The organism is Methanobrevibacter sp. YE315, from assembly GCF_001548675.1.
Taxonomy (GTDB): domain Archaea; phylum Methanobacteriota; class Methanobacteria; order Methanobacteriales; family Methanobacteriaceae; genus Methanocatella.
In genome coordinates this window covers 890,515-1,005,857 of record NZ_CP010834.1, presented here as the reverse complement: position 1 = coordinate 1,005,857, position 115,343 = coordinate 890,515, and the positions used below count along the sequence as shown (strand labels likewise).

The following is a 115,343-nucleotide window of genomic DNA, read 5'->3' as shown; positions in this document are numbered from 1 at the left end:
AACGGCTCCGCCATATCTTTGCGCAGTATTGTTAATAAAATCAGCGCTGATGGTGAGATTTTGGATTTTGTAATCCCTTGAGTTAATATATGGGTAAATTGAAATAGCTCCTCCGAAAATAGTGGCAGTATTATTTATAAAAGCCCCTTCTATAGTGGTATTTATCACGTCCATCATAAAATTAAGCGCAGAACCCTTTTGCCCCCTATTATTAATGAAAATGCATGAAAAATAATTGTTAATGGACGTTTCTATGGATAGGATACCTCCATAACGGGCTGAATTATTTATAAATGTGGCATTGAACGTATTATCGATACATATGCTTAACAATACTGCTGCTTCACGATTATTTTCAAAATAACCGCTAACTGTATTGTTGTAAAAAGTACCATATACTTCAAATGCGGCACTAGGAAAATGATATACATAGTTATTGCTGAAATTGGCTGCAAATATTGTATTATTTACGTCCCAGTCAAAAACTATGCCTCCACCTGATCCCTCTACAATATAATTGTTCAGGAAGTTTCCATAAAATTTATTATCAGAAGTATGATTGGTGAAATGGATTGCACCGCCATAATAGCCGTTTCCTTTATTTTCGCAAAAATCAGCTGAAAATGTGTTATAATTAGCAATTCCATTTACAAGAATAGCTCCGCCATTGCTTTTTACTTCATTGCGAATATATGAGCCTGTAAAAGTATTGTTGATGATTTTATCATTGAAATATATTGCACCTCCAAGTCGGGCATTGTTTTCAATGAAGCTGGCATTTATCTTACTGTCCTTTAATCCGTTAGCAAAATAGATTGCACCACCATTTTCATCAGACATTCCATGAGTAAAAGTCAATCCATCTATATTAAATGAACTGGATGAAATACTAAAAATCTGATAGGTGCCCTCACCATCAAATATCACATCGCCCTCACCAAGCTTAATGAGGTTTAATGATTTGTCGATGCTCAAATTTACATTGAGTCCAGAACCGCTATAGGTTCCTGGTGCAATATATATTGTGTTGCCATCTTTTGAGTGAGTTATAGCACTATTCAAGTTGTTAAATGGCGCATCACGTGAACCGTCACCGCCTTCACTGCTGCTTGCATCAACATACCATTCGTTTGAGGATGTCAGTTCACCGCCATCAGGGATAATGGAATCCTTCAAATCTGCTTTATCATCAATGCTCTGTAAAGAGTTATCGCTATCGCTAGCTGAAACACACCCTATAGCCAAAAGCAATGCAACTATGCAGATTATTGAAAAATATCTTTTTTTAATAAAAAGCCCCCATACATATTAAATCTCAAAAAATTTTCCCTTAATAATAACTTTTTATTTTTTTAATTATAAATCTTATTGGAAAATTATCTGGACAATTTTTTTATGGAATACCTTGCACCGATGTAATTTAAGACTGCTGCAGCAGACCTTCCAGCAACAAAACCTAACCAAATACCTGTCAAACCATAATTCAATACAAATGCAAAAAAGATAGTGGCCGGAACAGTGAATATGATTTCATAAATTAATGTCCAGGCAAAACTGATTATTCCTTTACCTAATCCCTGATATAAAAAAGAGGAAGGCATACCGATTCCTAAAAACGGGATGCAGAAAGATGTTATTGCAATAAATTCAACGATGCCTTCAAATAGGTTAGGGTTATTTATAGTTAATAAGAATACATAAGCCAACTGATTTTTAAAAACAATGAATAATGCACATATTACTGCTCCGAGAATAAAAGAATATAATGTACAATAAGTATGAGCCCTTTTTACATCCTTGATATTGCCTGCACCATAATGAGTTCCAATAATTGCAACCAATGCCGAACAGAATGCGGATATGGGTGACAGGCCAAGCAAATAAATCCTATAGGCGGATGAAAATATAGCAATACCCAAATCACCGGAAATCATGCCTATCAAATAGTAAAATATCATTGCGGCAAATGACAACATGAATAAAACAGCTGAAGCGGGAATTCCAGTGCTTAAAATATCCTTTGATATGCTCCAATCCCATTTGGATTTCAATATCCTTTTTACATCAATGTTTATGTAAGTATCCTTTCTGACAAAAATCCAATAGTACATAATCACTGCACTGATTAGAGAAGTAACGATTGTTGAAATTGACGCTCCTGCAGAACCCCAATTGAAGACATAGATGAATATCGGATCAAAGAGGGCATTTAATATTATACCCAAAGTGGTTGCATACATTGCCCTTTTGGTATCCCCTTCTGCACGAAGTATGCCTGAAAATCCACAGGAGAATACAAATCCGAACAGACCTAAAAACAACGGAATTGAATATGCAAATGCCTCTTCTGTTGCCTTAGAGGATGGGGAGTATAGATTTATGAAAGGACCTAAAGCCAACAATAGGCCTATTGTCAATATAATTGAAACGACTAGAAGGATTACTACAGACTGCCCGGCTACCTCATCTGGCTTTTCCCCACCATATTCCCCTCTGAAACGGGTGATTGAACTGGTAATACCGTTGGCCAGACCTGTTGCAACACCATTGATAATCATCCATAATGGAGTGACTAAACCTATGCCCGCAACTGCATTCACACCTAAGCCAACAACCCATATTCCATCAACTACATTATAAAGGGTAGTTACCAATAGTGTAACCATTATGGGGAATGAAAGCTTCAATAATGATGTCTTTGGATCTCCCGTGAGGATTTCCATATTCTTATTTGCCATGTAACACACTTTTTATCAATGAATCAGAATCAATAGTTCTTAGCGTCCAGAAGAACACTTCCATCAACCTGTTTTGCTATCTTTTTAACCTCATTCATTTTTCTGAAGACTTCATCGAACATTTTGCCCTTGAATTCCATATAGTTCATTATAACAACAGAAATTCCCATGAAACTGATTTTTTCGATTTCACCATCCCTGTTCATTGTTTCAATATATCCGTTTTTGATATCATCTTCATCATAAAAATCAAGAATCTGTTTATCGAATTTTGCGATTATGTCTTTACATATTAAATCAGCAGCCTTATAATCTTTTAAAATCATTATAAAGTCATCTCCACCGACATTACCGACAAAATCTTCAATAGAACCATACTCTTTAATTGACTCTTCAATCAAGTTGGCCAAGAAATACATGACTTGGCTTCCTTTGTACAATCCGTAATATTCATCAAACTCTTTGAAGTTATCCAAATCTAAAAATACCAATGCAAACTTGGAATTTTTAGAAATTTCAGACAACAATTTTGAACTTATAATCTTATTTCCAGGAAGGCCTGATATGTCATTAATATTCCTGTTGTATTCAAAGACTTCAATGGCATATTCAAGACGTGGTTTGAAATCGCTCATAACCAATGGTTTTAATGCAACATTCAAAACTGGAGAATCCAATTTTGGAGGTCTTTTGATTACTTCTTCATTATCAGAAACTATCAATATCGGAATTGCCAAGAAAAACAGATTCCTCTGGATAAAATCAACCAATTGGTCCAAATCAACCTTCAAACCTGTTTCATTTATTAAAATAATATAAGTGTCCCTTGTCAAATATTTCTTTAATGAATCGAAATCTGAAGTTAAATGCCTTATTTTTATTTCCAAATCATCACTAAAGGCATCATTTAACGGTTCAAAAACATCTCCTAAATCATCAATGACAACAATATTTTTATAAATCATCATATCACCCCAATTATGTGCTGTGCAATAAAATAGACCCCATTGTTTGTTTAGCCTCTTTTTTGGCAACCATCATATCCCTATAAATTTCATCAGTAGTGGAATAATCCTTAAATTCATTACTAATTGTAACAATTGACAATGTTACAAATGGGAATTTTTCCATAATTCCCTTCCTGTTTAAAACTTCTATATATCCTTTTTCCACATCTTTCTTATCATAGAAATCTTTTATATGGGCATCAAACTCTTCAATTATCTTGTTTCCAATGAATTTAGCATTTTCAAAGTCGGTAAAAATCAATACCATATCATCACCACCGACATGGCCTATGAAATCTTCAGGAACCCCATACTCATCAACCAGCTTGATGCATAATGAAGATAAGAATTCAATGACTTTGCCTGACCTGTATATTCCGAAATAATCGCAGAATGCCTTGAACTTGTCAATGTCAAGATACATTATTACAAAATCATCCTTATTTCTGAGTTTGGTTTCCATAACCTCATTTATAACAAAATTTCCCGGAAGATGGGAAACGTCATTAAGGGATTTGTTGAATTTCATGATTTTTATAAAATTAAGCAACTGATTGTGCAATGATTCAAATGAACTATTCTTATCAAAGAAAGATACATGAGGTATCTTTTCCCTATTAAAAATGGAAGTGTCAAAAGACATTACATCAATAAGAGGCAATGCACGAAGATAATCCCTAATCAAACTTACCAACCTGTTGACCTCTGTATCAAGATAGTCATAATCAACGAAGATTACATAAAAGTCCCTTCTCATATTCATTTTCAAATCGTCAATGTCGGACCTGGAAGAAATCATTTCGATTTCGCTATCTTTCAATATCTCTTCAAATTGATTAACTAACTTATTTTCATCATCATCACTTATAACCAAAATCTTATCTTTGATTTCCATTAAGAAGCACGCTCCCTTATTTTTTTAATTAAATCATTATCGCGACAGTTATCCCTGCAGTTATAGCATGGACTTTCTCAACACCATGGAGTGAGTTCATTTTTAAACAGTTTCTTATGTTCCCTCCTTATAAAGGACTTCCTATAACCCAAATCTATACAATCCCAAGGCAATTCATCACCGATTTCATATTTTGGGAAATATTTTTCCCATTCGGACATCAAGCTATTAAGACTGCTGTTCATCATAGGATCTCCAATTTCATTGCCTCTACAGGATAAAACATAATCCTTGTGAGTCTTCATTAGAATTGAAATCCAATCTGACATTTATTGAATAATTGGATAATCCACTATTTCATCAGAGAAGTCCTTGTTTAGAGATCTTCTGATACCACTCTTTCACAATAACAGTCATCTCTCTCATTTAGCATATGGTATAAAAAACTAAAACCCAATGACAATAAAACATTCTCATAATAGTCAGGATATATCAAACCAATGCGGACGTCAATATCTTCTAACTTTTTTAATATGATATTCCTTCATGAAATATACATAAATAACTATATTTTTCATATATAATAAAACTTTCAATTTTAGGAATGATTTGAAATAAAAAAAAAAAGTTTAAAATTTAAATTAAATATAATAGCTTTAAATTTGCTTAGTTAGAGCTTCGCCATATTAATCCCATTTCTTTAGCAATCCTAGAAAAACTCACACCTAACTTTGCTCTCTTGATAACATATTCATTTCCACCAGCAAGCTCATATGGATTTTTCTTAATCCTTTTTTCTAATTCCTTCCACATGTAAATTAATTGGAAACATCATTGATTTAGATTTGGAGAAATATTGTCTAAATTAAAAAAATAAAATAATAATTGAATAGTTATTCAATTATCATTGTTTCATTATAAGTTTGTGTTTTTCCTTCGCTGTCTGTAAACTCTACAGTAATTTCATGTTTGCCCAAGAATTTTTCAAGAATCTCAAAAATTACTTTAGATAAATTATCGTCTACATCACCGTCAAATACAAGCACGCCATCAATGTATACTTTTAGGTGTCCATTTGTCAGATTAACCTTAAAGAGATCCATCAATGCCTTAAGAATAACTACATTTGAACGGCAGATTACTTTCATGTCATCCGCACGGTATAATGTGTATACGTATTCTGAGTTGTAACTGGACTGTCTTGAATAGGCAGGCATGGTACTGCTTGGAGTTGGCTTAATGTCAGGAACTGACTTGTCATCAGATTCGTTGCCTTTATCCGGTGTATTATTATCATTACTTGAGTTTGATATTACAGTAATGGTGTTTGTGTATGTATCACCATTGAATGTTGTTGTTGTCATGACATAAGTGCCAGGTTCTTCGGTTATTTCGATTTTGGCAATCCCATCATTGTCAGTTCTAGCGGTAGTAGTTTTTTCACCGATGGTGAATTTAACTCTTTCGCCTGCACCGACAGGTCTGCCGTCAGCAGTTACAACCTTTACACTAAAGTAAGATCCACTATTGTAGTAAACTGTAATGTTTTCATTATCAATTATTTTTGTATCATCATCAACAGTGTATGCCTTAAGACAAACTGTACTGTCAAAATCAAGAGCGTCAATCCAATTTTCACCGTCGGCACTTACAAATGATACATTTGCAAGAAGGTGTTGTCTTGTTTGAGTTGCGATAGGAACAGAATTACTTTTAAATTCTACTTTAATCTTGTCATCGAGAATGACTGGAACGTATTTATCTAAAATGATTGTTTTGAATCCTGCATATTCGCTGGTGCCGGTTTGTGTATGAATTAGCTCATCATTAACATAGATTTTAAGTTCATAATCAACCCCGGTTTCATTGAAGTAGGTTCCAACAGCACCCAATAGTTCATAAGTTTGTGAAATGAACTCATTTGAGTAATGTGTGTAGTTTCCATCAAAATATCCCAATCCTGCAAAGTCGGTTTGATAGTTAATCGTATACGGAATGGTATTATTGAATATATATCCTACCGCTCCTGAGAATAAACCGGTCATGTTCTCCAGATATAAAAATGACATATCATAATAAGACAAGTAGATAAAGCCTCCATCTCCAGTTCCAGTTCCCCAACTGTTTTTACAAATCCATGCGCCGTCTCCTGGAGGAGTAATGATAAAGTTATCCTTTGAATAATTATCATCCCATCCAACAACATCAATCAAATGGTTTGCACTGTGTGATTCATTATAATAACATGCTCCATTTTCCGAATTGAAATATGGCTCTGTATCACCGTGTGCACCGTATATGATGGCAAGAGCTCCATAGTTGAGTATTGCTTTTTTAAGTTCGATATCAGTTGTATCTGTTCTTCCCGGAATAACGATCACATCTTGAACATGAATTGTCTCGTCATCATCAAAAATCAATTCAGATATTTTGCCCATTTCATCATAAGGGTCTATTTCGCTGCTTTGAAGTCCTAACCAACTTAATAAATATCCTGGGGCACTGAATACATATCCCCCTTCAATCATGGCTGTACTTCCATATTTTGAATATATCAATTCCATATTCTGCATGTTATTTGGTGAGAATAAATGTTGAACTCCTGTTGCTTTAAGCAATGCTGATTCAAGTGCACCTACTGAACCAACTGCCCAGCAAGCTCCGTTATTTCCTTGATTATAAACATTTCCTGCCCATCCCCAATCACGCAAATCGAATTTGGATGGAATGCCATCCACATCTATTGTATTGTTGACCAGCTCAATAGGCATTGCATATCTTGCAACAAAATATTCATATTCGGTATTGTTTGTAGACAGTTCATCATTAAGAAATGTTGTATTCATATCTTTTAAATCACTGAAAAATCCAACAACGCTTACACCGGAATTATTGAATAATGAATCTTCAAAAATCATATTTGCATCATATGCATAGATTGTGTGTGCAGTGTTTTTTATGGCGGAATATGTAACCTTATTGCCAATTAATTTAGAATTTGAAATGGTCAAATTCCCTTCATCGAAAAATATTGCTCCAGCTTGATAGTCTGCAACGTTATTGGTTAAAGTGGAATTGGAAATATTCAAATTAGTACAGGAAGTATAAATTGCGCCACCGGAACTGGTTGCCTTGTTGTTCATGAAAGTTGAATCAGCAATATTTAAATTACCGTAGAGGTGGAGGATAGCTCCTCCAAAATTACTGCTACAATTTTTGAAAGTTGAGTTAATAATATCCAATGTTAAATTTTCATACAGAGCCCCATAAGCTAGCATTCCTAAAGAATCAAAGAACACTGCGCCGGCATCTTTTGTGGAAGATGTATTTTCAAATATGCAATTTTCTATTAAAAATAAAGGAGTTTGATTAAAATCGGCAATATGTGGAAATTTAAATCCTATCGCTCCTGAAGATAAGTCTGAACTCAGATTAATGAATTTTGAATTTCTAATTACCCACTGAAGTCCTTCACAATAGATTGCTGGTGCATATCTAGCAGATGAATTGGTGAAGGTTGCATTATTTACATACAAATTGCAACCATAAGGAACTAAAATCCTACCATAATCTACTCTTCCTCCTAAAAATGTAGAATCCTCAACTGAAACGCTACTAATTAATGCTCCCACGATATCTGCTTTATGTTTGGTGGTGGAATAGAATGAACAATTTTTTACAGTTAAATTAGAGCCCACTATTTTAATTAAAGTTTGATTTCCATCAGTTCCATTATCTATAAATTTAACATTATTCAAATTAACGGTTGTACCCATTCCATTTATCCAGGACTCATTACAATTTATAAATGTTAAGTCTTTAATTGTAATATTTCCTCCAAATATCATGAATCCGGATATCCGATTTTTTCCGTCAATAAAATGATTATTCCCATTTATGGTAAAATCGAAGCCTCCAATCATTAAATCAAATGGTGTCATATTAGAGTCTGTCTCTTCATTATATGCATAATCATCGCTTATATTAAATTCAGATACATTGTCATAATATGTTGGCAAATCATTCTCCAGATCTTTAAAAGATTTAGGTGAATTTGAAGGCAAATCTGAATCAGCAATGACAATTCCATTCTCATCATCAATTGATTGAGCCGTATCGTTTATATCCTGTGCACTTATAGTTCCCATTGAAAAAATAAATATCAAAATTAGTATTGTGCATATCAAATGTTTTTTCATTTAATCTCCCTCCATCAAACTAAATAATTAATTTCCATCATTCATTTAAATGATTTATAATGCCTATAATTCCTAAAATAAAGGTTGCTAACTAACCTAAAACTGCAATCAAAGGCATGTCAAATAAAATTGGTCCCCTATTAATGGTCATCACTATAGAAAAACTCATTAAAAGTGCTGCAATAATCACAACCAATGAAAACTTGCTTAGGGTCAAGTCTGTCAATTTCAAACCTAAGTTCATCTCCCCATCATTCATTTTATGAATAGTATTTGCCAAAACCGTATTTTCGCATTGCGGAGGTTATTTCACGGATGCGATTTTTCATTTCCTTTTCCATTTAAATCAAATGAAAACTTTTGATTAATTAAAGGTGCTGTAATAATTGCAGATATTGCCAATTATTTACAGTTTTAAGTTTGATGTGGATTGTATTTAAATATTTTGATTTTTTTTAGATTTTTATTCAATATTTAATTAATTAAATAAACAAATAGTTATAAATTTAAAGGAATTATTTAAAATAATTAAAAATTTTTAAAATAATTTTTTAAATTTTAAATTGAGCTAATCCTCGACAAAAATTATCTAAAAAATAAATAAAATCATGTAAATGGTTTTGAAAAATATCACTTTGTAAACAATTTATAATAAAAAAGTTATAAAATTTAGTAAATTTAAAAAATATTCGACAGTTTAATAAATTTTAGCTTCATGCAGCTGTAATCATTTTCTTTATAGGAATTTCATTTAAAAAAAAATAGTATGTTAAAAATATTATACAGAATAATAAAAAAGAATCATAAAAAATTACTAAATTTACATTATTAGTTATACCATTAGTTATTTTAGAGGGAATCCTATGTTCTAGTTAGAGCTTCGCCATGTGTTTCCGCAATTGGCGCATCTGATAAAGTTTGTTGGTGCTTCATCTGCTGAACGGGTCTGCACTGTCCACCAGTAGCCTTTTGTTCCTCCGCATTTGTAGCAGGTTATTGTTGTAGTCGGCAGGGCAACATTATTCCTATCAGTTACAATCACTTTTGCCTCGGGATTGGTTTCGCCTTCCATGTGATACTGCTCCTCCAAATCCTCCTTTTTAAGAGATTTTTCATAACCGCATCTACATTTAATCTTGCCTTTATCAGGCATTAACATCTTACCGCAATTAGGACAGAATTCCATATTATTAAACACCATTAAAAATTCGTAAGTATTAATTTAGTAAAACAAGTAAATAAAATAATCGGTTGAAAAAAAGTTTAAAAAAAAGTTTGTATGTGAAAGGGTCAACCTTCCACCATTATCAGCTTGCCCGTAGCAGGGTCCTTGTATACCTTACCCATTTCAGTATAACCCTGACCTGTACTGTTTGAAGTGTCCGGGGTTTCATTCAACTGCTGACCTTGGTCCACTTCTGTCATCTTCTGCTGCATTTGGTCATGTATGTTCTGTGTAGGGTCAATCATCGCCTGCATGTTCCAGCTTATGATAACAAAAACAAGAAAACCAACAGCAATAACAAGCATTGCATCTACAAGGTTGGATGTACCTGCCATCGGGTCTTCTTCGACTCTTTTTGATCTTCTTCTACCATTTTTTCTTACCATAAAATCACTAACTGTTCATTCTATCCAAGACAGCATCGATTAAAGCATCTAAATCAGATAAATAACGATCATACCATCCGGATCTAATTTTTCCTATAACATAACATAATGCACCGGAACCGATACCAACAATAGTTGTGTTGAAAGCAACGGTTAGGGAACTTGCAAGAGTGTTAATGTCACCTGCACCCAAAGCGGCAAGTCCAGGACCCATAGGAATCAATGTACCCATTAACCCTAAGGTCGGTCCGATACGAGTAATAATATCTGTTTTCTGCAATGTATCCATAGTCTTTTCTTCTTCAAACTCGAAGAGTTTACGAGCCAAGGCTTCTCTTGAAGATTGGCCTAATGCTTCAGAAGATGCGATTTCGTTTAAGACCTTCTTTTGAGATTTCGGAATTTTTGCTGAAGAAATCACATTTTTCAATGCATCAACAGATTCAGCTGCATTAATATCATAAATCAAGTCTCTAATAGTTCCAACAGGGACTTTTTTCCTTGAAGTATATTCTGCAATAGCTCCACCCAAAGTAATAATTGATATAATTACAATTATAAGCAAAATAATCAATACGGGGATTGTTAAACTTTGTGAGATTACATCAAGAGAACCTGTTAAGAATTCTCCACCAGGAATATTTAAAGCCATAATTTTTCACCTAAATTTATTCTAGAATACTTCTACCTCTTTTATTTAAAATCATACCGCCAAAAATTAAAATAGCAAATGCTATAACAACCATAAGTATGTCTTGAGGAGAACCAATAGTAATAGGACTTGTGGTTTTTGTCAAAGCTCCTGCAATGTTTGGAATGACAATTGCTGAAAGCAGGAAATATGCTCCCAATAAAAGCATGAAATTGCCCAAAACAATAGGATAAGGATGATCAATGTACTTAACTATTGTATTTGATGCGAAATAGGTTACAATCATTACAGCAACCAACGCTGCAGCGGCATACCAGCTTAAGTTAAGTGAACTGACGCCTATTGTTGGTGCAACAACCAAAACACTTGCAATAATTGAACCGAAACAGCATGGACAAGGAGCAATAATGGCCAGAGAAGTCGCAGTTGACGTATTCTTATCATGTATTTTCCATTCCCTTATTGTAAACAAACCTGCAACAATCATGATTGAAGCCATAATAATGTAGAATATTGAATTATAACTGTAGATTGCCTGTATCAGCTGGTCAGCGAACAATGAAGCAATTGCAGATATAATAACTACACCTCCACCATATGCAATGCAGATTACCGCAAACAATTTCTTTGGCAAATTAGCCAAGCCTGATGCCAGGCCAATCTTGACACCGAAAACAAGAACAGATGCAAAAATACCAACTTGCCATAAAACACTCATCATATCCATATTAATTTCTCCATAATCAAATAAAACTTAATAAATTACAATTTTATATTACTTTAACAAAGTATATAAATTTTTTAATGCCGATGTGCAATAATGCGAACATCAATAATATATTACAATTTCATGATTTAAATATTAATGCCCCATGTTTGAGGGTAACTTTTAAGGTATGCAAAAACCAAATAAATTATATTAACATAAAATGAGGCTAAAAATGTTTTGGAATGAAAAGATTGAAACTATGTCAAGAGAAGATCTTGAAGAATTGCAATTAAAGAAGCTTCAGGCTATCGTTAAAAGAGCATTTGATAAAATACCTTATTACAACAAAAGATATAGCGAAGCTGAAGTTTATCCGGAAGACATTGAAACTTTAAAAGATATAGAAAAACTTCCATTTATAACAAAAGATGACCTGAGGGAAAGCTACCCATTCGGACTTTTTGCAGTGGACATCAAGGAAATCAAAGAATTGCATTCCTCATCAGGTACCACAGGAAAACCTGTAGTCTCAGGATATACCCAAAAGGACCTGGATACATGGGCAGAGACAATTGCACGTGGACTTACCATGATGGGCATTGGCGAAGATGATATCCTGCAGAACACCCACGGATACGGAATGTTTACCGGAGGATTCGGAGTTCACTACGGTTCCCACAAAGTCGGAGCAGCAATCATTCCAATCTCCACAGGACAAACCAGAAGGCAAATCGAAATAATGAGCGATTTTGGAACAACAGGATTGATCTTTACCCCTTCATACGGTATCCACCTGGGAGAAGTCGCCCTTGAAGATGGAATTGACCCTAAAGAGTTAGGGATTAAAGCCATTGGATTCGGAGCTGAAATGTGGACAGAAGAAATCAGACAAAAAGTGGAAGAGATTTTCGGTGCAAAAGCATACAACATCTACGGCCTAACAGAACTAATGGGACCTGGTGTAGGTATCGAATGTGAAGCCCAAAACGGCCTGCACATTGCAGAAGACATCTACTATCCCGAAATCATCGATTCAAATACCGGCAAAACCCTACCAGAAAACACCCCTGGAGAACTTGTCTTAACCAACTTGGAAAGAGAAGGAATGCCGGTCATAAGATTCAGAACAAAAGACTTGACCAAAATCACCTATGAAAAATGCAGCTGCGGAAGAACACACGCAAGAATGAGCAGAATAACCGGCAGATCTGACGACATGATTAAAGTTAAGGGAGTAGCCATTTTCCCATCACAAATAGAAAAAGCATTGCTAAGAGTTGGCGATGTAGAGCCTCATTATATGATAATAGTTTCAAGACCTGGAACACTTGATGAAATTGAAGTGAAAGTGGAAGCATCCCATGACATTTTCTTTGACGGTGTAAAAGAAATGATGGCAATCCAAGATAAAATCGGCAAATCAATTGAAAACGAAACAGGCATTAGAGTGAAAGTAACACTTGTAGAACCAAAAACATTGCCAAGATTTGAAGGAAAAGCAAAAAGAGTAATTGATGAGAGAAACTTACATTAGGTGATGAACATGAGAATCAAACAATTATCAATATTTTTACAGAATAGAATGGGAAGCCTATCCAAACCTCTGGAAGTACTTTCAGAAAATGACGTGAACATTAGGGCAATGTGCATGGCGGACACTTCCGAATTCGGTATCTTAAGACTTGTTGTCGATGACCCTGAAAAAGGAAGGGAAGTTTTGGAAGAAAACAATTTCCTTGTAAAAATCACAGAAATCATTGGTGTTGAAATGAATGATGCACCCGGAGGCCTTACATCAGTTTTAAAAGTCATTAAAGACAATGAAATTGATTTGGAATATTTATATGCTTTTACACATGACAAAGAAAACAAAGCCATTTTATTATTGCATGCAGATGAAATCGAAAGGCTATCCGATGTATTAAAAGACAACAACATACCTATTGTTCCATCCGAAGAAGTTTACAATTTATAACTTCTTTACCTTTTTTTATTTTTTGTATAATTATTTTAACATTTTTCCGAATATATTTGAGATTCTACTTTTTTTAACAATATTTAATATTATACAATAGAAAAAATAAATTTTAAAAAATTCTATTTTTCGATAGATAGATGATGTTATTCCTAATCTGGAATGCTAATTATGAATATTTGTGTTGAAATGGAAAAAAGATTTAATTGTCTGATGATTAAAATTATATATAAAGAAAAACTGGAAGAACATCTTAAACTTCTGTAAATATTATCATGTGGTGGATAAATGGATGACAATAACTTATATGAGGATTTTTCAAATGTAATTTCAAATGAGGAATCTGTATCCTGTGATTCTGTTTTAGAAATTTTAAAGAAGTATTCTTCTACGATTTCAGTATTCGATTTAATGGCAGTCAATGCTGAGATGATTGAAGAAAGCAAATATGTTCAGGACAGTTATAAGATGAAAAGCCATGGAGTATATGCTAAATATTTTTTAGGCAGAATCAAAGATATTTCCAGCGATGAAACTCATTATGATTCAGACATAGACAAGGAAGAGTTTATTGATGCTGTTGCTACTTTAAAATCTTATCAGGATAATGAATCCATTAAATCTAAATCCAAATTTCCGTTGATTTATGGAATTGTTTCAATATACACCACATTCATTCTGAATGAACCTATTCATCCTGTTGGGACTCCATTTCCAGGATCATTATACGTAGAAGAGCATGACGGAGTTTATTATTGTCCAGTAAAAGATGCCAATCTCGAATCTCCAAACGCAGTCTGTAAAATGTGCATTGCAGAGCAATTAGAATTTTAAAATGAAATTTATTTAACGAATTGGCAGATGTATTTGTTGATTTTTTTAAGTTAATGTTATATTCATATAAAGTTTAGTCTTTAACTGACCATTTAATCAAAAAAAAGAATAAAAAGAGGATTAGCTATTTTTCAATAACAAATCCGTGATTTTGTGCTTTGGTGACAAAGACAGTTCCTTTTTCACCGATGATTTCTTTGGTTTTTTCTACAATGAATTCATTGGATTCATCAAATACAGTATAGAGAACAGGCCCGAATGATGAGATACCTACACCATATGCACCGGCAGCTTCAATGGCCTGCATAGTCGGCAAGTAACTGGCATCAAGTGAGTGTTCCAATTTGTTAAATCCAACTTTTTGAAGTTCACTTACGGCCCAACCAAAGTTTTTAATATCTTTTTCAAGCATGAACGGAACAAGATTCATTAAAATCAGGTGAGATACTTGTTCCACTTCTTCTTTTGGAATCGGACAATAGGTTTGGAAAACATCCACCTCATCGTCACCTTCCATATGCTTTTCGATTTCAGGAATGGCAATTAGAATATTCCATTCTTCAGGAAAATCATATCTTGCAATTAATGTTGCAGGTTTTGCTTTTGATGCACCTGAAGGTAAAAATAGAGGTTTTTCCTCTTTACTGTGTCCACCATCCAAAATAAATCCGCCTAAATCATGGGTATAAGTTCCAATTCCGGAAGTTCCTCCTCTTCCGACAATAGTACTTAGTTCTTTACTTTCCACATCAATACCCATAGTTTCTGTAATCAAATGAGCTGTTGAAACAGCGATTTGAGTTCCGCTTCCAAAACCTGAATGCGGAGGATAAGTCTGATGTACAATAAACTTAAAACCAGAATCAATGTCAAAATGTTCTATTGTCTTTTTAGCAGCGTCAGGAATTTTTTCCTTACATTCTAAAATAGCTTCTTCATCATCTACAGTGTCGGCAAATTCAAGTTCTATTCCGCTTTCAATCTGTTCAACTTCCAAAACAAATTGAGGGTCTTGTAATGCAAGACCAATACCACCATCAACTCTTCTATATGACCCGTTTAAGTCAATAAGGGACATATGTATTCTTGAAGGTGCCCTAATAATCATTTTTTCACTTCCATATAATAATTTTTCTTATATATTTATGTAAATAAAGTTTAATAAAGCTTTTCATATAAGTTCAATTAAAAAAAATTATATTAATCTAAATAAAACTGTCAAGATTATCCACAACATGAATCAATTTCTCTGCTAACTCCAATGTCAAATCCATTGCTTCATATGAATAGCACTCATAAACCAATGTTGGAATGCCCGCTTCAGCTGTCGGTTCTGTAATGTATGACGGACTTGACCTGAACTCTGGAGCATAATAGACAAGTTCATCTATTTTCGATAGAATTTCATTCAAAAACTTGCTGGATTTTTCATCAAAGCCCGGAGCAAAAAGGAAATTGGTTATCTTATAATCACCAGGACCTTTTGAACCCCTGTTTGAGTGAATGTCTAGGAACAAATCATAATTTTTGTCTATAATATCATCACGAACGAATTTTTGGGCCAAAAGCTGGCCTTCATCCCTTCCTTCGCTTTGGCTGTTTTTATCCAGAACGTTAATATTGTAGAGATAATAACAGTGATTCAAATCACTTTTAGAAGTCAATTTCTCAAACAGTGCCCTATGGGATTTACTCTCAAGAGGATGCATTCCAATAAGATATGCAATTTTAATGTTTGATTCAACATTTCCAAAAGGACCATGCAAATGTACACTACCCAAGTCGTTTTGGCCAATAAGTTCTGATTCGTATTGAGTAGAATCAACTTGAGCCTCATCAGTAGGGTATTCAGGGTAAATACTCATAAAATCACAAAAAAAAAGTAAAAATGGACTAGAGTAAAATCTAGTCTTCGGAAGGTGCACGTGCACCTAATTCTTTGTTTAATTCATAAATTAATCTTTTGTCGCCTTCAGCTAATTTAGCTTTTGCAACTAATTCCATTGCATTTTCTTCTTCTTCAACTTGTTCTTCAACGAACCATTGCAAGAAGTTGTTTGTTGCATGATCTTTTTCTTCAATAGCTAAGTTAACGAGGTCATTGATAAGGCCTGTTACCTTTTTCTCATGTTCTAAAACATGTTCGAATGCTGCAAGAGTACCGTCCCATTCGGTTTGTGGTGCTTCAATAGCAGTTAAGGTTACAGAAGCTCCTCTTCTGATAATGTAGTCGTAAAATTTCATTCCATGTTCCAATTCTTCTTCTGCTTGGATTCTCATCCAATTAGCAAATCCTGCTAAATCTTCATCTTCAAAGTAAGCAGCCATGGACAAATATAAATATCCTGAATAAACTTCAGCGTTTAATTGTGCGTTTAATGCTTTTTCCATAATTTCGGATACCATTTAATATCACCATTATAGAATTTGTATATAGTTTCATATATAGTTTAAGTTAAACAAAAGACATATTAATTAACATGATAGAAAAGTCCATTTACGAAAACTACCAAATCGATTTTGATGACAGGATTACACCAACTGCAGATGATTACACTTTTATATTTAATGACGATAGAGAGTTGTATTTAGATTCAAATAAAGAACTAGCAAATGTATTGGATGATTTTGATGTTAATTTTTGTTTTTACATTGGAAACTTCATGGGCAAAAAAGCATTTGTAGCCAATGTGAATAGCGATGAATCTTTCTATCCCCTTTATGAGGTCTATGAATTCAACAAGGACCTGTACCTGATGGGCGGAAAAGCCGTTCTTATTAATGATTGGTACATATCCCACAGGTTTTGCGGAAGATGCGCAACACCGACAGAACTGGATGAAAAGGACATGATGCTGAAATGTCCGAAATGCGGTCAGAACCATTATCCCCGCATTGCCCCCGCAATTATTGTAGCAATTAGAAAAGACGATAAACTGCTTATGGCAAAGCACAGCTACCATGACAATATCAGATTTGCATTAATAGCCGGATTTGTAGAACCCGGCGAAACTATTGAAGATGCCGTTCATCGCGAGGTTTTAGAAGAGGTAGGGATAAAAATTAAGAACTTGAAATATGAAAGAAGCCAATCCTGGCCATTTCCAAACTCACTGATGCTTGGATTTACCGCTGAATATGATTCAGGTGATATAAAGGTGGATGGTGATGAGATAGTAAAAGCGCAATGGTTCAAAAAAGATGAAATAATCAGATATCCTTCTGACATCAGCATTTCAGACTGGCTGATACAGTACTTTATCGACTCGATATAGTTGAAATAATAGATATAAATATTAAAATATATTTGAACAAACCTTTAAGAAATCAATATAAATTTTACAAAAAACATATATATCATTATGTAATAATTATAATGGTATATAGATTATAACAACAATTATAAATAACAATGGTTATATATAATTAACTAAATCAATAGAGAGAATGAAAAAATGAGCGAAACTAAAAAAATCTTAACTATACAAGACATATCATGTTACGGTCAGTGCTCCATAACCGTTGCACTGCCAATAATTTCTGCATTCGGAATAGAAACAGCAGTAATACCATCAGCTGTTTTATCCACACATACTTCAGGATTTACCGACTATACAGTCAGAGATTTAACAGATGACCTTCCAGGCATTTTAGAGCATTGGGAAAAAGAAGGCATATACTTCGATGCTATTTATACAGGATTTATAGGCTCAATAGAACAGTTTGGATACATAAAAGACATCATAAACTCCAGATTAAAACCTGATGGAATCGTTTTTGTCGACCCTGCAATGGCTGACAACGGCGAATTCTACAACGGATTTGACCAGGATTTCGCAGACACCATGGGCGAACTATGTAAAATAGGTGATTATGTACTTCCAAACACAACAGAAGCATGCTACTTATTACATAAACCTTGGAAAGAGGAATTTTCAAAAGAAGAAATGCTGGAAATGGTAGATGAACTTTCTAACTTCACAAAAAGACACGTCATTTTAAAAGGGGACACACACAAGCAAGACAAATTAGGAATGATTGTTTTAGATAAAGATGAAACTCCATCCATAGAATTCGTATACAACGACAAAATAGACCACGTATCCCACGGAACAGGTGACGTTTTTGCTTCAGCTTTTGTCGGATCCATTATGGTCGGCAAATCTCCAACTTCCGCTGCAAAAATCGCAGGAGAATTCACCAAAAGGGCATTGGAAGAGACCATTGACGATCCTGAACATACCTATGGAGTCAAATTTGAGAAAGTCATTCCTGAAATATATGGACTATTAGATTCAATTTAAAATTAAAAAAAGTATTTGCCTAAAACGGTAAATACTACCTTAACTATTTTTTTCAATACCATTGCTGTTTTTTAAAATTTCAAATTAAAAAAAAAGTTAAAAGTGATTGTTGATTATGTTTAAAGCTGTAACACCTGCCTTTAACTTTCCCAAACCTTCTTTCAGAAGTTTTTGAGGACAGGCAATATTCAACCTTAAGAAATCATCTCCATTCTGGCCAAAATCAATTCCTGCAGACAAAAACAATCCCTGATTAGTTCTTAAAAACTCGGAAAGAATCTTCGAAGGAACCTCTAATGCTGAACAGTCAAGCCATAAAAGATAAGTTGCATCACAGTCGATTAATTTAACTATTGGCAATTCACTAGCTAAATACTCCTTAACGATTTGCTTGTTTTCATATAATATTTCCTTCAGCTCTTCCAACCACTCTTCAGACTCATTATAAGCAGCCATTACTGCAGATGTGGCGAATACATTGCATGAATCCGAATTGTCAATGTGCATTTGTGTTTTTATCTTTTCCAATAGTTCAGCATTGGTTGATTGGACTATCGAACTTTGAAAACCGGCAATATTGAATGATTTTGAAGGGGATAAACATCTTATGACATTATCATCGGGCTTGAACGGATTATACATGACTCCAGGGTCTGTCAAATCACAATGAATCTCATCAGAAATCAGAATAACATCATGCTTTTTGCATAACTCTCCAATGCGGTTCAGGTCATTTTCAGACCAGATTTTGCCTATAGGGTTGTGGGGATTGCAAAGTATCATCATTTTCACTTTTGACAATTTTTCATCCAAATCATCAAAATCGATTTTATATTCGTCGTTTTCATAAATCAGTTCGTTTTCAAGGACTTTACGATTATTGTCCTCAATAACATAGTAGAATACATGATAAACTGGAGATTGGATTAATATCTCATCATTTTCATCAGTTAAGCATCTAATCATTGATGAAATTGACGGCATCACCCCAATGGCATATGTCATTTCCTCACGGGACATTTCAAGACCATATCGTCTATCCCACCAGCCGATATAGCTTTCAAATAGCTCGTCCGGAACAATCGTATATCCATATACTGGATGCTCTGCCCTTTCCTTAATGGCTTTTTCTATAGCGGGAGCGACCTTAAAGTCCATATCCGCTACCCACATTGGCAAATCATCATCAAAAAAGTCCCATTTCAGGCAATTGGTGCCTTTTCTGTCAATGACACTTTCAAAGTCATATTTAGTATTTTTCATAGTGAATCCTGCTTTCATCAAATTTGTCCATGAACTTGTTTTCCCAACCTTCAGCGGGATAACCTAATGTGATTATTGAAAATGGAATCTGATTAACGTTATCCAAGTCGAACAGTTCAGCTACCTTTTTCATTGTCTCTTCAGTCGGCGCTACACCATTCCAAAGACCGCCTAACCCTAGATTAACTGCTTCAAGCAACATGTTTTCACAGGCTGCTGACATATCCTGTTGCCAATGGGCCTTATAGAATGCCCTTTCAATATTAGCTACAAGCAAAATTGCAACAGGTGCTGTTTTGACTCTAGGTTTGATTTCTGAAAGTTTTAAAAGAGTTTCCTTATTTTTGATTACAACAAATTCCCAAGGTTCAGCGCCTAATCTGGAACCAGGTGCCTGCATTCCCGCCTTTAATATCTTCAATATTAATTCATCATCAACATCTTTGTCCTGATATTCGCGAATGCTTCTTCTTGTGTTTATAATTTCTTCAAAATCAGACATATTTATAAATAACATTTCCATCATATAAATAATTAGTTTATATAAATGGAGGTGAATCGATTGGATTATGAAAAGAGTGCAGGTATATTTTTCCTTGTTTTAGGTTTGATATTCATTCTGTTCCCAATGTTTTCAACTGAATTGGTTTCAATAATTGTTGGTTTAAGCTTAGTATTCTTCGGTATTTCCGCAGCTTTTATGGGATACACATTAAAAGACGAACAAAGGGAAGTTGCAATTGCAATCATCATTATCGGAATAATATCAATGATTATAGGATTGTTATTTATCTTCTACATTAATGCAATAGCATTCCTGGTTGCTTTCGAATTCTATATTGTAGGATTCATTATGATACTATTCGGAATAGTCGGATTAATATCAAAAGTAAACAGGATCTCAAACTTTACATCAATACTTGTCTTGTTAATGGGTATTGTTGCAATCGCTCTTGGAGTATTTGCTGCTAACAACCCGTTATATCTTGCAATTATTATTGGTGTTGTCTTAATTATTGAAGGAATCTCTTATTTGCTTAGTGATTAAGACTTGGTTAACAATCCAAAAAAGAAGAACCGACATTAACCATCACCAATAAAACATTTTAAATCATTAACCAAGCCGGGGACGACCCCGGTTAATAATTTTATTTTAAAAAAATATAAAAATTGTTTAAGTGTGAAAAAGCACATTTGCACACTTTTTTTAAAAAAAACTATTTGCTTAACTCAGCACCGATTTCAAAGGCCTTTTCCAAATCTTTTGGAAACTGCAATATCCATTGCTTTTCCTTTGCTTCCTGTGAAAAGCCAGCCATATTGAATTTGGAATAATCGCTGACTTGAATTGTATCGCAAACAGGATAGGTTACAATCTCTCCATTCAAAAATGAGAATAAAAATTCAGTGCTTGACAAACTGTCCTTCATGGACTGTTCATAAAACTCCAATGGAGCATTCATTGTATAGAATATTCCGACATTGACCTTGCCGGTGAAATAGCTTGATCCATCATCATAGGACATCACGCAGAATATGAGCCTCTCAAGCAAAGCCCTAAACTCGCTGGTGGGCTGTCCAAAGTAGATTGGAGAACCAATTAAAAGAGCATCAGCATCCAATATCTTTTCGATTACCGGCTGCAAATCATCTCTCCAATAGCATTTACCTTTTGTTTTTTCCTTAAGCTTGCAGGCAAGGCAACTCCTGCAGCCTGTAAAAACCAAATCATATAAATTGAAATATTCTGTTTCAGCACCTACAGATTCCGCCCCTTTTTGAGCAGATTGCATAATTTCAGCAGTATTCCATGTTTTTCTCGGACTTGCATTAATGACAATTGTTTTCATAATTATAGATTATTGAAACTTAATTATAAATTATTTCGTGAAGATGAGTTAATTAATTATAAAAAAAGTAAAGTAAAGAAGCTATTTTTTAGCTTCAATAACTGTTTTTCCATTCATGTAAGGGACTAACACTTCAGGAATTTTAACACTACCATCAGCCTGTTGATAGTTTTCTAAAATACAGCACATTGTCCTTTCAGTTGCAATAGCTGTACTGTTTAAAGTGTGCAAGATTTGAGCATCTCCAGAACCTGCCCTTCCAACACGTGTCTTGGTTTTACGAGCTTGGTAATCCTTACAGTTTGTACAGGATACCAATTCTCTGAATGCGCCTGAACCTGGGAACCATGCTTCAAGGTCGTATTTGATGGCCGCATTATCATTTAAGGCGGATGATACGATAGCTATGATTTGATATGGAAGGCCTAACTTTTGATATATCCTTTCAGTTACTTCCATCAAGTGATTGTGCTGATTTCTTGAATCTTCAGGGGTTGAGAAAATGAACTGTTCGATTTTTTCAAATTGGTGAACTCTGAATATGCCTAAAGTATCCTTTCCGTGTGATCCTGCTTCCTTCCTGAAGCAAGTGGAAAGAGCGCAGTATCTTAAAGGCAATTCATCAGGTGCGATGATTTCATCTCTGTGAAGTGCCGCTAAGGTCTGTTCGGCAGTTGCAATCAGGTACATGTCCTCATTTTCAACTTTGTATAGAGTTTCTTCAAATTCGCCAAGTTCTGAGGTTTCTGCTGCAACTTCACCTTTTACAAAGAATGGTGTTTGCATTGGAATGTATCCTTCAGCTTCAAGTTCTGACAGTGCAAATTGAATCAATGCCAAGTTTAAGTGTAGGATATCTCTTTTCAAGTAGTAAAAACGAGCTCCTGCAATGCTTGCTGCAGTTTCAAGGTCTGCACCATCGATTTTGTTAATCAAGTCTACGTGATTCAGCAGTTCAAAATCATATTCCGGAATTTCACCGTATGTTCTGACTACCACATTATCATCTTCAGTGTCTGAAATCGGAACGTCCTCGTCAATGATGTTTCCAACTTTGTATCTGTAATCTTCCCTGAGCTTAAGGTATTCGGCGTTTTTGGCTGTGAGTTCCTTAATCTCATTGGCCACTTCTTTAGATCTTTTAATTACTTCATCCAAATTGCCTTCTTCTTTTGCTTTTTTGAATGATTTTGATAATTTGTTTTTTTCAGATCTTAAAGAATTGAGTTTTCTTTCACCTTCTCTCCATAAGGTGTCATATTCAATTACCTTTTCAACATTTTCAGTGCCTCTAAATCTCTTCTTTTCAGAGTCTATGATAATTTCTGGATTTTCTCTGAACAATTTTATATCTAACAATATTTTGTCCCCTAAAATATTTTATACAAATATAACTATGATTTTTTTGTTTTTTAAAGTTAATGATAAATGGGAAATTATCCTAAAAATAATTGAAAATAAAAAAAGTAGTTTTTGGATTCGAATAGAACCCAAATCACTATAACAGCCTTTCTTTAAAAACTGTTTTTAATTCATCTTTTGTCTGGTCTGTGTAGTCTTCACTATCTACACTGAATATTGCCATTTCATAGATAATCTTATTTAATGAACGGCCTTTTTCAGTTAAATAGTACCTTACGTTCTTTTTATCGTATTTGTCAACGATACGTTTAATTAAACCATTATCCTCCATTTCCTTAAGGCAGCTGCTTAAGACCCTATTGGATAATTTTGGTTTATCTTCTTTAAATTCATGGAAACGGGTTTTTCCAAAAAATAAATCGTTTATAATTTGTACAACCCATTTTTTCCTAATCAATTGAATTACATTATCTATTGGGAAATTTTTTAATTGAGTATTAACGTTCACAAAAAACCCTCCAACAAATTAATTTCTGATTAATGATTATTTTTTATATATTTAAAGTTAACGATGATGGTGAGTAAATGGTTACCAAAAGCTTTTAAATATGATTAACCTATGTTGTAGTGAAAGCGCAATATTGCACTTTCTTAAGAGATGGCTATATCAAAAAATCAAAGAATGAACATGACACACCATTTTCCTCCCAACGGATAACACAAATTAAATAAAACATGATCATGGGATTTCTAAAGAATTTTTTGAAAAAGCATTGAGCTAAAAAAATCACCTAATCCCTTTAAATAGTTTAATCAAAAAATTCTATCCATCTCTCTATTATTTTTTTGAAAAGGATTTTTTTTACAATAGCTTTTCTTCCCATTCCTTTACCTTAAATCCAACAAGAACAACATCATCATCTACAAGTATCGGTCTTTTGACCAGCATTCCGTCGGTAGCCAACAGATCCAGCTGTTCATCTTCGGTCATGTCTGGAAGCTTATCTTTTAATTTCAATTCCCTGTATTTCATTCCGCTGGTATTGAAAAATCTTTTAAGAGGCAAATCGGATATTTCCCACCATTTGCGCAATTCATCAGCGGCAGGATTGTCGTCAATGATGTGTCTTGAATCATATTCAATATTGTGTTCGTCCAACCAGTTTTTTGCTTTGCGGCATGTTGAGCATTTCGGATAATTTACAAATAACATGTTGATTACTCCTTATTTTTCCATCAATATAACATTTTAGATTATATGTAAAAATAGTTAATGTTTGAAAAAACAAAATCCGATTCTGATGAAAAATAATTGAATGAATAATAATTATTTTTATAGTAGGATATAAAATATATTAATATTTGATTTTAAAAAGGGGTTCGCTTGTATGGAAAAGATAGAAAAATTTGTTATATTAGTATCATTTATAACCTCATTTTCAACAGTGTTTCTGATTTATAGTACAATTCTTGCAACACCTACCATTGGAAAAGACTTTGCTATGAATAACGTTGTTCAAAATTGGATTATAACAATCTTTTTGATGATTCTTGCTGCATTTACGATACCTTCAGGCCAGATTTGCGGTAAATTCGGATGCAAGAAAATATTTGTTGCCGGTTGTCTGGTAATTATACTGGGTTTAATCGTATCATGCATTTCCATTTCTCCCGAAATGTTTTTAGCATCAAGGGTGATACATGGTATAGGTCTTGCCCTGTATCTTGTTGCCGAAACCGCAATGCTGGTATTGGCCATCGACAAGAAACATCGTGGAAAATCCTTGGGTCTGGTTATTGTGGGTACTTATTTAGGATATACCACATCACCGTTAATCGCAGGATTTTTAATTAACAACTTCGGATGGAGATCAATCTATTACTTTATATTGCCATTTATGATTGTATGCACAATATTCACATTCCTAAAAATCGATGAAGAGTGGATAACCAATGAAAACGATAAGATGGACCTGATCGGCAGTTTATTATATGTAATAGGCATATGTCTGTTCATTTATGGTTTTTCAGATTTGCTTACATTCACCGGAAAACTGTCTGTCATCATTGGTATTCTAACACTTGTCATATTCGGAATATATGAATATAGACACGAGCGCCCCGTATTCAAAATTAAGCTATTTAAAAATAAAACCTTTGCGGCCTATAACTTAACCGGATTTTTCGCATTGTTTGCTATGGCGGTATTCGATGTCATCTTTAATTATTATTACCAATATGCCAAAGGATGGGATCCTCAATTTACAGGATACATATTAATCATTTCATCCATTATATTGGCAATAATTTCACCGAACGCCGGAAGGCTTTCGGACAGGATACTTCCGCAAAAGATTTCAACAATGGGATTGGTAATATTGCTGATTCCGATTGTCGGTTTAATATTTTTAGATGTGAATACCCCTACATATATTGTTATAATTGCAATGGCTTTACTGGCAGTGGGAACAGGTTTCTTTTCCATTCCAAATACCAATGCCGTTGTAAGTTCTGTTTCTGATGAATGTGCGCCTTATGCGGCTGCTACACAGATTACTTTAAGGTCATGTGGCCAAACACTGAGTCTGGGTCTTTTGACCCTGATATGTTCATTTGTCATGGGCAATTTACCATTATCCCAGGAAAATGCGGGTTTGCTTGTTGCATCCTCAAGAATCATAGCAGTCATCTGTACAGTATTGTGTATTGTTGCAATCGTATTTTCAATCTGGGGTATCAGGTCAGACAAATCTCAAATCGAATAATCAGGAAGTTTTTTTTGCTTCTTGATTTTAAAACTTTTTTTTAATTAAATTTCTTCAAAAATAGTCAACTATGCTGTATACATCTGGAATTACATCCAAAACATATTCGTTTTCGAAATCCTCCTGATTGCCGTATCCCCATTTAACTAGCAAACAGTCAATTCCTGCATTTTGAGAGGTTTTAATATCTGTAGAAGAGTCTCCGATGTATACTGCCTCATCGATATCGACATTTGCCTTTTCAATAATCCTGTTTACGCCATACGGGTCAGGTTTGGATGGATTTGGATACTCATGGCCTTCGACTAGAACAAAGTCAATATCATCAAAGTATTTGCCTACGAATTCCTTTAAGGAATAGTTTAGCCTATTGGAATTGATGGCCAGCAGTATTCCCTTATCCTGCAATTTCATTAAGACTTCCTTGACACCATCAAAAGGAACTGTATTTTCTTTTTTAGATGCATTGTAAAAGTTCAGATAAGTTTCCTTAACCATTTCAACATTTTCGGGAGTGCTGTTGTCATTTAAGACCAATGAAACTATATCATCAATATTTCCACCCAGACATGGAATGTATTCCTCACGGGTCAAATTGGGAAATTCATGTACGGTCAGGGCCTTATTGAAACATATTACCACATCATTAATTGAATCGAATAATGTTCCGTCAAAGTCAAAAATTGCAAGTTTCTTCATGAATCTACATTTATAGCTTATCCTACAAATTAATTTTGCAATCATCATGCGAAAGTTTAAATACTATAAGGCACAAAGTATACACAAGGTGATAATATGTATATAACAATACAGGCATTTGATAATATGCACGGACCAAAACCATTAGTATTAAACGGTTTGGTAAAACTAGTAAAAGAACCGACAAACAAATATGATTCAGAAGCAATCGCCTGTGAAATGAGACATTACGGAAAAATAGGATATGTATCAAACAGCACCAGAACAGTAATCATAGGAACAATGAGTGCTGGAAGACTATACGACAAAATCACAGACGAATATGTTGCAAAAATAAGATTCATCCACAAAGGCGAAGCAATAGCAAAAGTATTAACCGCAGAAGAATTCGCAAAAGAGGTGGAAAATCCAAAAAGTGATATCCACTACCTATTTGACGATTTAACCAAATTAAACCTGGAGGAATGAAATGATAATACCCGGAGTAGAAAAAATAAATTCAAATGTAGAGCTTTTAAACCCACAGACCCATAAACACATGACCATTGTTCCATTGAAAACCGAACACAGCTATAAATTAGACATATTGACCCTAAAAAAAGGATTTGAATTGGGTCTTGTTGAAGTAAAGGAATGCAAACACTCAACAGTCAACACCCTAATCGTAAAGAACAAATCAATTGATCCGCTGCTATTGGTTGACGGTGAAGAAGTTGTTGGAGGAGACCAAAACAGAATCGTGAACTCAACAATACTGATAGCACCGCAATCCCTAAGCAAGATTTCCGTCAGCTGTACAGAACATGGCCGTTGGAAATATAAAAGTGAATTCAGAAGTTCAGCACACATTGCAAACTACAAAACCCGTAGAGCAAAATTAAGGGCAAAACGTTCCAACATGCCCGTTCAGCAAGAAGTCTGGTCATCAATAGACGATCTAGAAGAATCAATCGATTTTTCATCAGATACAAGTGCAATGTCTGAAAGCTATGAATCACAGAAAATAAATCATGCGGAATTTCTAAAGGCATTTGAAATTGTTGACGGTCAAAATGGTGCTTTAATAATTCTCAATGGTGAAATAAAAGGTTTTGAATTATTCCTAAATCCAGAAATCTACAGCCAATTCCATGAAAAAATAATAAAAAGCTATCTGATTGATTCAAAAATTGAAAACACAACCTATGCCATAAACATCGATGAGGCAAGACTTGTAATCGAACAGGCCAAAGATTCAACATTCGAAGACAAGCCAAGCAACGGCCTTGAAAAAGTATTCGAATTTGAAAATTCCATCGGATTCGGAAACCTTTACATCTACGAACAAGAAATCCTGCACTGGTCTTACTTCAAAAAAAGTAGCGACGACCAGAAAAAGGAAGATGTAATTGAAGACATTGAATTAGGGGAAAGAATATAGGTTTTCATAACCTATTTTTTTCCAATTTTAACAACTCTATTTTTTTATCGATACCTGCAGCATAACCTGTCAATTTGCCGTTTGCCCCCAAAACACGGTGACATGGAATCAGAATGGAAATCGGGTTATGGCCTACAGCCCCTCCAACGGCCTGAGCGGACATTGTCTTTGAAATTTTTCCTGCAATCTCACCATATGTCAATGTTTCACCATAGGGAATTTTACACAGTATTCTCCAAACTTTAAGTCTGAATTCGCTGCCCTTTGGCTTAAGCTTGAAATCAATTTCGGGATTTAAAGCATTGAAATAATCATCAAGGAATTTTGTAACCTTTTTAAAAATAGCCAGATCATCCTTTTGTATGGTTTTGCCTATATTTTCCTTGAAGTGTTTTTGTCCATAAAACCAAAGGCCGCAAACGGCTTCACCGTCACTTACAATAATCATTTCGCCCAGCGGGGAAGAATAGTTAGTTGAGTAGTACATTTTTCTATAAGTATGATTTAAAAAATTCCTCGAATTCCTCATCACTCATAGGTTCAGGAGTTGATATGTTTTCATTAGTCATTATACTTGAAGCAAGGTCTCTGTATTCTTGTGCTTCATCACTTTCAGGGTATTTTTCTACAACTGTTTTTGCATCTAATTCAGCATCTTGAATCAAATTACTTCTATGGATTGTACCAATAACATGTGTGCCTATCTTTTCAGCAAAGTCGTTGACAATTTGCTCTTCATTTTCAACGTTTCTGCAATTGCATACAATACCGCTCAAGTTACCTTTAAGTTTCTTGACACCTCGAACAATATTGTTTGCAGCATAAAGGGACATGTATTCTCCGGAAGTTACAATTAAAACTTCATCAGCATACTTTTCACGCAAAGGCACAGAAAAACCGCCGCAAACGACATCCCCCAATACGTCATAAACAACGACATCCAAATCCTCATCAAAGATTCCCAAGTTTTCAAGACGTTTCATTGCTACAATCACGCCACGCCCGGCACAGCCCACACCAGGTTCGGGACCTCCGCTTTCAACACATAAAATGCCTTTAAAACCTTCGAAAACCAAATCACCCTTTTCAGGTTTTCTATTATCTTTTAAAGTATGAACAACAGTCGGAATTCTTGAACCGTATAATGTACGTGTAGTATCCGCCTTTGGATCGCATCCAATAACAAGACAGTTTAAATCATCACTACCCCATACAGCAGATAAATTAGCTACTGTAGTACTTTTTCCAATTCCGCCTTTACCGTAAATAGCTATTTTCTTAATCATCAGCATTCCTCTCGACTAACTTATATACAAAGTCATTTTCCCTAACTTTCGTTGGAATGGCAATTGCTACATTAGAACCTTTTTCAACTTTATCAACAGATTTGCCTTCAATCTGCATGGATTCAATAGTATGAGTAATTGAACCGGTAGTTTGGCCTTGGATAATTATCTTATCTCCGATTTTCAAATCATCCCATATCCTTAATTCGGCCGCTTTAACCTTATTGTAGTAATTAACCACTTGTCCAATGTCCTTTTTAATGTATTTTGATTGATTGTCTTCACTTGTCTCAAATGGTGTATTGAAATAAAAATTAGTGTCGAAACCACGATTAAATACGCTGGTAAGTTCCTCCATCCACTCGTCCTTAACTTTATAATTCAATGGATCATCAATATAATCATCAATAGCCTGCCTATAGATTCCGGTAACCATTGCACCATAATCCGGGCTTCTTGCTCTTCCTTCAATTTTAAATGATGCAACACCGCTCTTCATCAATTCAGGTATATATTCAATCATGCACATGTCTTTTGGTGAAAAGAAATTAGTTCTATAACTTCCATCCTCGCTTCCGGTGATTATGAACCTTTCATCTTCAACATCAGAGAAGTTGATTACAGAATCATCCCCCTCTTCATATGTCAATGTCCAGTTTTTACGGCAAGGCTGCAAACAGTCCCCGCAGTTTGCACTCCTTCCATATAGTCCATAGCTTAAAAAGCATCTTCCGGAAATCGCCATGCAGATTGCCCCATGAATGAAAATTTCTGTTTCAATCGGGGATTTCTCAGTTATTTCAGTAATTTCTGCTAAAGATAATTCGCGAGAAAGAATTGCGCGTTTGGCGCCAAGCTTTTTAAGGGTTTTAAGGGTGTAGGAATTGCAAACATTTTCCTGAACACTGATATGGGCTTCCAAACCATGTGAAACCGTATCTTCAATTAAACCGATATCAGATAAAATAAGTCCATCAATTTCACTAGCTGAAATCTCTTCTAATTTTTTTTCAAGTTCTGATGCCAAACGTTCATTTAAAATAATATTTGTACCCAGATAGGTTTTAGCTCCATACTCATTAGCTATTCTAGATACTTCTGCCAACTCATCTAGAGAAAAGTTTTTTGCATTGGCCCTCATATTATAATCTTCAAGGCCAAAGTAAACAGCATCCGCACCATTTTCCAAAACGGCACGAAGTGAAATAAAGTTTCCCGCAGGAGCTAATAATTCAACCATAAATATCTAAGGTTTGTAATAAGTTTCAGCTTCAAGACCTTCAGGAATTTCTGTAGGATATTCCTCATTTATACAACCTAAACATAAGTTATCCTTAGGCATTCCTATTGCTTCAACCAAAGCTTCCATAGTGATATAGCCTAATGAATCAATGTCAAGCTGTTCTCGAATTTCTTCAACTGAATAATTAGCCGCAATCAATTCCTTTTTGGTTGCCATTGCAACACCATAGTAACAAGGTGCAATAACAGGAGGACAACCTACAAGGAAATGAATTTCAGCAGGTTCCGCTTCCTTAACAAGGTCCAACAACTGTTTGGAAGTGGTACCTCTTACAATACTATCATCTATCAGGATAATTTTTTTGCCTTTAATGGCATCTTTTATAGGATTTAACTTAAGTCTTACAGCCAATTCACGTTCTTCTTGAGTTGGCATGATAAATGTTCTTCCGACATACCTGTTCTTGATTAAACCTTCACCATATGGTATTCCGGAAGCTCTTGAGTATCCAATAGCCGCAGGAATTGATGAATCAGGTACTGGAATAACGACATCAGCATCAATAGGGTACAATTTACGTAATTGTTTACCTATATTCATTCTGGTTTCGTAAACGTTTACGCCGTCTATTGTACTGTCAGGCCTTGCAAAGTAAACGTATTCAAACATACAGTGAGAAAGTTTACATTTGCCTGCACTTTCTAACATGTAGGAGTTAATTTCATTATTATCGAAGTATACAACTTCGCCTGGCTTTATATCTCTGATATATTCAGCATTTACAACATCAAACGCAACAGTTTCAGATGCTAAAATATAATCACCATCTTTATCAGCAATAGCAAGCGGTTTTATTCCCATTGGATCCCTAACACCATACAAATCACCGTTGACCAAAATAGTCAATGCATAAGATCCAACTAATTTTTTGGAAACGCATTCAATGGATTCAATCATGCTTTTATTATTATCGTAATGTTCCTTTTTAAGCATATAACAAATCACTTCAGAATCAGTGTCAGACTTGAATTCATAGCCGTCATTTATCAATTCTTCTCTTAGCTCAGCGGAATTGACAATATCCCCATTATGAGCCATAGCTATAAATCCATCATCAAAATCAGTGACAAAAGGCTGTGAATTCTCGAGCCTTGATTGGCCTGTGGTTGAGTATCTCACATGCCCAATAGCCATGTTTCCCAACAGATTTTGGATTTCATAATCCTTAAAAACATCGGTTATTAAGCCCATACCACAATAATAATTCAATCCTTTTTCTGGATTAAAAGTAGCTATTCCTGCTGATTCTTGACCTCTGTGCTGTAAAGCATACAAACAATAATAAACAAAGGATGCAACATTTTTAGAATCATTTTTTGAATGATATCCAATAATACCACACTTATCTTCCATTTCTCCTTGCATTTGCTAACTCCTATAAATAATATGAATATAATTATCTTTTAACTAGTATAAAATTATAATTGTTTTAGTCAATTAATCCCAAAAATTCTCAAAGGTATCCGGAATATCATAATCGTCCCTTACTTCTGGAACTTTAACTTCATCAGCATCATCCGAATCTCTTTTTAAATCATCAGAATTATCATCAACAAATATCAATGCGGTTCTTACAATCTTTAACCATTCAATTGCCTTGCTTTTAGATTCAGCTGCAATATAACCTTGTCCAACAATTATATTGTCCGGCTTGAACTTTTCTGTGGCGATTATAACCCTTTCCATATCGGCCAAATCCTGTCTAAAAGCTTCCTGCCAGAGTTCTTCCAGATTAAAGATTTCAAGAATATCGCGGGAATAAATGTCGTTGTAACGTAGCTTGAAGTCTTCAAAATCAGATTTTATTTCCTTGAAATCCTCCATCAATTCCTTATTTTCTTGAGATATGACTTCATTTTCCTTAATAAGCTGATTATAATCATCAAGCAAATTATTATAGTTGTGGGTTACCTTAATCAGTTTGTTTTCAAGAGTGTGGATATTGATTAGATTCAGAGAATAAGATAGTGTCGATTTAATTATTGAGTTTAAAATCTCCTTTTCAGCCAAATGGGCATCAATGGATTCGTCTTCAATAATGATATTGTTATAGTCAAATAATCCAATATGATTAAAATCAGTTTTCAATTCATTGAAAAGAATATTGAAAGTTTCATCATGGCCATATCCGCCAATCAAAAGGATATCCGCTCCACTAGCTACTTTCTTAACGATATCCACTTCAACGGTAGGAATGATGGATGAAACAACTATATTATAATCCCTTTCAAGTTGAATATTGTTAACAGCTTTTGATACAAGCTGTGCAACATCCAATCCAGATACAATTATACGAACATCAATTTTTGATTCATGATTTTCGGTTTCCATGAATATTACCCGATTAAATTCATTTTTTCATGCCATTTCCAAGCAGACTCAATGATTTGTTCCAGATTGTATTTAGGAGTCCAACCCAATTTATCTTTGATTTTTGTAGAATCCGCTATTAAAATAGCAGGATCGCCTTCACGGCGTTCATCAATTTTTACTTCAAAATCATTGCCAGTGACTTTTTTGCATTCGTCAATAATCTCAAGAACAGAGTATCCTTCCCCATTTCCCAAGTTAAAGACATTTGATTCCTTTTCTTCACATAGGTATTCATATGCTTTAATATGTGCATCAGCCAAGTCATTGACATGAATATAATCTCGGATGCAAGTTCCATCGGGAGTGTCATAATCATCTCCAAAAATGGAAATGCTGTCTCGCTTTCCGATAGCCGCATCCAATACTAATGGGATTAAGTGAGTTTCAGGGTCATGCAATTCCCCGATCTCACAATCAAAATCAGCACCTGCCGCATTGAAATATCTTAAAGATACATAACTGAAATCACCCTTTTCAGCTTCTCTTTCCAAAGCCTTTTCAGTGATGAATTTGGAGTGTCCATAAGGATTGATTGGTTTTAAGTCTTGATCTTCAGTTATTGGAATTTTTTCAGGATTCCCATATACTGCAGCAGTTGATGATAAAATAAATTTATCCACATTAAATTCCCTCATTATCTTTAGGAGATTTAATGTGTTTCTATAGTTATTTTTAAAATACATTTGTGGCATTTCAACAGATTCTGCAACTGATGAAAAAGCAGCAAAGTGAATAACACCATCTATATCATATTTTTCGAAAACTTTCCTTAAATCCTGACTTCCAAAATCACAGTTTTCAAAATTCCCCCATTTAACAAATGACTCATAACCTTTAGAAAGATTATCAACAACGACAGTTTCATAACCTGCATTATTTAGAGCTTTATTTGTATGGGAACCTATATAGCCTGCCCCACCAGTAATTAGAATCATCGAAACACACCTATACAAATTTACCTAATTTAAGTAATGCTTTTGGAGATACTTTAATTAATTTTTTAACGATTTCAGTGGTTGAAATCTTATCAAAGCTTTCGTCTTGGAATGCATGTCCTATGCTGTCCAATTCGTCATCAGATAAGGTAAGCAAGTATTCCTGTACCTTCTTATATCTTTTGATATCATGGTCCAATTCTGCATGAGCCATTTCATCATACTGTTTTAGGAATTTTTTGGAGCAGTCTTCCTTAATAGCTTGAGCTGCAACTTGACCTGCACACATTCCACCAGTCATACCTGAGATTATTCCACCACCGGTTAATGGGTTTACCTGACCGGCAGCATCTCCGCATACTAAAATGTTGTCATCATAAAGTTTTTTGGTCATTCCGCCAACTGGATCTCCACCTACATTCATCTCAACAGCCTGAGCATTTTGAGTGTATGGGCATTTTGCAATAAAGTCATCCAAGTATTCTTTTGCTGTTTTTTCAGCCTTGTGCGGTAAAATAGCTAAACCAACATTTGCAATGTCATCACCTTTAGGGAAAATCCAGACATATCCGCCAGGTGCACATGAGCCTAAGTAAAATTCAATTACTCCAGGTCTTTCGAATTCCACATTGCACATTTCATATTGAACACCTGATTCCATTTCTTTAGGTTTTGCTGCAGGTCTTAATCCAGCCCATCTTGCAACGTGACCTTCAGGACCGTCAGCTGCGATTAAAACTTTACATTTGTAATCTATTTGTTCACCCATGCATTCGGTGTAGACAATATAACCATCCTCAATCTTATCAATTCCGGTTACTAAGGTTTTGATTCTGATTTCTGCACCTGCTCTTGCAGCATCCATTGCCATATGCTTATCGAAAACTTTTCTTTCCAAAATGTAACCTGCTTCAGGTATTTTGACTTCTTCACTAGTCATCCATACGTCAGTTCCATCGGGAGTTTGGATTCTGATACCCTGGATTTCCTGAGTTACCCAACGAGGTGAAGGCTCAATTCCTAATTTTTCAAGTCCTTGAATTGAAACACCTTCAGCACATCTTTTTGGTGAACCGATTTCAGATTTCTTATCCATTAAAATTACTCTAGCGCCACCTAATGCGGCATGTTTAGCTGCACTTGAACCTGCAGGTCCTGAACCAACTACAATTACATCAGTTTCAATCATATAATCAATCCTCTTTTTCTAATGCATTTATCGGACATGCTTTAATGCATGTATCACATTCTTTACAGTCATCATCATTAAATACTAATGAATACTCTCTTACTTGTATTAAATTTCTTGGACAAACTCCAGCGCACTCACCGCAAAATGAGCACCAATCTTTTACTATCATAAAATATCTCCTATAATAAACAATTTATGTTATATTTAGTTTATTTTTTATTATATTAAAATGTTTAGTTAAAAATAGATGTTATAATGAATAAAAAAAGAAAATAAAAATTTTTAAGTATTATTTTACCAATAATACCGGAACTTCAGAATTCCTAATAAGCCTTTCTGAGACTGAACCTATTTGTGTATCTGAGACATTATTCTCATCAAATGATACGAATCTATTGTTATTCGCCCCATGCGCATGTATGACAACCAAATCCGCACGTGTCTGGTCTATTATGAACTTCATGTCCCTTAATGGGTCTGCAGTAAGCAGATGTTCGATGACCTCAATACCTGCTTCATTTGCCTTTTCAGTGATTTTTGCCAAAATCGCATCACCAGAATCCTCTTCCGAATCATAGCTGCTGAATGAAAATTCCTCCAGAACATGAACGGCAGCAATTTTAGAGTTGAATCTTTTAGCTATTTCAATAGCTACGTCAGCCGCCTGATATCCATAATTAGAACCGTCTACAGGAACTGCAATCACATCAAACATTCTTAATCTCCTTTCAGATAGTCTGCATGACAGAAATCAATGAAATTACCTACAATCTGATCAATGTCTTCACTATCGTCGATGATTTTTCCGTCATCCATGAAGATTGCCCTATTGCTTAACTCTTTAATGAAGTCAGTGTTATGTGAAATCATTACAATGGTAATTCCATAATCTTTTGAAATTGTTTTCAAAGCATTGGTAACATCCCTTAAGGTTACAGGGTCCAAATCACCGAACGGTTCATCTAAAAGCAAATATTTTGGCCTTGAAACCAAAATCAATGCAAGCATTACACGTACCTTCTGACCACCGGACAATTCATAGGATTTCCTGTACAATATGTCCATGTCCAAATCAAGGCTTTCGAAAATGTCGGCTACCGCTTCCTTAGTTGCAGTTTCCGGGAATCTTGGGAACAGATCATCCAATATATCAGAATCAAGTCCAATCTGTCTTAAGCGGTCACGAGCTTCAACTTCAGGTAAATCAGTGAGCAAATAAAATGAATCCAACAATTCTTCACTAAGGCCTACTCTTCTAGCCCTTTCCTGAGCTTCCTTAATGATATTGTCATTTTTATAACCTAAACGGACAGCCAGCTGATTTAAGACTGTTGCATAATGGCTTAATGCAAATTCCTGATGCATAAATCCTAATTTTGACCTTATCTTCATACGGTTCATGCCGGGAATGTCAATGTCAGCCCAAGTGCCGTCATCGAGCTTATACAAGACTTCACCCTTATCAGGATCATCCAGACCGCCAAGCATTCTTAGGAGCACAGTTTTACCAGCACCGCTTGGTCCAATGATGCTTAAAATATTCTCTTTTTTGACCTTGAAGTTGACATCTTCAATCTGAAGCACTTCACCACCGGTCAATAAATAGAATCTCTTATAGATATCCTTAACGTCAATAACATCCTCATCAGTTGATATGTTCTTGATGTCCACGATATCGTCCATGTCTTCCATGAATTCGTCACAGATTTTCTCAGGGCTGCCTTCATCAGCAATTTCACCGTCTTCAAGAAGGATTACCCTATCCGCAAGGTATTTTTGAACGTCAGGTAAATGAGATACGACAATAACAGTGATATTCAATTCCTTATTGATTTTTTTAACTGCATCCAATATTTCTTGTTTTGTTTTAGGGCATGCCATGGTTGCAGGTTCATCAAGAAGTAAAGCCTTAGGTTGCTTTGCAAGCTGCCTTGCCATGATAAGCCTTTGTTTTTCACCGCCGCTTAAGACAGATGCATAATGGTCTGCCTTATGGGTTAATGAAACAAGTTCTAAAAGCTCATCCGCTTCATCGCCGAATTCACTTTCTGCAGTTTCAAAATTGGTATCTCCTTCATCAAAATACCTGCGAGCATACAATTTTCTTAAAACATTTTCACGTACAGTGTCAGGCCATAAACCAAAGGACCTTTGAAGGTGAATTGCGGTTTCTTTTTTAAGATTATTATAATAGAATTGAGAGGATTCAGAAGTTACTTTAACATCGCCTACACTAATGCTTCCTTCATCAATATGTTCTACGCCTCTAATCGCCCTTAAAAGTGTAGTCTTACCGGAACCACTTTTTCCCATGATTCCCAATATCTCTCCTTCTTCAACTTCGAAACTTACATTCTTAAGTGCGCTGACTGAAGTCCCATCAGCCAATTCATAAACTTTACTTACATTCTCAACTTTTATCATTCTTTATGCCCCATTCATATTAATACAAATTTATATTAATGAAAGTATTTATATTTTATATTAACTATAAAAATCAAGTGATTAAAATGGCTAGCGAAAATAAAATACAAGAGTTCATAGACAGCTTAGAACAAGAAAAAATTATGATTGAAACTCATTTTGTTAACATTGAAAGAATCTTAAGAGACAATGAAAAATTAGAACAGGACAAACTAGTTGCACTAATGTCTAACTTTAACACACTAAACATTCAATACGACCAACTATGCAATGACCTCATCAAATTTATTCAAATATTTAAAGACAAGGACGAACAGGAAATTAGACTATATAAAACAGATGAACTCATCGAATTATTGGAAACAAAAGTAAACCAATTATAAAAAACTAATAATTATAATTGATTACAAGATTTCCAGTAGCATTTGTAGTTGATTTTTCATCTACGACCTGACCGTTTCTTAAAAGTTGAATTTTAAGTTCGCCATCACCGCCATCCTGCTTTTGAACATCAAGACATATTCTATCCCAAGCAGCGCAGTCCAAAACAAATGACTCTGAACCTTCACCTGATTCTGATACAAGATAAGATGGATTGCCCATTTGAGCATACCAACTACCGTTATATTGAATCACGGCACGATAAGGATATGCTGCAGATTTATGAACGGTTCCATTATCAGTGATGACATTCAGATTTTCATCATAAGACGGCTGGTTAAAATTATAAATAAAAGAAAACAACAACAGTGCTATAATAATAATTCCCAAAACGATAACAATTTTTCTAGCTGTGCCCATATTCCAACGAGGAGTCCTTCTTGTATTATTTATTGTTTTTCCGCCATGGTCTACAAGGAGATATGCACAGTTATTACAATATACGGCTGTGGACGGATTATCATATCCACACCTCGGACATCTAACCATAAATATTTACCTATTCCAATTTACTTATAAAAACTTTATAAAAATACTTATATTTAAACTTAATGGAAAATCATCTGTTTTTTAAAAAAAATGATAAAAAATTAGTGATAATAATTATAGACATTTTCAGCCGTTTTTTGATTCATGCCATTTATTTTAGCTAAATCCTCTATTGAGGCTTGTTTTATATTATCTATGCTTCCAAAAGCTTTTAATAAATTAATTTTCCTTTTTTTACCAATCCCAACGATATCATCAAGAGAAGAGGATTGTATATCCTTACTACGGAGTTTTCTGTGATATGTTATTGCAAAACGGTGAGATTCGTCCCTGACTTGCTGAAGCAAATGTAGTGCCTTGTTGTTTTTAGGAATAATTATTGGACGTTTAGTGTTTGGAAGATATATTTCTTCAAACTCCTTTGCAAGACCAATGATTGGAATATGAGTCAAATTGAGTTTTTCCAAAACACCACATGCCATGCCAAGCTGTCCCTTACCACCATCAATCACTATCAAGTCAGGTTCGGGATCTGAGTCAATCATTTTTAATCTGCGGGTCAGCAATTCCTCCATCATCGCAAAATCGTTTGGTCCGGGAGTTTCCATCCTGAAATGCTTATACTTTTTCTTGTCCGGTTTGCCGTCCTTGAACGACACTTTAGAACCTACTGCAAACTTGCCTGAAATGTTACTGATATCGTATCCTTCAATTACACGGGGCAATTTTTCGAGTTTAAGGTATTTTTTAAGCTCTATCAATGAACTTTCCATCTTTTTCTTTTGATGCTTGATTATTTCGGCATTTTTCTTTGCCATCTTAACAAGCCTTAACTTAACACCCTTTTGAGGAACCTTAATCTTTACCTTATTTCCCCTCAAATCACTTAACCATTCCTCAAGCAATTCCTTTTCATCAATGTCCTCATCCAAGAGAATCTGTTTTGGAATATGCCTATTATAACCATAATACTGCTGAATAAAAGCGAACATGATTTCAGAAGATGACTCATATTGAGCACCGCTCATCAAAAAGTCATCACGCCCGACAATCTTTCCGTTTCGAATCGGCATTATAATGACCACGACCTCATCCTTGCTTGGAGCAATAGCTATTACATCCTGGTCCAAATCATCATCGGCCAAATCAACGAACTGCTTTTCCATAATCTCTTCAATTGAAGAAATCTGATCTCTAATTACAGCCGCCTTTTCAAATTCCTCATTTTCAGCGGCTTGCATCATTTCCCTTTTAAGATTCTTTACAATGGTTGAATATTTACCCTGGAAAAACAGATCGATTTTATTTATTATCTTCGAATATTCCTCCTTGGTTATCCTGCCATCACATGGAGCATAGCATAAATCAATCTGGGAGTTCAGGCAAGGGCCGTTCATATTGCGGCAAGTTCTTATCTTGAATAATGACTTCAGGAATTTGACTGTCTGCTTTACAGAACCAGCATCAGTAAACGGACCGAAATAAACACCGTTTTTTGTAACGTTTCTTGTAATGACCAGCCTTGGAAATTCCTCGTCAGTGATTTTGACATAAGGATATCTCTTATCATCCTTCAGCTGGACATTATATCTTGGACGATGCTTTTTGATTAAAGTGGCCTCTAAAATAAGCGCTTCCTTTTCTGAATTTGTCACTATATACTCTAAGCTATCAAAATGACTCATCAAAATTTGAGTTTTAGGTCTGTCAAGCTTTTCCCTAAAATAAGATTTGACCCTCTTAATAAGATTCTTTGCCTTTCCGATGTAGATAATGGTGTCTGTAGCATCACGCATTATATAAACGCCAGGCTTATTCGGCAGATTGTCTGGGGATTTAACTTTAGTTGACATGGAAAAACCTATTTAAGCTCAACAATATCATTTTCAATTTTCACTTTATTGTTTGCAATCATCAAATCCAAAACACTGGTTATTCTTGTTGCAGTCTTTTTAGATGTTGATTTAAATCCGAAATTACGTGAAGTCTCTTTAGCAACCTGTTTGGTAGTCAAATTAGGCTTATGGATAATGACGGTTTCTATATTTTTGGCAATTTCCTCATCGGAAATCAAATCGATGTTCGGCTTATCCCTTTTTCTGATAACAATATTGTTGTTTGAAGCGTCATATAGGAAATCTCCAATCCTTATGATGTCACCGGATTTTTCCGCTTCATCGATAGCCAAGTTTACACGTTTTTTCAAATTGGATCCTGCCCTCTTAATGTCACAGCTGTCCTTGATTCTTCTTGTTACTTCACTGACATGAATAGGCCCTTCAACATCGACAATATCATTGACTGATTTGGCCACATCTCCAATAGGCCTGTTATATAAGTCATCCTGTGAGTGCAAGCCGATGTCATTAACTTCAACATAATCTATAATCTCATCTTCCATTTTTCTTTTGCCCGGAAGCTTTTGGTCATCGAATGCCTTAAGCTGATTGTCCTGTCTATGCCTTTCCTTTTCAATTTCCTTATAATCTTCATTTGCGCTTAAAATAATATCTTCCAAAGCCCGGTCTTTAAGCTCCTCTCTTCTTTCACGTTCATGAACTGGAACCATTACATGTTCATCACTGGCTATTTCTTTTTCAAGCGCTTCCCTTTGCATTTCTTTTTTAATTCTCTGCTCTTCTTTTTCTGCAAATGTTAATCCTTCTTCCATTTCGATGATTTTATCTGAGTCATCATCACTTGGTCTTGACAGATAATCATTAGGGTCATATTCCTCTGTCCTATCGACAACAGAAACATAATCTATTTGTGTCGGGTTTTCAATTTCCTTTAAGGACTTGTTGATATACTGCATGTCCTTTTTAAATCCTTTAATGGATTCCCTGACAGATCTAGGCCTGTTTTCATCTTCATAGTAGAAATTATTCTTTTTGAGTTTGCTTGTAGCATCATTTGACCCTTGGTAATATGTGACCCCATCACCGATTTCATCTTTAGGGCTTTGCTCTTCTTCAGTTATTTCAGGTTCAACCTCAACAAACTCCTCGGCTTCATAGGAAATATCATCTTTAATTTCAGATTCACGATAATCATTGTTAAAATCATAAACTTCCTCTTCATAGGCATCTTCTTTGACCTTAGGCCTATCGAATTCATCATAAACGTCAGGTGAGATTTCTCTTCCAAACACTGGTTCTTTAGATTTCTTATTGACATTTTCGGCATTTGAAACTTCTTTAATCAAATCCTCATTTTCGAATACTTCATCTATAAAGTCCTTCATTGCCTTATCAACAATGTCCATAGCTTCATCATGGATTTCATTGCCTAAATCAAGATCTTTGTCTGTGAAAATATTCAGCTCCTCATCTTCTGTATAATCCATTTTAGGAGCTGGCCTTTCAAGGTCATCATCATTATCCCAGTCAGGCAAATTATCATTGAGGGCATTCAGTTCCTCTTCACCATTGACGATTTCAGCTTCAACGACAGAATCGTCATTCGGTGCAGGTTTATATATCGGAATTTCATCTTCCTGCATTACTTCACCTCTAACTGTTTCGACTTCTTCTTTTTCAAGCTTGGATTCACCGGCAACAACATCAGAAATAAATGACTTGACAAAGCCGGTTCTATTAGGTTTGTGTCTGTGGGCTTGCGGTTTTTCATCAATTTCCATTTCAACATTTTCTTTTGTTGAATCATCATTAAATTCCTGTTCTACAGGTTCTTCATCATCTAAAACATGCTCATCATCATGACTGTGGTCAACATAAATGTAATCATCATCAGAACCCAAATCAACTTTTTCCTCTTCAACAAAGTCAGCTTTCACATCAGAACCCAAATCAACTTTTTCCTCTTCAACAAAGTCAGCTTTCACATCAGAACCCAAATCAACTTTTTCCTCTTCAACAGAGCCAACTTCATCATCACTGACAAAGTCGATTTTCTCATCGAAAGCGAAATCAGTTTCATCATCCAAAACGCGCTCGTCATCATGACTGTGGTCAACATAGATATAATCATCATCAGAACCCAAATCAACTTTTTCCTCTTCGATTATTGGTTCCTGTTCTTTTTTCTTAGATTTGGATTTTTTAGGAGTTTCTTCAACTGCCTCTTCAGGCTCTACATCAATATAATCATCATTTACATTTTTATTTTCAGGGCTTTCATCGGATAAATCATCGGAATCCAAATCCATTTTACTTGTGAATTTTACTTTGGATTTTGGAGGTTCATATTCATCATCAGGTTTTTCAATTTCGATTTCCTCATCGTCAATAGGTTCAGGTGTGATTACATCATCAACATCAATATCATCGACTGTCTGAGTAATATCCTGATTTAAATCTGAATTTTTACCTAAGTCCTTAGTGAATTTGAGTCCTGAGAAGAATGAAGCTTTTTCTTCGTTTTCATCTTCTTCAACGGATTTCAAGATTGATTTAAATTTGTCACTAATGAGTTTTGATATTGAATCATTGTTTTCATCAGCATAGTCCTTTTCATTTTCCCAAACTTCAGCGTTGTCTTCAGGAGATACACCCTCATCTGATTCCCAAACTTCAGAATCAATGTCTACAACATCTTCTTCGCTTTCAGAAGATATAGGCTCTTCGGAAGTTGGTGTTTTGGCATCATCTTTGACAATACCTTCAAACTCATCTTCACTTTCAGAAGTTATATGCTCTTCGGAAGTTGGTGTTTTGACATCTTCATTGACAATGTCTTCATCATCAGGGTTTTCTACAAATTGTGAGGAATCTTCTTCAAATTTAACCTCATCGCTTGCAGGCTCTGCATTGACAAATTCGGAAGGGTCTTCCTTATATTCCTCCTTAGTGTCTTCACTTCCAACATTTACGAACTCAGAAGGACTTTCCTTAGATATATTGTCTTCATTAATGGAACCTTTAGGCTCATCTTCAAAGAATTCTGATGGATCTATTTCACTTACATCAATTGGTTTTTCAAGTATGTCCTCATCCGGCTTTTCAACTTCAACAAAGCTGGCAGGACCGATATCTTCAATGTTTATATCATCTGAAGAATCTTCTTCTTTCATTTTTCTTTCAGCTTCTTCTCTTTCACGGGCTATGCGCAATTCTTCAGCTTTTTTCTCAGCTTCCAATCTTCTTTTTTCTGCCAGCGCTTTTTCCTCTTCGGACCTGCGTTTTTCTTCTGCACGGGTTTTTCGAATGGATTTTTCAACAGAATCCAGGAGCTTTTTACGTCCCAAATCCCTGTTTCTATACCAATCGGTAGACCATAAGTGATAAAGTTTCCAGCCTAATCCTGTGAGCACCTGTTCACGCAGTCTGTCCCTGTCACGGGCTACTTTGCTTGATGAATACATCTTTCCATCAGTTGTTATGCCCAGAATGTATTTTCCAGGATTTTCATCATCGACTATAGCCAAGTCCACTCTAAATCCAGCACATCCTATTTGTCTGTCAACGGTATATCCGTTTTCTTCCAAAAAGCTGGCAATTGCATCTTCAAACGGTTCTTGAGTATATGCTTCTCCTTGTTGGGTCCCTAAAGTCAGGTTTTCAGCATATTCCAAAAATTCCCTTAAGGATTTCACACCATAAGGAGGATTGGCTGTCAGTTTCATGTCATAAGCCTTAAAGTTTGAAAATACCACACATTTTTCCCTTGCACGTGTGATCAATACGTTCAGCCTTCTTTCACCACCGTCTTGGTTTAGCGGACCGAAGTTAAGTGACATTTTTCTGTCTTCATCATAACCGTACCCTACACTGATAAGAATGACATCCCTTTCATCCCCTTGGATTGTTTCAAGGTTTTTAACGAAGAAACGTTCTTCCTTATTTTCTGAGAATAACGGTTCGAATTCAGGTCTTTCCTTACGTTTTACTTCCAGTGCTTCAAGGATTGCATTTTTCTGTGCAACGGAAAATGTTCCGACACCCAAACTTTTAGTATCCCCATACTTTTCAAAGTGGTTGAATATTTCATCTGCAACATCTTGCGCTTCCAGCGGATTTGCAGATGATGAACCTCTGTGATATGCAGTGTTCGGGTTATAATGGAACTTCAAACCTAGTTCAGGGTCATTGTGTGAAGGTGAAGGGTAAACCAATAAGTCATCATCATAAAATTCCCTGTTTGAAACTGTAATCAATGATTCGTGGCGGCTACGGTAGTGCCATTTGAGCATTTTTACAGGGAATGAAAGTTTACATAAATGAAGGATACTTTCCATATCAAGGGATGTAGCTTCCTCTTCATCGCTTTCAGCATCAGACATCTGGTCGAAAAATGAAGTCGGAGGCAGTTGTTGGGTATCTCCCATTACCACTGCTGTTTTTCCTCTCATGAATGCACCGAGCGCATCTTCCGGTTTTACCTGACTTGCTTCGTCAAAGATAACTACATCAAACTGCAGTTCCTCATTTGTCGGATCCAAATACTGCGCAATGGACAATGGAGACATCATGAAACAAGGCTTGATTTGTTTTATCATTCCACCTGCCTTTTCTAATAATTTTCTTACAGGCATGTGTCCGCTTTTTCTTGTAAACTCTCCAGCGAGTATCTTTGCCTGCGGATTTTCTGTTCCTCCAAATATTTTTGGAATGTTGCTGTTGAGTTTTTGGAATATCCTTTTTCTGTTTAAAACTAAAATCTTTTTGTCCAGGTCTTTGAATTCTCGGATTCTGTTTTCATGAAGCTCGCCTACAAATGTTGCAAGTTCATGATTTTCAACAAATAATATATTTAAAAGTGAATCTGCGAAGTTTCCTTCAACCAATGCTTCAATATCCTCTTTTTTGATGTTTCTTTTTTCTATTGAATCTACAAACATCTTTGCATTGGATGTTTTAAGCGCATTTTTGGTATTCAAATATTGGGACCATAAGTGAAGGCTGGAAAGTTGTCCTCTCCAGTTGTATAGTTGTTCCTGCCATGCTTCAAATGGAACGTCCCCGGTTTCCCTTTTGAAGATTAATTTGCTTCTTGGGTTTAGCTTATCCTTAAGTTTGGATAAGACTCTTACAAACTCTTCACCGGAGTCAATATATTCTGCAAGGTCCCTTTCGGGTTTGATATCGAATAAATCCTTGCTCATCAGGTCAATTGTATTTTCGGAAAATGTTCCTTCACGCACAAGCGCTGTAAATTCACTCATCCATTTTGCAATGGCTTTCAAATCGTTTACATTTGCATTCAGGTGCCAATAGCCACCGTAATATTTTTTGCCTAATGCTTCATTGGCTTCCAGGTTCTTTCTGATTTTTATTACGGCTTTTGCTTCCTGCAAATCCCTTATGATTTCATCAACACTGCCCGGAACAGGCACTGCATAATATCTTTCGACAAGTTCAATGTGCTGTTTGTTATTAAAGAATCTGAATTTCTTGTGTGAAATGTTTCTTAGCTCGTATATCAGTCTGTCAATATCTGCCTGGAAAATGCTTTGGTTGAATTTGGTTAAAGCTCCTGAATATTTTTGATACTTTTCAAGCTCATATATTAATTTATATGCATCGTCGTTGTTAGTATTCCATGCACCGGATTTGATTATGCTTCCGTCAATCAGTTCTGCATTCTGGGATTTTATAATCTCAAAGGCTGAAAGTGAATTTTGAAATTCATTCAATGTATTAGGCTGCTTTATTCCATAGATATCATAAACCCTTCCACGTTCAACAAGGAAATTGTCCAATGCAAAGAGTGTATCGTTGATGAGCATTTCGATTTCCCTCAAATCAGCCGGAAGCAGACTTTTAGGAGCGCATTTGCTCCAAGGGTTTTCCTTTGAAATTGTCTGATAAAGCTCAGCCAAGTTTTCCAAAGCTATTTTCATGTCATCCAAATCCTTCAGGGAAACGGATTCTGGATTTTCAAACCTGACCAGAGGCATTATCATGCCTTTTGTTGCAAAATGATCATCAGCGGATTCCTTCATACCATACAACTGGAACGCTGAGAGGTTTACAGCAAATACAGGTTTGTGAATGATTTGGGAATAATCATCAAGCTGGCGGCGCAAGGTCTCCAGTTTACGGATGGTCTGGTCAATGTTTAAAGGCTCCTGAGCCCTTACATTTGTTGCCTTCTGCAAGTCCTTGAGGAACTTTTTCCTCCTTGTCTTGTGGGAGTGAAGCTCCAATACGAATTTACCCAAACCGACTGCAGTCAATCTGTCCTTTACCACATCCAACGCAGCCATCTTTTCTGATACGAATAAAACTGACTTTCCTTCCGCTAAAAGTTCAGCAATTAAATTAACGATTGTCTGTGACTTACCTGTTCCAGGAGGTCCTTCCACAACAAGGTTACGCCCTGCCTTTACATCCTGAATTGCAGCGATTTGTGAGGAATCAGCGTCAAGAACCTGATACATGTTCTGGTATTCCAGTCTTGAATCAATGTCCTCTTCCCTGAATGCTTCCTGGTCGTTTTTGGCAGGGTTGAAGATGGCCTGTATCAATTCGTTTTTGGTCAAGTCAACATTTTCCGCCCATGCATCCGGGTTTAAGTCATTATACATTACAAATTTGGTAAAACTAAAGAAACCTAAAGCCACATTACTGTTTACATCCCATCCTTCCATTCGTGACACTGCACGGCGGACGCTAGCAATATAATGGTCGATTACTTCACCATACCTTTTAAATTCAAAATTAGGAAGTTCTATTCCCGCTTCCAATAATTTAGCCTTAAGTGAAATGTTAGTCTGAATATCCTCTCCAGTCCATTCAAGGTTGAATGACTCCCCAACCTTTTTCCTTTCCATTGAAACTGGAATCAACACTAAAGGGGCATTGTTTTTCTGTCTTGGCTTGGATTTGTCCTTCCACTCTAAGAATCCTATTGCCAGATAAAGGATATTATAACCCTGTTCCTGAAGCATTGTTTTAGCTTGGTTATTTATATAATACAATCTTTTTTGAAGTTCCTTTGGGGTCAAATCGGTAGCTAACTTCTTGTCTCCTTCAGAAAACATTGACAGATCAAATGGAATATGATCCCAGACTGAAGATTTGTCTTCCTTCTTGTCCTTCTTATTGGCTACAAAATACATTTTGTTTTCCTGCAGAACCAATGTCTGGAAAAGGTTTGTAGGAGACTGATTTACTATGGTGAGGGTTTTAGCTCTTGATTTGAAGTTAAGAAGCTGATTTCTTAATGTTAAATCTAAAAGCTCCTTACGTAGATTCTTAAACTCCCTTTCAATTATATTATCTGATTTATTTAACATGATGACCCTTTGTAGTGTTTAAAAAATTTAGAAAATACATATTTAATTATAATCCTATTAATTAATAAAGTTTTCTAAAAATTGTAAAAAACTTGAATTTTTGCTGAAAACTGAATTAATCCCAATAAAATAAGACTAATAATAATTCTGACATGTATAAAATGAAAAATTTAGAAATGGATTGAAATTATAATTTTAATTTTTTCAAAAAAAATTACAAATTTTAACATAATTTAAGGTAGATTAATAAATAAACATTACAATAAGTTACTAATTTTCCTGCTTGCAATCAGCGATGCAAAATCACCGGATTGCCTGATTGACTTGGACATCAGGCGCTGAGTAATGTAAGCTGCCATATAAGTGTCGCCACAGCCAGTTGTGTCAACAATGTTTTCACATTTGACGGCTTCAATTTTTATTTCATCATCTGAAATGATTCTAGACCCATGACTTCCATTAGTTACTACCATCTCATCTACATCAAAGTCTGTGCCAATGATGTTTGCTTCCGCCTCATCTAAAAATATTGATTTAACGCCTTTTAAAATAACACTCAAATCATCGAAACATGACAATCCTATTGCATAATTCCCGTTTACTTCACCATCAGGAACTCTTAAAAATCCCTGAATTGAAATGAAAATCGGAACATCGAAACTTTTCAGATATTCGATAGTTTCAAGTGGAAAATCAAACCTGTTTAAAGGATTCAATACAAACCCGTCAATTTGTGAAGGCAAAATATCTTCCAAATCGCTTTTTAAAATTGGAATATCTGCAAAATTGCTTGATTGCACACGCACATCCAAATCATCTGGATTCGGATAATCATTTACAAAAAAATGAGTATCCTCTTTCAGAATTACTTTAACCTTATCCTTTGCAGGAAAATCATCAACCAGATTCTCATCTGCACAGTTTACGATAGCCAGGTAATCTTCAAAGTATTTTTCAAAAACTTTGCTTTGGTAGTATGTTGCACCGCCAATCTTATGAGACTCCTTCTCTCCAATAACAATCAAATCCCTGGTTACGGGACCAATAACAACCAGTGTCATAATGCTTTTCCTTCAGTCAAATTCTATAGTAATGTCTACGATATGATATTTGGATGATATTCTATAAATCTCTTTTTTAATTTCATCCTGCATTTCCCAATTGTCAATTGCAACCTTCAATGTCAATACAGAATCGATTCCGTCAAGGGACCATGCATGGAAATCATCGATTGCATTTACGCCTTTGATATTCAAAACATTCTCCTTGAACTCTTCAACATCAAAATGATTTGGTGTCTTTTGAAGCAGAACCTCAACGGACTTATGTAAATTCCTTCCGAGGTTGAATATCAGCCACAGGGCTATGCCTATTGAAACGAAAGGATCTAGATATTGAGCCCCATCCCAGAACATCAAAACCACACTTAAAATTAGGATAGCAACCCATTCGAAAACATCTCCAAGCTGATGGAACAGAATGGCCTTTTCATTGAAGGTTTCACCATCATGAAGCTTGTGAACTGAGATTGATTTAAAAATGATTCCAACAATGGCAACAACAAGCATTCCACCTGCATCAATGCCTTCAGGCGCAAACAGTCTTGGAATGGCTTCAAGAAGTATGACAAATGCCATTATTATAACAAAAACTGAGGTTATGACAGCTCCAAGAATTGAAAACCTCTGATAGCCGTAGGAATATTTGTCTGTTGAATCCTTTTGTGAGACATGCTCAAGAAACCATGCTACAGCTATTGAAATGGTATCTGACATGTCATGAATGCAGTCTGCAAGAATAGCCATACTGTTTGTGGCCAGACCCCCTACAATGACGATAATATTGAAAGCCAAATTCATGAAAAAAACAAATGCCAGATTTTTGCCGGCTTTCTTGTGATGATTGTGAATGTCAATTCTCATAACTTTAAATTATATAATTCAAACAATAAAAAAGTTATTTAAACTAGAAAATAGAAACTTTAAGGTACAATTAAGTTATATTTATATAATTAAAAAATGTAAATTATATTAGTGATTTGAAATGGCAATAATTGGAACTACTATATTTTCACATATTATTCCTGTAATCTGTGGATTTTTCGGAATTGTATTTATTATCTCAGGGTCTTTAGAAGAAGACAAAGGCAAATTAGGATTAGGCATTGCATTATTCCTTATAGCTTGCATTTTCCCATATGTTATTTTAAGCGTTATAGTCTAGATGTTTTTGAATCTGTAGGCATCCCATATTTTGTGGAAATATTCCATTATTAAAAAGATAAACTTTTACCATCTCCATTACTGTCAATAGGAACACATCCTCTTGGCCTGATTTTCACCATTGTTTTCCTAAACGGCCATATTATTTTTAAATAATCTAAACAAAATTTAAAGTTTTAATAAGTTGTATTGTATTGTTTTAATATTCAAAATCCCACATTATAAAATTTATATCAAAAACGAACTATTTTCAATTAAAAAAACTTGTTAAAAAGTAAGAAAATATTTATTTAATAATAAATATAAGTAATAGTATGAATAGGAATGTGGATAGTTCAAATAAAGTTGGTGCATTTAAAAAGTCGAATTATTTAAAAGATTTAATAATCTTTTTAATCCCTGTTGTAATATTCCTGTATTATCTTCATGTTTATAATCCGGGGATTTTAACTGTTGACTCATACAGTCAACTTCACCAGATTGCTACAAAGCACTATACAAATTGGCATCCGTTTTTCCATACACTTATTGAAAAGGTCTGCATCAAGATATTTCCAAGCCCAGTCTCAATTTGCGTTCTTCAGATTTTGACATTTTCAGCAATGTGGACCATAATCTGCAGATTCAATAGAAGAAAAAATACCGGCCTCGATAAACAGTTCATCCTGCAGGTTATTGTTACATTAGCTATCAGTTTAATTCCTATCAATGCAATATACTCAATTACACTTTGGAAAGACATTCTATTCAGTTATTTCCTGATGTTTTTATGTTTCTTAATCTACAGATTATTGATTAGAAAGGGCAATCTAAGCACTGGATTTGCCGTTGTCCTATCTGGTGTCATGGCTTTTGTGGCTCAATTAAGACCAAACGGCATCTTTATCATTATAATAATGTTAATTATAATTGCAGCATATCTTTATAAGAACAATAAAGCTCAAAACTTCTATATAATTATACCTGTACTAACCGTAATCTTCATATTAATGATTGCATCATTGAATGTGGCATTTGATGTTGAAGACAATCAAAAGGATGCAGTATTTACAAAAGTTTCACATATGCTTGCCAATTATGACATGAATCTTGACATAAGCAAAGAAGACAGGACAATGATACATTACTTAATTGACGAAAAGTCAATTAAAGAAAAATATAAGCCTACATATTCGGATCCGATATGGGGAAGCGCCAATGAACAAATATTCGATAATAATAAGGCCGCTTATATTGGAATGGCTGTCAAATATTCCATAACAAATCCTGGACACTTCATAAAGTACGTTTTAGAATCCTCTCCGATAGTATGGGACATTACCAGAGACAGCGATTGGGTAGGTTCAGTGTATAAAACAGACATAAACAATGCAAACAGGTTTTTCTATTCAAATAATGTGACTCCTGCATCAAAATATGATGGAATGATGGCAAGACATGCAGGAACTCCAGAATACGATCGTCTTAACGATTTTGCATATTCTATTAAGGATAATCTCCTTACTGATACACTGTTTGACAGTCCTGCACTATACATGTATCTTGCAATAATTCTAATGGTGTTGATACACTTCATTACCAAATCCAAGGACATATATGTTGCATATATACCAAACTTATTGAATATAATCCTTGTTTTGTTTTCAACACCGATACAAGACAACAGATACTTATATCCGAATTTGCTGGTCGCATATCTATTGATAATTATTCTGATTGGAGCTTACGCCAATAGGAATTCAGAACCTGAACCTGTAACAGAAAAAAAAGTAGATTACAGCGATCTGCCAAATGACAGCAGATTCTATATTGAATGAATTTATAGAAAAAAGACAATAGAAAATGTTGTTTTAGGCTTTAAACAGTGCATTCCATCTCGAAATCCATGTCTATGACAAAAACTCAGTGATGGAAAGCTATGAGATAGGAATTCCAGAAGAGCATAATGTTTAAAGCCTTCTTAAAGACTTGCAGTTCAGAACTTTTTAGTCTAGGAGTTTAACTTCACCTGAATGTAGGCTAGTTCCTATCAATACTTTTTTTATACCTATTGAATCCAATTCACTAAGAGATTCCTTGTTCAAACCGCCTGCAATAATCAACTTGTCTTTCAACTCTTCAAATTCCTTAAGCAATTCTTCATTATATCCCTTTTCTGTGCCCACACCGCTAATATCCAGAATGATTATTTCGTTAGGGTCTATTTTTTTAAGGAATTCCTTAAAGTCATGCAGACTTATATCCATGTTTTTTGCAAGAAGCTCATTATTCTTTACATCAACACTGATAACGATTCTTTCCTTAGGATATTTTTCGAATATCTTTTCGATTTCCTCAAGGCTTTCTATGGTTTCTGTTGGTACAATGATTTTATAAGCGTAATCCAGGAAGAATTTAAATCCTTCAAGATTTTTGACTCCACCGTCAAACATCACATGCAATATTGTGTTAACCATCTTAACGTCATTGATATTATGGCCATTGGATTCGATTAGATCCAAATCGGCAATGTACATTTCATCAGCACCGTTTAATCTTAATCCGTTTGCAATGTCAACCGGATTGGAGGAAGATGCAAAAACAGTTCTTAATGGTTGATAGGTGTCTCTCATACCAGATTTGCCGCTTACGGCCTGGTGTTGTTTCAGATCAATTACAGGAATTTTCTTAATCATAATTATAATTAGAATATTCAAATATTAATAATTTTAAAAAAAAAAGCTTAAGGAGGTGAGATGAGCGTATGTGTTTTTTGGCCCATCTCGAGTATAAAAAAATAATGATCAATTTACGGTAAATAACAAGGAGTGTTATGAACCTCTATTTATTAAGTTAATTTACATACTATATAAATGTTACTATAATTTAGAAAAATTAAAGTATACTTGAATAAAATATTTTTAATAAATTCCTTAATTAATGAACGATATTGCAAATTAAATATAATAATATTGACAAAACTGAATAAAATTATAAAAATAATAAAACCAGCATTTTTAAAGGCTTTAAAACAGATAAAAAATAATAAAATTTGCTTGATAAAGTTAAATTGATAAAAATAAAGTAAAAAGTTTGAAGTAGAAACAGAAGAGGGAATTTGAAAGATAGTATTTGTGTAAATGTTCTAATTTGTTAAGCAATTGTCGTACTTCAAACTATAGATAAAGATTGAACTTTATAGTATAAATACTTTTTTATAAAAAAGTATTACTTAATATAATAAAAAGAATATAAAAAGTATTACAACAGATGAAAAAAAAATAATTATTCCCTATAATTCTCATCAATATATGAATCAAACTTCAAATAAGCTTCATCAATGGCATTAGTTACCTGATCTTGTGTGATTTCAGACAGTTCATCAAAAAGAACTCCAACATCAACATCAACATCCAACTGCTCATTTTCATAACTGAGAACAATATCCAAATCCAAATCTTCCAACTCTTTCATGGAAATTGTCTTTGAAACTTCACGTTCAAGAATTTCACCGAAATCATCGGAAATTGTCTCCAAATCATCTTGGGTTAATGTTTTGAGTTTAGACATAAAAATCAAAAAAAAGAAAATAATAGTATTAAGCCTATTGGCCCATACCATTCATAGCTGCTTGGATAGTAGCTTGCATTTCTTCAAGTTTTTTCATGACTCTTTCTTCTTGGCGGGTCATAGTCTGTTTTCTTAATTGAAGAGTTTCTAATTTGTCTTCCATATCAGCTAAAGCGTCAGCGTATTCCACTTTAATGAGTAAAGTGCCTGCTTGTTTAAATACTTCAGTAGATTCGTCAGTTTTTTTAAGTTCTTCTAAAGCTTTTTCAGTTTCTTGAATTTGAACTTCAACATTTTGGACTTGTAAACTTACAGCTTGAGCTTGTTGTTGTAATTGTTGAAACTGATTTAATTGATGTTGAATGTTTTCAGGAATCTCCATTTTATCACCTTATTTTTTTTAGTTTTTAATAATCATATGAATATTAATTTGTCAAATTATTTATTTCTAATGCTAATTTAATCCACTTTATTGCTGAGTTTACAGAAGCTCTAAATGAAGTGGAGTCCTCTGCATCGATATTAATTATTATATTAGACTCATCCAAATCAATGGTCATGGATGATCTAAAATCAGGAGCAGTATTGAATTCTAAAAGAATAGAATCATAAATTATCTTTGCTTGATGACTGTTGTCAAATTCTATTACGATGTTGCTTTTAACGGATTCAAGAGGGCTTTCATCAATCATTTGAAACCTCTAAAATCTTTTTGACTTTGATTTGAAAATCAATCTTATCTCCGAACTTATTGACAAAATTGATTTTGGCAGCTAAATCATCGCTTTTAGAAATTAAGATATAATTGTCCTCTGCTTTATCCACTAGATCCATGTCCAGAATATCCTTCAAGACATTAAGCTCATCCACTTCAGATACTATTTTCAATTGGGAAGGAGCAATATTCATTTTTTCACTTGCATCGGATGCTCCGATAAGAACTGTAAGCAACAATTCGCCTTTATTAGAATAAAATGAAATTCTACTAGGATTTCCCTTGATTTCGTTTACAATAGCTAAATTGAATTCATCCACTTCCAGTGCCTTCAATAAAAGCTCGCGCATGTTCATTTTTCCTCTGTTTACAGAGGTTGAGCCTGTTGCGTGTGCTAAATTTTTACAGAATTTTCTAGTTTTTTGAGAAGGTTTTCTAGAAGTTGAAATTAACATTTAAATCAAAAATAGTAAAAAATTAAGTAAAAGCAGATGATTATCTTGCTTTTATTATTCTAGTGGTTTCTGGAACATTTTTAAATAAAATCCTATATCTGCATTTAGGACATTTATTTTCCATGTAGCTTTTGTGGTCTACTTCTGCTCCACAACGTGGACACCTGTACAAGGCTTATTCCTCCACTTTAATGTCTCTTATACTGCGTGCTGCAGATTTTGCCATAGGAGTTTGTGGGATGTAAGCTCCACCAGTAAATACTGCACCACATTTTCTGCATTTCCAAATTCCAGCAGCTTGTCTTTTTACATAAGGTCTAGCACATTTAGGACAAACATGGTCTTTTTTCATGTTTTCTTCAATAATCTTTACAGATCTTTTTGCTTTTCTTCCGTATCTTGCACCGAACCTTCCTGTGATACCAACTTTTTTAGTTCTTGCCATTTATATTCTCTCCGTAATAATAAAATTTAATAAAATGCAAATTTATTTAATTTGCATTGATTATCTAATAATCATAAAATAATCTAATATGATAATATTATACTAACTAATATTTAAAGGTTTGCTAAAAATAAGTAATTTTAAGAAAAAAACACTAAATTAGTATAAAATATAAAAGTTTTGATGAGAAAAATCAATTTCCTATAAATCATTATGCCTCATTACGATTCTCATCAAAAAAATATTAAATAAAACCTAACTATTCAGGAGGTGAATAATTAGGGCTTTCATTAGTAATTAACAAGTCATGAGGGTGGGATTCCTTAATACCGCTGCTTGTAATCCTAACGAATTGTGCTTTTTCCTTCATTGCACCAATATTTTCAGCACCGCAGTATCCCATAGATGATTTCAATCCACCAACTAACTGGAATAAGATTTCTGCAATGGTTCCTTTATATGGTACAGCGCCTTCAATTCCTTCAGGAACATACTTTGTATGGTTCATTTTACTTTTGGAACCTTGGAAGTATCTGTCTGCTCCACCATCATACTCACTGGTCATTGCACCCATGGAACCCATTCCACGGTATTTCTTATATTGCTTACCATTCATTACAACAATATCACCAGGAGCCTCTAAGGAAGCTGCAAGCAAGTTACCAAGCATAACTGCATCTGCACCGGCACCAATAGCTTTTGCAACATCACCGGAATATCTGATACCACCGTCAGCAATTACAGGAACTCCTGCATCTGCTGCAGCATCGGCAACATCTGAAATAGCTGTTAATTGTGGTACTCCAACACCTGCAACAATACGGGTGGTACACATTGAACCTGGACCTATACCTACTTTAAGTGCATCTACACCCATTGAAATTAAGTCTTCAGCAGCTTCAGCGGTTGCAATGTTTCCTACACATAATTCAGCATCAATGTTATCTTTGATTGTTTCGGTGAATTTAACTACGTTCATGTTATGTGCATGAGCACAGTCAATTGAAATGATGTCGGCACCAGCCTGATCAAGTGCCATTGCCCTGTCCAAATCAAATGGTCCGCATGCAGCAGCAACCAAAAAGTTGCCGTCTTTATCACGGGCCGCTTTTGGATATTGAGCATGATTCAAAATATCTTTAATGGTAATAATTCCTACCAATTTGCCATCATGAACAACAGGAAGCCTTTCCACCTTGTTTTCATAAGCGACATTCAATGCTTCTTCAGCTGAAATGCCTTCCTCAACAGTTACGACATCAGAAGTCATGATGTCTTTTACAGTTTTATGAGGTTCTGATTTTAAGACTGGCCTGATATCCCTTTTGGATATAATACCAATGATTTCATCACCTTCAACAACTGGAAGGCCGCTGATTAATTCATCCTGCATTTTTGCTTGGACTTCAGCAATGGTAGAATCTTTAGAAATGGTTACAACATCACGAATAGTTAAATCTTCAGCGTTTTTGACTTTCTTAACTTCTTCAACCTGTCTTTCTTGAGTGATATTTCTGTGGATTACACCGACACCACCTTCCTGTGCCATAGCTATCGCAAGGTCTGCTTCGGTAACAGTGTCCATAGCAGCACTTAAAACAGGGATGTTCAGTTTAATTCCTTTACCTAACTTTACAGTAATATCAATATCCTTTGGTTCCACATAACTTGCGTTAGGAGTCAAAAGAAAATCATCAAAAGTATAAGACATTCTTGCTTCTTGAACCTTTTTTGAAAATGACATAAGTAACACCTGATTAGAATGAATCACATAATTCTTTAAGCTCAGCTACGGCAGTGTGGTGTATTTTACCGGTATTTCTGTCACCGCCAATGCAAGCGGCACCTCTGATACCCACAACATCACAGCCGATATCATGCAATGGTTTTAATTGTTCTTTTTTAACTGAACCTGCAAGGGCAGTCAACAAACCATAGCCGTGAGCTTCTTCAACAAATTCTTTTAATTGATCAATATCTAAATAATCAAATAATGTATGACCGTCTTTGACTGCAGTATCAAGCATAGCTAAGTCGCATCCAGCATCTTTTGCCACTTTTGGAATTTCCATAGGATCAACTGCACCTACACGGTGAGCATCAGCATAACCTGCAGCTACAATAATAGTATCTTCACTAACATCTTTTACAGTTTTTACAACATTTTCCATGACTTCAACAGCTTCATCATGGTCTTTTGTTCCATATAATCCAACTTTGATATAGTCTGCTCCGGAAACGTGAGCCCCCATTGCTGCAAGAGAAACAGTACCCGGTTTGTAAGGCACGTCACCTAAAGTAGCGCTGACAAGCTTGTCTTCAGGAGTTAATTCCCTAATTTCTTTAATAACCCATGGGAAATTAGCGCCTAAAGAACCTTCCTTAGGATTTTTCACATCAACAATATCTGCTCCGCCTTTAATTGATTCAAGAGCTTCTTCACGATTTATAGGACTTATTAATAGAAGCATATATTTCCTCCAATAAAATATAATTTTATAATATAATAATATTACTTCTTTATTATTTATAAATATTATTGATTTTTAAAAAAAAATAATAAAAACAGAAAATTAATAAGGTGAATCATTTTTTGAAACATTATCCTTAATCACACCATGAGCCTTCGGATAGAAACCAACATCGGTTGACAATTTTCTCATGTTCTCGATAATTTCATTGGTTGGAATGGCTACGGGACAGTTCAAAGTGCATAATCCGCATAGAGTGCACATGTAAAGGCCTGAATTAAAACAGGTTTCATCATCTTCTATGAATTTTGACATTGCAACTCCCCTACCTCCAAGATAATTGTTGAATCCGAATTCGTTTCCAACTGCATTATATACCGGGCAGTGGACAACACAGTTTCCGCAACCTATGCAATAAAGGCATTCCGGAGTTGCATTGCTTCTTCCGTTATCCAACAATATTACAAATACCTTTTCAGCACCATACATATTTTTCAAGAGCTTTTTTTCTATATCGGCTGTTTTTGAAGGTCCTGAAACTACATTCATATATGATGTCACATAGCTTCCTGTGGCAAATATTGTTTCAAGCTTTACAACTGAGATTGCGTCCTCTAATGTAGGCACTATTTTATCAATTCCAGCTACAATTATATGCAAATCTTTAAGGGAAACTATTGAAATATTGCCCTCATTGTGCACCATTACAAGAGACCCCTCTTCGGAGGCCATTGCATTAGCTCCACTTATACCTACATTTGCACTTTCAAGACGTTTTAGCACATCATGCCTTACGGTTTCCATGATTTCCCTCGGAACAGGACTGACGTTAACATCCAATGATTCGTTTACGATATCTGTGATATTTGATATATTCAAATGAGATGCAGGACCTGTTGGATGAACTGGCTTATTGTCAGTTTTTTTAAGCTGCAGAATCCTGTCTCCCAAGTCTGTTTCAACAACATCAATGTTTTCACCGGCCAAATGCTTTTTAAGATTGATTTCGCCTAAAGTATTAGATTTGGCCTTTGCAACAGTAGTGCACCCATATTCATCAAGTAAATCATCGATAATTTTTAAAGCATCTTCGGAAGTTTTGGCAAATTTGAAATCAATGTCGTTGCGTTTAAAGGATTCGCAAAGCTGATTGAAGAGCTCTTCATTGTTTTCAATGGAGTATTCCTTGATTTCACGAACTCTGGATATCAGTCTTTGGGTGGATGGTGATTCCTTAATGGAGTTTGATCTGCTTTTGACTGTATTGAATGATTTTCTCATTGTTTCAAGTTCACTATCTTTCATCCAAATCACCATATTTCACTAAAAATTCAGTTAAATCAAGTACTTCCAAATCATCATTTTCCAAATTAAGTTTGCAGAATGGGCATGGAGTGATTAATGTCTTGCATCCTGTCTTTTTTGCCTGATTAATTCTTAATTTTGCCATTTCAGATGCAATTTCAGGATAGGCTGACTTAACACCGCCACCGGCACCGCAGCATATACTGTTTTCGCGAATGTTTTCCATTTCAACAAGATTTGAAACTGACTTAATCACATCTCTCGGTTCGTCAAACACATCACAATGGCGCCCCAGATGGCATGAATCATGATAGGTTACATCCAAATCATTTTTTGATAAACTTAATTTGCCTTGCCTAATCAATTGGTCAAGTAATTGGGAAATATGAACTACATCCAATCCTTCATAATCTTCTTTTAAGGTTTTATAGCATCCCGCACAGGAAGTGATGATTGTTTCACCTTCAAGAATCTCAGTATTCTTTTCAATCTGCTCTTGAGCTTCCTTTAAAAATCCTGTCCTGAGCAAAACTGATCCGCAACACTTTTCATCATCCAGGATATGATAATCAACACCTGCCAATTTCAATAGCTTTTCTGTTGCAGACTGAATATTCGGCAATTTCTCTCGTGCAGTACAACCCCTAAAATACAACATAGACTATTCCTCTTTATCATCAAGGGATATTTCATTGTTTAATGCTACTTCCTTAACGATCTTATTAACATCATCTTCCAGTTTATCCATTTTAGTGTATAGCTTGAAGATTGTGTAAACTAAAACTGCAAAAACAATTATAATTATAAAATCCAAACCACGGGTTATACCAAATAAGCGAGCAAATGAATTACTGAAGTTAGGGAAAACTGCAAATAAACTAACTAAAATCCAGAAAATGGTCCATAATATGGTTGTAACTAAAGAATTTTTCTCTTTTAAGTATCTGACTAAAAACCATACAATAGCTATGATTGCTATTATTGGAAATAAAATTGAATATAATAACATTTAATCACCTAAAATTGATGTCTAATCATTTGAATTAAAATTTTAAATGCAACTGTCACGTTTGTTCCTTTTGCTTGAGTTTCAGGAGTGTAGATTGTTCTGATTGGAACCTCTTCAAATGGAATATTATTATCATTAACTTCCCGTATGAATTCGGAAGAAATAAGATATCCTCTGGCATTGATATCAATTTTTTTCAAAGCATCAATGGTTATTGCCCTGAAACCTGTTTGTGAATCGCTTACATCCACTTTATAAAATATCTTGGTCAAAATATTCATGATTGCATTTGCAATGTTTCTGCTTAATGGCATGTCCTTTAAAGGCCTTACTCCAATTACCGCTTGAGCCCTGCCGGTCACCAACGGTTCCAAAACGTTTTCCAAATCATTGGCATCATGCTGACCGTCCGAATCCATATTGACAATATATTTTGGATTGTATTTCAAAACTGCATCAAAGCCTGTTTGCATAGCTACGCCGACACCACGATTAATGATATGTGAGTAGATGAAGATACTTTTAGGATATTTCCTTTGAGATTCCTTAACAACCTCCAAGGTATTGTCTGAAGAACCATCATTAACAATGACCATTTTATAACCTTTTTCTGCAATTTCTTCAATTACAGGATGGATTCTTGTTGCTTCATTATATGCCGGAAGAATGACATATGTTGCTTCCTTATCTTCCTTTGAAATTTCAAATCCCATTTTTCACCTTTTATAATGGTCCTGCATCTTCTTTTCCTTCACGCATTCCCATTCCAGCTTCTTTTCTCATTGCTTTTCTGTGATACATCATCTTTATTAAGTTTTGCGCATGTTCGCGTGCCCTGTTTTCTGCAAGTTTGGCAAGTTCAACAGGATCTTCCTCTTCATCTTCATGGACAAACACTTCAAGAATATGTGTATTTGTCATGAGCTGTGCATTAATAAGGCCTGTTGATGCCTCATGAGCACACATCTTATCCTTTTCCATAGGCCCAGGCATTCCAAGCGCCATTACAATATCACAGTTTTCTTCTTCAATGAGAATTTTAGCAGTTACTGGCAAATCCTTTACACCAGGAACAGTTTGTCTGATTATTTTTAAATCATAAGCATTGTTTTTAAGCTCGTCAATAGCTGCAGCAGCCATATCAAATCGAGCAAAAGTTGTATCACAAATTCCAATTCTCATAACTTCACCTTATAAAAAAAATATGTTTTTATTAATATAAATGTTTAATCAATTATATAAAAATATTATAAGTATTATCACAAGTAATACTTTGAGTGATGAGATTATGAAAAATTACTGAAATAAAAAAAAAATTAGTTTTTGTTTAACAATTCCAAAAACTTATCCTTAGCTTCATCAATTGTTAAAGGATAATCCCCTTGCATGTCAAAGCCTTCATCCTCAAGCTGCTGGAATAAGTCAGTAACAATAGGAACCTTTAAATTAGCTTGTTCCAATATTTCAGGCTTTGCAAAAATCTCCTTTGGAGTTCCTTCGCCAATCAGCAAACCGTCAACCAATACAAAGACCTTAGTTGCATAATTAGGAACTAAATCAACTTCATGTGTTGAAATTATAATTGTAATCCCTTCATCATTAAGCTCATTCAGTAGTTTTGACAAATCGACTACACCCTGCGGGTCAAGACCTGCAGTAGGCTCATCCAAAACCATCACTTCAGGTTTCATTGCAAGAATTCCTGCAATCGCCACCCTTTTCTTTTGTCCTCCACTTAAATGATGAGGAGCTGTTTTTTCGAATCCGGACATTCCAACACGGTCCAAAGCCTCTTCAACTCTGTCTTGAACTTCCTCCATGGATAAACCCAAGTTCAAAGGTCCAAAGGCAACATCCTCTTCGACTGTAGGAGCAAAAATCTGGTCATCAGGATTTTGAAATACGATTCCAACTTTCTGCCTGAATTTAAGCAGGGATTTCTTATCATATTTTAACTCTTCACCATCAATGAAGACCTGGCCTTCATCCGGTCTGTAAATTCCATTCAAATGAAGAAACAAAGTTGATTTACCAGCACCATTTTTACCTAAAAGAGCTACCATTTCACCCCTTTCGACTTTAAGGCTGACTCCCTTAAGTGCTTGATAATCAGAATTATAGGAATATTTAACATTTTTTACTTCTAACATTTCAATTCTCCTTTTTTCTTGGTTCATATACCGGAAGTTCTCCATTATAACCTCTTGAATCTAAAGCAAACTGCAATGTTTCACTTTTATCCAGAGATCTTAAAAATATTGTACTTGCAAGAGCTCCTAAAGATTTGAATGAAGACCAATAGGTGTTATATCCTAGTCTGGTATCCTGAGCTTTCTGCATTGTATCGATTTCATTCAAGAATATGAAAATTGTATTATACATCAAAAGAGCAATTTCTATCATTACTTTTGGAACTTTTAAAGTTCTTAAACAATTTAAGATTTTTGCAATTGGTGTAGTGAGTGCTAAGAAACCTAAACAAGGCAGACATCCCATTACACGCATAAATGTATAAACGGCATAATGCCAGGAATCTGTTGTAACTACAATACCCCATATTCCGGTTTCATAAATAACATCCCCCTTTCCAAAGAAGAACATTAAAAAAATACAAGTTATTACAAGAAATGCCATTGGAAGTGACAGAAATTTCAAATAAGATTTATAATTGATCTTAGCAATAGCTAAAATAACAATGGACATTACAATAAAAATGAATACGTCAAAATACAGATTATCGAGTGCTAATGTAACAATTAACAATATTATTGTTAAAAACAATTTAAAATAAGGATTAGTTTCTGTTAAATTATTATGATGCGCAATATAATCCATATCAAATTTCATAAAACCACTTAATCTCTAAAAAAAGAAAAAAAATAATAAAGAAGAATTATTCTTCTTTACCTTGTCCTCTCCAGTAACCGAAGAAGTAACCAATAATGATTGCTCCAATAGCTGCTTGAAGAGCGAATAATAAGCTTTCTATTTCACCACTAGGTGGTTCCCATATTGAAGAAAACCATGGTTCAAAACCGGTTTTTTCGATAGCTTCACCAGCTGCATCGTCTGCTCCGCCGAAGTAACCATCATCTTCACCATGACCACTAAACATTATTAATGGTGCTACAAACAATATAATACATACAACTGCTAAAATAATTAAAGTAGATGTTTTCATATAATCACCTTATGCTTCATTTGGAGCTAATGCACCAAGTTTATCTAATAATTTTGGTTTGTAAGCTTTTAATCTATCCCAGATAATTACTGTTAAAATACCTTCACCGATAGCTAATGGAATTTGAGTAACTGCAAAGATAGTTAAGAAGTTTGTTAATGCGCCTGCAAAAGTAGGAGCCGGGAATGCAAAAGCTAATTGGAATGAAGTAGCAACATAAGTTAATAAGTCACCTAAAAATGCTGCAAAGAAAATAGCAATAGTAGAAGATATATTAGCTTTAGTTAATCCTTTGTATACAAGCCATGCGACTACAGGACCTACAATACCCATTGAGAATATGTTTGCACCTAAAGTAGTTAATCCACCGTGAGCAAGTAAAAGTGCTTGGAATAAAAGTACGATAGTTGCTAACACTGCGGTTACAGCAGGACCGAATAATGCTGCACCTAATCCGTTACCACAAGGGTGAGAACAACTTCCAGTAACAGAAGGTAATTTCAAAGATGATAAGATGAACATGAATGCTCCGCTTACTGCGAGTAAAGCTTTGGATTCAGGGGTTTCATCTACGATTTTTTTGATTTGATAAATACCAAATGCAACAACGGCGAGTGATATGACGAACCATATGATACACCATGTTAATGGTAAATATCCTTCCATAATATGCATAAATAATTTCCTCCAAATAACCTATCAAAATAAATTGATAAAATGGTCAATAAAAACTTAATTATAATTAAAATTTTATAAAGTTTTATTGATAATGATATTATATAGTTTATTATATATAAACATTATTAGTAATAACTTAAACAAAATTTAGGCGAACCTAATAAAATTTATAATCAAATCAAAAAAGTAGATAACATGAACATAAAAAATAACCTAATTTTAGCACTTGACGTAATGAGTGAAAATGAAGCTATTGAAATCTGCGACTCAATCAAGGAATACATTGACACAATCAAAATAGGATATCCACTAGCACTTGCCGAAGGTCTTGAAATAATCAATAAGTTAAAGGACAAATTCGGATTTAAGGTAATTTGCGACTTCAAGGTAGCCGATATCGATGCAACCAACTCCAAGATATGTGATGAAACATTCAAAGCGGGAGCCGATGCAATCATATGCCACGGCTTTGTTGGATCAGACAGCGTACAGGCATGCCTTGACATGGCAAACAAACATGGAAAGGAACTGTTTCTGCTTACTGAAATGTCACATCCCGGAGCCAAAATGTTTCTGCAGAAGAATGCTGAGGCAATAGCTCAAATGGGAGTTGAAATGGGAATTGAAAACTATGTCGCGCCAGCAACCAGACTTGACAGATTATCAACTATAAGGGATATTGTTGGATGTGAAGCCTATATCATATCACCCGGAGTTGGAAAACAAGGCGGAGACGGTAAAAAAACCTTGGAATACTCAGATGCAATCATTGTTGGAAGAAGCATATACGAAGCCGACAATCCGAAAACTGCATGTGAAAATTTAATAAAATCACTGAAATAAGCTAAAGTTTTTAAATTAAAAGAAATAAATATAATAATGTTCTTATAATCTGGGAACTAAATAAATTTTAAATGGGGTGAAAATTTATGGCAAACGAAGTAACAAAAATGATTATGGAGACAGTTTTAGCATTGATTACAACTGCATTCGCATTTGTAGCTGGTGAAGCATGGAACAGTGCGATTCAAAAATTAATTGAATCCTTCGTAGGTACTGGAGATGCTATTCCTAGTTTATTAATTTACGCTGTCATTGTAACCATAATAGCAGTAATCGTTACCGTACTCATTGCTAGAATTGCAGGCAAAATGGGCGTAGAAACTGACGAATAAACAAAAAATAAAAGGAATTTCATATTCCTTTTTAACTTCTTTTTTTTAATTGAACTTTTCAAAAACAATTCCTGCGGTTTCATAAGCTATTTCAAATGCTATGAAGCATAGGAATATCCAAATATCAAATACACCACAAATAGCTAAAATCAAAATAACAATTTTCATTACAAACCTATATTCAAAAAACAGATTCAAAAACCTATTATTGGTGAATTTAGAAACCAATTCATGGCCAACTTCATCAGAAAATGCCGCTAAAATACAGATTAGCAAAACAACCAAACTTAAATCAGGAATTCCCCAGATTACACATATCACTACAAATACAAGTAATGTAATTATATGATGAATCCCATCTATTTTAAATGCCAATAAGTTGCCTATAAGGATGGCTATGAAAATATAGGCTGCATCAATATTATAGATAAATGCACTGGCTGAGGCTATAGCACATAAAACACCAAAAACACATGCAAACTTCAAATCATGGTTAACATCGTATAAATCATCTGAATATTTCATGAAAAATCCAGACAGTAAAAATAAAATCGCTAAAATAATATAACTCATCTAATCACTGTTAATTTTATCTAATGCCGCTGCATAAATCAACGGGAAAATAACTGTAACATCACCGACAACACTGGCAAGGCTTGATCCGCATCTTGCTTTTGCCCATGATTTCGCTTCCTCTAAAGGTGCTCCGCCTAAACTGCCCGCTTCAGGCCTATCCATAGTAATCTGAATAGCTGCATCAAGTCCTCCTTTAATTACATTTGATGCCAAGGTGTAATGCTTTGTAAGGCCTCCTCCCAAAAGGATTGCTCCGACTTTTTCAGATTCAAAAACTATATCTGACAAATAAGGCATATCGCCAGCGGCGCTTACTGTAAAATCATGGTCCTGTGTAAAAATCCAAAGCTGAAGACCCATCATCGAATCAATTAAGCCCGGTGCAAATATTGGAACATTATTTCTTGCGGCTGTTGCAACAAACGAGTTTTCATCTTCGACCAAAAGGCCTATTTCATATAATAATTCCTGAATGGAGATAATCTTCTTTTTGGAAGCTATCTTTTCAAATATCTTTATGATTTTTGTCTCAAAAATTGTAAAATCATCAGAGCCAACATTAATGTCAGCGATACGACCGATTCCTTCCTCATTCAGTTCTTCATCATCCTTTCCTTCATGACGATAATGGGCTCCTCCAAACGCTTCAACAAGGTCGTGTGTAATATTTGCTCCGCTTGATACAATCAAATCGACATGGCCTTCCCCAATCATTTTAGTTACGATGTTTCTCATTCCACCGGGAATTAAAGGGCCTCCCAAACTCATGAAGACACTCATATCCTCATCCTGTATCATATCAGATAAGATATTGCATGCGCGTGCCACTCTGCCAGCGCCCAACACACCTGATTCATCAAATTGATTGATCAAATCGGATATTTTCATATTACTTTCTACATTAATCTGGTTAACTTTCATTAAATCACATTATAATTAGTTTGTAATAATTGGAAATTGTTCTAAATTGGTAATTATGTTAATCAAATCTGTTCTTGTTACAATTCCAAGCAGGTTTTGGTCATTATCAGCAACGATTAATCTAGAAATGCCTTTTTTAAGCATGACTTCAATGGCATTAGCTATTTTCAAATCCTCATTTACAATAACGACATTTGTTGACATTAAGTCTCCTACAGATAAATTTTCCCTATCATTTGCAATAGCTTTAACAAGATCTGTCAATGTGAATACTCCGACTACCTTTCCATCTTTCATAACTGGAGCCCCATCAATCTCATTAAGTGCTAATCTTTTTGCAGCTTCCTTAATAGAGCAATCTAAAGAAAATGAAATTACGTCCCTACTGGCAATTTCTCCAACAGTCTGTTTAGGAATGCTTCTGATAGTCTTTGTATCAACTAAAAGAATGTTATCCATATCGTCACGACCTACAATTGTACCCATTACTCCCAAATTGTTAACGGGTGTAGGGCCTATGCTTATTGTATCTCCTAAATTCAAGTCTTTGATACTTCCTAAAACCTTAATTGCCGCTTCACATTCGCTAGGTTGTGGAACGCTTGTAAATTCAATTCTTGCAACTGAAATATCTTCAATTCTTTTGCCGTTTTTATAGATTGGTACTTTTGAATCCTGATCTGAAACTGATATGTTTAGGGAATGATAAGCTTCGATAGTTGGCTTGTATCCACCTCTAGGCCCCGGCACTCCCTTTACCAAACCTAAACTTCTTAATGATTGCATCTGGTTACGAATTGTTCCGGGATTTCTTCCCATAACCTCAGCAATATCTTCACCTTTAATAGATTTACCGTTAGATGATTGGTATAAATTTATTAAGGTTTGTAAAATTTCTTTTTGAACAGATGTTAACATGATTAATCCCCATCAAATTATATAATATATAATTTATATAAGGTATACTTTATAAATTTTACATTATTTATCATGATGATTCAAATTTGAATTTGAACAATTTTAAAAAAAAAGAAATGTTGAAATGATTATTCAACAAGTTGTTTTAAATCATTTCTGATAATTGAAGTTGCATCAAAACCTTTAATGGCATCAACCATTTCCGGGAATTTGGCCTTAGGGATTAAAACGTTGATTTGTGAAAAATCAGACCCTGGAGTGATTGTAGGTTCATCAGCACAAAGTTTGTTGTCAATTAAATAAGAAGAAACTTCTTCAATTTTGGAATTAGCGATGTTAAATTTAACATCAAAATATTTTTTAGCAGTAATGGCTCCTAAGAGTTGCTCATAAATCATTCTTGCTTTTTCAAGTTTTTCACCTTTGCAGCTAACGCCCGCATAAAGACCTGCAGATGAATGCAATATTGTTTCAATTTCTTTTAAACCAGCTTTCCTCAAGCTACTGCCAGTTTGAGTGTTATCAACAATAAAATCAGCACCTTTAGCAATATAAACTTCGGTAGCACCATCAGAGTTAATAACCTGCACCATCTCATTGTCACCGTCAGTCAATCCTCTAACTTGGACAAAAGGCACTGCATCTCCATAGATTTCTTGGTAAACTTCATTTTCCATGATGAATTTTCTAGTTAAATTAGGATATTCTGTGAAACATAAAATAGGAGTTTTTCTATCTTTATTTGCTCTAAATAACTCTGATAAATTATCATATGGAGCATCTTTAGGAACTGCAACTATCAAACGAGTCTTCCCATAATCCAAATCTCCAATCTTAATAGTATTGGTTTCCCTTAAAACTGATTCTTCTTTAACCCAATCTTCACCTACAATAGCAATATCAATTATTCCCCTGTTCAATTCTACGGGAGTGGATTGCGGGCGAGTAAGAAATGCGATAATGTCTTCGTCATTTAAGATTTCAATTTCATAAGCCTCATCGCCAGGTTCGTATCCTTTAACCTCATAACCTGCATCAACAAACAATTGATGAGTGTTTCCTCTTTTTACATTATTTAAACTTCCCTTTGGAAGTCCTAAAATTATCTTATCATTCATATTAATACCTACAAATAAGGTTATTCGTTAAACTATATATTAGTTTTGATGAAAAAAAAAGAAAAAATTAGCTGTGATAAGCCTCACAGCTTTGCCTATCTAATGCATGTTTGTGAGCATGCATATGCTTAATTCCATAATCTGTCTGGATTTCATCAACAATAACAATGCCTTCATGGGAATGTGAATGCTCTCCATCGTTGTGGAAGTGATAATGGGAATGTTCCACATTTTCCGTGTCGATTTTCTTAATTGAATCATCAAAGTGCCTATCATAGAGTAATGCTGCATTCAATACAACAAGGCAGGATCCTGCATTGTGAACAATAGCTCCTGTTACTGGATTCAATAGTCCTAAAACAGAACAGATTATTGCTACTGCATTTATTGTCATGGACATGGCAATATTTGCTTTAATTGTGAACAATGTTGAATTTGAAAGTTTCTTAAGATAAGGGATTTTTCCAATATCATCACCCAAAAGCGCAATATCTGCCGCTTCAATTGCAACATCACTTCCAACAGACCCCATTGCCACACTAACATCAGCAGTCTTTAAAGCAGGTGCATCGTTTACACCATCTCCAATCATACAAACCTTTTTACCTTCATTTTTAAGCTTTTCAATCCAATCGAGTTTCTCTTGAGGCAAAAGATTACCATACACTTTTCCAATACCAACTTGGGAAGCAAAATAATTGGCAGTTTCTGTGTTATCTCCTGTGAGCAATATGGTTTCAGTGCCTAAATCATGCAAGTTTTTAATCATGTCTTTAGAATCTTCACGTATTACATCAGACAATCCGATTAAACCAATTGTTTCCTCATTTAATGCAACGATGATTGAAGCTTTCCCTTCATGTTTAAGCTTATCCAATTGAGTTGAAATATTTACATCGATATTATTCTCTGATAGGAATTTGGAGTTTCCAGCATATACTTTACCATATGAATTTATACATGTAACCCCTTTTCCAGGATACATTTTAAATTCTTTCGGCTCTTCAATATCAATTTCAGCATCTTTTGCATTTGATACAATAGCTTTAGCCAATGGATGTTCACTTAATTTCTCACAAGATGCGACAATTTTTAATACATCCATTTCATTCAGATTATCCTTTAAAGAGATAACATCAGAAACTTCTAGATTACCATAAGTCAAAGTACCAGTTTTATCGAATACTAAAGTATTTAATCCTCCTAAAGTTTCGAGTGCTTCACCAGATTTGATTAAAACACCATATTTTGTTGCTTGACCAATAGCTGCCATAATAGCGGTTGGTGTAGCTAAAATTAATGCGCATGGACAGAATACTACCAGAACTGTTACTCCCCTTTCAATGTTGCCTGTCATTAACCAAGCTAAAATTGCAATTAATAATGCGATAGGAACCAGCCAAGTGGCCCACTTATCTGCAATTCTCTGTGTTGGAGCTTGCTTTTCATCAGCCGCTTTTACAAGATCAATTAACTTTTGAAGTGAAGAGTTTTCACCCAAACTTGTTGCCTTAACGTCAATTGCACCATACATATTCATGGTACCGCAGAATACCTCATCCCCCACTTCCTTATCAATCGGCAGGGATTCACCAGTCATAATTGACTGGTCAAGTGAAGAGGTACCTTTTATAATTTCACCATCAACAGGGACACTTTCACCAGGAAGAATTCTTAAAACATCCCCAATTTTTATCTCATCAACTGAAATAACCTCTTCTTTACCATTGACAATTCTTCTTCCTGTTTGTGGAGTCAAATTAATAAGATTTCTCAAACCTTTTTTAGCCCTTTCGACTGTCCAGTCTTCCAAAAGGGCACCTAAAGCCATAATCCATGCAACTTCACCTGCTGCAAATATTTCACCAATCAATAGTGATGCAACCATAGCTATTGCAATCAGTAATGCAGATGAAATCCATTTTTCACGGATTAACCTAGTCATCGCTAGGAGCAACATCGGAATCCCACTTATTATTACTGTTCCCCATGCGGGATTTAAATAAATTGGAGTTTCAATTCCAAAAATCATGAAAATAACTGCTATTAATAAAAATATACCTGAAATAATGGTCATTTTTAGTCCAAATAGGAAATCAGTTATTTCGTCAATCATATAAAACACCTCTAAGTATTACTTTTTTTAAGTTCATTTAAATACTCAGTATTACTCAAAAATTTTTTAATAGTCCTCCCAGAATTTTAAGACATGCAAAAAAATTAAATTCAGTAACCACCAAACAGCCAAAAAGTATTACTTTTTTTGAGTTCATTTAAATACTCAGTATTACTATAAGTAATTTTGTAAGAAATAATATATAAAAGTATTACTTTTTTTGAGTTCATTTAAATACTCAGTATTACTTTGGAAAAAATTAGTGTAAAGTATTTTTTGCAATTCAAAATACTTCATCAAGAATACTGTTCATTAGGCAAGATTTCCTCATGTCTGGCCTTTGAAAAAATAGAAAATAACCAATCTGCAAAATCATCAATTAAAAAAATAATATGAATAGAAATACTATTCATCCTCTTTCTGTTTAAAGTTTTGACATTCCTTAACATCCAATAATAGATGCTCATGAACCTTACATACAATTTTATACTTGTTTCTAAGCTCCAAATGTTGGCAATCATCACAAATCATATTATCAAAACCAGAGTTAAGGTTTCATAGCCAAATCCATAATGCTGAACGGTTCACCTTCTTTTCTTGGTTCGGATGCTCCCATTCCAAAGGCGGATTTAGCGAATTCCTTATTCATTCTTTTTGAAACTTCTCCAAAAATCATTTTATATGCTGTACATTGCGGATCAACTGCCTTCGGTGTTTGATATGCCACAATTGCATTGTAAGGACATCCTCCTTCACAATATTTGACATATCTGCACTTTTTGCAGTTTTCATCAACATAATCCCTGAATTCCATGAGCTTTGCCCATGCATCAGATGTTTTCAAATCATCAAAGCTTGGATTGTCAGCGACATTACCCAAAACATATTCAGGCATCCCAACAAATCTGTAACATGGATATATTGAACCGTCGGACCCTACTGCAAGGGTTGTTCCGATGCAATCTGCGAATGTGCAAAGTGTGCCTCTTCTTCTGAGTGCGCTTTTAGAGATATGGTCCAAATCCATTACGGTAAACTTATCCAAATCATAAAGGTATTTGTCCAACCAGTCAACAAGCAACTTGCCATGCTCTTCCTGGTCAAGCGCCCATGGATCTGCATTGTCTCCCCTTAATGATGGAAGAGCCGCATGAATCTTAAGATTCATCTTTTCGCTTTTAAAGAAATCATACAATTCATCAGAGAAATCCTTTGAATAATCAGTAACTGTCAAAACAAAGTTGATTATTAGCCCTTTATCCTTAGCTAACCTGAATTTTGTCATGGTCTTATCGAAATAGCCGTCTCCCCTTTGAAAATCATTGATTTCCTTCGGCCCATCAATACTTGTACTTACAACAACATCATATTTGATGAACAAGTCTATGAGCTCTTCGGTCAAAAGCCAGATATTGCTCTGAAGGGAAAATCCATCCAGATTAGGCAACTTAGACAATTTTTCCAAAGCTTCCTCATAAAAATCATAGCCTGCAAGAAGCGGTTCGCCACCATGGAAAGTGAAGTGAACATCATCATCCCTAAAATCGCCTAACCATGTAATAATCTGGTCAATGATTTCAATATCCATCATTTCTTTTTTATTTTCAGATCCCCAACAGTATTTACAATTTGATGGACAATTGAGTGTTGGAATAATCATTACGTGAAATGTCATTTTTATCCGTAAACTTTGTTTAATTCATTCAATAATTTCTTTTTCTCATCTTCGTCCATATCATCATTTACAAAGAAAATGTAACCACAATCAGAACATTTTACTGCATCCATTTCTGCATGTGCCCTGTGATTGTCCAATAATTTTCTTTTAGCCACCTTATCTTTTGAACCACATTTTGGACATGGAGCCAATAACTCTTCAAGTTTCATTTTTTCACCTTAATTAATATTGTATTTTTGAAGTATATAATTTTATAGATAGCAAAAAAATGATAGAATAAGAAAAAATCAGCGGTTTAAAATCCTTATTGCTTGCCTATAAAGTGGAAAACCGACATGCCTGACAAATGAAAGAATATATTTGACACCTGGAAATTCAAATTCCTTTTTAACTTTTTTCAATTCGCTGACAATATCCAATTTTTGAGGGCATTTCCTTAAGCATTTTCCACATCCATTGCACAATCCTGCACTGCCTTCATTACCCATAATGCCTCCAACATATTGATAATAATCAATTAAAGACTGGTTGATGAGTCCCTTATGGTTAAAGAGATATTTTTCATTATATATTTTCATGCATTCGGGAATATTAACCCCCTGAGGACACGGCACGCAATAGCCGCATGTTGAACAGTTAATCTTTAATGAGTTCCTCATTACCCTTTTTACAAGTTCAACCGTTTCCATATCCTCAAAGCTCATAGAAAGAGGAGTGGTTTTTTCTGCAATAGCCAAGTTTTCATTGAGTTGCTCAAAACTATTCATTCCAGACAATACGCATGTAACATTCCTATTGTTCAAAACCCATTCAAAAGCCCATTGAGCATTGCTTTTATTAGGATTTGCTTTTTTAAATATTTCTTCAGCCTCTTTAGGCATTTTTCCTGCTAAGATACCGCCCTTAAGCGGTTCCATTACAAAAACACCCATTCCTTTAGAAGCCGCATATTCTATCCCTTCCATACTGGCCTGCACATTTTCATCAAAATAGTTATATTGAACCATTACAACATCCCAGTCATAACTGTCAATTATAGCCTCAAATTCGTCTTTCGGCCCATGATATGAAAAGCCAACATATTTGATTTTTCCCTCAGATTTAATCTTATCAATAAATTTAATTAAATCCCTTTTGAATAATCGATTAATCGCCTTCAAGTCCACTGCATGAATAAGGTAATAGTCGATGCAGTCCAATCTTAACCTTTTAAGCTGTTCTTCAAAAATATTTTCCATATCATCATATTTTCTGACATTGATTGTTGGAAGCTTTGTGCAGATTTTAACCTTTGATTTGATTTCGTCAGTTAATATTTCGCCTAAAAACGATTCGCTATCACCATAGAGATATGCTGTGTCGATGAAATTAACGCCATTATCAATTGCATAATAGATTAGCTCTTTAGCCTTATCTCTGTCTATCTTACCATTTTTAAGAGGCAGCCTCATGGCTCCAAAGCCCAATGGAGAAATTTCCTCTCCAGTCTTTTTAATTAATCTATTCTGCATAATAATCATCTAATTATTCTAATAATCTTATCTTTAAAAATCTTAAGTAGAACACCAACGCCATGACTCACCGGCCCTTTGGTTGAAGAATTCTCAACATCATACCTTACGGTAATTGGAACTTCCAAAATTCTTAAATTGTTTTCAGCAGCATCAGCCAACATTTCGCTTTCTATTCCGAAACCAGGATCCCTAAATTTATAACAAGAAATAGTATTTCCGGAAAATGCCCTAAACCCGCTTTGTGAATCTGTAACATTTGTTCCTGCAGTGATGTTTGTTGCAATATCCAAAACCTTTTGGCCAACACGCCTATAAGCCGGCGTATTCTCATCAAAACCATTCAAATATCTGCTGCCATTAACCAAATCCGCTTTTCCATCAGTAATCGGTTTAACAAGCAAAGGTATTTCATCAGGATTATGTTGTCCATCGCCGTCAATAGTCACTACAATATCATAACCATTGACTTTAGCAAAAGCATCCTTTAGGGAAATGCCTTTACCGTAATTGGTGGGATGCCTCAAAAGGATTGCACCTGAATTTTCAGCAATCTGAAAAGTATTGTCGCTGCTTCCATCATCAACTACCAAAACATCATCTACATATTGAAACGATTTCTTTACAACACTTTCAATAGCCGCTTCTTCGTTAAATGCAGGAATAATGGCAATTGATTTCATATTATTCAATTCTATAGTAATCTTTCATCCATTCAACAGTTCGTTTGATGCCTTCTTCCGGAGGAATCTGAGGATCATGCTTTAAATCACGAATAGCTTTTGAAAAATCGATTGTTTTGACTTTTGTTGTGAATTCTTCGGCAGGTGTGTATGTTACCAATGAATCATCAATACCCACTGCATCCAGAACCATGTCAGAGTACTGCTTAATATCCCTTTCCCATTCCTGCTTACTTCCAACGTTGTATACTTCTCCAGGAATGAAGTTATCGATAATATTTGCAAAGGTTCTTACAGTATCCTCAACATAATCAATAATCCTTTTATGACCCATATGAACTGAATAAGGAAGGCCATGTAAAGCCTTATAAATGAAAATTGGTATGAAACCTTTATATGGTGAATAAGCTTCATGGGGGCCGTAACAGTTTACCGGCCTTACGCGGACGGTTTCAGTACCGAACATTGTTGCTGAATTCATGCACATCAATTCTCCGGCCCATTTGGAAATTGCATAATCATTCATCTGATAAGTTTGAGAAATCGGAACGTTTTCCATTACATCCTCACTCATTATTCCTTCATAATCTCCGTATACCTCTGCGGATGAAAATGAAATCATTCTAAAGCCCAATTTTTCCTGAAGACGTATCATATTCTTCAGGCCAATGACATTGGTTTCCCAGAGGTTTTCATAGTATCCTTCACCGTTCCAACGGCCATATTCAGCAGCCAGGTGATACACATAATCGAATTTATCGTTGTCTTCAAAGATTCTCTCCATTTGACGATAATTCCTGACGTCCCCCCTTACATAGCTGGAGTACTTATCAGAATATAAATCCGCTTCATTTTCATGATGCAACAAATCGACTGATAAAACCTCATGGCCTCTTGATTGGAGTTCATTTACCAGATTAGTGCCTATGAATCCACTGCCTCCAGTTACTAGGATTCTTTGAGTTTCCATTTTATTCACCATCTACAATTTCTTTCATGTACTGAATCAGGTTATCTTTAGATTCAGGATCATCCATTGCAAATTCGATTGAAGTTTTTAACCATTCCAAACGATTTCCAATATCGTATGTTTTTCCTTCAAAGGTATTTCCATAGATTGCATCCAGTTTAGACAATGCATCGGTGAGCTGGATTTCACCGCCAACACCAGGTTCAGTTTCATCAATCTTGTCAAAAATATCCGGTGTTAAAACATAACGTCCCATGATGGCTAAATTGGATGGTGCCTGATGCATTAATGGCTTTTCAACCAATTTGTCTATTTTATAAATGTCCTTTTCGACTTCAACACCCTTGATAATACCATATCTTTCAACTTTTTCCTTTGGTACTCTTTCAAGAGAGATTGCTGAAGATTCATATTTATCAAATACATCTATTAATTGTTTAGTGCAAGGAACCGGGCCTTTAGTGATTGAATCTCCCAGCATTACTGCAAACGGTTGGTCATTAATATGTTTTTTCGCACAATATATGGCATCTCCAAGGCCTTTTTGCTCTTTTTGTCTGACATAGCAAATGTCTGCCAAATCTGTGATTGCACGAACTTGCCTTAAACGATCATCCTTACCGGCACTTTGCAAAGTTTGCTCAAGTTCAAAGGATTTGTCAAAATGGTCTTCAATAGACCTTTTATTCCTACCGGTAACGATTATAATATCATCAATGCCTGAAGCTACCGCCTCTTCAATAACATATTGGATGGTAGGCTTATCATAAACAGGCAACATTTCCTTAGGTTGTGCTTTAGTAGCAGGCAAAAATCTAGTTCCGAAACCTGCTGCCGGAATTACAGCTTTCATAATTTATCACCATATAAATTTATATTAAATATGATTTTTATTTTAATCATTATAAATATATTAGCAATTTAAACCAAAAAACCGATAAAATAAGGAAAATCAATTAAGAATTAGTAATTAATAGTGCGGGAGACGGGACTTGAACCCGCGAAGGGACTGACCCACTAGGCCCTCAACCTAGCGCCTTTGACCGCTCGACCACCCCCGCATAAAACAAAAGTAGTTATAAAAAAATATATTTTTTACATTATATAAAGTTAACTATTTTTAGCACAATTTTATGGTAACTTCCATAATTTTCTCATTTTTTAAATCTTCAATCAGATTTTCATCAAGATCCCTTGCAGATTTATTCGCCTTAATCATCAATGTGCGGGAACAGGTATACTCACTGGTTCTGCAGACAATGTCAGTAGGATGGGTCAAAGTCAGATTTTCATGACCATATCCAACAATTTCATCATGCCCATTTTCAGTATCAAGTGTTACGACTACCCTGGTTTTGGAATTTGCTATTTTACTTTTAAACTCACTAGGAAAATCCAACATGGATTTATCCATATCCACACCAATTATGCAGTCTGCAGTAGGGCCAATTTCAGCGTCCTTGGTAATTTCAAAGGTTGACTTGTGAAATGATGTAACATTCTCATGGCCTTTTGTCAAAATCTTGAAAATCATAATTAATAATTAGTTAAAAAAATTAATATAATTTTTGATTGCATTTGCTTTAATATGCACTACATTATTTTAATAATATCAAGTGCAACTATTAAAATATTTATAAGGAAATATAAAAAAATGACTTAGATAAAAAAAATTAATTACTTTAAGTTTTGATATCTACATGAAAAAAATTAAAATAAGGAAAGTTGAATATTTTCTGTCAACCTTCCACAAATAGAAAGAATTAGGATTTAACAGTAATCTTATTTGTAACCGTATACTTATTGTATGTGGCCTTAACAGTGTATGAGCCAGGTTTCAAATCAACAGTCAGATAGGCAAATCCCTTATCATCAGTCTGGATATTATAGGTTTTACCGTCAACTTCCATTTTAACGGTTACACCTACAGCAGGTTTTCCATTAACATCAAAGGCACGCACCTTATAATAGTTGCTGTCGTGATAATACTTGGTTACATCCTTATTCACCATCAGATAGTTGAAGACAAATAGCCTGTTGGTATTTGCCTCACCAGTAACCGGATTGACTGTAGAAATCTGATAGACACCCTGATCAATGTTTATATTCAACCTAGCAATACCGTTAGCCATAGTTTTGACGGTTATTGATTTGTCTCCTATAGTGAATTTGACATCGGTGTTTGCTAAGACCTTACCTTTGGAATCACTGAATATTGCGAAATACTGGTTTCCAGAACCGTACAACTTGTTTAAATCAATGCCCTCAACAGTCCTTAAGATAGTTACTGAGGCTCTTGTGGAAGCCGCATGATACATGTCTGTTTCTTCAAATTTAATTACTGCAGTGTAATTTCCGCTATTCATGTTCAATGGGATTGAAGCCCTACCATTCTTATCTGTGACAGCCTCATAGTCGACCTTGTTGATTCTGATTTTGACAGTTTCACCGACAACAGGTTTTCCTTTAGCGGTCAATAGTGAAATCTCTAGTTTTTCACTGCCGCTGTAATATTTTTCAACATCTTTTGCAGTTAAGACAACATCCAAAAGAGAATCGCTGACTTCAAAAGTTCCGCTACAGGAAGCTTTTGAAAATTCCGCATTTCCGTAATAGTTAGCTTCAAATGAATATGTGCCTTCGCTCAATTTACCCATTACGAATGTGGCCTCACCGTCATCCACAAAAATACTGTATGATTTGCTTGCAATTTTCAAGTCTATATAATCTGAAATTCCAACGCCATCGATTGTTTTCAACTGGATATTGGCAACAACCTTATCATTTGTTCCTACATCATCCACTTCCACTTTAAATACAGATCTTTGCTGGGTTATTTTTAATATGAGAGTAGCATTGCATCCATAATAGTTTTTATCACCATCATACTGGGCAATAACCGTATATTTACCTGTATTTAATGGTGAGATGTACCACATTGAAGATGCTTCACGGATTGGCTTATATCTTGGAGAATAATATCCATCCATGCTGAATAAGACCTGGCCAGTGGCATAATTGCTTAAACTTGCATAGATTCTGATATTTTCATTTAAAAGAACTTCCTGAGTAAACAGGACCATGCTGGATTTCGCTTTGGATATGATGACTGAAGTGGAATTGCTTGAAGAAGCATAATAATTGTCACCCAAGTATGTTGCATTAATTGTATGGGTTCCAACATCAATCCAAGAGAATTTCCAACTTGCAACACCATTTTTGATTTTAGCATCATATGTCAAGTTTTCCACAGCAAATCTGACTATTCCTGTTGCATTTTCATTAAGAGTAGCAGTAACAGCCACATTTCTACCGTAAACAGCATTGTTTGCTTTCACACGAATAGTTGTGGAATATTCGCTTATATAGAATGCTGTATTATAGGTGACACCTGTATAATTAACATTTCCTGCATATTGGATTGTCAAATCATACTTTCCGGCGGTTAATTTTGGCAGTGTGAGAATGCATTGGGAATTCTTAATGGTTTTAGTGTATTCGTTGCCGTTTACATTGAAAATTATCTTACCGGTAGCCCTTTCAAGATTTGAAACTGTGATGACTGTATTTGTTTTTGAAGACAAACCAGTGCATGTGACATTTAAATTTAAATCCGCCTTTGAAACGACAAATGAACTTTTAACTATGCCTGAAGTATATTTATCATTTAAATATGTCGCCTTGACCACATAATTTTTAGCCCTTAAATTAGACATGTTATAAACTGCCTTTCCATCCACAATATCAACTGTTTCATTTAAAAATCCTGAAATGACAAAGTTGACTTTACCTGTTATTCCATTTTCAAAACTGGCTTCAATTAGCTCATCATCACCATAAACGATATCTTTTGTAGACAAGGTAAACTTAATATCGTTTACAGTTAATGTATTTTGAATAGTTACACGGTTATAAGTTGATGTGACATTATATTTGCCAGTAGGCAGATTCAAGGTCAAATAGGCAAAACCGCCATCGTCAGTTGTAATCTTATATTGCTTATCCAATAACTTAACAGTGACAACGGCATCCTTAATCGGAACACCATTTTCTTCGACTAATCTCACAGCATAATCAAAATCGTTATAATTCCAGCCGGTTGAATTTTTACCTAAGAAAATGAATTTGTCAACAACACCTATTGTTGTATTCCAGTTGGAATCCCTATAGAAATCATCACCTTCATAATATACGAAGATAAGATTGGATCCTTTATCAAATTCCACATTGAATTTGGCCACTCCATTTGTAAGGTTTAAGCTGTAATGCCTATAATTGATATAGACTCCAACAGCACCAGTACATGCTTTAGGACTTGTTTTAACTGTTATTGTTCCATTATAATCTTTGTCATTTTGGGTTACAACAACATTTAGTTTAGAAGCGGTTTTCAATACATTGAATGAAGTTGATGCTTTGACAGGATAGAATTTTGAATGGCCGTCATACAAAACTGTGACATTATACCTTCCCGCTTTTAGGTTAGATAATGTTACATTAGTTGAAGAAGCCTCAAGGTAAATTGTTTCATTGTAATCGTTGACAATTAAAATTGCTTCGCCCATCAAACCATCTGGAGTGGTTTTAATATTGATTATTGCATCGGAACCAACTTTAATGCTTTTTGCGGTAACCTTCATTGAGGAATCATACCTATTAACATTAAATGTTGAAGTCACATTTTTCTCATAGTACTTGTTGGTTTCAACAAATTGGAGTTTAACGTCATATTTTCCATCTGCAAAGTTTTTCAAAGGAATGGAAGTGTTTCCATTATACAGGTAAACAATCTTTTTACGTTCCCCATTAATGTATAGGATTGCCTGGCCTTGAACTCCTTTAGGCATTAATGTGGCAATTGCAACTCCATTTTCACCAATCTTAACGTCAGGAGTGCTTAAATACAAGTCTACAGTTTGTTTTTTGATTGTTATCTTTTTATTATAGAATGATTTGAAGTAATTGTCATTTCCTTCATAGGTAACCTTTAAGGTGTACTTGCCCGGCTTTAAGTTATTTATTTCCAGATTGGCTTTTCCATTTGTCAGATTGATTTCATAGGTTTGCTGATCATATTCCACCAAGACGGCACCGTTGACGATTTTGTTATCCTCACCAGCAAGGGAAATATTGATTTTTAGAGTTTCATTGAAGATTATATTATTATTACTTACAACATTAAGGGAAGTTGCCTTTTTGCCTACATCGATGACAACCTCTTTTGAAAAGCTTCCTGAAGTAATGGTCATATAATATTGGCCTTTGTTTTGAGTATAACTGAATTTGTAACTGGTTTTTCCATTGACAAATTCCCTAGTTAATTTTTGGCCGGTTGATGTTTCAAAGGTCACATACAATGACGGGAACAAGCTAAGTTCAGGCACCTGATTTAGGTTATTTGACCATGAAACAATTATTCTTGTAAAATCGCTGATGTTTACCATGGAATATTCCGGAGCTATTTTGAGTGTTAACCAGGTATTGACATTTTCATTATTTATTATTGAACCCGCTTCATAAGGGTTTTCATTAGTGCTCCACCAATTGTTATCCAGTGAAATTGCTTCACCTGCATTGAAATAAACATCACTATAAATGCCTTTGTAAGCTGAATTATCTGTAAACGCATTATAAGTTAAATTCAAGTTTCCGCTATTGTAAATATTTGGAGAACCTATATAATCCTGCTTATTTTTTTCATAAAATGCAGTATTGTTTCTAAATATTGTTCCACGGGCGGTTAAATTACCTGAATTGTATACTGCACCATAAATAAATCTGAAATTGGATTGTTCAATATAGTTATTTTCAATGATTGAATTCAAAATGATAATGTTTCCTGTATTGTAGATTGCTGAACCTTTGGTCTCACGTGTTGCATGTGAATTGGTAATTAAGGAATTTGTTAATGACAATTCACCGTCATTGGCAATTCCTGCACCATATCCGAAATCAACACTTTTAGACTTATCAAATACTGTATTGTCGATTGACAATTTTCCATTATTATAGATTGATCCACCATAGGAGAACAGTCCTGATGTTGAAAATGCAGTATTATTCTCAAAATATGAATCTGTAATAGTCAAATCGCCAAAATTGCTTATTGCTCCACCATAAATGTAGGAGTTTCCATAGGACAAGCAGTTATTGATAAATGAACAGTTATCGATATTGACTGTTGCTTTTTTAATTTCTAAAGCAGCACCATAAACCTCACCATCATATGTGTTGGAGATTGATGTCGGTGCCTTATAGGAATTGACGAATTTTATATTTTTTAATGTTACTTTTACATTATCCTTAATGATGAATATGTAATTTTGATTTTCCCCATCAATGACCGTATTCTTATCACCTATTATGTTGACAGATTTGCTAATGGTCAATTTGGTATTTTTTAAACCTGAATAAACGCCATCAGACAAGTAAATTGTATCATTGTTATTGGCTTTTGAAAATGCCTTGCTGATGGTTTTAAGTGAGGAATCTTTAGAATACCCTTCATTGGAATCCGCTCCATTTATATCATCAACATAAATGGACTTTTGATTAATCGTTAAAACATCATGATGATTGCCATTATCCAAAGACAGAACATTTGTTTGATTAATATCTGCATCACTAGCATTTACCGTTGATATTGCAAACATTAATAGGATAACAGAAATTATCAATATAATTTTTTTGTTTTTCAATTTTATACCCCGTTAACAATATTTATTTGACAATTATTTGTCGATAATGTTTTAAAGTTTGAAAAAGATTATATATAAAAGTATCTAAAAAAGTAGTCTAAAAAAGAGAAAAATTAAAATTAGTCAAAGACTAATTTTTAATCTAAATTTGATTTTTTACGTTTGACTCCAATAAACAACAATACCATAATTGGAATAATGAAAAATATGGATGGAATAAACTTATCAATTTCATTCTTCTTGTCAATCTCGTAAACTTTTTTGCTTACACTTGATGAATCCCCTGCATTTGAAGGATCCGAACTTTTAGTGGTTTTAGATTGACTAGCAAGACCTTCATCACCTTCAGCTGATGGAGTTACATCAGATTCATTTGTATATCGATAGGTACTTTGTCCATTATATGATGTGGTATTTACATTACCATTATCGGTATTGGATTCAATGAAATCCAGCAATAGGTCTCTTAAGGATGTGCGATGAGTACCAGATGAATTTCCTGAAGAAGTGCCTTGTCCACTTCCGGAACCTTGTGAATTATCACCCTTATTATCTCCAGAACTGATACCAGGATTCCACCAGTCATCATCTCCATCATTTGATCCGGATTTATCGGAAGTTCCTGAAATCAACGGATTAAATGCATATGGATTATTTGTTTTTTCACCTGATATCCTTCTACCATCGACATTATTTGATATGCCTTTATTGTTTTCCGGATTATAATTGAATGTATTACCATTATCTACATTATTCTCAAGAGATGCGAAATAATCAAATGCCCTCATAACCCTATTGTTGAAAAATTCCATACCTTTATGTTGTGCAATATCACCATATTTAAATCCACTTTTTGTTGGATCTGCATTAGGATTATATGAAATTAACAGGTTATTGAATATTTTTGAATCAACAGAGCTCAATAAATTCACAGCATAAAAACCATCACTGAATACTGTATTATTCTGAATATTGTATTGGTGGTCACCTGCTGTACTTTGACGATAACTGATACCATATAGATTATCATTTTCAGTAAGCGCACCTACGCTATGAACTTCAATTGTATTGTTATAAATCTGAGAATGGGAATCCTGAGATTCAATACCTGCCACCAATGCCCACTCATGTTCACCGGCCAATCCAGTGACATTAATCCTATTATTAGTAATGGACAATGAAGTTCCACCATAGAAATTTTGAGAGTAAACACCTATATTAGGTCCATTGGAAAATGAATATAAATCATTTTTGGTTATATTTACATTGGAAATAGGGCCTGTAATTTGAATAGGATACGCAGTTCCTGCAGCAAACTTACCTCCAGTTGTAATAATTGAAATATTATTGTAAATTGCTGTCAAATTATTTAGATTATAAATATCCAATCCATAAAGATAATTATCAACTCCAGGGTATGTCAAAAAGTCAGACATGAATATGGAATTATTCGCTATATATGCATTGTCTGATGAAGAAACCAACATACAATCAAGAGAAGGGTATCTGTTTTCGGGCCGTTTATTAACCTCTGAGAAAAGTATATTTCCAATGAATGATAAATTATCGGAATTTTCAATACCTACTGTTAATACTAAATCAGAAGCTAATTCAGCACCATTAGGACCGAATATAATATCTTTAAGAGGTAAAGCTGAACTAATGTTATTATTTTCAATTAGAGCATTATTCGAATTAGATAACTTAACTGCACAGTTATAAACATTTACATCATTATTATGACCTTCAAAGTTTATTCTAGAGTTAACTAATCTAAGGTTTCTTATTGGTTTATTGGAAGTTCCTTCAGCTAAGATACCGTATGCCTCAACATTTGTCGGTACCACATAATTAATATCAAGATTAACCAAATTTGCATTATCAGAATAAACTAATATTCCAGCACCATCATTATTGTCAAATTCGCTGTCCAAATCCATAGTTAAATCCTTTAAAGTTACATTATCTGAATTCAATTCAAATACGGTATTCTTTAAAGTGTATCCGGTTCCACTAATAACCACATTGCTAGCATTAACATTTAATTTACCTAAGTTTTCGAAATTTTCCAAGATAATAAATGTTTTATTTGAATATTGCGGACCTAAAACACCATCTGTAAAATAATCATCTATATTTTGAGAAGTTATATATACAGTTTCATTAACCAATAAATCCGGAACATCGGGAACGACTACATCATCAAAAAGATCAAAATTGAAATTATTTATATCAGATAATATTTCAATTTGACTATTGTTTGATTTTTTTAATGTCTTATTGCAATCAACATCTGCTGCTGAAACAGAAGAAATTAAGAAAATACCGATTAGTAATATTAATCCCAATATCAAATTTCGATTTAGCCTTATATTTTCCACCTCCGTTGAACATGACTATCTAATTGATTATTAAAAACATATTTTTTATTAAATCAAATACGTTTGAAAATCACTTAAAGATAGAAGATAATATGTCCAACATAGTTTATAAAGCTATCCTTAATTTTTTTTAAAATTATATTGAAAAAAAGAAAATTATAATAAAAGAGTTGAACACCCTTTTATTATTTTGAATTTATTTTACAACATTAAGTGTTGTGGTAGCAGTGTAGTTTTTGTATTTTGCATCTCCACTGTATACAACATCTAATGAGTAACTACCAGCAGGCAATTTAGAAATAGTAATTGAAGCACTTCCATCTACAATATTAGCTTTGTAATTATTGCCTTTCACTGAAGTGGAAACTCTACCTGTTGCATCATCAGATAAGGTTACACTGACAATTGAGTAATCTCCATCTGAGTAGTATTTAGCTGTTGCTTTCATTCTGACGTTGTATTTGTTGACGTTGAATTTTACAGTTGTGGATTGGTTTTTGTACTTGTCGTCACCACCGTATTTTACAGCTAAGGAGTATTGACCAGCAGGCAAGTCAGGAATAACAATACTTGCAACACCATCAACAACAGCACCAGTGTAATCAACACCATCAATAGTAATAACAACCTCACCAGCAGCATCACTTGCTAAAACAACATTGACAGTTGCATCATCACCAACTTTAACAGTACGTGCAGTCGCCTTCATAGTTGTGGATTGTTTATTTACATTAAATGTTACTGTAGTGGTTCTGGTTTTATATTTGTCATCTCCACCATATACAACATCAAATGCATAACTTCCATATGGCAAGTCTGGAATGATAACGCTTGCAGCACCATCAACAACAGCACCAGTATAAACAACACCATTAACATCAATAGAAACCTCACCAGAAGCATCACTAGCAAGCACAACATTAACAGTCACATCATCACCAACTTTAACAGTACGTGCAGTCGCTTTAATTGTAGTGGTCTGTTTATTGACATTGAATGTTACTGTAGTGGTTCTGGTTTTATATTTGTCATCTCCACTATATACAACATCAAATGCATATTGACCAACACCTAAATCAGGAATAACAACGCTTGCAGCACCATCAACAACAGTACCAGTGTAAACAACACCATTAACATCAATAGAAACCTCACCAGTAGCATCACTAGCAAGCACAACATTAACAGTCACATCATCACCGACTTTAACAGTACGTGCAGTCGCTTTAATTGTAGTGGTCTGTTTATTGACATTGAATGTTACGGTTGTATTACCTGAATTGTATTTACCATCCCCACTGTATTCAACAGGCAATGCATATTGACCAACACCTAAATCTGGAATAACAATAGTTGCAGCACCTTTTTTGGCAATACCAGTATAAACATTACCATTAACAGAAATGGATGCCTCACCAGTTGCATCTTTAGGCAATACAACATTAACTGTTACATCATTTCCTACTTTAACTGTACGTGCACTAGCCTTAATAGTAGCATCAACTTTAAGAGTATTGAATTTAACAGTAGTAGACAATGCTCTGTATTTGTCATCTCCACTGTATGATACAGTGAATGATTGTGCTCCTGCTTTTGAAATCACTGGAAGTTCAACAGTTGCAGTTCCGTCAACTACATCACCAGTGTAGTCAACGCCGTTGACAGTAATGCTTGCAGTACCTGTTGCATCACTAGGTAAAACAACATTTACAACAGCATTCTCATTAACATGCACATCATCAGCAGTTGCTTTTATACTTGGGTAATATTTGTTTACGTTGAAAGTAATTGGAGCAGTGTTGTTTTCATATTTAGCATCACCACTGTAGATTACATCAAAGTTGTATGTGCCAGCAGGTAACAATGGAGCATAGATAACTGCTTTACCGTTAACAAGCTCAGCAGCATAGTCAACACCATCAACAGTAATGTAAACAGTACCAGTAGCAACACTTTCAGATAAACTTACTTCAATAGTAGCGTTTTGATCAACCCTACCAGGGTGTCCTTTAGCTTTAGTGAATTCCACGGCATTCTTATCAACAGCAAATGAAACACTAGCAACAGCCTCATTGTATTTCTCATCACCAGCATAGACTACATCAGCAGCATATTCACCAGCAACCAAATCTGGAATAACAATAGTTGCAGCACCTTTTGAAACAGCACTAGTATAAACATTACCATTAATAGAAATTGATGCTTCACCAGTTGCATCTTTAGGCAATACAACATTAACTGTTACATTATTTCCTAATTTAACTGTACGTGCACTAGCCTTAATAGTAGCATCAACTTTAAGAGTATTGAATTTAACAGTAGTAGATAGTACTCTGTATTTGTCATCTCCACTGTATGATACTGTGAATGATTGTGCTCCTGCTTGTGAAATTACTGGAAGTTCAACAGTTGCAGTTCCGTCAACTACATCAGCAGTATAGTCAACGCCGTTGACAGTAATGCTTACAGTACCTGTTGCATCACTAGGTAAAACAACATTTACAACAGCATTCTCATTAACATGCACATCAGCAGCAGTTGCTTTCATTGTTGGGTAATATTTGTTTATGTTGAAAGTAATTGGAGCAGTGTTGTTTTCATATTTAGCATCACCACTGTAGATTACATCAAAGTTGTATGTGCCAGCAGGTAACAATGGAGCATAGATAACTGCTTTACCGTTAACAAGCTCAGCAGCATAGTCAACACCATCGACAGTAATGTAAACAGTTCCAGTAGCATCACTTTCAGATAAAGTCACATCAATAGTAGCGTTTTGATCAACCCTACCAGGGTGTCCTTTAGCTTTAGTGAATTCCACGGCATTCTTATCAACAGCAAATGAAACACTAACAACAGCATCATTATATTTCTCATCACCAGCAAAGATTACATCAGCAGAATATTCACCAGCAACCAAACCAGGAACAACAATAGTTGCAGCACCATCTTCAATAGCAGCAGTATAACTAATGCCATCAATAGTAATTGAAACATCACCAGTAACATCATCTCTATCAAATGCTACATTAACGATAACATCATCACCAACTTTGACAGATTCTGCAGCAGCTTCCATAGTAGTATTTGCTTTAAATACAGTAAATGAAACACTAGCAACAGCATCATTATATTTCTCATCACCAGCAAAGATTACATCAGCAGAATATTCACCAGCAATCAAACCAGGAACAACAATAGTTGCAGCACCATCTTCAATAGCAGCAGTATAACTAATGCCATCAATAGTGATGGACACATCACCAGTAACATCCACGTTATCAAATGCTACATTAACAATTACATCATCATCAACTATAACAGACTCTGCAGCAGCATCCATAGTAGTATTTGCTTTAAATACAGCAAATGAAACACTAGCAACAGCATCATTGTATTTCTCATCACCAGCATAACTTACATCAGCAGAATATTCACCAGCAACCAAACCAGGAATAACAATAGTTGCAGCACCGTCTTCAATAGCAGCAGTATAACTAATGCCATCAATAGTAATTGAAACATCACCAGTAACATCATCTCTATCAAATGTTACATTAACGATTACATCATCACCAACTTTGACGGATTCTGCAGCAGCTTCCATAGTAGTATTTGCTTTAAATACAGCAAATGAAACACTAGCAACAGCATCATTGTATTTCTCATCACCAGCATAACTTACATCAGCAGAATATTCACCAACAACTAAACCAGGAACAACAATAGTAGCAGCACCATTCTCAATAGCAGCAGTATAACTATTGCCATCAATAGTGATGGACACATCACCAGTAACATCCACTTTATCAAATGTTACATTGACAATTACATCATCACCAACTTTGACGGATTCTGCAGCAGCTTCCATAGTAGTATTTGCTTTAAATACAGTAAATGAAACACTAGCAACAGCATCATTGTATTTCTCATCACCAGCATAGACTACATCAGCAGAATATTCACCAGCAACTAAACCAGGAACAACAATAGTAGCAACACCGTCTTCAATAGCAGCAGCATAACTATTACCATCAATAGTGATAGACACATCACCAGTAACATCCACTTTATCAAATGTTACATTAACGATAACATCATCACCAACTACAACAGACTCTGCAGCAGCATCCATAGTAGTATTTGCTTTAAATACAGTAAATGAAACACTAACAACAGCATCATTGTAGTTTCCATCACCAGCATAGACTACATCAGCAGAATAATCACCAGCAACTAAACCAGAAACAACAATAGTAGCAACACCGTCTTCAATAGCAGCAGCATAACTATTACCATCAACAGTGATAGACACATCACCAGTAACATCCACTTTATCAAATGTTACATTAACGATAACATCATCACCAACTACAACAGACTCTGCAACAGCATCCATAGTAGTATTTGCTTTAAATACAGTGAATAGAGCATTAGCATTACTATCTAAGCTGTAAATGCTGTCAGGTGTGAAAGTAGCAGTTACTTCGTAATCTTTAGCAGCTAAACCAGGGATGATTGCAGTGCCTTGACCTTCGGAAGTAATGTTTACTGTGTAATCAGTACCATCAATGGATACAACGATTGTACCAGTTGCTTTAGGATTGAATTCAACATTGACTATAGCATCTTCACCATAAGTGATATTTTCTACGGTGATTGCTAAATCAGAGGTAATTGGATAGTTGTTTTCTACAATGTTGGTTTCACTAGCAGATTTAACAGCGCTGTCACCTTTTAACTCACTAGCAATTAATAAGTTATCGGTTACGTTGTTTCCTGTTTTTGTTTTCAAGTCCACAGCATAATCGCCAGTAGTGGTAATGTTGTTTGCTTTAATTACATTGTCATTTGAGTTAACGGTTACAGTAGCGTTCACATCATTGCCGATGAAAGTAACACCAGCACCACTGATAGTTACTGCACCACCGAAAGTGTTGTTTTCAACAACAGCATTTTTACCACTGATAGTAGCGGTAGTAGCAATAGTGTTGTCATAAGCAATAGCACCAGCGCCGCTGATAGTAGCGGAAGCAGCAGTGTTGTTATAAGCAACAGCACTTGCACCAACAGTAATTGCTTTTCCAACAATGTTATCATAAGCGACTGACTCTTTACCAGTAGACAAAGCACCAGTTACATTGTTATTGTAGATAATTGAACCGGCTTGAGCGTTTAAACCAGAACCATCGGTCATGGTGTTTCCAATATATGTGTTGTTGTATGGGTTTGTACCGCCGAATGAAGTACTGATTGAAGATTTGTACAATGTATTGTTTTCAATTAAGTTGTATTGACCTTCTACCATAAGACCCACAGAAATAGCAGAACCTTCTTTACCATAAATCCTATTGTTAGTAACTTTGTTGTAATTGTTTAAAGGTACACCACTAGGAGCGCCAGGAATATTGAATGTGTTTAAGTAGATTAAGTTTCCAACGTTTCCTTCAGCTTTAACAGTACAATTGTCAATAGTACAGTTGGTTGTCCAAGACATTGTGAAAGTGGTTGATCCACCGTTGTTTCTTGTGTACAAGTAACTGTTTTTGAGGATTACATTGGTTGAGTTTTCTCTGATACTGGTTGCTCCTACTCCGGAACCTACTCTTTGGTCTTCAACAACTACACTGATGTTGTCTAAAACAACATTATGGGTATTTGCAATCCATACTTGAGTGTTGTGGAAGTAGATACCGGTTACATTGGATCCTGAACCACCAGTAGTTACAGCAAAACTGTTACCCGGACTTTCACCAAGTAAACTACCTGCAGTAGTGTTCAAGTCAACATAAGCATCATGAGTAGTTGAAATGATGTTTACAGGCTTGTTAACGTTCATCTGAACAATAATATTAGTATCAGGATTGATTATGCTTCCTTGGAAGTCTAAAGTAGCTCCATCAGGGATGTAATCAAATAATTTACCATTATCAGCTTGATTGAAGTAATATAAGTAAGTATCTTGAGTTACAACACCATCAGCAACATACAGCACAGCAGTATTGCTACTTGAAGCAAAATCAGGACCATTATAGGTGGCATTAACAATATTTTCACCAATTTCTAAGTCTTCAGCAGGAATCTCTTTAACTGAAACACCATCAATCAATTCGACTTCATAAGATTTGCCGTTTACTTCAATAGTAACGGTACCTGTAGCATTAGGGACAGTTACAGTGACAGTAGCATCAGAACCGGTCCAAACCGGATCGGCAGCTACAGTAACATTTGCTAAAGGTTTTGCTGGAAGGTTATCTTTTACAACATTTCCAGTTCCTGATCCGATGTATACGGAATCATCACCCATTAAATCAGTGGATACAAGATAGTTTTCAGTGATTACTGCATCATCTGCTGATTTGAGTGAAACAGCATAATGACCTTCAGTGAAAATTGTATTGTTGGTTATTTTAAAGTCTGAATTTATACCTGATTGGGCATAGCTGATACCAAAGATATAGTTGTCTTCAGCATAATCGCCAATGTTATATGTGTAGATTGTATTGTCTTCGATTACAACATCACCAGTCTGCACTTCAATACCTGAAACAAGGCCAGTATTATAGGCACTGGTAGCCAAACCGGTTACATTAATGAAGTTGCCTATAATTCCCACATCACAAGGTGATCCCATATTGGATGGGAAGTAAATCGCAATGTTAGGTCCATTGGAAACTGTAGTAATGTTGTTTGCAATAATTTCAAAGTCAGAAGCTACAGCCTGAATGGCGTAAGCTGCGCCTGCATTATCCTTACCTCCTGTAGTGGACAAGTTGAAATTGTTGTTTGAGATTGTTAAATCTTCATCATAGATAATTTCCATTGCATATATGTAGACATCCTTATTGGCAGGTGTGAAAGTGTCAATCATTGAAATGTTATTGCCGTCAATTAAACCGCTGGATTTTGCAACATACATAGCCTGGAAAGTAGGAGTAGTGGTATCCAAGTGATTGGTTGTTACATCCAGGTTGTTGTCTGTAAATTCAAAGTCTTCAGCACCATTGATTCTAATACCATTGACAGCGCTTAATCCCATCACATAGTATTCATGCTCATAAATATCAGCTAAAAATGCCGGAATGACAGCAGTGATATTGTTGCCGCTGATTACAAGGCCGATAATAGGATCGGCATCATAATCAAAGAGGCTTACGCCTGAGTTTACGCAAATCGCATTGGACACATCATCTACTGTGTATTCATCTACTGTGCTTTCGAAGTATATGTCGTTATTCAAGATTTGAACGCCGTTAGCACCAGAATATAAGTTAATTGCATTTGCAGCTTCAGAGACGACATATGTAATGTTCATGTTTGAAATGATTGCATTTTCACCAGCGATATCGATTAAATTACCTAGATTGCTATTTGCAACTAAAGTCATAGCATCTAAAGTAACATCACTGCCCGCAATAATGAATCCAATGTCATTTAACACGGCATTATCGCCAGTGATTGTTAAAGGTCTGTCAATGCAAATGAAAGATGCCAAATCAGATGTGAAATCGCCTTGGAATATTAACTCATCAAATTCAACTGAATCCAACAGGTTGCCGTATTCATCGAAGAAATCAAAGAAATTATCCTTGGTTACAATATTTAAACTAGATGGTGGGAAATTATCCCCAATCTCTACATCTTCACAATCACCAGGATTAATAGAATCATCACCAACCAAATCATGAGCGTATAATGTATTTCCATTAGCAATTAAATAATCTGCATCAATTACAGAAATTGTGTATTTACCTTCTGTATAAACGGTATTGTTTTGAATATCAAATGAACGGTCACCATACATCCATTGGGCATAGCTTATGCCGTACATGTAATTTGCATCTCCATAATCATTTACATTATATGTATAAATGGTGTTGTTGTAGATTTTTGCATCACCGTTCTGGATTTCAATACCTGATACCAATGCCCAAGAACCAGATTCAGATGCTGATCCGGTTACATTGATGAAGTTGTCTTCAATAAAAAGCACTGAATTCCCACCGAACATACTTGCAACATAAATTCCTAAGTTCGGACCATGGGATATGCTTGTAATGTTGTTTCCTTTAATGATTACTTCTGATTCAACGCCTTGGAATGCATATGCTGTTCCGGCGGCATCTTTACCACCTTTAGTGGACATATTGAAGAAATTGTTTGTGAATGTTACATTAGTATTGTATCCGAAGTCGATTCCATACAGGTAATTGTCCACTCCTTCAGGGGTCATTTCATCAATCATAAGGATGAAATTATTGTCAATTAATGAATCGTGGCAGCCTATGATGAAGATTGATTGGATTGTAGGGAACGCTGCAGAATAGTTATTTGTTGTTGAATTAATCATATTGTTAGTAAACATAAGATTGCCGCAGTCTTTGAGCCTTACTGGGTTTACATTGTTTGAACCCATCATATAATAATCCTCATCATAAGTATTTACATAAACACATGGCAATTTTGTTGTAATATTATTGTTGTCGACAACAACATCATTAGTGTCAACAAGCTGAATTGCTATACCTTTCACCTCATCTGAAGTTACATGACTTTCAAAGTATATTATGTTATCTAAAATTTCTGCACTGTTTACTTGATATAAATCAATTGCAATAGCTTCTTCACCTGCAGGAGCTTCATAAAATATGTTTAGATTAGTTAAACTAATTTCATCTGCATCATAAGCATAAATTAAACTACCTAAAGCACTATTTGCAATGAATGTTAAATCATTTAAAGTTACTTCACTGGAAAGAATAGTTATGGCCATATCATTTAATACAGCACCATCACCTGTAATGGTAATTGGGCTTTCAAGATTTATTCTATCAACAAGATTGCTGAATTCACCTTGGAATATCAATTCATCGAAAGTGACTGAATCAAGTAAGAAACCGTCTTCATCAAAGAAATCGAAGAAGTTTTCTGGAGTTACAATATTATCAGAAGTGTCAATGCCAGTATTATCTTCAATGATTGTATTTCCACTTGCATCCACAATGTATACTGACTCATCACCCTCCAATAAAGAAGATGCCAATGAATTGCCGGTGATTGTAGTATCCTGTGCTTTTAGTATATAGATTGTGTATTTACCTTCAGTTTCAACAGTGTTATTTTGAATATCATAGCAATGATTATCTCTTAAACCCTGTGCATAGCTGATACCATAAACATTATCTCCTTCCACATATGTTCCGGTTATTGATCTTGTTTTGATGGTATTGTTATATACCCTTGCCACATTGTCCTGCAATTCAATGCCTGAAACCAAACCCCAATTATCTGAAGTTGGAAGGCCTGTTATGTCAATGTTATTGTTTTGAACGGTTATTTCAGTATCCCCAAAATAGTTTTGGGAAAAGATACCTAATGCAGGGCCTGCACAGTTAGAATATAAATCATTTCCATCAATCACAACATCTTCATAAGGTCCTGTGAGTTGGATAGGATATGAAGTACCTGCATTTTCAGCACCACCGTCAGTTTCGACACTGATTTTATTGTATTGCACCAAAACGGAATTTGAGTAGTACATGTCCAATACATTAAGGTAATTTGCTTCACCTACACCAATTACAAAATCAGTTTCGTTGAATGTATTGCCAATGATATTTAAACCTTCACAGCTTTCAATCATTACACAATCTAATGTAGGACGATCACCATTACGGTCAATTACATTTGCAATGAATGTATTGTTAATGATATCGATTTCACTGGAATCTTTTATTCCTGTATTCAATACCAAATCAGTATCAAGACCAGGATTTCCTTTACCATAATCAACGTTAAGTATAGGCAAGTTTGCCCTGATAACGTTTCCTTCAACAAGACCTTCCTGAGAATCGATTATTTTCATTGCATATTCATAATTCTCTTCAAGGCTTGATCCTGTGAAATTGACATCACAGTTCAAAATTTGGAAATTAATTGCCCCATTCATATAAATGGCATATGCATCATAGCTGTCGCCTGGTGCATAGTCAATTGTCAACCCGTCAAGAACAGTATTTTCGCCACTTACATATATAAGAGCTCCATCATTATCATCGAATTCGACATCATCAGCTATTAAAGTCAAATCTTTTAGACTAACATCACCGGCAGAAATGGTAATTCCCATATCGTTTAAGACAGCACCATCACCAGTGACATCAACAGACCTATCAAAGACTAAATATTCAGTCAAATCAGAAAATTCACCGCGTAATATCAATTCATCTGCAGTAACGGTATCTAACAACTTACCTTCATCATTAAAATAGTTATAAAAGGTATCTTTAGTAATTACTGCACTATCCTCGCTTAAAATTTCCTGATTAGAAGATTTAAGCTTGGTTACATTTTCACCGACAGCAACATCTTCAGTTGTGATAGCACCATCCGTGATTAGTCCATCGTCAAGTGGAGAAGCAAATTTTAAATCTCCACTGTCTTGTGCAACTGCCATATCATCGACAGCCGTATTATCCGCCGCACTTGCGGCACCTAAAGTTAAGACAGCCAGCAGGATCATGCTGACCAATAAAATTTTATTAAATTTCAAAAGTATACACCTAATAATTTAATTAGCATATTCAATAAAACATGAATAATATTCCTATATATATTATAAAGTAATATTTATAATTATTCAGTGAAATTTGATAAGTAAAAAAATGAAAAAAAAGTTCAAAAAAATGATTAAAAAAAATAAGAAAAAATAGAGAAATTAATCTCTATAATTTTAACTTACCTTAAAGCTAGTGGTTGTTGTGGCATTAGTATATTTAATGTTGCCCGCATATGTTACAACCACCTTGTGAGTGCCTTTTTGTAAACCGGAAATGCTAAGAGATACCTTACCAGAATTGATTTTTTCACGATGCTCAACACCGTCAACATAGATTCTTACATTACCCGGAGCATCCTTAGCTATACTAACGGAAATCAAAGCATCTTTTCCGTATTTAATATTTCCAGCAGTAACTGACAATCCAGGTGAGAGCTTGTTGACATTGAAAGTTGTTGTGGCTATTGACGGAGCATACTTGACATTTCCAGCATATTTTGCAGTAACGTTGTGAAGGCCTGATTTCAGATTTGGAATTGAAACGCTGGCCTTTCCTGAAGCAAGTTTTGCAATGTAAGTTGTTCCATCAACGATGAACCTGACGTTTCCAGGAACATCACTAGGCAGATTTACTGAAATTGTAGCATTCTCACCATAATAGATATCACTGACTATCGGAGTAATATTCAATGAATTTCTACCTACATTAAATGTAGTGGATATGGAAGCTGGATTATACTTGACATTACCCGCATAGCTCACGGTAACCTCATAGGTACCTTCGCTTAAGCCAGTCAAAATTGAAACGGCCTCACCTGAAACGATTTTGGAACGGTAAATGGATCCACCAATCACAAACTTGATGTTACCAGGAACATCACTAGGCACATTAACTGTGATGACTACATTTTCACCATATTTGACATCAGGAACACTAACAGTCATATCCAAATCATGTTTTGATACAATAAAGCTAGTAGATGCAGAAGCCGCATTATACTTGACATTACCCGCATAGCTTACAACAACACTATGAGTACCAGATTTCAAACCGGCAACACTCAAAACAGCCTTACCAGAAGTAATTTTAGACTTTTGGGAACTGCCATCAATAGCAAAATTGATGTTACCCGGAACATCACTAGGCACATTAACAGTAATAACCTCATTCTCACCATACATGATATCCTGCGCTTTTACATTAATATTCAAATCATGTTTTGATACAATAAAGCTAGTAGAAGCGGAAGCCGCATTATACTTGACATTACCCGCATAGCTTACAACAACACTATGAGTACCAGATTTCAAACCGGCAACACTCAAAACAGCCTTACCAGAAGTAATTTTAGACTTTTGGGAACTGCCATCAATAGCAAAATTGATGTTACCCGGAACATCACTAGGCACATTAACAGTAATAACCTCATTCTCACCATACATGATATCCTGCGCTTTTACATTAATATTCAAATCATGTTTTGATACAATAAAGCTAGTAGATGCAGAACCCGCATTATACTTGACATTACCCGCATAGCTTACAACAACACTATGAGTACCAGATTTCAAACCGGCAACACTCAAAACAGCCTTACCAGAAGTAATTTTAGACTTTTGGGAACTGCCATCAATAGCAAAATTGATGTTACCCGGAACATCACTAGGCACATTAACAGTAATAACCTCATTTTCACCATATAATATGTCATTGGCAGTGACCTTTATGTTCAAAGTATGCTTATTCACTTTGAAAGTAGTGGAAGCTGATTCTGAAACATATTTGGAATCCCCTCCATAAGTTGCGGTTACACTATGACTACCGGACTTTAAGCCTGGAACAACAAAAGTGGCTTTGCCTGAACTGATTTTAACAGTGTAAACAGCACTATCTACAGTAATTTTAACGTTACTGATAGCGTCATTGGCCATACTGACCGAAATTGTGGCGTTTTCTTCATATAGGATATTGTCTGCTGAAACTGTAATCCTTGGAGATGCTTTAATTACATTGAAGTTAGATGAAATCTCCTTGGAATTATACTTACCATCTCCAGAATATGAAACCACTACAGTTTTATCGCCATAAGTGAAACTGGCGATCCTGACAGTTGCCTTACCCTTAACAAGATCTGCAGTTGCAGTTTTGCCATCACATGTGACAGTGACTGTTCCTGTTGCATCTGAATTGGCCACTACATTAAAGTCCACTGAGTCTCCAACACAAACTTCATCATTGAAATTGACAGTTAATTTAGGAGTGATTTTGTTTACGGTAAAGATTTTTGTATATGAAATCGGCAGGTATTTTTCATCACCTGAATAGGAAAATACTGCAGATTTTCTGCCTGCAGCTAAATCAGGAACGGAAATTGTTGTTCTGCCTTTAACCACATTAGAGGAGTAGGTTTCATTATTTATAGTAAGTTCTACAGTGCCTGTAGCATCATTTTTTGAAAATGTGATATTGAATACAGCAGTATCCCCTACATTAATGTTCTGCAGAGGAATGGTCATTGTTGTTTTAATTTTGTTTACATTGAATTTAACGGTTTTTGAATTTGCCATATAGTTATCATCATCTGAATAGCTGACAGTTGCGGTTTTGCTGCCGCTTGATAATCCTGAAACCACAATAATTGCCTTGCCGTTAACCACACTTGAAGAATAAATGTTGTTTTCCAAATTAACGTAAATGTTACCTGAAGCATCGCTAGGCAGACTGGCAATGTTAAAGACAGCATCATCACCAACATTAATATCGGCGATATTGACTGTGAAAGTAGTCAGATTCATACCGACAGAAAGGGCGTTAACTTTACTATCAGCATCATATTTCAAGTTTCCTGAGTAACTGATGGTTGCATTGTAATTTCCACGTTTTAAACCAGAAATGCTGACAGTGGCCCTACCATTACTTACACTAGCTGTGCCCCTTTTACCGCCGACATCAACGGTTACAGTACCTGTAGCATCAGAAGGTAAAACCGCATTAAATGTAGCTTTTTGACCATAGTTAATGTTTGAATTAGTCACATTCATGTATGGATTGTATTTGGAAACGCTGAACTCGGCATTTTTGACTGCTGTTGTATATCTCATATCGCCCGGATAGATTACGTTGACAGTATAATCATCAGCAGGCAGATTGGAAATTCTTTGAGTTGCAACGCCATCATTGACATCAACTGAATAGGTTTCGCCATTGACAACAATGTTGACGGCTCCGGTAGCATTTTCATTCAATGAAACAGTAATGACTTCATCATCACCCACATGGATATCATTAACGTTAATGCTTAATGAAGGATTTTTCAGATTTGCATTTGTTAATGCATAAACTTTATCTAGGCTATTGACATAGATTGTACCTTGGCTATCCATAACAGGAGTTCCAACAATATTATTATTCAAATTAGCTTTCCATAAGATGTCTCCTTCACTATCCAATGCGTAGAATACATTGCCTGAAGCAAAGTAGACCTTATTGTCTTCTCCTATTAATAATCCTGAAGTAACGGTTAAATCCGTGAATTTAGTTTCACTGCCGTCCAAAATGTCATAACGATATAATACGCCTTTTGCATTAACAGAATATAAACCGATTTCCGTGTCCAAGAACAATTGACTGCCGACACCTCCAGTAACCCTAGTGGACCATAACTGACTGCCATCATCATTCAATGCAACAATGGAATTGGACAAGAATGTAAATATGACATTTCCATCACCTACTACTGAATTTCCACCGTTTATTGTTCCGGATTTTGAAGATTGAACAGTTCTTGATGAAACATCAACTATCTTGATTGAATCATAACATGGAACAGCAACCAAATCATCACTGATTAATGTAGGTGCTGCTGATGGAGTTGAACCTAACGGAATTAATATTGGATTTCCACCGTTTTCCCATATATTATATGGAATAATTACCAAGTAGGATCCACCTTGTTCCTCACCAGAGATGTAGATGTTTCCATCTGCATCAACAATCGGTGCAAACAGGCTTGATCCTTGATAGAGATTTGCATGACCGTATCTTTGACCGGTAGTTTGATTGATGAAATATAGTGTATCTTCGGATTTTGGTGAAATGATTACATCACGACTGATGGCTATTCCTGAAAAGTTCGCACCGGCGTCATCTGATATGTAATTCCATCTGCCCTGTCCGTTGCTCTTAAAGGAGTATATTCCGTCAACTGTTGTAACATAAACATTTCCTTCACTGTCAATTGCCAGATTTCCACTGATTTCATCAACTGATGCAGACCATTTGATTTTACCGTTTGTTGTAGTTTCATAAGGTGATTTACCTGTATGACTTAAATCTCCACCTTCATTTGCCCATTGAGGAGCATTCCAATCGGATACCTCGAATGTAGCTGACCTTGTGGTTGTTACATAATTGTTTCCTGTGTATTTTGCTTTAATTGTATAAGTTCCAACAGCTAAATCAGAGTATGTTAATGTGACCAATCCTGAAGATGGAACATTTTTGGTTTCAGACCTGATGCCTATGATTGTTAATGTTCCTCCACTTCTTGCAGGAAGCCTGATTTCAGCTATTGCATCTCTTCCTACTTTGATATTATTAACATCAATTGTAAAGTCAAGGTTTGCTTTAGCAACATTATATGTTGTGTTGCCTGAAGCGTTTTTATAATTGTTATCTCCTGGGTAATATACTTCTACGAGTTTGTTATTGCCTGCACTTACTCCAGGGATTGTAACTGTTGTTCTTCCACTAGCCAATTCACCTGTTGCAGTTATTCCATCAATTGTTACTGTCACATTACCTGTGGTTGCTGTGTTTGACCTTACATTAACGACAGTGTCCTCACCATAGGTAATGTCTGAAACTGTAATTGTTAAGGCAGGTGTCAGTTTACCAACTTCAAATGAGAATTCGTCTTCGCTAGGCAGGTATTTCGCATCACCATTATAAACAGCTTTAATTACATAATCGCCTCTTTTTATTTTGCTGATTACATAATTGTCATTGACATCGATTGTGGCTTTCTTTACATCATTGACATAAACATCAATAGTTCCTGTTGCATCGTTAGGCACAGTGAATGTAAATGTGACATCATTATTTAAGACAATATCTCCTGCAGATATTTCAATTGTTGAATCAATTTTATTTACAGTCATATTAGCTGTTTTTAAAGTGGATTTGTAATTATCATCACCTGTGTAATTAGCTTCTATAGTATAATTGCCTGCTGCAAGACCTGAAATTGCAAATATCGCTTTTGAGTTTGAAATTGCTTTTGTTTGGGTAACATTTCCTACCTTAAGCCTAATTTGACCTGTAACTCCAGAGTTGACATTTACGACAATCCTTGCGTTGCTTCCCACGGTAATGTCTTGTGCATCGATTGACATTTCAGGTGTGGATTTGGCAAATGTAAAGTTGATTGTAGCGCTTTTTCCATTGAAAGACCCTGTAAGAGAGCCACCATCTCTGCTATTTAAGGTATAATAAACAAGAGCCATTCCATTTTCAACTGTGACTTTGTTATCAGAACAGACTCCATTTACTGCAGTTAAATCCAAATCAAAGCTTGGTAAATTTACACCATCATAATTTGTTATATTTCCTTCATTATCTATTTGAGTGAATGAGAACTGGACTGGGACGGCTTTATTAAGTTCAGCTTCATTGCTTAAAGATGATACATTTAATATCAGCCATGTTTTTGCAGGATCCCAACCATTCGGCAATTGATTTGACTTAGGATATACCTTTAAAGCAGGTTTGGTCAAGTTATCAGGAGTGTTTCCCCACCAATTATTATTGGCAGTCAATTTTTTAAGATGGGAATCACCACCATTAATGATTACATGATTATCGTTTTCATATGAATTATTTAAGAAGATTGAATCTCTGACCAACAATGAACCTGAACTAATATAAATAACTGAGGCATATTTGCCCGTATCTGTATTGTTAATGAATTTACAAGATTGAATGGCTACACTACAACTATCTTCCGTATATATTCCTGAAGCCCTATTTGTCTGTTTATTTCCAATGAATGTACAGTCTATAATATTTGCCTTATTCTTCTTAACATCTATACAACCATTATAAACAGTGTTGTTAATGAAAATTAAGTTTTCAACCTCAAACTTTGTTGTTTGAGTCTTATACTTCAATATACTGCCATATAAAGTATATGTTGCTATATTATTGGTGAAAATTGAAGACTTAATGGAAATTGAATTGGCTATAATGAATGAACCTTCCTTATTATTATTGAATATTAGATTTTCACCTTCTACAATACCATCAGCTTCAATGTGTGCCTTATATTGATTATTTTCAAATGTACATCCATCAAATATTAAAAATCCTGAACTTGACTGATTGATAAGTCTATTTTTAGAACTTGATCCGTATTTGGAATTTTTAAAGGTAACATTTTCAAACTTGACATCACCGTTAGTGATTTTGAATGCATTTCCTGTGACAGTTATGGCTGCATTGTTTTCAGCAACAATTGTCAAATTGTAGTTGATTACTAAATTGGCTTCGCCAAATGTTCCATCTATGAGAACAATATTTTCGGTTGCGGTTGCAAGTTCGATTGCTTTAGATAATGTCTTAACTGCTTTGCTTCTAGTCAACCCATTATTTGCATCATTACCATTTTTTTGTGATACAAAAATGAATGTTTTTGCAATACCTGCAGAAACCTCGTTACTTTTACTGTTTGATATAGATGGCATTACATAAACTCGAGCAGTATTGCCTTTTCCAAGATTTAATTCAAAATCCCTACTGGAAACAGTTGTATTATACACTCCATTTACATAAACATCATATGTAGATTTATCTAAAATGTCCGCATCAAAGGATGTAGGATTTTTCAATGCAGCATCCAAATGGAAAGTTACTATTCCATTGACTGGATCATCAGCGGTAAGTTTGAGCTTTTGATATACCAATGAATTGTTATAATAATAGTTATCCCTGATTTCTGCGGTGGATCCTGTTGCTACCCTAACGTCCAATACGTCTCCAACACGAGTATGGTTGATGAATTGATTTCCTATAATTTTTACATCTGGAGAACCGTAGCTGAGACCACCGTTAATAGCACAGATTGCAGTACCGATAGAAGCACTGTTTTTTATAAATACAGAATTATATACTTCAAGACCCCCTTCATCCATAAGGGATATTGCTCCTCCACGACCGGTACCACTAGTTGACAATTCGTCCAATCCCCAACAGAGGTTTTCATTGTTTTCAAATAGACATTCTTCAATACGTATGTATGGAGCATGGAGATATTTACAAGCACCAATAGCACCACCACCATTATTAGTAGTACAGTTGTTACCTATAAACCTAGTGTTGTAAATCTGTAAGTAACTATAGGTATATAATGCACCACCATTCCAACCTGCTAGATTATCTATAAAGTCGGAATCATATATGGTAGTGTTAGCACCACCATGAGTATGTATTGCACCAGCCCACCAGAAAGCACTATTTTTATAGAAAGTACTATTATTAACAACTAGTACCCCACAGTTATTAATACAACCAGGTTCGGTTTTAGCATAGTTACCTTCAAAGTAACAGTCGTTAACCTGCATAGAAGCACTAGTACATGTGCCGGTCGGATCATCCTTAGGGTAATATATACTTACGCAACCAAAATCAGTAGTACAATTAATAAAAGTACAGTTTTCTAAAACTGCAGTACCTTTCTTAAGATAAACGATACTAGAATGACCTAGATTAGTGGAAATATTATGGAAATAACAATTTTTAATTAAATTTGCTGAATTACCACCCATCTGTAAAAATACTCCATCCGGCTGATAACCTGTACCAATCCATTTGAATTCAATATTTTCTAAAGTAATGCCGATGCCATTATCATCTTCCACTTTCATTGCAGTGTATGTAATATTGCCAGCATTAGGAGAAGTATCTCCAATATATGCACCAGTATTACCTATGATTTTTACATTATTCTTTATTAAAATCTGATAACTGGAATCACTTATACTATCAGGATAATAATTTGTATTTTCTTTCAACTTCAATGTGTAATCCTTATCATTCAAGGAACAGTAATACTGTAAATCGTTCCAATCATTTACAATTATTTCATTATTACTGTCATTTAACGTAGATTCATCAATATTTGATTTTAAATATTGATTTGAATCAACACTACCAATATCATCAATTAAATCATTATCAGCAGCTTGAGTAACATTATTATCATCTAAATCAGCAGCTGAAATAGAATTTAATGAAATTAACAATATCAATAGTGCTATTACTATCAAATATATTTTATTAAATTTCATTTCATCAACCCTAAATAAAAATTTATTCAAATTCTATATATGTTGACAAATATATATAAAGTTATCAAATGAACTTGAAAAAAATTTAAAAAAAGAGAATAAATAAAAGAGATAAATACTCTTTTAATTATGGGTTGACATTAAATGTTACAACGGATGTATAATTCTTGTACTTACCATCACCGCTATAGTAAACATCCAATGAATATTGTTTTACCGGCAGATTAGGAATCACGATAACCGCATTTCCACCTTCAACCTCAACGATATAGACCTTTCCATTAACATTAATGTATACGATTCCAGTAGCGTCATCAGACAATGCTACATTTACAGTGACATTATTGCCAACTTTAACAGTACGTGCAGTAGCCTTCATTCTAACATTGTTCTTATTCACATTAAATGATACAGTAGTTGTCTTTGTCTTATACTTGTCATCACCGCTGTATTTTACTTCCAATGAATATTGGCCCGCAGGCAAATCAGGAATAATGATTTTTGCAGCGCCATTTGAAACAATGCCTGTATACTTTACACCACCAATGACAATGAAAACATTACCTGTTGCATCACTGGACAATTTCACATTAACAACAACATCATTTCCCACTTTGACAGTAGCTGCACTGGCTTTCATTGATGGATTAAGCTTGTTGACATTGAATGTAACCACTGTAGTTGAAGACTTGTATTTTTCATCTCCACCGTACAGCACGTCTAACGCATATTGGTTTATAGGCAAATTCGGAAGTATGATGCTTGCAGCGCCTTTAGAAACAATGCCCGTATATTTTACACCACCAATGACAATGGAAACCTTGCCTGTTGCATCATTAGGCAATACTACATTGACCGTTACATCATCACCTAACCTTACTGTACGTGCTGTTGCCTTAATGGTGGATTTGTACCTGTTAACATTGAATGTAACAACATTATATTTATTTTTATATTTTGCATCACCACTATAGACAACCTCAAAGGAGTACTCCCCGGCAGGCAAATCAGGAATGATGATTACCGCATTACCCTTATTGATAGCTCCAGAATATTCAACACCATCAACAAAGATGGAAACATAACCAGTCGCATCCTTGGACACAACAACATTAACAGTAACGTCATCGCCAACGTGTACAGTGCGGGCAGTAGCCTTAATAGTTATATAATACTTGTTCACATTAAAAGTAACCTGAGTAGCATTGGCCAAGTATCTACCATCACCGCTGTACAATACATCCAACGTATATTTGTCTGCAGGCATATTCGGAAGTATGATGCTTGCAGCACCTTTTGAAACAACACCTGAATACACAATACCATCAATGACAATTGAAACCTTGCCTGTTGCATCATTTGGCAAGACCACCTTTACAACAGCATTCTGATCAACTCTAACTGTAGATGCAGTCGCCTTAATGGTGGATTTGTACCGGTTAACATTGAATGTAACAACATTATATTTATTTTTATATTTTGCATCACCACTGTAGACAACCTCAAAGGAGTACTCCCCTGCAGGCAAATCAGGAATGATGATTACCGCATTACCCTTATTAATGATTCCAGAATATTCAACACCATCAACAAAGATGGAAACATAACCAGTCGCATCCTTGGACACGGCAACGTTAACTGTAACGTCATCTCCAACGTGTACAGTGCGGGCAGTAGCCTTAATAGTTATATAATACTTGTTTACATTGAAAGTAACCTGAGTAGCATTGGCCAAGTATCTACCATCACCGCTGTAAATCACGTCAAAAGTGTGTGAACCGGCTTGAGGAATTACCGGAAGTTCAATAACTGCATTGCCATTTTCTACAACACCAATATAATCAATTCCATTAACTGTAATGTAAACGTTTCCGGTTGCATCACCATTTAATACAACATTTACAACAGCATTCTGATCCACTCTGATTGTACGGGAGGAAGCTGAAATATTGGTTCCATACTTGGCTACATTAAATGCAACCTGAGTCAAAGCATCCCAATAGTTAGCATCACCGCTGTAGAGCACATCAAAGACATATGAACCGGCAGACAAACTTGGAAGATAAATGGTTGCACTACCTTCCACTACGTCAGCAAAGTATTCCTCTTCACCAATCATGATTGAAACTCTTCCGGTTGCACCATCATCTAAAGCAACATTAACAACAGGAGTTTCATCCACATAAATGTTATTGGCGGATGCTGAGATATTCGAATCTGTTTTATAATAGTCATAAACAACAATTGTTGAATTTGAAGAAGAGTTATAACCTACTGCATTGAATGTTGCGGATATGGTGTTATATCCATGACTTAAATGATTAGTGAAGCTGGCAATTCCATTATTTATATTGACAGCAAAGTCATCTCCATTAAAATTGAATGTGACCTTTCCATTTTTCACCAAATTGCCGTATTGGTCTATGACTGTAGCCATAATCTCAACAACATCATCATTTCTAATGACATTCAGATTGGTTATTGTGTTAATCTCATTTAGAATTGTGAATGCCTTGATACATGCCACCTGTGAATAGTATACATGGGTTCCAAAAGTTCCACTCAAATTAAACAGATCATGCCAGTTGGTTCCGTCTACGCTCAAATAAGAAATTTCCGGCATATATACCATTTTATTAAGTGAACAGCTTTCAGAAATCGGAAGTGAAGTGGCATCTCCATTGCTTACCTTAAACTCAACAACAAATTTGTCGCCTGATTTGACAGGTATAAACTGGCCAAGATCAATTGTATAGTATCCTGGATTTGAAGTGCCGCTGTTAACAGCTTGAACAACCCCATTAACATAAACGGAAGCTGTCCAATTAGTTATCTTTTCAAAGTATGTTGACACTCCTGCTATATACTCATCATCTATTGCAGTAAATACGTTCTTATACCAGATTGAAGGTGAATTTATGTAGTAGTAATTTGTCATTCCTCCAATATCATACTGGTAGTTCCTATCGTATTTTATTGTATCATTCAGAATTATTGCATAGGCAACATTGTCACTGCCAGGCTCTGCGAATTTCTCATCATAATAGGAAACATAGAAATATCCGTGATCCTTCCAATCAGGACCCCAGCTGTTCCTTACAATCCAGGCCCCATCGCCATACTCACTAGGAAGTCCATAGAAGTTGCTTCTCGGATAGTTGTCATCCCATCCGACAATAGTGACGGCATGATTGGATGGAGTTGAATACCAGCAATAGTAGCCTTTTCCCCTGAAGAAATTGTTATCAAAATACATTGATGTTCCGACAGCACCATATTTCAGTATGGCCATTTTGATTTCATCATTGTCCAAGTAATTGTCACGTTTTAAAGTTTTGATGTTCTGGACATGCATGATGCTGTTTAAAACAGGTGACAACGTGGACTTGTCATCAAAAGGATCATCATTTTCCAAAACAGGACCCAACCAGCTTGCAAGATATCCGAAATGCATTTTGTCATATCCACCTTCATTTGTATCCATTTTCCATCCATAGTCAGAGTACATCTCAATAACGTTTTTCATGTTTTCTTCAGACAGATCCAAGGATGGTCCGGAGGCTTTCAAGATAGATGATTCCAATACTGCTATTGCAGCAAATGCCCAACAGTTTCCAGATGACTGTTGATCCTTTGGAATTGTTACAAGATTATAATCCCTCAAGCTATATGCTGAAGGCAATACTGTGATTTCAGATTCATTGTGCCTATACATTGAGTAATTTCCATTGGCAATATCCAAGTTTATGGAAGATGCTTCATAGGCGTCATTTTGGAAAACGGCACTGTTTCCGGTATATGTATTCATATTTCTCACAGAACCTCCGCTTTTTAAGGTATTGCAGATGGAATATACACCACCCGCAGTCAAACCGGCCTGATTTGAAATGAACTTATTATATCTTAAGAACAAACTGGTTGAATTATCGATGAACAATGCTCCACCGTTATTTGCTGAGTTATTTTCAAAATTACCATAAAGTGATGTGAAATTACCATACATATGATAGACCGCTCCACCATCCCATTTTGCGGAACAATCCTGAACTTTCAAATAGTTTGAGGTGAATGCAGTATTTAAAGATGCAATTGCACCTCCGAAAGTCGCTGATGAATTAGTAATATTGACATTATTTAAATTTAAAGTTGCCTGCCTTGTATAAATCGCTCCCCCTGCATCCGCAACGGAATGTGAATTCAAGAATTTTGATTTTGAAATTTTAATGTTGGTACCGTATTCACAGGCTATTGCACCACCAAAATTATAAGCATAATTGTTTATGAAAAGGGAGTCTGTGATGTCAAGACTACCACCAAGCATATAGATTGCACCACCATATTCTGCATAATTGTCAATGAAAGTGCAGTTGTTAATGTTTACGGTTGGAGTATAGTCGGAATTAGGGCATGTTATGGCTCCTCCAAGAATATTTGAATACCCGTCTATCTTTTTGCCACAACCGTTTTTAAAGATAACGTTGGTGGCGTTCAGATTCTTATTATTCTCTATGGTCGCCTCATACATTGTTAGGTTAGTAAGGGTTAAGGACTTCTCAACTGTAAAAGCAACACCTGCAAATTTAATGATGGTGCTTTTGGCGTTTTCGCCGATTATATTTACATTTTCAATGGTTTTTGAGGTATCTAAAAAATATTCACCATTCGCCAAGTGGATATTTGAATTTGAGTTAATTCTACTCGCCTTCAAATCTCTATAAGGATTGTCTATAGAACCATTACCATTGTCATCCTTAGCTGAAGCATTAAAATAATAGTCATTGCTTCCCCTAACAACATCTACATCATCACTGATTTCAATAAGATCACCATTCCCCTCTTCAACCGACAATATCGTGTCGTTTTCATGAGCAAAACTTGAAGGAACTGCGATTAATAAGATAATGAAAGTTAAAAGTATTAATAGCTTATAATTTTTAAACAAAATAATGCCCCCGAATTTATTAAATATATTATTATGTTTAAATTTTATAATATAAATAATCAAGTAAAATTAAAAAAAAGTAAAGCTATTGGATAATAGCTTTTAGAATATGAAATCCAATTTTTTCTTATGGTTATAGGAAATTTCAAATGAATTAAGAGCCAATGTTTTTAAAACTTCCAAATCATCATCAGTTATTCCAACAACATCTTCCCATTCACTTTCCAAACGAGCGATTTCTTCTAAAATCTCTTTACCGTAATCAGTCAATGAACAATCATATGGAAGACCGTTTTCAGGATTTTCATCAATTTCAATCAGTCCCTTTTTAGCTAATTTCCTATAGCTTTTAAGGTATAAACCTTCATGTAACTTGAACAAATCAGTTTTTTCAGCTTTTTCATACTGTTTTATTCTGATACGTTTGTGATGAGCTTTTTCATGCTTTTTAACTTGTTTTAGTAGTTTAACTTGACTTTCATGAAGATGAATATCCAGATTGTCTCGAACATAGGTCAATTTAGACTCTTCAATGATGCCTATGAAAGATGATGCATTCATGCTTTCAATAGCTTTTATGTGAGGGTGTGCCATCTAATCACCTACTTCATCTGACCGAATATGCCCCTCATGATTCCTTTTGTAACTTCACGGGCTGCAGTATTGACGGCCTGTGTAGCTGCCTTTTCAACCATTTTTTGCTGAGCGGATTTTTTGGTTCTTTTACCCTTGGTTTGAGTTTGGCCTGCAATAACAGTTCCTAGAATATCTCCTAAAATGGAACCTTGCTGTGCAGGAGCTTCCTCAGCTGATTCAGGCGCTTCTTCTACAGGTTCAGGTGCCTCTTGTTTTTGGGTTTTGACCTCTTCAATTATCTGTTTATCGACTTCTGGAACTTCACTTTCAATATTTGGATTTGAATCTATTTTGTTCAGTAACAGTTCATAAGCTGATTCACTGTCTAAAGCTTCCCAATATTTGGATTTGAATTCGGATATGTCAATAATTTGCTGGCGCAAATCATCATCAATAGCTCCAATGTGACTTTGAGGAGGAACTATTTTGACTTGTTCAACAACATTTGGAGCACCTTTTTCATCAAGAGTAGAAACCAATGCTTCACCGGTTCCCAAATTGGAAATGACCTCAGCAGTATCAAAATTAGGGTTTGGTCTGAAAGTTTCAGCTGCAACCTTTACAGCCTTTTGATCTTTTGGAGTGTATGCGCGAAGTGCATGCTGGATACGGTTTCCAAGCTGTGCCAAAATGTCATCAGGAATGTCTGCAGGAGATTGTGAAATAAAGTATAATCCCACTCCTTTTGACCTGATAAGCCTTACTATTTGCTCGATTTTTTTTGCAAATTCAGGTGAGATTTCATCAAACAACAAATGTGCTTCATCAAAGAAGAATACGAATTTAGGTTTGTCCATGTCCCCTACTTCAGGCAAGTTTTGATATAGGCTGGACATCATCCAAAGCAGGAATGTTGAATATATTTCAGGTGATAATGATAATTTTTGAGCATCCAAAACATTGATAACACCTTTTCCATTATCATCGACTTGCATGAAATCATCTAAATCAAGTGCAGGTTCACCAAAGAACAGATTTCCGCCTTGGTCTTCAAAGGCAATCAGGCTTCTTAAAATTGTACTTGCTGATTTTGGAGCAATTGCACCATATTGGCTTTCATACTGGTCCTTGTTTTCAACGACATGATTAATCATTGCTTTTAAATCTTTCAAATCAATTATTAAAAGGGATTCATCATCAGCAACCCTGAATACTATATTTAAAACACCTGCTTGCGCTTCGGATAAATTTAATATTTTTGAAAGTAAAACAGGACCCATTTCAGATAGTGTCACTCTAACAGGGATTCCTTTTTCTCCGAACAAATCCCAAAATTCAACAGGATATTCATGGAAATTAAATCCTTTCTCTTCAAGGCCAAACGCTTCAACATTCTTTGCAATGAAGTCGTTTGTTGAACCTACCTTTACAAGACCTGAAATGTCCCCTTTCATATCCGCTAAAAATACTGGAACTCCCAAATCTGAAAAAGATTCAGCCAATACTTTTAAGGTAACTGTTTTACCTGTACCTGTTGCTCCAGCAATTATACCATGCCTATTAGCCATTTTGGGTAATAAAAACACATTTTCGTTTTCATTACAACCAATTAATATCTTATCTTCTGCATACATTGCATTCACCCATTTTCTATTTTCTTAATTAAATAGTTAGTTTTTTTAACTATATTATTTTTATTAAATGATTTTGAAATTCTCTTAATTGCATCCAAGTTTTTGACAAAATTATCCAGCCATGAAAAAATATCCCCCGGATAGACCTGTATTTGATACTTTCTGAACAGCTTATTTGAAATGTCCTGAGGATCCTTGCCCTTAAGACGCTCATGAATAATGATTTCAGATATTCCCCTTTGCATACAACTGCAGAATGGTCTGTCCTGACAGTTGCACTGCATGAAATCTGTTTGAAGAGCTATTAGGGCATCCTGAAATTTCTTATCAACCTTTTCAATAGCTTCCCCTGATGATATGATATCCAAAGTGGATTCTGCAAACAATCTTGTTGAGAATTTTATCTTCAAGGCATTTGAAATCTGGTTGTGAATAACACTTGACAAATATGCGTTTTCAAACATCTCCAAATCCAAGGCCATTGCCAGAATCAACACTTTCAGCTTATCATACTGGTCCTTTTTCTTATACATTGGGGAATGGCCCACATACCTTATAAGGTATTCTTTATCGTTTAAGGTATTTTTAATGAATTCCGCCTCTTCAATTGATAGAAATGATACTGATGTTGCCCTTCCATACTTTGTAACTTCCAACCTATTGTTGGCTGAAATATTGATCAATCCCAAATCCTCCATTTCATCAACTGCGATTTTTAAGGAAACAGGAACATCAATGTTGCTGTAAAACTTATTCAGCTCCTCTCTTGATTTGATTGAAGTTGAAGAGATGTCTGCTAAAATCTGCTCATAAGCTGACTCTTCATCATATTCAATATAGACATCCTCATGATTGCTTTCCAGAAGGTCAAGAGCCTTTGATTCTTCGGATTCACCTGCAAAATCATTGCCTACTTCCGGAAGCAGATAAACAATACCCCTATCGTGATAGGATGGTCTTCCAGCACGGCCCAGCATCTGTGAAAACTCATTTGGATTTATCCACTTGTTTCCCATTACAAGCGAGTCAAATATTACCTGTGAAGCCGGAAAGTCCACACCCGCTGCAAGAGCTGCAGTAGTTACGACACAGGAAATTTTTCCCTTATCAAAATCCTTTTCAATCTTTTCTTTTTTATAATATGACAATCCCGCATGGTATGCCTGGGCATTGACTCTCTTATTGGTTAAATAATTAGCGATTTGATGGGTTTTGCGCCTTGAATTGGTAAATATGATAGTTTGGCCCCTAAAGCCCTTCTTGGATTTGGTATTGAATTCCTTTTGAACAAGATTTCTCATCAGATGGCGCTTTTGAGATTCGTTTCTTGTATAAACCAGGTGTCTCTCAAGTGGAACCGGCCGCTCTGAATATTGTACGAGCTTCATATTGAATTCTGAGGCTAAAAATTCAGGGTTTTTGACAGTTGCAGAAAGGCCAATAATCTGGGTTTTTGGATATAAATTCTTTATACGTTTAATCAGACCATTTAAACGAGTTCCTCTGTCTTCATCATCAATCATATGAATCTCATCGATTAACACAACACCCAAATTCAACAGGCTTTTTGAGTTGCCGTTTCTTAAAAGATAATCTATTCCTTCATAAGTTGCAACGACAATATCTGCCTTGGATACATCAGAATCGGGAAGTTTCAACTCGCCTTTTGCCTTTACACGATTTCTTCCTACTTTAATGGCCACATTCAGGCCTAACTTTTTGTATTTCTTTTTAAAATCCCTATACTTCTGATTTGCAAGAGCAACTAACGGAGTTAAAAATATGAATTTCTTGCCCTTTAGGGTTTCGGTTATACCTGCTAGCTCACCGACCAGAGTTTTACCGGAACCTGTTGCACTTACGACAAGCAAATCCTCACCTTTTAGAAGCCCTTCCTTAATGGCCAGATACTGAACCGGCAATAGCTTGGTATTTCCGGAATCAAGCAGAACTTCCTTAAAATCCTTAGGAATCTTGAGACGCTTCATATCAACCGGAGGTATGATATGCCTTGATTTTTTGGTTTTATCAAATAATGTCAGATTTCTGTTTTTTATTGGATCAAAATGAGGGTCCAAAACAGATAATGTTTTCTCAAGGTTTCCGGTTTTTTCTAAAGTGTTTTTTAAATTTCTGAAAATGGTCTTATCAAAACCCTGAAGCTCAATTTCCTGTTTGATTGTATCATAGGCACAATCCTTACATATCAATTGATTGTTGTGTTTATAAGAATAGGATGAATTGACTATTGTGATATTTCCCTCATAAGCGCAAAAGTCACATACTTGGGTTTTTCTGACTTTGATATTTAGTGACTTCAGGAACTTTTCCACCTTTTCGTCGGGTGTTGCAAGAAAAACAGCTTGGCTTCTTAAAAGCTTAATAACCTCTCCAGGAGGCATCAGCTTTTCATTTAGGGTGGAATTATCATTGAAATTATAATCGGCAACAAATCTGGAAATAGATAATGAGTCATCATCATTGCTGAATTTAATATTTCCAACAAATTCAGGTTCTCTTTTATGATTTAAGGCTCCTTTTGGAGAACCTATTGGATATAATCTCCACTGTTTTTTAATCTTTTTTAAAACTAGCATTGTATTTAAATATATTTTTAATTGTTAATAAATTTTAAAAAATGGATTATATGACTATTCCATATAATCAAATCTGGTTTCTAAAATAATAATAATTGCAAAACCTATTATAGCAACAATCAGACAAGGAATTAAACCTGCAAAGTTTAAAGCAACGGAATTTGCAATCTCCACACAAGGAACTTTCAGTGATCCGAGCATGACCCCAATTAGAAATGCCATTGTGATTTCTTCATGGTTTTTAAGTAGATAGTTCAGGATTTTGGAAAATCCTAGAATACCTATTACCGCACCAACTACGAAAACGATTATATCAACTATATGAAGCTGGTGAAGGGCATTCAGCATGTATTTGTACTGTCCTAAAAGCAAGAGCAGGAATGAACCTGAAATACCTGGCAAAATCATTGCACATATAGCTATCATACCGGAAAGGAATATTACAATTAAGGAATGGTTGGCTGCAATAGGATTTAGGCTTACAAATATGAAAGTTAAAATAGCACCTAAAACAGCAAACAATATGATTTTCCAGTTGATTTTATTGAGTTTTTTAAATAATATTACTGCAGAAGCTATAATCAATCCCAAGAAGAATGAATATGTCAATGCTGTATGTGCGTCCATACAGTAGGTAACAACTTTAGCAAGAGTCAAAAATGCAACGCCAATACCTAAAACCAATGGAATGAAGAATTTGAAATCTATTTCATCGAACAGCTGGTCTATAAATCCGTTAATATCCCCTTTCAATAGGGGTTTCATAAATCCAAAATGGATTTTACTGATTGATTCGACCAAATGACCATAAATTCCTGTAATCAATGCTATTGTTCCGCCTGAAACTCCAGGAACAATATCTGCAGAACCCATAAGGACTCCGCGAATAAAAATTAAAATAGCTTCCTTAATATCAAAACTCAAATTATCACCTAAAATAATATTTGGTTTTAATTAATTAAATAGCTTATTAAAAAAAAGAAAAAAGGAGAATAAATCAAATGATTTATTCTTGGAATGGTTGTGGAAGTTCACAAACTCCACTATCTTTTGCAAGGTATGCATATGCAAATGCTGCACAGATTGCACCGAGAATCGGTCCGACTAAGTATATCGGGAAGAATCCCCAGAGGTTTTGACCACCTAAAATCATATCCATCAAGTATGGTCCGAATGTACGTGCAGGGTTGATTGAAGCACCTGTAAATGCACCTAAAACTACAATTACTGCAGTGACAGTCATACCAATGGAAATTCCGGCAAAACCAGGTTCTGCTTTTTTATCAACTGCAACACCCATTACAACCATCATTAGGAAGAATGTTCCTAAAAACTCAGCAAACATGGCTTGCAGGTAGCTTACTCCAAGTCCAGGAGCTGTTGCACCAAGCCCACCTATAGCGACTGCAGGAGCACCGAGACATAAGAATAATGCTAAACTTCCAAGACAAGCACCAACCACTTGTGCAACTATATAGTAGATACTGTCAATTAAAGCAATGTTTTTAGTGACAAGTAATCCAATAGTTACAGCAGGATTCAAATGTGCACCTGATATCTTACCAAATACATAAATACATATCATTACAGTTAGACCAAATGCTAAAGCAATAGCAATCCAGTCACCTAAACCTCCTAAAGGTCCAATACCTGCAGCTCCAGGAGTGATGCTGTTGGATATCAATAATGTTACAACAGCAGATCCTGTACCGAAAAATACTAGGAAAAATGTTCCCAATAGTTCTGCAAAGAATTTTTTTCTTATATTACATGGCATTTAACTCACCTATACAGCTTCTCTCCATTGACAATATTCATGTTTACCGTCTACAAGTGAAGAAGCAGCGCAGTTTTTACATCCTCTGACAGGTGATCCTGGTGCTTCTTTGTTAAGTGCAATAATGTTTGTCATCATGGTTGCTGTAATTGGTTCTGAAGTTAATAGACATGGATAGTCTGCTAATCTCATCAAGGATGAGAATCTTACTGAAAT

Annotated in this window: 93 protein-coding genes and 1 tRNA gene (2 of these 94 only partly in view); 14 read left to right on the top strand and 80 right to left on the bottom strand. The window is 35.1% G+C overall.

Translation table 11 applies throughout. From position 1 onward, the window contains the following. The 12 genes from TL18_RS04300 to TL18_RS04255 all read right to left on the bottom strand — a co-directional run. Positions 1 to 1,245, bottom strand: partial view of an Ig-like domain repeat protein gene (locus TL18_RS04300; RefSeq protein WP_156064566.1) — the beginning only. It extends 1,254 nt beyond the left edge of the window; 1,245 of the gene's 2,499 nt are visible here — the first part of the coding sequence; its start codon is at positions 1,243 to 1,245; its stop codon lies off the left edge, out of view. A gap of 131 nt (positions 1,246 to 1,376) precedes the next feature. Continuing rightward, entirely contained in the window at positions 1,377 to 2,738 is a 1,362-nt protein-coding gene (locus TL18_RS04295) for an MATE family efflux transporter (RefSeq protein ID WP_067041826.1), read from the bottom strand. A gap of 29 nt (positions 2,739 to 2,767) precedes the next feature. Beyond that, positions 2,768 to 3,703, bottom strand: coding sequence for a diguanylate cyclase domain-containing protein (locus TL18_RS04290; protein WP_067041823.1), 936 nt, complete (start codon positions 3,701 to 3,703; stop codon positions 2,768 to 2,770). Between the two features lie 13 nt (positions 3,704 to 3,716). Further along, on the bottom strand, positions 3,717 to 4,640 hold the full coding sequence (locus TL18_RS04285; RefSeq protein ID WP_067041820.1) for a diguanylate cyclase domain-containing protein: 924 nt from the start codon (positions 4,638 to 4,640) through the stop codon (positions 3,717 to 3,719). 77 nt (positions 4,641 to 4,717) lie between these two features. Further along, positions 4,718 to 4,969 (bottom strand): hypothetical protein, encoded by a 252-nt coding sequence (locus TL18_RS04280; protein WP_067041817.1) that lies wholly within the window; start codon positions 4,967 to 4,969, stop codon positions 4,718 to 4,720. Between the two features lie 337 nt (positions 4,970 to 5,306). Continuing rightward, positions 5,307 to 5,453, bottom strand: coding sequence for a hypothetical protein (locus TL18_RS10955; protein WP_156064563.1), 147 nt, complete (start codon positions 5,451 to 5,453; stop codon positions 5,307 to 5,309). An 80-nt stretch (positions 5,454 to 5,533) separates the two neighbouring features. Next, a complete protein-coding gene (locus TL18_RS04275; RefSeq protein WP_067041814.1) occupies positions 5,534 to 8,839 on the bottom strand; it encodes a C1 family peptidase in 3,306 nt (1,101 codons plus the stop codon). A 91-nt stretch (positions 8,840 to 8,930) separates the two neighbouring features. Then, a complete protein-coding gene (locus tag TL18_RS10950; RefSeq protein WP_156064559.1) occupies positions 8,931 to 9,119 on the bottom strand; it encodes a hypothetical protein in 189 nt (62 codons plus the stop codon). A 588-nt stretch (positions 9,120 to 9,707) separates the two neighbouring features. After that, the gene (locus TL18_RS04270; protein WP_067041811.1) at positions 9,708 to 10,025 is read right to left on the bottom strand and encodes a transcription factor S; all 318 of its coding nucleotides are present in this window, start codon (positions 10,023 to 10,025) and stop codon (positions 9,708 to 9,710) included. A gap of 104 nt (positions 10,026 to 10,129) precedes the next feature. Next, a complete protein-coding gene (locus TL18_RS04265) occupies positions 10,130 to 10,450 on the bottom strand; it encodes a DUF2149 domain-containing protein (protein ID WP_067041808.1) in 321 nt (106 codons plus the stop codon). 7 nt (positions 10,451 to 10,457) lie between these two features. Continuing rightward, complete coding sequence (locus tag TL18_RS04260; protein ID WP_067041805.1) at positions 10,458 to 11,102, bottom strand: MotA/TolQ/ExbB proton channel family protein; 645 nt, start codon at positions 11,100 to 11,102, stop codon at positions 10,458 to 10,460. A 16-nt stretch (positions 11,103 to 11,118) separates the two neighbouring features. Continuing rightward, on the bottom strand, positions 11,119 to 11,829 hold the full coding sequence (locus TL18_RS04255; RefSeq protein WP_067041801.1) for a DUF2162 domain-containing protein: 711 nt from the start codon (positions 11,827 to 11,829) through the stop codon (positions 11,119 to 11,121). Between the two features lie 214 nt (positions 11,830 to 12,043). Here TL18_RS04255 and TL18_RS04250 point away from each other — a divergent pair, with 214 nt between their 5' ends. From TL18_RS04250 to TL18_RS04240, 3 genes are all read left to right on the top strand, one after another. Next, positions 12,044 to 13,345: a phenylacetate--CoA ligase family protein gene (locus TL18_RS04250; RefSeq protein WP_067041798.1), complete on the top strand. Its 1,302-nt coding sequence runs from the start codon at positions 12,044 to 12,046 to the stop codon at positions 13,343 to 13,345. A gap of 9 nt (positions 13,346 to 13,354) precedes the next feature. Then, positions 13,355 to 13,786: an acetolactate synthase gene (locus TL18_RS04245; RefSeq protein ID WP_067041795.1), complete on the top strand. Its 432-nt coding sequence runs from the start codon at positions 13,355 to 13,357 to the stop codon at positions 13,784 to 13,786. A 288-nt stretch (positions 13,787 to 14,074) separates the two neighbouring features. Beyond that, positions 14,075 to 14,620, top strand: a complete 546-nt coding sequence (locus TL18_RS04240; RefSeq protein WP_067041792.1) for a DUF2115 domain-containing protein — start codon at positions 14,075 to 14,077, stop codon at positions 14,618 to 14,620. A gap of 124 nt (positions 14,621 to 14,744) precedes the next feature. On the opposite strand, the gene TL18_RS04235 is transcribed toward TL18_RS04240, so the two are convergent. The 3 genes from TL18_RS04235 to TL18_RS04225 all read right to left on the bottom strand — a co-directional run bounded on the left by TL18_RS04235 (position 14,745) and on the right by TL18_RS04225 (position 17,026). Beyond that, on the bottom strand, positions 14,745 to 15,728 hold the full coding sequence (locus tag TL18_RS04235; RefSeq protein ID WP_067041789.1) for a beta-ribofuranosylaminobenzene 5'-phosphate synthase: 984 nt from the start codon (positions 15,726 to 15,728) through the stop codon (positions 14,745 to 14,747). Positions 15,729 to 15,825: 97 nt separating this feature from the next. Next, positions 15,826 to 16,485, bottom strand: coding sequence for a hypothetical protein (locus TL18_RS04230; protein ID WP_067041786.1), 660 nt, complete (start codon positions 16,483 to 16,485; stop codon positions 15,826 to 15,828). Positions 16,486 to 16,525: 40 nt separating this feature from the next. Continuing rightward, positions 16,526 to 17,026, bottom strand: a complete 501-nt coding sequence (locus tag TL18_RS04225; protein ID WP_067041783.1) for a ferritin — start codon at positions 17,024 to 17,026, stop codon at positions 16,526 to 16,528. Positions 17,027 to 17,100: 74 nt separating this feature from the next. On the opposite strand from TL18_RS04225, the gene nudC reads away from it, so the two are divergent. After that, positions 17,101 to 17,895, top strand: a complete 795-nt coding sequence (nudC, locus tag TL18_RS04220; protein ID WP_067041780.1) for an NAD(+) diphosphatase — start codon at positions 17,101 to 17,103, stop codon at positions 17,893 to 17,895. Positions 17,896 to 18,075: 180 nt separating this feature from the next. Continuing rightward, positions 18,076 to 18,924, top strand: a complete 849-nt coding sequence (locus tag TL18_RS04215) for a pyridoxamine kinase (protein ID WP_067041777.1) — start codon at positions 18,076 to 18,078, stop codon at positions 18,922 to 18,924. Positions 18,925 to 19,020: 96 nt separating this feature from the next. On the opposite strand, the gene TL18_RS04210 is transcribed toward TL18_RS04215, so the two are convergent. Both TL18_RS04210 and TL18_RS04205 read right to left on the bottom strand, forming a co-directional pair. Beyond that, the gene (locus TL18_RS04210; protein WP_067041774.1) at positions 19,021 to 20,187 is read right to left on the bottom strand and encodes a MalY/PatB family protein; all 1,167 of its coding nucleotides are present in this window, start codon (positions 20,185 to 20,187) and stop codon (positions 19,021 to 19,023) included. Further along, positions 20,174 to 20,689 carry a nitroreductase family protein gene (locus TL18_RS04205; protein WP_067041771.1) on the bottom strand — a complete coding sequence of 172 codons (516 nt, stop codon included), beginning with the start codon at positions 20,687 to 20,689 and terminating at the stop codon, positions 20,174 to 20,176. The genes TL18_RS04210 and TL18_RS04205 overlap by 14 nt, the downstream gene beginning before the upstream one ends. Positions 20,690 to 20,749: 60 nt before the next feature. Here TL18_RS04205 and TL18_RS04200 point away from each other — a divergent pair, with 60 nt between their 5' ends. Next, on the top strand, positions 20,750 to 21,235 hold the full coding sequence (locus TL18_RS04200) for a DUF308 domain-containing protein (RefSeq protein WP_067041768.1): 486 nt from the start codon (positions 20,750 to 20,752) through the stop codon (positions 21,233 to 21,235). A 169-nt stretch (positions 21,236 to 21,404) separates the two neighbouring features. On the opposite strand, the gene TL18_RS04195 is transcribed toward TL18_RS04200, so the two are convergent. From TL18_RS04195 to TL18_RS04180, 4 genes are all read right to left on the bottom strand, one after another. Continuing rightward, the gene (locus tag TL18_RS04195) at positions 21,405 to 22,037 is read right to left on the bottom strand and encodes a flavodoxin family protein (RefSeq protein ID WP_156064556.1); all 633 of its coding nucleotides are present in this window, start codon (positions 22,035 to 22,037) and stop codon (positions 21,405 to 21,407) included. Between the two features lie 81 nt (positions 22,038 to 22,118). Beyond that, positions 22,119 to 23,396 carry a serine--tRNA ligase gene (serS, locus tag TL18_RS04190; RefSeq protein WP_067041763.1) on the bottom strand — a complete coding sequence of 426 codons (1,278 nt, stop codon included), beginning with the start codon at positions 23,394 to 23,396 and terminating at the stop codon, positions 22,119 to 22,121. 139 nt (positions 23,397 to 23,535) lie between these two features. Then, positions 23,536 to 23,907, bottom strand: coding sequence for a helix-turn-helix domain-containing protein (locus tag TL18_RS04185; protein WP_067041760.1), 372 nt, complete (start codon positions 23,905 to 23,907; stop codon positions 23,536 to 23,538). A gap of 354 nt (positions 23,908 to 24,261) precedes the next feature. Further along, on the bottom strand, positions 24,262 to 24,612 hold the full coding sequence (locus TL18_RS04180; RefSeq protein WP_067041758.1) for an arsenate reductase family protein: 351 nt from the start codon (positions 24,610 to 24,612) through the stop codon (positions 24,262 to 24,264). Positions 24,613 to 24,787: 175 nt separating this feature from the next. Here TL18_RS04180 and TL18_RS04175 point away from each other — a divergent pair, with 175 nt between their 5' ends. Beyond that, positions 24,788 to 26,164 carry an MFS transporter gene (locus TL18_RS04175; protein ID WP_067041754.1) on the top strand — a complete coding sequence of 459 codons (1,377 nt, stop codon included), beginning with the start codon at positions 24,788 to 24,790 and terminating at the stop codon, positions 26,162 to 26,164. 54 nt (positions 26,165 to 26,218) lie between these two features. Here the strand turns inward: TL18_RS04175 and TL18_RS04170 are convergent, their stop codons facing one another. Further along, complete coding sequence (locus tag TL18_RS04170; protein ID WP_067041751.1) at positions 26,219 to 26,863, bottom strand: HAD family hydrolase; 645 nt, start codon at positions 26,861 to 26,863, stop codon at positions 26,219 to 26,221. A gap of 96 nt (positions 26,864 to 26,959) precedes the next feature. On the opposite strand from TL18_RS04170, the gene TL18_RS04165 reads away from it, so the two are divergent. Together TL18_RS04165 and TL18_RS04160 are read left to right on the top strand one after the other, a co-directional pair. Further along, positions 26,960 to 27,331 (top strand): hypothetical protein, encoded by a 372-nt coding sequence (locus tag TL18_RS04165; protein WP_082706362.1) that lies wholly within the window; start codon positions 26,960 to 26,962, stop codon positions 27,329 to 27,331. Position 27,332: 1 nt separating this feature from the next. After that, positions 27,333 to 28,283, top strand: coding sequence for an ARPP-1 family domain-containing protein (locus TL18_RS04160; protein WP_067041747.1), 951 nt, complete (start codon positions 27,333 to 27,335; stop codon positions 28,281 to 28,283). 4 nt (positions 28,284 to 28,287) lie between these two features. On the opposite strand, the gene TL18_RS04155 is transcribed toward TL18_RS04160, so the two are convergent. The 10 genes from TL18_RS04155 to TL18_RS04110 all read right to left on the bottom strand — a co-directional run bounded on the left by TL18_RS04155 (position 28,288) and on the right by TL18_RS04110 (position 37,796). Then, positions 28,288 to 28,770: a methylated-DNA--[protein]-cysteine S-methyltransferase gene (locus tag TL18_RS04155; RefSeq protein ID WP_067041745.1), complete on the bottom strand. Its 483-nt coding sequence runs from the start codon at positions 28,768 to 28,770 to the stop codon at positions 28,288 to 28,290. A 4-nt stretch (positions 28,771 to 28,774) separates the two neighbouring features. Next, a complete protein-coding gene (cfbC, locus tag TL18_RS04150) occupies positions 28,775 to 29,569 on the bottom strand; it encodes a Ni-sirohydrochlorin a,c-diamide reductive cyclase ATP-dependent reductase subunit (protein WP_067041742.1) in 795 nt (264 codons plus the stop codon). Beyond that, positions 29,562 to 30,809 carry a U32 family peptidase gene (locus TL18_RS04145; RefSeq protein ID WP_067041739.1) on the bottom strand — a complete coding sequence of 416 codons (1,248 nt, stop codon included), beginning with the start codon at positions 30,807 to 30,809 and terminating at the stop codon, positions 29,562 to 29,564. The genes cfbC and TL18_RS04145 overlap by 8 nt, the downstream gene beginning before the upstream one ends. Before the next feature lie 6 nt (positions 30,810 to 30,815). Next, positions 30,816 to 32,237, bottom strand: coding sequence for an amidophosphoribosyltransferase (gene purF / locus TL18_RS04140; protein WP_197031848.1), 1,422 nt, complete (start codon positions 32,235 to 32,237; stop codon positions 30,816 to 30,818). Positions 32,238 to 32,309: 72 nt separating this feature from the next. Next, the gene (locus tag TL18_RS04135; protein WP_067041736.1) at positions 32,310 to 33,203 is read right to left on the bottom strand and encodes a hypothetical protein; all 894 of its coding nucleotides are present in this window, start codon (positions 33,201 to 33,203) and stop codon (positions 32,310 to 32,312) included. A 5-nt stretch (positions 33,204 to 33,208) separates the two neighbouring features. Next, positions 33,209 to 34,180: a UDP-glucose 4-epimerase GalE gene (galE, locus tag TL18_RS04130; protein ID WP_067041733.1), complete on the bottom strand. Its 972-nt coding sequence runs from the start codon at positions 34,178 to 34,180 to the stop codon at positions 33,209 to 33,211. Positions 34,181 to 34,190: 10 nt separating this feature from the next. Further along, complete coding sequence (locus tag TL18_RS04125; protein WP_067041730.1) at positions 34,191 to 35,369, bottom strand: NAD(P)/FAD-dependent oxidoreductase; 1,179 nt, start codon at positions 35,367 to 35,369, stop codon at positions 34,191 to 34,193. Positions 35,370 to 35,373: 4 nt separating this feature from the next. Beyond that, positions 35,374 to 35,541, bottom strand: a complete 168-nt coding sequence (locus TL18_RS04120; RefSeq protein ID WP_067041727.1) for a 4Fe-4S binding protein — start codon at positions 35,539 to 35,541, stop codon at positions 35,374 to 35,376. 120 nt (positions 35,542 to 35,661) lie between these two features. Then, positions 35,662 to 36,087: a universal stress protein gene (locus tag TL18_RS04115; RefSeq protein ID WP_067041724.1), complete on the bottom strand. Its 426-nt coding sequence runs from the start codon at positions 36,085 to 36,087 to the stop codon at positions 35,662 to 35,664. Between the two features lie 2 nt (positions 36,088 to 36,089). Further along, positions 36,090 to 37,796 (bottom strand): ATP-binding cassette domain-containing protein, encoded by a 1,707-nt coding sequence (locus TL18_RS04110; RefSeq protein ID WP_067041721.1) that lies wholly within the window; start codon positions 37,794 to 37,796, stop codon positions 36,090 to 36,092. An 86-nt stretch (positions 37,797 to 37,882) separates the two neighbouring features. On the opposite strand from TL18_RS04110, the gene TL18_RS04105 reads away from it, so the two are divergent. Further along, entirely contained in the window at positions 37,883 to 38,179 is a 297-nt protein-coding gene (locus tag TL18_RS04105) for a hypothetical protein (protein ID WP_067041718.1), read from the top strand. A gap of 4 nt (positions 38,180 to 38,183) precedes the next feature. On the opposite strand, the gene TL18_RS04100 is transcribed toward TL18_RS04105, so the two are convergent. The 5 genes from TL18_RS04100 to TL18_RS04080 all read right to left on the bottom strand — a co-directional run bounded on the left by TL18_RS04100 (position 38,184) and on the right by TL18_RS04080 (position 49,847). Further along, positions 38,184 to 38,726, bottom strand: coding sequence for a hypothetical protein (locus TL18_RS04100; RefSeq protein WP_067041717.1), 543 nt, complete (start codon positions 38,724 to 38,726; stop codon positions 38,184 to 38,186). Positions 38,727 to 38,827: 101 nt separating this feature from the next. Then, positions 38,828 to 40,579, bottom strand: coding sequence for an excinuclease ABC subunit UvrC (gene uvrC / locus TL18_RS04095; protein ID WP_067041714.1), 1,752 nt, complete (start codon positions 40,577 to 40,579; stop codon positions 38,828 to 38,830). Positions 40,580 to 40,587: 8 nt separating this feature from the next. Beyond that, entirely contained in the window at positions 40,588 to 47,925 is a 7,338-nt protein-coding gene (locus tag TL18_RS04090; protein ID WP_067041711.1) for a DUF3320 domain-containing protein, read from the bottom strand. Between the two features lie 257 nt (positions 47,926 to 48,182). Next, positions 48,183 to 48,986, bottom strand: coding sequence for a PfkB family carbohydrate kinase (locus TL18_RS04085; protein WP_067041708.1), 804 nt, complete (start codon positions 48,984 to 48,986; stop codon positions 48,183 to 48,185). Between the two features lie 12 nt (positions 48,987 to 48,998). Then, on the bottom strand, positions 48,999 to 49,847 hold the full coding sequence (locus TL18_RS04080) for a cation diffusion facilitator family transporter (protein WP_067041705.1): 849 nt from the start codon (positions 49,845 to 49,847) through the stop codon (positions 48,999 to 49,001). Positions 49,848 to 49,968: 121 nt separating this feature from the next. Here TL18_RS04080 and TL18_RS04075 point away from each other — a divergent pair, with 121 nt between their 5' ends. Further along, on the top strand, positions 49,969 to 50,148 hold the full coding sequence (locus tag TL18_RS04075; RefSeq protein WP_067041702.1) for a hypothetical protein: 180 nt from the start codon (positions 49,969 to 49,971) through the stop codon (positions 50,146 to 50,148). Positions 50,149 to 50,461: 313 nt separating this feature from the next. Beyond that, positions 50,462 to 51,964, top strand: a complete 1,503-nt coding sequence (locus TL18_RS04070) for a DUF6020 family protein (protein WP_067041699.1) — start codon at positions 50,462 to 50,464, stop codon at positions 51,962 to 51,964. A 168-nt stretch (positions 51,965 to 52,132) separates the two neighbouring features. Here TL18_RS04070 and TL18_RS04065 read toward each other — a convergent pair whose 3' ends face one another. The 18 genes from TL18_RS04065 to TL18_RS03985 all read right to left on the bottom strand — a co-directional run bounded on the left by TL18_RS04065 (position 52,133) and on the right by TL18_RS03985 (position 63,952). Then, entirely contained in the window at positions 52,133 to 52,822 is a 690-nt protein-coding gene (locus tag TL18_RS04065) for a HisA/HisF family protein (protein ID WP_067041696.1), read from the bottom strand. Between the two features lie 589 nt (positions 52,823 to 53,411). Next, entirely contained in the window at positions 53,412 to 53,696 is a 285-nt protein-coding gene (locus TL18_RS04060; RefSeq protein ID WP_067041693.1) for a DUF3194 domain-containing protein, read from the bottom strand. Between the two features lie 34 nt (positions 53,697 to 53,730). Next, positions 53,731 to 54,078, bottom strand: a complete 348-nt coding sequence (locus TL18_RS04055; RefSeq protein WP_067041691.1) for a prefoldin subunit beta — start codon at positions 54,076 to 54,078, stop codon at positions 53,731 to 53,733. A 43-nt stretch (positions 54,079 to 54,121) separates the two neighbouring features. Further along, positions 54,122 to 54,388, bottom strand: a complete 267-nt coding sequence (locus TL18_RS04050) for a KEOPS complex subunit Pcc1 (protein ID WP_067041688.1) — start codon at positions 54,386 to 54,388, stop codon at positions 54,122 to 54,124. Further along, positions 54,381 to 54,866, bottom strand: a complete 486-nt coding sequence (locus tag TL18_RS04045) for a Brix domain-containing protein (protein WP_067041684.1) — start codon at positions 54,864 to 54,866, stop codon at positions 54,381 to 54,383. Before TL18_RS04045 ends, TL18_RS04050 begins: the two co-directional genes overlap by 8 nt. A 40-nt stretch (positions 54,867 to 54,906) precedes the next feature. Next, positions 54,907 to 55,038, bottom strand: a complete 132-nt coding sequence (locus tag TL18_RS10650; RefSeq protein ID WP_082706360.1) for a DNA-directed RNA polymerase subunit P — start codon at positions 55,036 to 55,038, stop codon at positions 54,907 to 54,909. Positions 55,039 to 55,041: 3 nt separating this feature from the next. After that, complete coding sequence (rpl37A, locus tag TL18_RS04040; RefSeq protein WP_067041681.1) at positions 55,042 to 55,311, bottom strand: 50S ribosomal protein L37Ae; 270 nt, start codon at positions 55,309 to 55,311, stop codon at positions 55,042 to 55,044. Positions 55,312 to 55,570: 259 nt separating this feature from the next. Next, positions 55,571 to 57,055: an IMP dehydrogenase gene (guaB, locus tag TL18_RS04035; protein WP_067041678.1), complete on the bottom strand. Its 1,485-nt coding sequence runs from the start codon at positions 57,053 to 57,055 to the stop codon at positions 55,571 to 55,573. Between the two features lie 13 nt (positions 57,056 to 57,068). Beyond that, positions 57,069 to 57,782, bottom strand: a complete 714-nt coding sequence (locus TL18_RS04030; protein WP_067041675.1) for a (5-formylfuran-3-yl)methyl phosphate synthase — start codon at positions 57,780 to 57,782, stop codon at positions 57,069 to 57,071. A 102-nt stretch (positions 57,783 to 57,884) separates the two neighbouring features. After that, positions 57,885 to 59,087, bottom strand: a complete 1,203-nt coding sequence (locus tag TL18_RS04025) for an LUD domain-containing protein (protein WP_067041672.1) — start codon at positions 59,085 to 59,087, stop codon at positions 57,885 to 57,887. After that, on the bottom strand, positions 59,077 to 59,745 hold the full coding sequence (locus tag TL18_RS04020; RefSeq protein WP_067041669.1) for a (Fe-S)-binding protein: 669 nt from the start codon (positions 59,743 to 59,745) through the stop codon (positions 59,077 to 59,079). The genes TL18_RS04025 and TL18_RS04020 overlap by 11 nt, the downstream gene beginning before the upstream one ends. Positions 59,746 to 59,748: 3 nt before the next feature. After that, positions 59,749 to 60,096: a DUF2304 domain-containing protein gene (locus tag TL18_RS04015; RefSeq protein ID WP_067041666.1), complete on the bottom strand. Its 348-nt coding sequence runs from the start codon at positions 60,094 to 60,096 to the stop codon at positions 59,749 to 59,751. 8 nt (positions 60,097 to 60,104) lie between these two features. Next, positions 60,105 to 60,809: a glycosyltransferase family 2 protein gene (locus TL18_RS04010; RefSeq protein ID WP_067041665.1), complete on the bottom strand. Its 705-nt coding sequence runs from the start codon at positions 60,807 to 60,809 to the stop codon at positions 60,105 to 60,107. Between the two features lie 10 nt (positions 60,810 to 60,819). Then, entirely contained in the window at positions 60,820 to 61,278 is a 459-nt protein-coding gene (gene ribC / locus TL18_RS04005) for a riboflavin synthase (protein WP_067041664.1), read from the bottom strand. 134 nt (positions 61,279 to 61,412) lie between these two features. Next, a complete protein-coding gene (locus tag TL18_RS04000) occupies positions 61,413 to 62,246 on the bottom strand; it encodes an ATP-binding cassette domain-containing protein (RefSeq protein WP_067045398.1) in 834 nt (277 codons plus the stop codon). Between the two features lies 1 nt (position 62,247). Next, positions 62,248 to 62,943, bottom strand: coding sequence for a cobalt ECF transporter T component CbiQ (gene cbiQ, locus TL18_RS03995; protein WP_067041663.1), 696 nt, complete (start codon positions 62,941 to 62,943; stop codon positions 62,248 to 62,250). A gap of 46 nt (positions 62,944 to 62,989) precedes the next feature. Further along, on the bottom strand, positions 62,990 to 63,277 hold the full coding sequence (locus TL18_RS03990; protein ID WP_067041662.1) for an energy-coupling factor ABC transporter substrate-binding protein: 288 nt from the start codon (positions 63,275 to 63,277) through the stop codon (positions 62,990 to 62,992). 9 nt (positions 63,278 to 63,286) lie between these two features. Further along, the gene (locus TL18_RS03985; RefSeq protein WP_067041661.1) at positions 63,287 to 63,952 is read right to left on the bottom strand and encodes an energy-coupling factor ABC transporter permease; all 666 of its coding nucleotides are present in this window, start codon (positions 63,950 to 63,952) and stop codon (positions 63,287 to 63,289) included. Between the two features lie 198 nt (positions 63,953 to 64,150). Between TL18_RS03985 and pyrF the strand changes: the two genes are divergently transcribed. Together pyrF and TL18_RS03975 are read left to right on the top strand one after the other, a co-directional pair. Next, positions 64,151 to 64,798, top strand: coding sequence for an orotidine-5'-phosphate decarboxylase (gene pyrF, locus TL18_RS03980; protein ID WP_067041660.1), 648 nt, complete (start codon positions 64,151 to 64,153; stop codon positions 64,796 to 64,798). 86 nt (positions 64,799 to 64,884) lie between these two features. Next, positions 64,885 to 65,130, top strand: coding sequence for a DUF5654 family protein (locus tag TL18_RS03975; protein ID WP_231483665.1), 246 nt, complete (start codon positions 64,885 to 64,887; stop codon positions 65,128 to 65,130). Positions 65,131 to 65,175: 45 nt separating this feature from the next. Here TL18_RS03975 and TL18_RS03970 read toward each other — a convergent pair whose 3' ends face one another. The 25 genes from TL18_RS03970 to TL18_RS03850 all read right to left on the bottom strand — a co-directional run. Next, the gene (locus TL18_RS03970; RefSeq protein ID WP_067041659.1) at positions 65,176 to 65,703 is read right to left on the bottom strand and encodes a hypothetical protein; all 528 of its coding nucleotides are present in this window, start codon (positions 65,701 to 65,703) and stop codon (positions 65,176 to 65,178) included. Next, positions 65,704 to 66,627 (bottom strand): deoxyhypusine synthase, encoded by a 924-nt coding sequence (locus TL18_RS03965; RefSeq protein WP_067041655.1) that lies wholly within the window; start codon positions 66,625 to 66,627, stop codon positions 65,704 to 65,706. It abuts the gene before it with no gap. Between the two features lie 15 nt (positions 66,628 to 66,642). Further along, on the bottom strand, positions 66,643 to 67,545 hold the full coding sequence (locus TL18_RS03960; protein WP_067041652.1) for a CBS domain-containing protein: 903 nt from the start codon (positions 67,543 to 67,545) through the stop codon (positions 66,643 to 66,645). A gap of 128 nt (positions 67,546 to 67,673) precedes the next feature. Then, on the bottom strand, positions 67,674 to 68,663 hold the full coding sequence (locus TL18_RS03955) for an ATP phosphoribosyltransferase (protein WP_067041649.1): 990 nt from the start codon (positions 68,661 to 68,663) through the stop codon (positions 67,674 to 67,676). A gap of 67 nt (positions 68,664 to 68,730) precedes the next feature. Beyond that, positions 68,731 to 70,779, bottom strand: coding sequence for a cation-translocating P-type ATPase (locus TL18_RS03950; RefSeq protein ID WP_067041646.1), 2,049 nt, complete (start codon positions 70,777 to 70,779; stop codon positions 68,731 to 68,733). 405 nt (positions 70,780 to 71,184) lie between these two features. After that, positions 71,185 to 71,310, bottom strand: coding sequence for a hypothetical protein (locus TL18_RS11250; RefSeq protein WP_255354680.1), 126 nt, complete (start codon positions 71,308 to 71,310; stop codon positions 71,185 to 71,187). 16 nt (positions 71,311 to 71,326) lie between these two features. Continuing rightward, the gene (locus TL18_RS03940) at positions 71,327 to 72,454 is read right to left on the bottom strand and encodes a TIGR04083 family peptide-modifying radical SAM enzyme (protein WP_067041640.1); all 1,128 of its coding nucleotides are present in this window, start codon (positions 72,452 to 72,454) and stop codon (positions 71,327 to 71,329) included. Between the two features lie 2 nt (positions 72,455 to 72,456). Then, the gene (locus TL18_RS03935; protein WP_067041637.1) at positions 72,457 to 72,666 is read right to left on the bottom strand and encodes a TIGR04165 family Cys-rich peptide; all 210 of its coding nucleotides are present in this window, start codon (positions 72,664 to 72,666) and stop codon (positions 72,457 to 72,459) included. 78 nt (positions 72,667 to 72,744) lie between these two features. Further along, positions 72,745 to 73,968 (bottom strand): aldo/keto reductase, encoded by a 1,224-nt coding sequence (locus TL18_RS03930; protein WP_067041634.1) that lies wholly within the window; start codon positions 73,966 to 73,968, stop codon positions 72,745 to 72,747. 5 nt (positions 73,969 to 73,973) lie between these two features. After that, complete coding sequence (locus TL18_RS03925; protein WP_067041631.1) at positions 73,974 to 74,651, bottom strand: glycosyltransferase family 2 protein; 678 nt, start codon at positions 74,649 to 74,651, stop codon at positions 73,974 to 73,976. Between the two features lies 1 nt (position 74,652). Beyond that, positions 74,653 to 75,621, bottom strand: coding sequence for an NAD(P)-dependent oxidoreductase (locus tag TL18_RS03920; protein WP_067041628.1), 969 nt, complete (start codon positions 75,619 to 75,621; stop codon positions 74,653 to 74,655). A 1-nt stretch (position 75,622) separates the two neighbouring features. After that, positions 75,623 to 76,474, bottom strand: coding sequence for a UTP--glucose-1-phosphate uridylyltransferase GalU (gene galU / locus TL18_RS03915; RefSeq protein ID WP_067041625.1), 852 nt, complete (start codon positions 76,472 to 76,474; stop codon positions 75,623 to 75,625). Between the two features lie 124 nt (positions 76,475 to 76,598). Then, positions 76,599 to 76,682: transfer RNA gene (locus TL18_RS03910), tRNA-Leu, on the bottom strand. Positions 76,683 to 76,741: 59 nt separating this feature from the next. After that, positions 76,742 to 77,155 carry a DUF371 domain-containing protein gene (locus TL18_RS03905; RefSeq protein WP_067041622.1) on the bottom strand — a complete coding sequence of 138 codons (414 nt, stop codon included), beginning with the start codon at positions 77,153 to 77,155 and terminating at the stop codon, positions 76,742 to 76,744. Between the two features lie 229 nt (positions 77,156 to 77,384). Beyond that, positions 77,385 to 82,319, bottom strand: a complete 4,935-nt coding sequence (locus TL18_RS03900; RefSeq protein WP_067041619.1) for an Ig-like domain repeat protein — start codon at positions 82,317 to 82,319, stop codon at positions 77,385 to 77,387. Positions 82,320 to 82,456: 137 nt separating this feature from the next. Beyond that, complete coding sequence (locus TL18_RS03895; RefSeq protein ID WP_067041616.1) at positions 82,457 to 84,667, bottom strand: hypothetical protein; 2,211 nt, start codon at positions 84,665 to 84,667, stop codon at positions 82,457 to 82,459. A gap of 229 nt (positions 84,668 to 84,896) precedes the next feature. Beyond that, positions 84,897 to 95,252, bottom strand: coding sequence for an Ig-like domain-containing protein (locus TL18_RS03890; protein ID WP_067041613.1), 10,356 nt, complete (start codon positions 95,250 to 95,252; stop codon positions 84,897 to 84,899). 180 nt (positions 95,253 to 95,432) lie between these two features. Next, positions 95,433 to 103,601 carry an Ig-like domain repeat protein gene (locus tag TL18_RS03885; RefSeq protein WP_067041610.1) on the bottom strand — a complete coding sequence of 2,723 codons (8,169 nt, stop codon included), beginning with the start codon at positions 103,599 to 103,601 and terminating at the stop codon, positions 95,433 to 95,435. 127 nt (positions 103,602 to 103,728) lie between these two features. Beyond that, on the bottom strand, positions 103,729 to 108,543 hold the full coding sequence (locus TL18_RS03880) for an Ig-like domain repeat protein (protein WP_067041607.1): 4,815 nt from the start codon (positions 108,541 to 108,543) through the stop codon (positions 103,729 to 103,731). 102 nt (positions 108,544 to 108,645) lie between these two features. Next, positions 108,646 to 109,137: a hypothetical protein gene (locus TL18_RS03875; RefSeq protein WP_067041604.1), complete on the bottom strand. Its 492-nt coding sequence runs from the start codon at positions 109,135 to 109,137 to the stop codon at positions 108,646 to 108,648. 8 nt (positions 109,138 to 109,145) lie between these two features. Then, positions 109,146 to 110,753, bottom strand: a complete 1,608-nt coding sequence (locus tag TL18_RS03870; RefSeq protein ID WP_067041601.1) for a helicase HerA-like domain-containing protein — start codon at positions 110,751 to 110,753, stop codon at positions 109,146 to 109,148. A 5-nt stretch (positions 110,754 to 110,758) separates the two neighbouring features. Next, a complete protein-coding gene (locus TL18_RS03865; protein WP_067041598.1) occupies positions 110,759 to 113,350 on the bottom strand; it encodes a DUF5814 domain-containing protein in 2,592 nt (863 codons plus the stop codon). Between the two features lie 54 nt (positions 113,351 to 113,404). Beyond that, complete coding sequence (locus TL18_RS03860) at positions 113,405 to 114,223, bottom strand: DUF368 domain-containing protein (RefSeq protein WP_067045393.1); 819 nt, start codon at positions 114,221 to 114,223, stop codon at positions 113,405 to 113,407. Between the two features lie 133 nt (positions 114,224 to 114,356). Next, positions 114,357 to 115,127 carry an MIP/aquaporin family protein gene (locus tag TL18_RS03855; RefSeq protein WP_067041595.1) on the bottom strand — a complete coding sequence of 257 codons (771 nt, stop codon included), beginning with the start codon at positions 115,125 to 115,127 and terminating at the stop codon, positions 114,357 to 114,359. Positions 115,128 to 115,136: 9 nt separating this feature from the next. Next, positions 115,137 to 115,343: the 3' end of a DUF2193 domain-containing protein gene (locus tag TL18_RS03850; protein WP_067041592.1), read on the bottom strand. The gene runs 1,293 nt beyond the window's last position; the window shows 207 of its 1,500 coding nt (coding positions 1,294-1,500); its start codon lies beyond the right edge, outside the window; it ends in the stop codon at positions 115,137 to 115,139.

Coding starts and splice junctions, on each gene's coding strand:
- TL18_RS04065 (WP_067041696.1), bottom strand. CDS start 52,822: ATGATTAAGAAAATTCCTGTAATTGATCTGAAACAACACCAGGCCGTA.
- TL18_RS04015 (WP_067041666.1), bottom strand. CDS start 60,096: ATGTTATTATATTCAATTTTATTTCCAATAATAGCAATCATAGCTATT.
- cfbC (WP_067041742.1), bottom strand. CDS start 29,569: ATGATTAAGAAAATAGCTATTTACGGTAAAGGCGGAATTGGAAAAAGT.
- TL18_RS03990 (WP_067041662.1), bottom strand. CDS start 63,277: ATGAAAACATCTACTTTAATTATTTTAGCAGTTGTATGTATTATATTG.
- TL18_RS04115 (WP_067041724.1), bottom strand. CDS start 36,087: ATGTTTGATGTGATTGCAGTTCCTGTAGACGGTTCTAATTATGGATAT.
- TL18_RS03950 (WP_067041646.1), bottom strand. CDS start 70,779: ATGATTGACGAAATAACTGATTTCCTATTTGGACTAAAAATGACCATT.
- TL18_RS04085 (WP_067041708.1), bottom strand. CDS start 48,986: ATGACACTGGTTGTTATTGGTCCCGTAACCAGGGATTTGATTGTTATT.
- TL18_RS03865 (WP_067041598.1), bottom strand. CDS start 113,350: ATGCTAGTTTTAAAAAAGATTAAAAAACAGTGGAGATTATATCCAATA.
- TL18_RS04135 (WP_067041736.1), bottom strand. CDS start 33,203: ATGGAAACCGAAAATCATGAATCAAAAATTGATGTTCGTATAATTGTA.
- TL18_RS04020 (WP_067041669.1), bottom strand. CDS start 59,745: ATGTTGTATTTTAGGGGTTGTACTGCACGAGAGAAATTGCCGAATATT.
- TL18_RS04245 (WP_067041795.1), top strand. CDS start 13,355: ATGAGAATCAAACAATTATCAATATTTTTACAGAATAGAATGGGAAGC.
- pyrF (WP_067041660.1), top strand. CDS start 64,151: ATGAACATAAAAAATAACCTAATTTTAGCACTTGACGTAATGAGTGAA.
- TL18_RS04105 (WP_067041718.1), top strand. CDS start 37,883: ATGGCTAGCGAAAATAAAATACAAGAGTTCATAGACAGCTTAGAACAA.
- TL18_RS04100 (WP_067041717.1), bottom strand. CDS start 38,726: ATGGTTAGATGTCCGAGGTGTGGATATGATAATCCGTCCACAGCCGTA.
- TL18_RS04080 (WP_067041705.1), bottom strand. CDS start 49,847: ATGAGAATTGACATTCACAATCATCACAAGAAAGCCGGCAAAAATCTG.
- TL18_RS04170 (WP_067041751.1), bottom strand. CDS start 26,863: ATGAAGAAACTTGCAATTTTTGACTTTGACGGAACATTATTCGATTCA.
- TL18_RS04290 (WP_067041823.1), bottom strand. CDS start 3,703: ATGATTTATAAAAATATTGTTGTCATTGATGATTTAGGAGATGTTTTT.
- TL18_RS04075 (WP_067041702.1), top strand. CDS start 49,969: ATGGCAATAATTGGAACTACTATATTTTCACATATTATTCCTGTAATC.
- TL18_RS04160 (WP_067041747.1), top strand. CDS start 27,333: ATGATAATACCCGGAGTAGAAAAAATAAATTCAAATGTAGAGCTTTTA.
- TL18_RS03905 (WP_067041622.1), bottom strand. CDS start 77,155: ATGATTTTCAAGATTTTGACAAAAGGCCATGAGAATGTTACATCATTT.
- TL18_RS04110 (WP_067041721.1), bottom strand. CDS start 37,796: ATGATAAAAGTTGAGAATGTAAGTAAAGTTTATGAATTGGCTGATGGG.
- TL18_RS04060 (WP_067041693.1), bottom strand. CDS start 53,696: ATGTCTAAACTCAAAACATTAACCCAAGATGATTTGGAGACAATTTCC.
- TL18_RS04235 (WP_067041789.1), bottom strand. CDS start 15,728: ATGATTATTAGGGCACCTTCAAGAATACATATGTCCCTTATTGACTTA.
- TL18_RS04050 (WP_067041688.1), bottom strand. CDS start 54,388: ATGATTGATGAAAGCCCTCTTGAATCCGTTAAAAGCAACATCGTAATA.
- TL18_RS03860 (WP_067045393.1), bottom strand. CDS start 114,223: ATGGGTTCTGCAGATATTGTTCCTGGAGTTTCAGGCGGAACAATAGCA.
- TL18_RS03935 (WP_067041637.1), bottom strand. CDS start 72,666: ATGAAACTTGAAGAGTTATTGGCTCCATGTCCAAAATGTGGTTCAAAA.
- TL18_RS04000 (WP_067045398.1), bottom strand. CDS start 62,246: ATGTTAGAAGTAAAAAATGTTAAATATTCCTATAATTCTGATTATCAA.
- TL18_RS04205 (WP_067041771.1), bottom strand. CDS start 20,689: ATGTCTGATTTTGAAGAAATTATAAACACAAGAAGAAGCATTCGCGAA.
- TL18_RS03870 (WP_067041601.1), bottom strand. CDS start 110,753: ATGTATGCAGAAGATAAGATATTAATTGGTTGTAATGAAAACGAAAAT.
- TL18_RS03920 (WP_067041628.1), bottom strand. CDS start 75,621: ATGGAAACTCAAAGAATCCTAGTAACTGGAGGCAGTGGATTCATAGGC.
- TL18_RS04230 (WP_067041786.1), bottom strand. CDS start 16,485: ATGAGTATTTACCCTGAATACCCTACTGATGAGGCTCAAGTTGATTCT.
- uvrC (WP_067041714.1), bottom strand. CDS start 40,579: ATGTCAACTAAAGTTAAATCCCCAGACAATCTGCCGAATAAGCCTGGC.
- TL18_RS03875 (WP_067041604.1), bottom strand. CDS start 109,137: ATGGCACACCCTCACATAAAAGCTATTGAAAGCATGAATGCATCATCT.
- TL18_RS04280 (WP_067041817.1), bottom strand. CDS start 4,969: ATGTCAGATTGGATTTCAATTCTAATGAAGACTCACAAGGATTATGTT.
- ribC (WP_067041664.1), bottom strand. CDS start 61,278: ATGAGAATTGGAATTTGTGATACAACTTTTGCTCGATTTGATATGGCT.
- TL18_RS04070 (WP_067041699.1), top strand. CDS start 50,462: ATGAATAGGAATGTGGATAGTTCAAATAAAGTTGGTGCATTTAAAAAG.
- TL18_RS04260 (WP_067041805.1), bottom strand. CDS start 11,102: ATGGCTTTAAATATTCCTGGTGGAGAATTCTTAACAGGTTCTCTTGAT.
- TL18_RS04030 (WP_067041675.1), bottom strand. CDS start 57,782: ATGCTTCTATTAATAAGTCCTATAAATCGTGAAGAAGCTCTTGAATCA.
- TL18_RS04295 (WP_067041826.1), bottom strand. CDS start 2,738: ATGGCAAATAAGAATATGGAAATCCTCACGGGAGATCCAAAGACATCA.
- TL18_RS03960 (WP_067041652.1), bottom strand. CDS start 67,545: ATGTTAACATCTGTTCAAAAAGAAATTTTACAAACCTTAATAAATTTA.
- TL18_RS04155 (WP_067041745.1), bottom strand. CDS start 28,770: ATGTACTACTCAACTAACTATTCTTCCCCGCTGGGCGAAATGATTATT.
- TL18_RS04210 (WP_067041774.1), bottom strand. CDS start 20,187: ATGAAAAATACTAAATATGACTTTGAAAGTGTCATTGACAGAAAAGGC.
- TL18_RS04055 (WP_067041691.1), bottom strand. CDS start 54,078: ATGGAGATTCCTGAAAACATTCAACATCAATTAAATCAGTTTCAACAA.
- TL18_RS03965 (WP_067041655.1), bottom strand. CDS start 66,627: ATGAAAGTTAACCAGATTAATGTAGAAAGTAATATGAAAATATCCGAT.
- TL18_RS03970 (WP_067041659.1), bottom strand. CDS start 65,703: ATGAGTTATATTATTTTAGCGATTTTATTTTTACTGTCTGGATTTTTC.
- TL18_RS04010 (WP_067041665.1), bottom strand. CDS start 60,809: ATGGGATTTGAAATTTCAAAGGAAGATAAGGAAGCAACATATGTCATT.
- TL18_RS04225 (WP_067041783.1), bottom strand. CDS start 17,026: ATGGTATCCGAAATTATGGAAAAAGCATTAAACGCACAATTAAACGCT.
- TL18_RS03955 (WP_067041649.1), bottom strand. CDS start 68,663: ATGAATGATAAGATAATTTTAGGACTTCCAAAGGGAAGTTTAAATAAT.
- TL18_RS04240 (WP_067041792.1), top strand. CDS start 14,075: ATGGATGACAATAACTTATATGAGGATTTTTCAAATGTAATTTCAAAT.
- TL18_RS04265 (WP_067041808.1), bottom strand. CDS start 10,450: ATGGTAAGAAAAAATGGTAGAAGAAGATCAAAAAGAGTCGAAGAAGAC.
- TL18_RS04090 (WP_067041711.1), bottom strand. CDS start 47,925: ATGTTAAATAAATCAGATAATATAATTGAAAGGGAGTTTAAGAATCTA.
- TL18_RS03940 (WP_067041640.1), bottom strand. CDS start 72,454: ATGACATTTCACGTAATGATTATTCCAACACTCAATTGTCCATCAAAT.
- purF (WP_197031848.1), bottom strand. CDS start 32,237: ATGCAAGGAGAAATGGAAGATAAGTGTGGTATTATTGGATATCATTCA.
- TL18_RS03985 (WP_067041661.1), bottom strand. CDS start 63,952: ATGCATATTATGGAAGGATATTTACCATTAACATGGTGTATCATATGG.
- cbiQ (WP_067041663.1), bottom strand. CDS start 62,943: ATGAAATTTGATATGGATTATATTGCGCATCATAATAATTTAACAGAA.
- rpl37A (WP_067041681.1), bottom strand. CDS start 55,311: ATGGCAAGAACTAAAAAAGTTGGTATCACAGGAAGGTTCGGTGCAAGA.
- TL18_RS04025 (WP_067041672.1), bottom strand. CDS start 59,087: ATGAAAGATAGTGAACTTGAAACAATGAGAAAATCATTCAATACAGTC.
- TL18_RS04045 (WP_067041684.1), bottom strand. CDS start 54,866: ATGTTAATTTCAACTTCTAGAAAACCTTCTCAAAAAACTAGAAAATTC.
- TL18_RS04145 (WP_067041739.1), bottom strand. CDS start 30,809: ATGGTTGAATTATTAGCTCCTGCGGGAAACTTTATTTCACTTCGTGCC.
- nudC (WP_067041780.1), top strand. CDS start 17,101: ATGATAGAAAAGTCCATTTACGAAAACTACCAAATCGATTTTGATGAC.
- TL18_RS04195 (WP_156064556.1), bottom strand. CDS start 22,037: ATGAAAACAATTGTCATTAATGCAAGTCCGAGAAAAACATGGAATACT.
- TL18_RS04120 (WP_067041727.1), bottom strand. CDS start 35,541: ATGATAGTAAAAGATTGGTGCTCATTTTGCGGTGAGTGCGCTGGAGTT.
- TL18_RS10955 (WP_156064563.1), bottom strand. CDS start 5,453: ATGTGGAAGGAATTAGAAAAAAGGATTAAGAAAAATCCATATGAGCTT.
- TL18_RS03975 (WP_231483665.1), top strand. CDS start 64,885: ATGGCAAACGAAGTAACAAAAATGATTATGGAGACAGTTTTAGCATTG.
- TL18_RS04275 (WP_067041814.1), bottom strand. CDS start 8,839: ATGAAAAAACATTTGATATGCACAATACTAATTTTGATATTTATTTTT.
- galU (WP_067041625.1), bottom strand. CDS start 76,474: ATGAAAGCTGTAATTCCGGCAGCAGGTTTCGGAACTAGATTTTTGCCT.
- TL18_RS04180 (WP_067041758.1), bottom strand. CDS start 24,612: ATGTTATTTGTAAATTATCCGAAATGCTCAACATGCCGCAAAGCAAAA.
- TL18_RS03930 (WP_067041634.1), bottom strand. CDS start 73,968: ATGCAGAATAGATTAATTAAAAAGACTGGAGAGGAAATTTCTCCATTG.
- TL18_RS04255 (WP_067041801.1), bottom strand. CDS start 11,829: ATGGATATGATGAGTGTTTTATGGCAAGTTGGTATTTTTGCATCTGTT.
- TL18_RS04175 (WP_067041754.1), top strand. CDS start 24,788: ATGGAAAAGATAGAAAAATTTGTTATATTAGTATCATTTATAACCTCA.
- galE (WP_067041733.1), bottom strand. CDS start 34,180: ATGATTCTAATTACTGGTGGGGCAGGCTATATAGGTTCCCATACAAAT.
- TL18_RS04215 (WP_067041777.1), top strand. CDS start 18,076: ATGAGCGAAACTAAAAAAATCTTAACTATACAAGACATATCATGTTAC.
- TL18_RS03855 (WP_067041595.1), bottom strand. CDS start 115,127: ATGCCATGTAATATAAGAAAAAAATTCTTTGCAGAACTATTGGGAACA.
- TL18_RS04125 (WP_067041730.1), bottom strand. CDS start 35,369: ATGATTGAAACTGATGTAATTGTAGTTGGTTCAGGACCTGCAGGTTCA.
- TL18_RS04165 (WP_082706362.1), top strand. CDS start 26,960: ATGTATATAACAATACAGGCATTTGATAATATGCACGGACCAAAACCA.
- TL18_RS03925 (WP_067041631.1), bottom strand. CDS start 74,651: ATGAAATCAATTGCCATTATTCCTGCATTTAACGAAGAAGCGGCTATT.
- TL18_RS03885 (WP_067041610.1), bottom strand. CDS start 103,601: ATGAAATTTAATAAAATATATTTGATAGTAATAGCACTATTGATATTG.
- TL18_RS04250 (WP_067041798.1), top strand. CDS start 12,044: ATGTTTTGGAATGAAAAGATTGAAACTATGTCAAGAGAAGATCTTGAA.
- TL18_RS04270 (WP_067041811.1), bottom strand. CDS start 10,025: ATGGAATTCTGTCCTAATTGCGGTAAGATGTTAATGCCTGATAAAGGC.
- TL18_RS11250 (WP_255354680.1), bottom strand. CDS start 71,310: ATGATTTGTGATGATTGCCAACATTTGGAGCTTAGAAACAAGTATAAA.
- guaB (WP_067041678.1), bottom strand. CDS start 57,055: ATGTCATTTTCAAAAAAGGTTCAAGAAGCAAGAATGTCTTATACTTTT.
- TL18_RS04285 (WP_067041820.1), bottom strand. CDS start 4,640: ATGGAAATCAAAGATAAGATTTTGGTTATAAGTGATGATGATGAAAAT.